Origin of the sequence: Methylobacterium litchii (genome assembly GCF_038442315.1) — a bacterium.
Lineage (GTDB): Bacteria > Pseudomonadota > Alphaproteobacteria > Rhizobiales > Beijerinckiaceae > Methylobacterium > Methylobacterium litchii.
Genome location: NZ_JBBXMY010000011.1, coordinates 112,123 through 194,296 on the forward strand (window position 1 = coordinate 112,123; position 82,174 = coordinate 194,296).

An 82,174-nucleotide genomic window follows, 5' to 3' on the forward strand; every position below is an offset into this window, starting at 1 on the left:
GCCGGTTTCGGATGGTAGATCAGTTCGGCCACGAAGCCGGAGCCAGCCGCGAACAGCATGGCGCCGAGCACGGCACCGGCGATCTTGTTCACCTCGAACGAGTTCATGGGCCTCTCTACGTCCCCGGGGCCGCGCCTGCGCGGGCACACCCGGCCACACCGCCGCACTCTGGAAGGCTTCGAGGCTGCCTTAGCCGCTTCGCCCCGACCTTGACAATGCCGCCAAGGGATAACGCAGGGTCGCGGGGGTGGCGCGCATGCAGAATTTCGCCGGTATTGTCACCGCCTTGCATCGGCCGGCCCCCAGGGACGACAACCGCCACCCGGCCTGATACAGACCCGACCGTTCCACGGACCCGCGAAGCCATGTCCGATCCCCTCGTTCTCATCCCGGCGCGACTCGCCGCCACTCGCCTGCCGAACAAGCCGCTGGCCGACATCGCGGGCGAGCCGATGATCCTCCATGTCTGGCGCCGTGCGGTGGAGGCCGGGATCGGCCCCGTCGTGGTGGCGACGGACACGCCGGAGATCGTGCAGGTGGTCGAGGCGGCGGGCGGCCTCGCGGTGCTGACGCGACCCGACCACCCGTCCGGCTCCGACCGCCTCGCCGAGGCACTGGAGAGCATCGACCCGGAGGGCCGGCACGACGTGGTCGTCAACGTCCAGGGCGACCTGCCGACCATCGACCCGGCGATCATCGGCGCGTCGATCGTGCCCTTGTCCGACCGGACTGTGGACATCGTTACCCTCTGCGCGGCGATCACCGACCCGGAGGAGGCCGACAACCCCAACGTGGTGAAGCTCGTCGGCCACGAGGTGGCCCCGCGCCGCCTGCGCGCCCTGTACTTCACCCGCGCCCGCGCGCCCTACGGCCCCGGCCCGCTTTGGCACCATATCGGCCTCTACGCCTACCGCCGGAAGGCGCTGACCCGCTTCGTCGCCCTGCCGCCGGGCGAATTGGAGACCCGCGAGAAGCTGGAGCAGCTTCGTGCCCTGGAAGCCGGGATGCGCATCGACGCGGTGGTCGTGGACGACCTGCCGCTCGGCGTCGACACCCCCGCCGACCTTGAGAAGGCGCGGGCGCTGATGCAGCGCCGCCGCCTCAACTGAACCTGCACGAGACGATGTCTGAGCGTACCATTTCCTACCAGGGCGAGCCCGGGGCCAACTCGCACATCATCTGCTCCCAGGCCTATCCGGACTGGACTCCGCTGCCCTGCCCGACCTTCGAGGACGCCTTCGCGGCGGTGACGGAGGGGCGGGCGCAGCGGGCGATGATCCCCATCGAGAACTCGCTGGCCGGCCGGGTGGCGGACATCCACCACCTGATCCCGACCTCGCCGCTGCACATCGTGGCGGAGCACTTCCTGCCGATCCACTTCCAGCTGATGGTCCTGCCGGGCACGCCCGTGGAGGCGCTGAAGAGCGTGCACAGCCACGTCCATGCGCTGGGCCAATGCCGGCGGATCATCCGCCGCCTCGGCTTGCGCTCCGTGGTGAGCGGCGACACGGCGGGCGCCGCCCGCGAGATCGCGGAAGCCGGTGATCCAAGCCGGGCGGCTTTGGCTCCCGCCATGGCGGCCGAGGTCTACGGCCTCGACATCCTGATGCGGGATGTGGAGGACGCGGCCCACAACACCACGCGCTTCGTGGTGTTCTCGCCGGAGCCCGAGCCGGCCACGGGCGAGGGCGCCTTCGTGACGAGCTTCGTCTTCCGGGTGCGCAACATCCCGGCGGCGCTCTACAAGGTGCTCGGCGGCTTCGCCACGAACGGCGTGAACATGACGAAGCTCGAAAGCTACATGATCGAGGGCGAGTTCACCGCCACGCAATTCTACGCCGAGGTCGACGGCCACCCCGACGAGCCGGGCCTGCGCCGGGCGCTGGACGAACTCGGCTACTTCTCGCGGGAATTGCGGATCGTCGGGACGTATCCGGCCCACCCGTTCCGCGAGATGGCACGCCCGGCGGCGGAATAGCCGGCGGGGCTACTCCCGCCGGATTACCCGGTCCACGACCACGTCCGACCAGAAACCCGGCCGGAAGTCGCGCTTCAGCGCCTCCGGGTCGTAGACGGTCTCGACCCAGGTGAGGAAGTCGAGGCCCTGCGGCTCGCCCTCGGTGAGGTAGCGGGCGAAGAAGGCGTCGAGGATGCCGGTCTTGGCGAAGCGGAAATGGCCGTAGCGGGCCGAGAGCTGGCGCGCGGCCTCGGCTACCGGGCGCCCCTCGTGCAGAATCAGGTAGAGCGCCGCCGCGAGCCCCGCCCGGTCGGCGCCCGACTTGCAGTGCATCACCGCCGGGTACTCGATCCCCGCGAAGAGGCGTTGCGCCGCCAGGATCGTCTCCCGGTCCGGGGCCTCGCGGGAGCGCAGCACGAACTCCACCAGCGTCAGGCCGTGGCGCTCGCAGGCCTCGCGCTGCAGCGGCCACGAGCCGTGCTCGCGCCCGCCGCGCAGGGAGATCACCGTCCGCACGCCCTCCGCGCGGAAGCGGGCGAGCTGGTGCGGGCCCGGCTGGGCCGAGCGCCAGACCTGCCCCCGGCCGACCCGGTGGCGGTTGAGATAGGCGAGGCGGAACACGCCGTGGTCCACGAGCAGCATGTTCGCCCAGGCCATGAGCCGGCTGCCCGGGCCGCCGATCGGACGCTCGAAGCGGGCGATGCGGGCCATGCGGCGGGCGTAGCGCGTCTCGGGCTTGAGAAAACGTTTGAGCACGATGGGTCCGGAAGGCGAAAGCCGCCTGTACCAGCCGGCCGGGGGAGGGGCAATCGGTGCGCAAAACGGCGCCGATCTTGCCTTCACTCCGCCTGGATCGGCATCGAACCTGCGACGGGTCCGGAGGTTGTTAGCCGAGAACGGACGGGAGGCCGAGCCGATGAGCACGCGCACCACGAGCATCCGCCGGGCCAGGGAGGCCGATATCGGCGGCGTGTCGACGGTGTTCGATGCGGCGTGGCGCGAGGCCTATCGCGGGATCATCCCCGGCATCGCCCTGGAGAAGATGATCGCGGCGCGGGGGCGGCCATGGTGGCGGTCGGCCCTTGGCCGGGGGCGGCCCATCGCGCTGGTCGAGACCGGCGACAGGATCGTGGGCTATGCCGCTTACGGGCGGGCTCGCAGCCGGGCGCTGGGCACCGACGGCGAGGTGGATGAACTCTATCTCCTGCCCGAATACCAGGGAATCGGCCTCGGACGGCGGCTCTTCCGCGCGATCCGCAACGACCTCGCCGATCACGGGCTCGGCCGGCTCGGCGTCTGGACGCTCGAGGACAATATTCGCGCGGGCGCCTTCTACGAAAGTATGGGTGGGCAGCGCGGGCCGCTCGTGCCGGATCGCGTCGCAGGCATCACGCTGCCCAAGGTCGGCTACATCTTCAGCTAAACGAACGGTTTTCCCGCTTCGTGGCGCCTCGGCGATTTGCACCGGCCGCGCGCGTGTCTATGAGACCCCCAGCGCGGCCATGTCCGCCTCAGGGAGCGACCCCCCATGAATATCGACGCGATCTCGATCGGCAAGAATCCGCCGCATGACGTCAACGTCATCATCGAGGTGCCGCTCGGCGGAGAGCCGATCAAGTACGAGATGGACAAGGAATCCGGCGCGCTGGTCGTGGACCGGTTCCTCTACACCCCGATGTTCTACCCCGGGAACTACGGCTTCATCCCGCACACCCTCTCCGGCGACGGCGACCCGTGCGACGTGCTGATCGCCAACACTCGCGCCATCATCCCCGGCGCGATCATGAGCGCCCGCCCCGTGGGCGTGATGGTGATGCAGGACGAGGGCGGCGAGGACGAGAAGATCATCGCCGTGCCCTCGCGCCACCTGACCAAGCGCTACGACCGGGTCGAGAACTACACCGACCTGCCGGAGATCACGATCCACCAGATCCAGCACTTCTTCGAGCACTACAAGGATCTTGAGCCCGGCAAGTGGGTGAAGTTCGTCCGCTGGGGCGACAAGGAGGAGGCGCACCGCCTCATCGCCGAGGGTCTGGAGCGGGCGAAGTCCAAGGCCTGAGCCTCGTCCTCACCGCATCAGGCGCGGCACGCTCTCGCGTTGCTGCGCCGCCTCGCGGATGAAGAAGCCCTTCAGCCCCGGCAGCTTGTCGACGAGGCCGAGGCCGAGGTCGCGGGCGAGCCGGAGCGGCAGGGCGTCGTTGGAGAACAGGCGGTTCAGCCCGTCCGTGGCCGCCGCCATCGCCAATGAATCGAAGCGGCGGGCGCGCTCGTAGCCCCGCAGCACGTCCGGGCTGCCCGGATCGAGCCCAAGGCGCATCGCGTCGCCGATGCTCTCCGCGAGGGCGGCGGCGTCGGCGAGGCCGAGGTTGAGCCCCTGTCCGGCGATGGGGTGGATGACGTGGGCCGCGTCGCCGAGCAGCGCCAGCCGTTCCGCCTGGAACGCCCGCGCGAGGCCGACGGACAGCGGATAGCTGTGCGGCCCCTGTTCCAGGGCGATCTCCCCCAGGTCGAGGGTGAAGCGGCGGGCGATCTCCCCGAGCACCTCGTCCGGCGCGCCGGAGAGGAGCGCGGGCGCATCCTCCGCGCGCTCCGTCCAGACGATCGACGACTGGTGGCCGAGTGCCCCACCGTCGCGCAGCGGCAGGATCGCGAAGGGGCCGGAGGGCAGGAAATGCTCGAAGGCCCGGCCCTCGTGCGGGCGCGCATGGGCGATGGTCGCGACGATGCCCACCTGCGGATAGGACCAGCCGACCCAGCCGATCCGGGCGGCCTCGCGCAGGCGCGAGCGGGCGCCGTCCGCGGCGACGAGGAGGTCGGCTTCGACGGTTTCGCCCGTGGAGAGGTCGGCGCGCATCCGGCCACTCGCGCAGGCGGCGCGCGTCACCGCCGCCTCCGCGATCACGACGCCCTCGCGCAGGCAGGCCTCGCGGAGGGCCGCGCCGAGGGGTTCGGCCTCGACCATGTGGGCGAAGGGCTCGCCGTCCTCGCGGGGGGCGTCTCCGAAGCTCAGGAAGACCGGCCGCACCGGGTCGGCGACGCGGCTGTCGCTGATCTCCATGCGGGTGATCGGCTCGGCGGCGTCGGTGATCGCCTCCCAGATGCCGAGCCGGGTCAGCATCCGCCGCCCGCCCGCCGCGACGGCGTAGGCCCGTCCGCGATGGCGCTCCGACGCGGCGCCGCCGGGATCGAGCACACCGACGACCATCGCCGCCCCGTTCTCCCGCTTGAGCGCCAGGGCGAGGGTCAGCCCGGGGAGGCCGCCTCCGGCGATCATCACCGTGCGGCTGCCGGGCCGGGCGCCATCCCGGGCGGAAGCGAGTGCGCTCGCCATCATCGCAAGTCTCCGTTTCCGTGAAGGCGGCGCATGGACCGCGCCTGTGCGTCAGCCTATGTCGCATCCGAAACCGGAACGGAAACCCCGGCCCAGCGGATCCCACCCGAATGTCCGATGCCGACACCGATGCGATGACCGAGGCGGTCGCCGAACTGATCGCCATCCTCGACCTGGAGCGGCTGGAGACCGACCTGTTCCGGGGCCAGAACCCGAAGACCGGCTGGCGGCGGGTGTTCGGCGGGCAGGTGGTGGCCCAGGCCCTCGTCGCGGCGACCCGCACGGTGCCGGCGGACCGGCTGGTCCATTCGCTGCACGCCTATTTTCTGCTGCCGGGCGATCCGAGGATCCCCATCGTCTACGAGGTCGAGCGCCTGCGCGACGGCCAGAGCTTCACCACCCGCCGGGTGAAGGCGATCCAGAACGGCCGGGCGATCTTCGCGACGACGGTCTCGTTCCAGATCGTGGAGGACGGCTTCACCCATCTTCCGACGATGCCCCCCGTGGCGGGGCCGGAGGGCCTGCCCGGCGGGCGGGAGATCGCCGCCGAGGCGGGGCTCGCCCTGCCGGAGGCGATCGCCGCGTATTTCGCCCGGCCCCGGCCCATCGAGCTGCGCCCGGTCGACCTGCGGCGCTATCGCGGCGGCGAGCCGCGCGAGCCGGTCTTCAACGTATGGCTGCGTGCCGCCGCCGCCCTGCCGGACGATCCCGCCCTGCACCGGGCCGTGCTGGCCTATGCCTCCGACATGACGCTGCTCGACGTGTCGCTGATCCCGCACGGGCGCTCGGTGTTCGATCCGCAGGTCCAGGCGGCGAGCCTCGACCACGCCCTGTGGTTCCACGGGCCGGTGAAGGCGGATGGCTGGCTCCTCTACGCGCAGGACAGCCCAGCCGCCGCAGGCGCACGCGGCTTCGCGCGCGGGCAGATCTTCGACCGCGACGGCGTGCTCGTGGCCTCCGTCGCCCAGGAAGGGCTGATCCGCCCACGGCTGGATTAAACTCTCCCCACCGACGTGCAGGGCGCCTTTCGCGTCGCCTCGGCCGTTCCTTGCTCAATCCGCCTTATCGGCGTGCAGTGTTGGGCGGATGCTGCGCATTTGATGGGCAATCGCGCGGCTAATTTGCGGGCAGGCCCCTCCGAACGGCGGGTTCCTACGGCCGAGCTTGGCTGGCACAGTCCTTGAATGGTGTCGTACAACCGCAGGCCATCCTGGCCATGTGGACCACCCGGACCGGGGTGCCGCGCCGGTCCGGCAGCGGCAACGGATCCCAAGACGCATCAAGGGGGTGCCACCCATGAAGATCGTGATGGCCATCATCAAGCCGTTCAAGCTGGAGGAGGTGCGCGACGCCCTCACCGGCATCGGCGTGCACGGCCTGACGGTGACCGAAGTGAAGGGTTACGGCCGTCAGAAGGGCCATACCGAGATCTATCGCGGCGCCGAATACGCCGTGAGCTTCCTGCCGAAGCTCAAGATCGAGGTGGCGGTCGCCAGTGACCTGACCTCCAGCGTCGTCGATGCCATCGCGGGTGCCGCCCGCACCGGCCAGATCGGCGACGGCAAGATCTTCGTGATGCCGCTTGAAAAGGCGGTGCGCATCCGGACCGGCGAGACCGACGCCGACGCCCTCTGAGCGAAGGGGCTGCGCCGGCCCGCCGGCAGCGCCCATTCGACCCCCATCCCCTTTCCGATCTTCCACACCGCGACCGCGACCGGGAGCCTCGTGCCCATGAAACTCCGTACTGCCCTCACGCTCGGCTTGGGAGGGGCGGCGCTCGCCTTTCTTTTGGTCGAGCCTTCGCTCGCGCAGACGCCGACCCCTGAGGCCGCGTCTCCGCCCCCGTCGCCGATCCCGAACAAGGGCGACACCGCCTGGATGCTGATCTCGGCGGCCCTCGTGCTCATGATGAGCGTGCCCGGCCTCGCCCTGTTCTACGGCGGCCTCGTCCGCACCAAGAACATGCTCTCGGTCCTCACGCAGGTCTTCGCCATCGTGGCGATCGCCGGCCTGCTCTGGGTGTTCTACGGCTACAGCCTCGCCTTCACCAACGGCGGCGGCATCAACGACTTCGTCGGCGGCTTCTCGAAGGTGTTCCTGAAGGGCGTCGATGCCAACTCGACGGTGGCGACCTTCTCCAACGGCGTCGTGATCCCCGAATACGTCTACATCTGCTTCCAGATGACGTTCGCGATGATCACGCCCGCCCTGATCGTCGGCTCCTTCGCCGAGCGCATGAAGTTCTCAGCGCTGGTGGTCTTCATGATCCTCTGGGTCACGCTGATCTACTTCCCGATGGCCCACATGGTTTGGTACTGGGGCGGGCCGGATGCGGTCGGCAATGCCGCCAAGGCGCTCGCCGCCGCGACGGACGACGCCTCCAAGGCCAGCGCCCAGGCGGCCCTCGACGCCGTCAACAAGGATGCGGGCTTCCTCTTCCAGAAGGGCGCCCTCGACTTCGCCGGCGGCACCGTGGTGCACATCAACGCGGGCATCGCGGGCTTCGTGGGCTGCCTGATGCTCGGCAAGCGCATCGGCTATGGCCGTGACCTGCTGGCCCCGCACTCGCTGACCATGACCATGATCGGCGCCTCGCTCCTGTGGGTCGGCTGGTTCGGCTTCAACGCCGGCTCCAACCTCGAGTCCAACGGCACCGCCGCGCTCGCCATGCTCAACACCTTCGTCGCGACCTGCGGCGCGGCGGTGGCGTGGCTGTTCGCCGAGTGGGCGCTCAAGGGCAAGCCGTCGCTGCTCGGCATGGTCTCGGGTGCCATCGCCGGCCTCGTGGCCGTCACCCCGGCCTCCGGTTTCGCCGGCCCGATGGGCTCGATCGTGCTCGGCCTCGTCGCCGGCGTGGTCTGCTTCATCATGTGCTCGACCGTGAAGAACGCGCTCGGCTACGACGACTCCCTGGACGTCTTCGGCGTCCACTGCGTCGGCGGTATCCTCGGCGCCCTGGCGACCGGCATCCTGGTCGATCCGAACCTCGGCGGCGTCGGCATCCCCGACTACACGTCGAAGCCCGGTGAGCTGGCGGTCGGCGCCTACGACATGATGAGCCAAGTCATCGTGCAGGCCGAAGCCGTGGGTCTGACCCTCCTGTGGTCGGGTATCGGCTCGGCGATCCTCTACAAGCTCGTCGACCTGACGATCGGCCTGCGCGTCACGCAGGAAGAGGAGCGCGAGGGCCTCGACATCGCCGATCACGGCGAGCGCGCCTACAACTACTGAGCCATAGGCTCTGACGAGAAAGGCCCCGGCTCGCGAGAGCCGGGGCCTTTTCGTTTTTTCAACGCTGGGACCTTCTAGAACCGCAGGGCCCGCACCCGCTTCACCTGCGGGATGTCGGCGATTTGCGTCAGCACGTCCTCCGTCACCGGCCCGTCCACGGCGACGAAGGCGATGGCGTCGCCGCCCTCGCGCTCGCGGCCGAGGTTGAAGGTCGCGACGTTCATGCCGGCCTCCCCGAGGAGGCTGCCGAAGCGCCCGATGAAGCCCGGCTTGTCGTCGTTGCGCACGAACAGCATGTGCGGCGCGAAGCCCGCATCCATGGCGATGCCGCGAATCTCGATCACCCGCGGCTTGCCGTCTTGGAAGACCGTGCCCGCCGCGTCGCGGGGCATGTCCTGCGCCTCGACGGTGATCCGCACCACCGATTCGAAGGTGCTGTGGGCGCCGCCCCGGCGGACCTCGTCCACCACGATCCCGTGCTCGTGCGCCAGGGCGGGGGCCGAGATCATGTTCACGTCGGAGCGGAAGGCGCGGAGCACCCCCGTCACCGCCGCCGCCGTGAGCGCGCGGGTGTTCATCTCCGCGACCGCGCCCTCGTAGATGACGCGGATGCCGGTGACGGGCGCTTCCGTGAGCTGTCCAAGGAACGAGCCGAGCTTTTCGGCCAGTTCCACGAAGGGCCGCAGGCGCGGCGCCTCGTCGGCGGTGATGGCGGGAAAGTTCACCGCGTTGGCGATGGCCCCGTCGGTGAGATAGGCCGAGATCTGCTCCGCCACCTGCAACGCTACGTTCTCCTGCGCCTCCGCCGTCGAGGCGCCGAGATGCGGTGTGCAGATCACGTTCGGATGCCCGAAGAGCGGATTCTCCCTCGCCGGCTCGACGGCGAACACATCGAGCGCCGCCCCCGCCACATGGCCGGAATCCAGGGCCGCGCGCAGGGCCTCCTCGTCCAGCAGGCCGCCACGGGCGCAGTTGACGATGCGCACGCCGGGCTTCGTCCGCGCCAGAGCCTCGGCCGAGAGGATGTTGCGCGTCTTCTCGGTGAGGGGAACGTGCAGGGTGATGACGTCGGTGCGGGCGAGGAGATCGTCGAGTTCGACCTTCTCGACCCCGAGCGCCACCGCCCGTTCCGCCGAGAGGAACGGATCGTAGGCGATCACCTTCATTCTCAGGCCGATGCCGCGCTCCGCGACGATGGCGCCGATGTTGCCGCAGCCGACCACGCCCAGCGTCTTGGCGGTCAGTTCGATGCCGAGGAAGCGGTTCTTCTCCCACTTCCCGGCCTGTGTGGAGGCATCGGCCTGCGGGATCTGGCGGGCCAGCGCGAACATCATCGCGATGGCGTGCTCGGCGGTGGTGATCGCGTTGCCGTGGGGCGTGTTCATCACGATCACGCCCTTGGCCGTCGCGGCGGCGACGTCGACGTTGTCGACACCGATGCCGGCCCGGCCGATCACCTTCAGCCGGGTCGCGGCCTCCAGCACCTTGGGCGTCACCTTGGTGGTCGAGCGGATGGCGAGACCGTCATAGGCGCCGATCTCGCGGATCAGCGCATCGCGGTCCTTGCCGAGGTCGGGACGGAAATCGACGGCGATGCCGCGATCCCGGAAGATGCGGATCGCCGCCTCGGAGAGGGCATCGGAGACGAGGACACGCTTCGGTTGTGAAATCTGTGCGGGCATGAGGGGGCCTCCGGCGCCGCAGAGCGGCGTCAGGCGAGAGGGCACCGTCCCTCCCCGTCGCCGGGGAGGGATGCACGAAGCGGGGGGAGGCGTGGTGCCTCAGGCAGCCTGGGTGAGGGCCGCCTTCTCCTGCGCGAAGGCCCAATCGAGCCACGGGAGCAGCGCCTCGACATCGGCGGTCTCCACGGTGGCGCCGCACCAGATCCGGAGACCGGCGGGGGCATCGCGATAGGCCGCGATGTCCAGGGCGACGCCCTCCTTCTCCAGCCGCGCGGCGATGCCCTTGGCCAGCGCGGCCACGGCCTCGTCGCCCTTGGCCAGCACGTCCGGGTCGGCGATCACGAGGCACACGCCCGTGTTGGAGCGCGTCGCCGGATCGACGGCGAGCGGCGCCACCCAGGGGGTGCGGTCGACCCAGGCATAGATCGCCGCCGCGTTGGCGTCGGCCCGGGCGTGGAGCGCCGGCAGGCCACCGATCCGCTGCGCCCAGTTCAGCGTATCGAGGTAATCCTCGACCGCGAGCATGGAGGGGGTGTTGATCGTGTCGCCCTTGAAGATGCCTTCGATGAGCTTGCCGCCCTTGGTGAGGCGGAACACCTTCGGCAGCGGCCAGGACGGCGTGTAACTCTCCAGCCGCGCCACGGCGCGGGGCGAGAGGATCAGCATCCCGTGCGCGGCCTCGCCGCCCATCACCTTCTGCCAGGAGAAGGTGACGACATCGAGCTTGTCCCACGGCAGGTCCTGCGCGAAGGCGGCCGAGGTGGCGTCGCAGATCGTCAGCCCCTCGCGGTCGGCGGCGATCCACGCGCCGTCCGGCACCTTCACCCCGGCGGCGGTGCCGTTCCAGGTGAAGACGACGTCATGGGTCTTCGTGTCGATGGAGGCGAGGTCCGGCAGCACGCCGTAGGGCGTCTGGTGGATCACCGGCTCGATCTTGAGCTGCTTGAGCGCGTCGGTGACCCACTCCTTGCCGAAGGCCTCCCAGGCGGCGACCGTCACCGGGCGGCAGCCGAGCAAGGTCCACATCGCCATCTCGACGGCGCCGGTATCGGAGGCCGGGACGATGCCGATCCGGTAATCGGCCGGCACTTGCAGGATCTCGCGGGTCAGGTCGATCGCCTGCCCGAGCTTGGTCTTGCCGAGGGGGGAGCGGTGCGAGCGGCCGAGGGCGGCGTCGGCGAGGGCTTGCGGGGTCCAGCCGGGGCGCTTGGCGCAGGGACCGGACGAGAAGTGGTTCACGCGCGGGCGCGTGGTGGGTCGAGCACTCATGATGATCCATCCTTGCAGATGGGCGCTCCTCGTTGGGGAGGAGTGTCCCGCCGACGCGGATGCGCCCAAACTTGGCCGGTTGCAAGCCCGATCCGCGCCGGGACGATCACGGTCCGGGGCGCGGAACGAGCGATTAAGATCGGCCGATTAGCCTGGACGGCGTACCGCGTTGTGTTCCGGGTGCGCCGATGTCCTATGAAGATGCCGCGATCGTCGCGGCCTTTACGGTTCTGTTCGCCGTCGTGATTGCCATGCTGCCGCGCAGCCGGAAGGGCGACCTGATGGAGCGCCCGCAGGTGCAGGTGCTCGAATTCGATCCCCTCCTCGTCGAGGCGGACGGGCCGGTCCTCGACCTCAAGCCCGCCTGAGGGCGTTCAGGGCCTCTTTCCCGCCAGCAGGTCGGGCCGCCGCTCGGCGGTGATTCGCTCGGCCTCCGCCCGCCGCCATTTGGCGATGGCGCCGTGGTTGCCGCCGTTCAGGATGTCCGGGATGGCGCGGCCCTCCCATTCCCGCGGGCGGGTGTAATGCGGGTATTCGAGGAGCCCGCCCTCGAAGCTTTCCTCCACGCCCGACTCCACCTTGCCCATGACGCCGGGCAGCAGGCGCACGCAGGCATCAAGCAGGGTGATCGCCCCGATCTCGCCGCCCGAGAGCACGTAATCGCCGATCGACACCTCTTCGAGGTCGCGTCCCGCGATCACCCGCTCGTCCACCCCTTCGAACCGGCCGCAGACCACCACCACACCCGGCCCCGCCGCGAGTTCGCGCACCCGCTCCTGCCGCAACGGGCGACCCCGGGGGGACATGAGGAGGCGCGGTCTCGGATCCTCCTGCGGCGCGGCGGCATCGATGGCGGCGGCGAGCACGTCGCAGCGCAGGACCATGCCCGCCCCGCCGCCGGAGGGCGTGTCGTCCACGTTCCGGTGTCGGCCGAGCCCGTGCTCGCGGATGTTGCGCGCCTCCAGGCTCCACTCGCCCCGCGCGAGCGCATCACCGGAGAGCGACACGCCGAGGGGGCCGGGGAACATCTCCGGGTAGAGGGTGAGGATCGTGGCCCGCCAGGGCATGTCCGCGCGCGTCATGGCGCTCCATCGCGCGTCCGGTGCGGCACGGTCAACGCGGCCGGCACCGGCTGGGGTCCTCGGCGGTTGTCCAACATGCTGCGCCTCTCGCTCCTTCTCTCCCTCGCCCTCACCGTGCCGGCCTGGGCCGCTCAACCGCTGGCGCCTCCGGGGGCCCCGGCCGGAGCCTTTCCGAAGCCGGACCGCCCCGTCGCGGAGATCGTCGCACCGCAATGGACGGCCGAGGCCCAGCGCGACAAGACGGGCGAGTTCGAGCAGGTCGCCAAGGCCATGCGGATCGCCCCCGGCGAGACGGTGGCCGATATCGGGGCGGGCAGCGGCTACTACGTCGTGCGGCTGAGCCCGCGCGTCGGGCCTTCGGGCAAGGTCCTCGCGGAGGACGTGACGCCGTCCTACCTCGCCAGCCTGGAGCGGCGGGTGAAGGGGCTCGGCAACGTGACGGTCGTGCAGGGCGAGCCGCACGACCCGCGTCTTCCCCCGGCCTCCGTCGACGCGGTGGTGCTGGTCCACATGTACCACGAGATCACGCAGCCCTTCGGCCTGCTCTACAATCTCGCCCCCGCCATGCGTCCGGGCGGTCGTGTCGGCATCCTCGATGCGGACGACATCCCCTCCCGCCACGGCACGCCGCCCGCCCTCCTGCGCTGCGAGTTGGCGGCGGTGGGCTACCGCGAGACCGGCTTCCACCCGATGCCGGATGGTACCTATCTCGCGGTGTTCGAGGCCCCCGCGCCGGAGGCGAGGCCGAAGCCGGAGACGATTCGTCCATGTCGGGACGGGGCGACGGCGCGATAAGCGCGGCCGTACGAATCAACGCACCGTTGCTTGAGCACTGCTACGCTGGAGGTGATAACGGCTACGCTTGAGGCGCCTCTCCGATCCGAAGGCCCCCGCTACGGGGCTTGCGGCGGAGCTGATCGGCCGTCGCCCCCGCATGGGTGAGGAGATCGATCGGAGAGGAGGTGATTCGTGTGCTCGGGATACCGATCCTCACCGTCACCGTGAGTAAAAATGCCAGCGCGTGGTCTGTGACCATCACGCTGGCATTCAAGCTCATATAGCAGCAGAGCAAAGGAGCCGAGGCGAGGTAGCGCTTTCCCCGGCTCCACCCTGAGGATAAATCCCCAGGCCCTGAATTTCAATCGCCCCGTTCGAGCGGTTCAGCCCGGATCGTCGGCAGGTTTCGGTCCCGGCGCCTCGAAGAAATCCTCGGGCAGCGCAACGGTGATCCGCTTCGCCGGCATGTCGAGATCGGGCACGAACGCCTTGGTGAAGGGCAGGAGTGCCGTCGCCCCGCCTGCGGCCGGGCGCAGTTCCAGGAGATCGCCGCCGCCGTAATTCGGCACCGCGACCACCGTCGCGACGACGGTCCCCGTGGCATCGATGGCGCTGGCGCCGATCAGGTCGGTGGTGAACACCTCGTCGTTGTCATCCGGCGTGCCGAGGCGGGCGCGGGGGACGTAGATCGCGAGGCGGTTCAGGGCCTCGGCGGCGGTACGGCCGGAGACGCCCTGGACGCGGGCGATCAGCATGTCGGCCGATGCGCCGGGGGCGGGGCGGACCTCGGCGAGGGCCAGCGCCCGCCCGTCGGCGGTCGTGAGCGGGCCGTAGCCGGCGATGTCGAGCGGCGCGGCCGTGTACGACTTCAGCCGCACCTCGCCGTTGAGGCCGTGCGCCCGCCCGAACTCGCCCATCAGGACGAGATCCGGATCGACGGCGGCCGGCGGCGGCTTCGGGGCGGGGGGCTTGGCCGAGGTCGCGACCTCCGGCGCGAGGGCCGGAGGTCGGGCGCGGCGAGCGCCGTCGCGGGAATGGGGACCAGCGGGGCGGCGCGTCACCAGCGCGTGCCTTACGCGGCGGCGTCTTCGGCGGGGGCGGCGGCCTTCTCGGCGCGCTTGGCGGCCCGCTCCTTGGACTTCTCGCCCGGCTCGGCCTTCTGCGGGTTGTTGCGGGCCGGACGCTTGGCGAGGCCGGCGGCATCGAGGAAGCGCAGGACGCGATCGGTCGGCTGCGCGCCCTTGGCGAGCCAGCTCTGGATCTTCTCGTTGTCGAGCACGATGCGGGCCGGATCGTCCTTGGCCTTCATCGGGTCGTAGGCGCCGACCTTATCGATGAAGCGGCCATCGCGCGGCGAGCGGGCGTCGGCGACGACGATGCGGTAGTAGGGGCGCTTCTTGGCGCCGCCGCGGGTGAGACGGATCTTGAGCGACATGGTGTGTTCCTAGTTCTGGTTGTCGACCGTGGCGCCGTGCTCGGCCGCGATCGTCTGGTGGTGCCGGATGACTTCCTTGACGACGAACGCCAGAAATTTCTCGGCGAAATCGGGGTCGAGCTTGGCGTCGACCGCGAGTGTGCGGAGCCGGGCGACCTGACGGGCCTCCCGGTCCGGATCGGAAGGGGGAATCCCCTTGCGGGCCTTCAGCTCGCCGACCCGCTGGGTGCAGCGGAAGCGCTCGGCGAGCAGATGGATCAGGGCGGCATCGAAATTGTCGATGCTGTCGCGCAGGCGCGCGAGCTCGGGATCGACGCCTTGAGCGGAAAGGATCGTCATTTCTTCTTCCCGAACGGCAGGCCGCCGAGGCCGGGGAGCTTCGGCCCCCCGAGGCCCGGCAGGCCCGGCAACTTCGGCATTCCACCGCCACCCCCGAGGCCCGGCGGCATGGGTGGCAGCTTGCCCCCGAACTGCTTCTCCAGGGCGGCGATCTGCTCCGGCGTCGGCTCGGGCATCCCCGGCGGGAGGCCGGGCATGCCCCCCGGCATCCCGCCGCCACCGCCGCCGAGCCCGAACATGGAGCCCAGCGCCTGGCCGATGCCGCGTTTGCCCGAACCCATCGCCTTCATCATGTCGGCCATGGTCCGGTGCATCTTCAGGAGCTTGTTGATCTCCGAGACGTCGACACCCGAGCCCGCCGCGATGCGCTTCTTGCGGCTGTTCTTCAGGATATCGGGGTTCTTGCGCTCCTGCGGGGTCATCGAGGAGATGATCGCCCGCTGACGCTTGAACATCTTCTCGTCGAGATTGGCGCCCTCGACCTGCTTCTTGATCTGCCCCATGCCGGGCAGCATCCCCATCAGCCCGCCGATGCCGCCCATGCGCTCCATCTGCGCGAGCTGCATGGACAGGTCCTCAAGGTCGAACTTGCCCTTGCGCATCTTCTCCGCGGTGCGGAGCGCCTGCTCGTGGTCGATGGTCTCGGCGGCCTTCTCGACCAGCGAGACGATGTCGCCCATGCCGAGAATGCGGTTGGCCACCCGCGCCGGGTGGAATTCCTCCAGCGCATCGACCTTCTCGCCCGTGCCGACGAGCTTGATCGGCTTGCCGGTGACGGCACGCATCGAGAGCGCCGCGCCACCGCGCGAATCGCCGTCCATCCGGGTCAGCACGATACCGGTGACGCCGAGCCGCTCGTCGAAGGCGCGGGCGGTGTTCACCGCGTCCTGGCCGGTCAAGGCGTCGGCGACGAGGAGCACCTCGTGCGGGTTCGTGGCCGCCTTCACCTCGGCGGCCTCGACCATCAGCGCCTCATCGACCGTTGTGCGGCCGGCGGTGTCGAGCATCACCACGTCGAAGCCGCCCAGACGAGCGGCCTCCATCGCCCGGCGGGCGATCTGTACCGCCGACTGGCCGGCGACGATGGGCAGGCTGTCGACGCCGACCTGCTTGGCCAGCACCGCCAACTGCTCCATGGCGGCCGGGCGGCGCGTGTCGAGGGAGGCGAGCAGCACCTTCCGGCGCTCGCGCTCGCTGAGGCGGCGGGCGATCTTGGCGGTGGTGGTGGTCTTGCCCGAGCCCTGGAGGCCGACCATCAGGATCGGCACCGGGGCGGGGGCGTTCAGGCTGATCACCTCGGCATCGGTGCCGAGCATGGCGATCAGCTCGTCGTTGACGAGCTTGACCACCATCTGGCCCGGCGTGACCGACTTCAGCACCGTGGCGCCGACGGCCTTGTCGCGGACCCGGTCGGTGAAGCCGCGCACCACTTCCAGGGCGACATCGGCCTCCAGCAGGGCCCGGCGCACCTCGCGCATGGCGGCGGTGACATCGGCCTCGGTCAGCGCGCCCCGGCGGGTGAGGCCGGAGAGGATGCCGGAAAGGCGGTCGGAAAGTCCCTCGAACATGCCCGGCCCGTTACTGCTCGAGCCCGGCGCGCGAGACCCGGCGGGCCTGCAGCGACGCCTCGAAGCTCTGGATCGCGCGGGCGAACTTGTCCCGGCACTCGGGGTTGCAGAAGCCCACGACGGCGCCGTTGTAGAGCGTCAGCGAGTCGGCCGAAATCGGCTCGCCCGACCACGGGCAGGCGTCGTTCACCGCGTCCTCGATCTTCAGCACGTGTCTCTCGGCCACCATGCGGTGCAAGCCTCCGCCACCCGGCCCGCCTTCGGGAGTTCGCCCAACGCCCATCGCGCCCGAGGGCGCGGACGCGCTGTCGGGCGTTGACCTCCGGCCTCGCGGGCCGGTCGGCGGGTCGTGACGCGATCATCTCAGGATCGGGAGCGCGGGGCGTAGCGACCGGACGGGGAAAAGTCAATTTTTCCCTCACCCTCGCTCTCTCGCACAGCAGTGCAGGGCGGCATGGGCCCTGCGTCCCTTTACCACCCGTTAAGCATGTTCGGCTTGGGTGAAGGGGAATGATTCCCAGGACGCATGACGATGTCTGAACCCGCCCGCGCGTTTCCGGCCTACCAGGACGACAACCAGGCGGCTCCGACTCCGCTGCGGGATTGGCTCAGCGCCCTGCAGCGCTACGAGACCGACGCGAACGGCCCGCTCCAGGCCCCAGCCGCCGACAACAGCCCCGGCGGGCCGCGCCTCACCCCGCCCAAGGCCCCCGAGCAGGCCGAGGATGCCGACATCTCCGAACTGATGGCGGAGAACCTGATGCTGAAGGCGAAGCTGCAGGTCGAGCACGACCGGCAGGACGCCCTCCAGAGCGCTCTCGCCGCGCAAATCCGCGAGCTGCGCGAGCATATCGCGCAGGAGATGACCTCGCTGGAGGAGTTGCGGGCCGAGCAGGAGGCCGTCCAGGCCGAGCACGCTGCCTTCCGCGCAGAGCGGGACGCCCTGACGGCCGAGCGGGATGGCTTTCGCGAGGACCGGGACCTGTGGCGGGCGCGGGCCGAGGCCCTGGCCAAGCCGCTGTTCCAGTCGGTCAAGGCCTGACGCGAAGGCCTGAAACGGCGAAGGGCCACCCCGTTTCCAGGATGGCCCTTCCATTGCCGAACCGACAGTCCGGCGGAACTGGTCCGAATTCGAGACTCAGACGCGCTTAGTGCGACGCGCCGGAGGCGAAGGTCCAGGTCCGGGAAGCCGAGACGGTCGGCTGATGACAATGAGACACTGGATCACCTCCTTTCGTTAGTTGCGGGTAGGAGGAAGTTAGGCGGCCAAAGCCGGCTTGTGAAGGGTGGGAGGCTGCGTCGCTTAGCCCTCGCTTTCGCCGGGGGTGCGGAAGGGAGTAAGACGGCCCGGAGGCCGCAAGACCTTCCGATCCCTTCACCGCGATCCCGCCCGTGAACGTCCAGGTTCCTCCACCCCGCGCCGCCGACGAGGCCGCCCTCGATCCGGATGCGATGCGCCAACCGCTGCCGAGCGCGTGGTACTGCGTCGGCCGGGCCGACAGCGTCGGGGGCGGGCGTGTGCGCGCCGTCGCCCTGAACGGCGAGCAGATGGTGGTCGGGCGCGACAAGGATGGGGCACTCTTCGCCCTGCGGGACCGCTGCCCGCACCGGGGCATGGCCCTCTCCAAGGGCCCCTTCGACGGGCAGACCCTGATGTGCCCGTTCCACGGCTGGCGCTTCGGCACGGATGGCGGCTGCCGCGACGTGCCGACCCTGTCCGAGCACGACGCCGCCGACTTCTCTCGCATCCGGGTGCAGCCCTTCCCGATCCGCGAGAGCGCGGGCTTCCTCTGGGTGAACCCGCATCTCGGCCCGGCCCTCGGCGAGCCGCCCGAGCTGCCCTCCCTCGATTTCGAGCCGGCCGGCAGCCTCGTGGTGGAGTTGGAGGTCGAGGCCTCCTTCGACCTCACGGTGCTCAGCCTCGTCGATCCAGGCCATGTCGCCTTCGTCCACGACACGTGGTGGTTCCGCCCCTCGAAGCAGCTGCGCGAGAAGGTGAAGATCTTCGAGCCGGTGATGCACGGCTTCACCATGGCGAGCCACGCCACCACCACGAGTTCGCCGGTCTACAAGCTACTCGGCGGCGTGCCGGACGTGGAGATCGAGTTCCGTCTGCCGGGCGTGCGGCTGGAGCGGATCCGCGCGGGCACGCGCCGGGTGGCGAACTACACCTACGCCACGCCGCTCTCGCCCCACCGGACCATGCTGACCAACGCGCTCTATTGGAGCATGCCGGCGCTCAACCTGCTGAAGCCCGTCGCCCGGCCGCTGATGCGCCAGTTCCTCGGGCAGGATCAACGGGTGCTGCAGGATGCGCAGAAGGGGCTCGACCGCAAGCCGACCATGGTCCTGTTCGGCCAAGGCGATTTGCCCTCGCAATGGTATTTCCGGCTGAAGCGGGAGGCGCTGGAAGCGGGCCTCGCCGGGCGTCCCTTCGTCAATCCGCTGGAGCGGCGGGAACTGCGCTGGCGCTCATGAGCCGCAGGATTCCGCGCGCGGAAAGCTCCTGTTAACCATGATTTACGTAGTCTCGCGCCCGGTTCGTTGCCCCGAGACACGTTGCCCAATGCCCCGCTATTACATCGATCTGCACGACGGCATTCAGCCCATCAAGGACGAGGTCGGCTTCGACCTGCCCGACCTGCCGGCGGCCCGGGCCAAGGTGGTCCGCATCATGTCGGCCATCGCCCGCGACATGCTCCCCGACGTAGAGCGCCAGGATTACGTGGCGGGCGTCCGCGATGCCGTGGGCAAGGTGGTCTACCGGGTGCGCCTTTCCCTGGCCACGGAGATCATCGAGGGCTGATCCGCTATCGCGTCGCGCTTGACCGGCGCGGCGCGGCGGCCATCTCCTGAAGCATGAAACGGCGCAGCCTGCTGACGGTCGCGAGCGCGGCCACGGTCATGACCCTCGGCGGCGTCGGCTATGCCGCCCACCGCCGCAACGCGAACCCCTATTATTCCGGGCCGGTCTCGGACCATTTCGACGGGAAGCGCTTCTTCCTGCCGGGGGTCGACACCGACCGCGGCTTGAAGGACGTCGCCCGCTGGCAGGCCCAGCGCCGCCGCACGCCCTGGCCGAAGAGCGTCCCGAGCCCGTTCCCGGCCGACCGGCCGCCGGAGCGGGTGGCGGGCCTGCGCGTCGTGCTCATCGGCCACGCGAGCTACCTCGTGCAGGTCGCCGGCCGCAACATCCTGATCGATCCGGTCTTCGCCAAGCGGGCGAGCCCCGTGCGCTTCGCCGGGCCCAAGCGGGTGAACCCGCCGGGCATCGCCCTGGCCGACCTGCCGCCCATCGATGCGGTGCTCATCACCCACAACCACTACGACCATCTCGACGGGCCGAACCTTGCGCGGATCTGGCAGGCGCATCAGCCGCTCATGGTGGCGCCCCTCGGCAACGACGCGATCCTGCGCGGCTACGACGACACGATGCATGTCGAGACCCGCGACTGGGGCGAGTCGGTCGATCTCGGCGACGGGCTGTCCGTCCACCTGACGCCCGCCAACCACTGGTCGGCGCGGGGGATCAACGACCGCCGCATGGCCCTGTGGTGCGCCTTCGCGATCCTGTCGCCGCAGGGCTTCCACTATCATGTCGGCGATACCGGCCTCGGCGACGGGTCGATCTTCCAGGCGGTGCGCACGCGTTTCGGGTCGCCGCGCCTCGCCACCCTGCCCATCGGCGCCTACGAGCCGCGTTGGTTCATGGGGCCGCAGCATGTCGATCCCGCCGAGGCGGTGGAGATCGCCCGCATCCTCGGCGCGGAGCAGGCGCTCGGGCACCATTGGGGCACGTTCCAACTGACCGACGAGGGCGTCGAGCGCCCGGCGGAAGACCTCGCCGCCGCCCTCGCCACGGCCGGCATGGCGCCGGAAACTTTCCTCGCCCTGCGGCCCGGCCAGGTCTGGCAGGGCTGAACCGTCCGGCCAAGCATACGGCACGATGTATGCAAGATACCGGATGCGGCGACGCCAGCCGCGTCCGAGCCGGGAAACTGATGACCTTCGTCGTGCCGACACGCCGCTCCCTCATGGCCGGAGGGGCAGCGCTCGCCGCCCTCAGCACCGCCGGCCGCGCACAGGCCGCGAGCGAACCGGGGACCCTGACCTACGGCATCTCGATGACCGACCTGCCGCTGACCACCGGCCAGCCGGACAGGGGCGCGGGCGGCTACCAGTTCACCGGCCTCACCCTCTACGATCCGCTGGTCGCCTGGGAACTCGACGTGGCAGACCGGCCCGGCAAGATGGTGCCGGGGCTCGCCACCTCCTGGGAGAGCGATCCCGCCGACCGGAAGAACTGGATCTTCCGCCTGCGCGACGGGGTGACGTTCCACGACGGCTCGGCCTTCGACGCCGACGCGGTGATCTGGAACTTCGACAAGGTGCTGAACAAGGAGGCACCGCATTTCGACCAGCGTCAGGCCGCGCAGGTCCGCCCGCGCCTGCCGGGCGTCGCGTCCTACAAGAAGCTCGACCCGATGACGGTGCAGGTGACGACAAAGGCCGTCGACAGCCTGTTCCCCTACCAGATGCTGTGGTTCCTGATCTCCTCGCCCGCGCAATACGAGAAGGTCGGGCGGGACTGGGCGAAGTTCGCCTTCGCGCCCTCGGGCACCGGGCCGTTCAAGCTGGTGAAGCTCCTGCCGCGCGTCAGCCTGGAGATGGTGCCCAACGCCGCCTACTGGAATCCGAAGCGGATCTCGAAGCTGTCGAAGCTCACGCTCACCTGCGTGCCCGAGGATCTCGCGCGGGTGAACGCCCTGCTCTCGGGCAATGTCGATCTTATCGAATCCCCCGCGCCCGATGCCGTGCCGCGCCTCAAGGGTGCGGGCATGCGCATCGTCGGCAACGACACGCCCCATGTCTGGAACTACCACCTCTCCATGCTCGAGGGCTCGCCCTGGCGCGACCTGCGCCTGCGCAAGGCGGCCAACCTCGCCATCGACCGGGACGGCGTGGTGCAGCTGATGGGCGGGCTCGCCACCCCGGCGGTCGGGCAGGTGCAGAAGTCGAGCCCGTGGTTCGGCAAGCCGGATTTCGCGATCAAGACCGATGTCGATCAGGCCCGCAAGCTCGTGGAGGAGGCGGGCTATTCGGTGAAGAACCCCCTCAAGACGACGATCCTCATCCCGAGCGGCGGCACCGGGCAGATGCTGTCCCTGCCGATCAACGAGTACGTCCAGCAGAGCTGGGCGGAAGTCGGCATCCAGGCCGAGTTCAAGGTGGTGGAGCTGGAGGTCGCCTACACCGCGTGGCGGCAGGGCGCGGCGGATCCGAGCCTGAAGAGCGTCTCGGCGGAAAACATCGCCTACGTCACGTCGGACCCATTCTACGCGATCCTGCGCTTCTACGATTCGAAGCAGATCTCACCCAACGGCGTGAATTGGAGCCATTACCGCAACCCGGAGGTCGATGGCCTCTGCGATAAGGTGAAGGCCAGCCTCGACCCGGCCGAGCAGGACAAACTCCTCGCCCGCATCCACGAAATCGTGGTGAACGACGCGGTGCAGGTTTGGGTGGTGCACGACACCAATGCGCATGCGTTGTCGAACCGCGTGAAGCAGTATGTCCAGGCCCAGCACTGGTTCCAGGATCTGACCACGCTTGCCTGAAGACAATCGAACTTCGGAACCTCCTTCGCGAACTCGTGTTGAGTCGCGATACGCGAAGGAGGAACTTATGAAGACACTGCTAGCCGGTGCGATCGTCGTAGCCTCGATCGCCAGCACTGCTCCGGCCGTGGCCCAGCGGATCGATATCGGGCCGGGCGGCCCAAGCATCGACCTGCGGTCTCGTGGCCAGCGCGAGCGGGATTTCCAGCGCGAGGAATATCGCCGGGACCGCGAGGCCGAGCGCCGCGCCTATTACCGCGAGGAGCGCTATCGGGACGACCGCCGCGATGACCGGCGCGTCTATCGTCGCGGCTACGAATACTGATCCAGCCGCCAGGACTTGAAGGGGCCGGTACTCGCCGGCCCCTTTCACGTTTTTGTAGTGTTACCGCAACCGACGGCCACTTTTCGCACTTGCGTTAGGTTGGTCCGCGCACTAGGACACTCACGCATCGATTTCGGGAGAAAGTGGCAATGACCCTTCGCAACATCAGTGGTTTCGCGGCCGTGGCTCTTCTGGCTGCTGGTTTTGCAGCGCCGTCCGCCATGGCGAAGCCGATGGGCGGCGCCGGCGCCGTCAAGATGATCGACACCGACAACGACGGCACCGTCGACATGAAGGAAGTCGAGGCTGTCGCCTCCGCCACGTTCGACCGCCTCGAGAAGGATTCCGACGGCACCCTCGACGCCAAGGAGCTGAAGGGCCGCCTGAGCAAGGCCGGTGTGAAGACCGCCGATCCGGATTCCGACGGTACCCTCGACAAGAAGGAATACCTCGCGGCCGTCGGTGAGCGCTTCAAGATGGCCGACCCGGACGGTGACGGCACCCTCGACGCCAAGGAGCTGAACTCCAAGGCCGGCAAGGCGCTCCTCGCCCTCATCAAGTAAGCGGCATCCCCGCTGCACGGACGAACCCCCGGTGAGAGCCGGGGGTTTTTTGTTGGCGTGGGACCGCCCCTACCGTCCCCACAGCCCCACGCGCTCGGCCCGGGCCTGATCCTCCGCGTCGAGAAGGTCGGGCGGGGCATCCTCGCGGGCGCGGGCACCGCCCGCCGCCACGATGAGCCCGGCGAGGTCGGCCCCTTCGAGGGTGCAGCGGACGCCCTCCGCGCCGCCGCCCGCGCAGACCACCTCGCGACGCCGCAGGTAGGCGGCCAGTTGCCGGGCGAGATGCCCGCCCTGGCCCTCGACGCCGAGGAGTCGGACGGCGCGCCCCCGGAACGAGAGGGTGGCGGTGTCGATCACGCTCGGCACGCCCCGGACCTCGTCCGACGTGTCGGAGGGCGGCGGGGCCACCTGCGTCGCGGGCACGGCCTCGGCCCGCGCGGCGGAGACGGGCGCCCGCGCCTTGCCCTTGGCGATGAGCGCCGAGGCCCGCTGGACGAAATCGTGGAAGATCCCCGCCGGCATCTCACCGCCGAACATCCTGTTCATGGGGCTGTCGTCGTCGTTGCCGACCCAGACGCCGACCACGAGGTCCGGCGTCATGCCGACGAACCACGCATCGCGAAAATCCTGGCTGGTGCCGGTCTTGCCGCCGATGATCTGGCCCGGCACCCGGGCCGCCCGGCCGGTGCCCGATTCCACCACCGCCTGGAGGGAATCGAGCATCATCGTGCGCGGCTCGACGGGCAGGCTCGCCGTGTCGGTGGGGTCGGCGCGGACGTAGACCGGCTTCGGATCGCCGCCCCGGATCGCGTTGATCGCGTAGGTGTCCAGAGGCGTGCGCCCGGCAAGGACCGAACCGAAGGCGCGGGTCATCTCCAGGAGGCTCACCGCGCCGGAGCCGAGGACGAGGCTCGGCACGGCCGGGAGGTCGGATTGGATGCCGAGCCGCTTCGCCGTGGCGATGATCGCCGGGATGCCGACCTCCTGGCCGAGCTGGGCGGCCACGGTGTTGATCGACAGGGCGAAGGCGGTGCGCAGGGGCACCGGCCCCCGGTACTTGTTGTCGTCGTTCTCCGGCTCCCAATCGCCGATGCGGACGGGGCGGTCGACCACCACCGAATCGGGCGTGAAACCCTTCTCGTAGGCCGTGAGGTAGGTGAGCATCTTGAACAGCGAGCCGGGCTGGCGCTTCGCCTGCACCGCGCGGTTGAACTGGCTGTCCTCGTAATCGCGCCCGCCGACCAGGGCGAGGATCGCGCCCTCCTTCGACAGCACCACCATCGCCGCCTGCCCGACCTTGCGGCGGGCGCCGTCCTTGTCGAGGCGCTTGGCCACCGCCGCCTCGGCGAGGCTCTGGAGATCGAGGTTCAGGGTGGAGCGGACGGTGATGTCGCCGTCGGTGCCCGCCAGACGCTTCAGATCCGGGGCGATCATGTCGAGGAAGTAGTTCGAGCCGGGCGGCGCCTCGGGCGGGGTCTTCAGCGTAACGCTCTGGCGGCGGGCGGCGTCCGCCTCCTTCGCGGTGATGGCCCCGGTCTCGACCATGGCCTGGAGCACCACGTCGGCGCGCTCCTTGGCGCCGCCGAGGTTGCGCGTCGGGGCGAGTTGCGACGGCGCGCGGACGAGGCCCGCGAGCATCGCCGCCTCGGGCAGGGTCAGGGCCTTGGCCGGCTTACCGAAATAGCGCCGTGCGGCGGCATCGGCACCATAGGCGCCCGCGCCGAAATAGGCGGCATCGAGATAGCCGAGCAGGATCTCGTCCTTGCTCATGGTCGCCTCGGCGCGCAGCGCCAGCAGCGCCTCCTGCGTCTTGCGCCAGAGCGACTTCTCCTGATTCAGGGTGATGAGGCGGACATATTGCTGCGTGATGGTCGAGCCGCCCTCGCGCACGCCCCCGCCGCGCAGGTTGCGCCACGCGGCGCGGGCGAGGCCGCGCAGGTCGATCCCCCAATGCTGGTAGAAGCGCCGGTCCTCGATGGCGACGATCGCCTGGGCGAGGTGCGGCGGCAGGTCGGCCTGGGTCAGCCTCTGGCCCCGGAAGCTGCCGCGGGTGGCGAAGACCTTGCCGTTGTCGGCCTCCACCGTGACGGCGCGCTGGGCCGGCGCCGCCGCGCCGCTGCCGAGGGGCGGCAGGCTCACGAGCGCGGCGAGGACGTAGAGGCCGAGCGCCATTGCCGGCAGCAGGATGACGGCCGCGGCGATCGCCAGGGCCGGCCGGCCGGACGACACGGCGCGCAGGCTGCGAAGCCAGCTCGGCGTCGCCGGCCGCGGCTCGGGCGCGGGCCGCGCCTCCCGGCGGCGGCGACGAGCCTCGACGGCGCCCTGCAGGCCGGAGCGGGCCGCCCGGTAGGCGCCACCCCCGGCCCGTCCGGCGAAGACACCGAGGCTGCGCCCGAGGGCGGCGGCCGCGCCGAGCACCTCGCGCCCGGCGGCGCGGGTGTCGGGCGATTGGCCCCCGGGGGGCGATGGGTCCGGGCGAGGGCCGTCGTTCACGGCCTGCGCGGGAGCACGGTCGCGGAGGCGTGGCGGCTGCGCAGGCTGACGCCGAGGATCACCAGCATCACGCCGAAGGCGATGGCATAGGCGCCGAGCCACCATGTCAGCACCAGGGCCGACATGCCGGGCTCGATCACCAGGGCGAGGCCGAACAGCACGGAGACGATCCCGCCGAGCAGGAGCCACCACCGCCCGTAATGCAGGTGCAGCCGGAAGGCGGCGGCGATCATCAGGGCGCCGGTCACGAAGGCCCAGGCGGCGAGCAGCAGCACGAAGGCCCACACCGCCGCCGCCGGCACGAGGAAGGCGGCCACGCCGACGACGATGTCCACGACGCCTTCGAGCAGCAGGAAGCCCCAGCGCTCGTGCTTCTGCGCGGCGCGGATCGCCCCGACGATGGTGAAGATGCCGTCCACCAGCATGTAGGCGGCAAAGAACAGGACCAGCGAGAGCACGAAGGCGGCCGGCGCCGCGAAGGCGATGGCGCCGAACAGGATGCTGACCACCCCGCGCAGGGCGACGAGCCACCAGTTGCGGGCGAGCGCGGTGCTCATGGCGTCGAGGCGGGCGGCCCCGACGAGGGGAACGCCCGTGGGCGTGGTGGACCGGGGATCGAGAGAGGGACCGCCTGTCATGGCCTGGCGTGCTCCGGCGAGGGGGCTGCGGCGTCGCGAGCAAGCTCCACCGTTCGCCCCCCAAACGCGGTGCGTGCCGGGGCGTTCCTGCGCCGGCGTTGCGCCGACCGCTTACTCCGCGTCGGGCGGCAGGGCTTCGGTCACTTCGATGCGGCGCGGCGCGGAGGGTTCGGTCTCCGGCTGGGCCCCGGTATCGGCGGCGGCGGCCACCGCCGTCACGCCCCTGTAGCGGGCGAGGCGGGCATCGATCATGTCCTCGATGCGGCTCTGGAACTCGGCGATGGTCAGGTGGCGGCGCTTGCCGCCCTCCGTCTGGGTGAACAGGCTGCGGTTCGCCTTCGCCGCCGAGCGGAACGCCTTGGCGGCGGTCTCGTCGGGCTTCTCGCTCGACAGGGACACGAACCTGCCCGCGCTCGCCGTGCCGAGGAAATGGGCGAGGTACATCTCGGTGGTCGAGAGCGGACGGCCGACGCGGGCCTCGATCCGGTCGCGGTCGCGCTTGATCAGCTCGGCGGCCATCAGGGCGGCGACGCGGGGGTCGTTGCGCAGGGAGAGGACGTGATCCTTCATGCTCCCAGCGACGGTGATGGCCGGGCCGCTGCCCTTCACCGAGGCTGCTTCTTCGGTGAGGCCGTGGCGGGCCCCGAAGTCGCGGATCAGTTCGAGCCAGGTCGCCTTCACGAATTGGAACAGGCCCTGCGCGGAGGATGTCGCCGCCTTCGCGTCGGTGTCGAAGCTGGATTCCTTGTCGGCGAGCGCCATCATGTAGACGGGATCGACGCCGGCCTCCTCGGAGGCCTTCACGATGGTGTCGACCACCTTCAGGGGGACGCTGCGCTGGCCGAAGCGCACGGCGTCTTCGCCGTCTTCCTGCGTCACGCGCGGCAGGGTGGCGAGGTTGTCGGCGATGAGGTCCGTGGTCGGCGGGTCCTGCTCCGGCAAGGGCAGGCCGTTCCAGGCGGAGCGAGCCTCGGTCGGCGGGGCGGCAATGAGGGCGGTCTCGGTCTTAGGGCTGGACTCGATCCGGTCATGGGCCTGGGCGGCCGGGACGAAGAAGGCCGGCGCGATGGCCGCCTGCGGAAGGCCGAAACCGGCCAGCAGGCCGAGCGCGAGGGCGCAGGTCGCACGGGAGCGGCTCTGCCGCCGGGTGCGCGTGGTCGTCGCGAGCATGAGTCCGCCCACGTCGTCGGCGCAACGCGCCGGCTCCGGGAAAACCCCCATCCTTAGGTCCTCTTGTTCTGTGCATTCCCCCGAAGGCCCCGGCTCTGGCGGCCGGGTGGCGTCGGGCGGCCGGCTCTATCGACGCCGGCCGTGACCAGAATGGGACGACCAGATGATTGGACCGTGGCAGGCCCCCGGCGGCGTTAACCCTTGCGAAGCGGCCCGCAGGGCGGGAATCGGAGCGGCGCAGGCATGTGACAGTTGCAAGATGTCGCAGCCGGTCTTGGAACGAAGCACGCAGGGACCAGTTGGGTAGGGCCCGCAACCCGGGCGCCGGAGGTTCGACCTTCCATCCCGGACGCGTCATGCGTCCTCACAAGGACACCAGTTTCCCATGAGCATGCAGCCCGGTCGCCGCGTCGGCGTCGCCATCGTTGGCATGGGGGGCGCCGTCGCCACCACCGCCATCGCCGGCATCGAGATGATCAAGTCCGGTTCGAACCGGCTCGATGGTCTGCCGCTCGCGGGCGTTCCGGTCGCCGGGATGGCCGATTACAAGGACCTCGTCTTCGGCGGCTGGGACCTGAACAGCGACGACCTCGCCTCCGCCGCCGCCGGTCACGGCGTGCTGTCGCGGGAGGACATCGAGAACGGCGCCCAGGTGCTCAAGGGCATCGTGCCGTGGCCGGCGGTCGGCAGCGCGAAGTTCTGCAAGAACATCGACGGGCAGAACCGCATCGTCGCCAAGGACCACCGCGAGGCGGTCTCGGTGATCGCCAACGACCTGAACCGCTTCAAGAAAGAGAGCAATCTCGATGAGGTCGTGGTGGTGAACCTCGCCTCCACCGAGCGCTGGCCCGACCTCTCCGACCCGACGCTGAACTCCACCGCCGCCTTCGAGAAGGGGCTGGATTCGAGCGACGAGGCGATCTCGCCCGCGATGCTCTACGCCTACGCGGCGATCAAGAGCGGCATCCCCTACGCCAACTTCACCCCGTCGGTCGCCGCCGACGTGCCGGCGCTTCTCGAACTCGCCAAGGACCTCAACGTCCCGGTGGCGGGCAAGGACGGCAAGACCGGCCAGACCATGATGAAGACGGTGCTCGCCCCCGCCTTCAAGGCCCGCGCCCTCCACGTCGATGGCTGGTTCTCCACCAACATCCTCGGCAACCGCGACGGCCTCGCCCTCAACGACCCGAACTCGCTGCAGTCGAAGCTCAACACCAAGGGCACGGTGCTCGATTCGATCCTCGGCTACCCGGTCGAGGACCACCTCGTGCACATCCACTATTACCGCCCGCGCGGTGACGACAAGGAAGCCTGGGATAACATCGACATCACCGGCTTCATGGGCCAGCGGATGCAGGTGAAGGTGAACTTCCTCTGCAAGGACTCGATCCTGGCCGCCCCGCTCGTGATCGAGATCGCCCGCGTCCTCGACCTCGCCAAGAAGCGCGGCGACGGCGGCGTGCAGGAGCAGCTTTCGACCTTCTTCAAGGCACCGATGGTCAAGAACGGCCACGGGCCGGAGCACGCCTTCGGCAAGCAGGAGAAGATGCTCCTCGACTGGCTCGGCGCACACTGATGCCAAGCGAGACAGCGGCGGGCGCCAGCGCACCCGCCGAGTTGCGTGAGCTGTTCGTCGAGCTCAACGACCTCAAGCGCGTCCGGTCCGCCGGGCGCCAGGGCACCATCGCCGAGCGCCTGTTCGCGCAGGGCTGGTCGATGCTGACGGGCGGCGCCAGCGCGGAGGATGTCGCCCTCGACATCACCGCGACGGCGCTCGCCGCCACCCGCCTCACCGACCTCGACGCCGCCTTCCTCACCGCCGCCGGCCTTTCAGAGGCCGAGGCGGCGACGGTGCTGCGCGCGGGGTTCGACGAGGTGACGGGCGCCCTCGATCCCGCCCTCCGCGACCGGCTGCGGGCTCGGCTCACCCCCGGCGAGGAGCCCGAGGCCGGCTTTGTGCCGAGCTTCGTCGGGGCGCTCGCCGCCCAGCCCCGGGCGGGCGTCACCTGCCCCGGCAAGCCGCGCATCCTGCTGGAGCCGCCGGAGAACCACGCCGAGCATTGCCTGATGGTGGCGGTGTACGGCGTGTGTCTCGCGCCGTTCTACCGGGCGGACCCGACGACGGTGTTCCTCGCGGCGATGGCGCATCACTTCCACAACGCGGCGATGCCGGATGCCGGCTTCACCGGCGAGATGTTGCTCGGCGACCACCTCCTACCGATCATGGCGGTTTCGACCGGTTGGGCGCTCGGCGAACTCGACGAGGCGAGGGACCTCCGCACAGAGGTCGAGCGCGCCCGCGCGGTCCTGCCCGACGATTCCACCGCCGAGGGCCGCGCCTTCCACGCGGCCGATTGCATCGACCGGGTGCTGCAGATCGCCCAGCACCTGCGGGCGGCCTCCCTCACCATGGGGACGGTGCTGGACGAGATGGAACTGGTCCATGCCGGGCCGGTGAAGGGTTTCCATGACAGGGTCCTGCGCGACATGCGGATCCCTTGAGCCGACGGCTTGATCGACGGGCGCCCGCGCCCATCTGCCGATCCTGTCCGTGAGCGCCATGATACCCTTTCCCCTCGTCTCGCCCTCGACCGGCCACGCCCTCAAGCCCGACGCCCCGCATGCCCTGCGAGACGTCGAGACCGGGGAGCGTTGGCCGGTCATCGACGGCATCCCCTACCTGCGCGTCGGCCGCGAAGCGCTGGTCGAGCGGGTGCTCGCTCATCTCGACGGGGGCGAGCCGGACGAGGCCCTGTGCGCGATCCTCGCCGACCAGGACGATTGGTGGAACGGGCCGCCCGCCGACTCGGCCGACCTGATCACCCTCATTCGCGAGCGCCGCACCGCCACCCTGCGGGACGCCGTGCGCCTCCTCGGCTGGGGCCGCGTGGGCGACTACTTCCTGCATCGCTGGAGCGACCCGACCTATCTCGCCGGCCTCGCCATGCTGGAGGCGCACTGGAACGATCCCGTCTGCGTCTTCGAATTCGCCTGCGGCATCGGCCATTACCTGCGCGAACTGGCGCGGCGCGGCTGCAAGGTCTCCGGGGCCGACGTGGTCTTCGCCAAGCTCTGGGTCGCCCGGCACTGGGTGGTCGGCGAGAAGGCGCAGCTCGTCTGCTTCGATGCGAACTCGCCGCATTGGCCGGTTCCCGGCGCGCCGGTCGATCTCGTCGTCTGCAACGACGCCTTCTACTTCCTCGACGACAAACCGCGCGTCCTCGACCACCTGCGCCAGATGGCGGGCGACGAGGGCTGGCTCGCCCTCAGCCACATCCACAACCGCGACTGCCCCGGCTTCTCCGCCGGCAAGGCGGTGAGCGTCGAGGACATCGGCGACCTCTTCCCCGACGCCCTCGTCTACGACGACGACGAACTGACCCGCTCCCTCGCCGAGGCCCGCGCGCCGATCCCGCACGAGGCCGGCGACCTGCGCGGCTGCGAGGCGTTCTCCGTCGTGGCCGGGCCGGGGATGCGCCCGGCTCCGCGCTCCGTCGTGGACGGGCTGACCCTGCCGAAGGCCGGCACCCCGCTGGCGCTGAACCCCCTCTACGGACCGGACGGCAACGACTTCGCCATCCATTTCCCGTCCGAGCGGTATGCGGCCGAGTACGGCCCGCGCGTGACATACCCGATGCGCTCGCCGGGGCCGGAGCGCCTGACCTATGGCGGGGGCATCGACGCCCCCGAGACCAAGCGCGTCCGCGTCCGCGAGTTCGTCGATCTGCCGGAGCGGTGGTGATGGCACCGGTCGGCTGGGGCATCGTCGGATACGGCTGGGTCGCCCGCGATTACATGGCGCCGGGCATCCGCGAGGCGGGGCACCGGCTGGTGGCCGTCTGCGACCCGAACCCCGCCTGCCGCGAGGCCGCCGCCGCCGAGGGCGCTCGGACCCACGCGGACCTCGCCGCCTTCCTCGCCGACCCGGAGGTGGAGGCGGTCTACATCGCCACGCCGAACCACCTCCACCGGGAGGCGGTGGAAGCCCTGGCGCGGGCCGGCAAGGCGGTGCTCTGCGAGAAGCCGATGGCGGCCTCGCTCGCCGATGCGGAGGCCATGGCCCGCGCCGTCGAATCCGAAAAAATCTTCTACGGCACGGCCTTCGATCAGCGCCACCATCCGGCCCACCGGGCGATCCGTGAGCGCATCGCCTCGGGGGTGCTGGGCACCGTCACGACGGTGCGGATCGTCTATGCCTGTTGGCTCGGGCGGGACTGGTCGACGGCGGGGCAGCCGAACTGGCGGATCGATTCCGTCCAGGCCGGCGGCGGCGCCCTCATCGACCTCGCCCCCCACGGGATCGACCTGATCGACTTTCTGCTGGGCGAGCCGCTGGCCGACATCACGGCCCTGACGCAGAGCAAGGTCCAGGATTACGCCGTCGATGACGGCGCCCTGCTGATCGGGCGCACCGAAGCGGGGACGCTGGCGAGCCTGCACGTTGCCTACAATTGCCCCGATGCGCTGCCCCGGCGCCGGCTCGAGATCGTCGGCACGAAGGGGTTGCTGGTCGCCGAGAACACGATGGGCCAGACGCCCGGCGGCAGCCTCGTTTTCCACGACGGCGCCACGGGCCGCACCACGCCGGTCGCCTTCGACGGCGACGCCTCGCCCTTCACCGAGCAGGTCCGCGCGTTCGGCGCGGCGCTCCGCAACCCGCCGGAGCGCGCCGCCTACAGCGCCGCCCGCGACCTGCACACGATGCGCCTCGTGGCGCGGGCCTATGGCAATTCATGACGTCACCGCGAGCGATGCGATGACGACAAAGAAGAAAACGGACTGATCACGTGAGCGAGACCCAGGACGAACGCGCCCGCCACGCCAAGCTGAAGGCGCCGCGCTCCTATCCATTCGGCGGTGCCCGCCCCATCGAGGGCCTGCCCGAGCGCCTGCCCGATCCCGTGCGCGCCTATCTCGACATCCTGCCCGAGGGGAAGATCGTCGGCTTCCCCCTGGCGCCCCTCGACCGCACGGGCGTGCCGGTCTGGTTCGTGGCCCTGTTCCTCGACGATCCGTTCTTCGTCGGCGCGATGCCGTCCGGCATCGGCTACGGCGCCACCGACGATGAGGCGCTGATCGGCGCCGTCGCCGAGATCGCCGAGAACCTGATGCCCTCGCTGGCGGTGCTGCCCCGTGCCAAGGAACGGGCGAGCTACGACGACCTCGTGCGGGTCTATGGCGCGAACTCGGTGGCCGATCCGCTGACCCTGTGCCTCCCCGCCGGCTTCCCCGTGGGGCGCGGCAGCGTGCTCGAATGGACGCCGACCGTGCGCCACGCCACGGGCGAGATCGTGCTGATGCCCCTCGACATCGCCGCGACCGACTATTTCGAACTGTCCGAGGGCTACCAGCCCTTCACCAACCTCATCACCAACGGCCTCGGCGCCGGGCCGGATGTGCCCTTCGCGCTGGGCCACGGCGTGCTCGAACTCCTTCAGCGCGACGGCAACGGCCTGCTGTTCCGCGCCCTCGACCAGGGGGTGATGCTCGACCTCGATGGGATCGGCCCCGAGAACGCCGCGATGCTCGCCCGGCTGAAGGACCTCGGCATCCGGGCGCTCCCGAAATTCGCCACCGACCAGTTCGGCCTGACGAACCTCTACGTCGTCGGCTACGACGAGGACGCTGACCGGGCGCCTGCGCCCATCGCCCTCTCGGCCTGCGGCGAGGCCTGCGATCCCGACCGCGACCGCGCCCTGCGCAAGGCGCTGCTGGAATTCCAGGCGGCGCGGGTGCGCAAGACCTTCGGCCACGGCCCGCTGGACCTCGCCTCCACCGTCACCCCGCCGGGCTACGTCGATGCCTTCATTCAGAAGGCGCTCCCCAGCCTCGACCTCGAAGAGGGACGGGCGCTGCAAGCCATGCTCGAATGGATCGAGATGCCGAAGGCCGATTTGCGGGCGGTGCTCTCCGAGACGGTCTATTCCGAACGCGCCACCAAGCGCTTCTCGGACTTGCCCTCGACGCCGGCCGAGGATGGACATGCCCGAGGCAAGATCGCCTGCGACCGGCTGCTCGAAGCGGGCTTCGACGTCCTCTACGTCGATTGCTCGCCCCATGGCGGCGGCGTTGGGGTGGTGAAGGCCATCGTGCCGGGCCTCGAAGTCGAGACCATGAGCTACTACCGCATCGGCGAGCGCAACACGCGCAAGCTCATCGAGCGCGACCACCCGCTGATCAAGTTCGGGCAGGAGAGCGAGACCCTGCGCCCCGTCCGCCTGACGCCGGAGGCCCTGGAGCGGTTCGGCGGCCAGCCCCTGTTCGACGTGGCGCTGGCTGAGCGCATCGTCGGGCGCCACTATCCCCTGTACCGCGAACCGGAATCGCACCATGCGCCGTTCCGGTTGCAGCAACGGAAGGGGAGGGCGGCATGACGCTTCGCTTCGCCTACAACACCAACGGTGCCGCCAACCACCGGCTGGACGAGGCCCTGCACCTCATCAAGGCCGCCGGCTACGACGGCGTGGCCCTGACGCTCGACATCCACCATCTCGACCCCTTCGCCGAGAATTGGTCGGCGGAAGCGGGCCGGATCGCGAGCCTGATGGAAAGGCTCGAACTCGCCTGCGTGATCGAGACCGGCGCCCGCTTCCTCCTCGACCCCACCGCCAAGCACGAGCCGACCCTCGTCACCGCCGATGCGGCGGGCCGGGCGCGGCGGGTCGGCTTCCTGAAGCGGGCCTGCGAGATCGGCGCGATGCTCTCGGCCGAGGCGGTTTCGTTCTGGGCCGGCGTGCCCAAGCCCGGCGTCGACCGCGAGGAGGCGAAGGGCTGGCTGCGGGACGGGCTCGCGGAGGTCGCCGCCTTCGCGAACGAGGCGGGCGTGGTGCCCTGCCTCGAACCCGAGCCCGGCATGCTGATCGAGACGCTGGACGACTACGCCGCCCTCGCCATTCCGGGGCTGAAGCTCGCCCTCGACACCGGTCATTGCCTCGTCACCGGCGAGCGCGAGCCGGCGGCGGCGGTGCGGGAATTCGCCGACCGGATCGGCACGGTCGCCATCGAGGACATGAAGCGCGGCAGCCATATCCACCTGCCCTTCGGTGAGGGGGACATGGACGTGCCGGGCGTCCTCGAAGCCCTGGAGGAAGTCGGCTACGGCAAGCTGATCTGCGTCGAGCTCTCCCGCGAGAGCCACCGCGCCGACGTGATGATCCCGCAAGCCCTCGACTTCCTGCGCACCTGCCGCCGGCCGGGTCCGGTCGTCGCCGCAGGGCAGGAGACGCGGCGGCAGTTTTGAGCACGACCCGATGAGAATCCTCTTCCTCAGCCGCCGCTACTTCCCGGCCATCTCCGGGATGAGCGTCTACGCCCAGAACCTGCTGCGCGAACTCGTCGCCGCCGGGCACGACGTCACCATGGTCTCGCAGTACCGGGGCGACGCCTTCGGCACCCGCGTCTATGGCGGCGGCCCGCCCCCGTCCGTGCCGGGGGTGAAGGTGATCGGCCTGGAGCAGGTCGGCGAGCAGACCAGCGGCGATTTCGAGCGCGACATCGCCACGATGATCGAGACCATCTGCGCCGAGCACGCGAAGCGGCCCTTCGACGTGCTCCACGCCCAATACGGCTACCCGACCGGCTACGCCGTGCTGCTGGCTTCGAAGCGGCTCGGGGTGCCGAACGTCGTCTCGATCCAGGGTGGCGACGGCCATTGGGTCGGCTCGTGCTGCGAGACGCACCGCCTCGGCATGCGCGCCGTCCTCGACCACGCCAACGCCCTGCTGATCGGCGGCACCTCCTTCGTGAAGGAGGTCTGCGACCGGCTGGGTTCGGACCCCGCCCGCTTCACCATCGTGCCGGGGGCGGTGGACACCGCCCGGTTCGCGCAAGGAACGGCGGACGGACTGCCGGAGGCGCATTCCGGCCCGGTGAGGATGCTCTACCATGGCCGCGTCGACCGCCGGAAAGGCGTGCTCGACTTCATCGAAGCCCTGACGCTCCTACGCGAACAGGGCACGCCCTTCACCGCGACGATCTCCGGCATCGGCCCCGATGTCGATCCGGCCAAGGCGCTGGCCGAGGAACGCGGCTTCGGGCCGGAGGCGATCCGCTTCACCGGCTATGCCGAGTACGACACCGTGCCCGCCCTCTACCGCGAGGCCGATGTCTTTGCCTCGCCGACCTATGCGGAGGGGTTTTCCAACACGATCCTCGAAGCCATGGCGGCGGGGCTTGCCGTGGTGTCCTGCCACGCGGTCGGCGTGTCGGATTGCCTGCGGGACGGGGAGAACGGCCTCCTCACCGATCCCGGCGACATCCCGGCGCTCGCCGCCTCGCTGACGCGGATCGTGACGGACGCGAAACTTCGCCACCGCATCGCCGCCGCCGGGCTGGAGGAGTGCCGCCGGGTCTATTCCTGGCGGGCGGTGGGGGCGCAGATCATGGGCCTCTACGCGGATGTGCTGCGCGAGCACCCCTCGCAGGACGTGCCCGACGACCTGCCCTTCGACCCGTCCTGCCGCTTCCGCGCCGAACCGCACCTGCTCTGACCGATGCCGACCGCGCTGGCACTCTCGCCCCATCTCGACGACGCCGTCTTTTCGGCGGGCGGGTTGCTGACCACCCTCGCCGCCGGGGGCTGGCGGGTGGTGATGGCGACGATCTTCACGCAGAGCGTGCCCGCGCCGCAGGGCTTCGCCCTGGCCTGCCAACTCGACAAGGGCTTGGCCCCCGACATCGACTACATGGCTCTGCGCCGGGCCGAGGACGACGCGGCGGCGGAGGCCCTGGGCCTCGCGGCGCCCCGCCACCTGCCGTTCCGCGAGGCGCCGCACCGGGGCTACGCCTGCGCGCCCGAACTCTTCGCCGACGTGCGGGCGGACGACGCGATCGACCGGGACATCGCCCCGGCGCTGGCCGACCTCATCGCCGCCGAGTCGCCCGACCTCCTCCTCGCGCCGCAGGCGGTGGGCGGGCATGTCGATCATGTCCAGTTGGTGCGCGCCCTGCGGAGCCTCGCCCCCGCCGCGCCGATCCTGTGGTGGCGCGATTTCCCCTACACGGTGCGCGAGGCGACCCCGAAGGAACCCCTGGCGCCGCTCTTCGCGGATCTGCCGGCGCGGGCCTTTGCGTTCGAAACGGAGGCGCAGGCAAGGAAGCTCGCCTCGTGTGCCGCCTATGCCAGCCAGATCGGCTTCCAGTTCGGCGGGCGGGACGGCTTGGCCGAACGCCTAGCGCGGGAAGCAGGCACCGAGCGCTACCGCCTCACGGGGACGCTGCCTCAGCCCTTCCCCCTCGCCGATGCGGCCTGAGCTCGAGGCCCCCAAGAGCCTCGCCGACCCGGCCGCCCTCGCCACAAGGCGCGAGATGGCATTCCTGCCCCATGTCGCCCCGATCCGGGCACTCGCCCGCCGGATCGCCGCCGAGCGCGGCGCGCCGGTCCCCGATCCCGACCCCATGGACGGGGGCGTGAACGCGCGGCTCTTGCTGCTTCTCGAAACGCCCGGCCCGATGGTGCTGCGCGCCGGCTTCGTCACCCGCGACAGCGCGAACGGCACGGCCGCCAACCTGTTCCGCTTCCTGCGCGAGGCGAACCTCCCCCGCGCCGACACGCTGATCTGGAACGCCGTCCCCTGGGTGATCCACGCGCCGGGCGCCCTCAACCGCGCCCCGCGCCGGAGCGAGGCGCGGGAGGCCGAGCGCTACCTCGCCCCGCTCCTCGATCTGCTGCCGCGCCTCGCCGTGGTCATCCTCGCCGGGCGCGTCGCGGGCCAGTGCGCCCCGGCGCTGGCGGACTTACGGCCGGGGCTGCCCGTCATCACCATCCCGCACCCGAGCCCGACCTATGTCTGCACCTCGCCCGAGGTGCCGGCTCGAATCCGGCGGGGCCTCGCGGAGGCGGCGGTTATGCTGCGGAGGGAGATCAGGCGCTCGCCGGCTTGACGCTCAGTCGCAATCCGAGCGCTTTCAGGACGCCGATCAGCGTATCGAGCTGGGGATTGCCCTTCTCGGACAGGGCTCGATACAGGCTTTCCCGCGAGCGACCCGTTTCCTGGGCGATCTGCGCCATGCCGCGCGCCCGCGCGACGTCGCCGATGGCGGCCGCGACGAGGCCCGGATCTCCGTCTTCGAGCACGGCTTCGATATAGGCGGCGATGGCGGCTTCGTCCTGAAGGTGTTCCGCCACGTCCCAGACAGTGGTGTCGAGTGCCATCGTCAGACCTCCCCGGCCATGCTTATCGCCCGCTCGATGTCGTGAGTTTGCGTCCGCTTGTCTCCACCGCAAAGCAGGATCACCAGTTCCTCGCCGCGCTGCGTGTAATAAACGCGATATCCCGGGCCGTAGTCGATCTTTAGTTCGGCGACGCCACCCTGCAGAACGCGGTGCTGGCCGGGATTGCCCAGGGAGAGCCGCCGGATCCGCGCGTTGATGCGCGCCTTGCCCTGGACATCGCGCAGGTCCGCCAGCCAAGCGGAGAACACGCGTGTCTGCCGGATCGTCGTCGTCATGCCGCGATGTAGCTTTTGAGCTACAAGCTCGCAAGGGGGCGCGCCGTGCTGATCCCGCCATCACCTCTTGTTTCTGCGGATTGCATACGGCCTCGCTGGCCATCACCGCCGGTTCGGCTTACATGGCGGGCGACGGGCCGCGGTCCGGGATGATCCGGCATGGGGCTTCGAACCCGTCCGGCCCGCGCGCGAGGGGACGGACGCCGATCGGCATGAATTTTCAGGGGCAACATCGGGATGATGTCGCCTCGGCCGAACCGGTCGAGGACGCCAAGCGCGGCGACGCGGGCAAGATGAGCTTCAGCCGCAACCGCTTCGCATGGATCGGCACCGCCGCCAGCATCGTCCTGGTGGCCGTCTCCCTCGGCGTGCTGTGGAAGCTCGTGCAGAGCGTGTCCTGGGCGGAGGTGACCGACGCCCTGCACAATGCGTCCGCGCGGCAACTCGGCCTCGCCTTCCTGTTCGTCGGCATCAGCTACATCTTCCTCACCGGCTACGATGCCTTGGCGTTGCGGCAATTGCGGATCAAGGTGCCCTACCGCATCACCGCGCTCGCCTCGTTCACGAGCTATGCGGTAAGCTTCACCCTCGGCTTCCCCCTGCTGACGGCGGGGACGATCCGCTACTGGATCTATGCCCGCCAGGGGCTTTCCGCCTCGAAGATCGCCGCGCTCACGGTGATCGCCGGCTTCACCTTCTGGCTCGGCATGGGCGTGGTGCTGGGCCTGTCCCTCATCATCGAGGCGGGGCAGCTCGCCGGGCTCGCCTTCACCTCCATCCGGCTGAACCAGGGCGTCGGCTTCGCGGCGCTGCTCGCCGTGCTCGGCTACCTCGCCTGGGTCTCGGCGAAGCGCCGCAGCGTCACGGTCAAGCAGTGGCGGCTCGAACTGCCCGGCGCCTCCGTCTCCATCGGCCAGATGATCGTCGGCATCGGCGATGTCTGCGCGGCGGCGGCGGTGCTCTATGTGCTCCTGCCGCAGCAGACGGGCATCGCCTTCACCACCTTCCTCGCCATCTACGTGCTGGCCGCGATGCTCGGCATCGCCTCCAACGCGCCGGGCGGGATCGGTGTGTTCGAGGCGACCATCCTCCTCGCCCTGTCGAGCCTGCCGCGCAATGAGGTGCTGACCTCGCTGCTGCTGTTCCGGGGCTGCTACTACGTCGTGCCCTTCGTGGTCGCCCTGGCGATGCTCGGCCTGTACGAGATCGTGAAGCGCGCGGGCGGCGCCCGCGACCGGGAGGAGCGCTCGCCCGTCCCGCCCGAGGGCACCGCCGGCCCCTCCGGCAAGCCCTGGCCGGATCAGCGCGAAGGCTGACCGGGAGACCGACCCGTGATCGACGATCCCCGGAGGCCGGCGGCCTGGAGCGGCGCGACGATCGCGGGCGGATCGATCCTCCTGCTCCTCGCCTGGGAGCGGAACCTCGGCATCGTCACGGTGCTCGGCACCCTCGCCGCCATCCTCCTCGGCGGGTTGATCGCGGGCCGGCGGCGGGCGCAGCCCCCGACCCGGCCCGTCGCGGGCACCCCGCGCCACGCGGTGGCCGAGGCGCTGCTCGCCCACATCCCCGACCCGGTGATCCTCGTGGACCGGCGCACCCGCGTGCTGGAGGCCAACCCCGCCGCGCGGGCGATGCTGCCGGCCCTGCACCTGTCGCACCCGCTCGCCTTCGCCCTCCGCAACCCCGAGATCACCGACGCGGTCGAAGCGGTGCTGAGCGGCGGCCCGCCGCAGCGCGTGACCTACCGGACCCGCGTGCCCCTGGAGCAGACCTTCGAGATCCAGATCGGCGCCCTGCAGATGCCGGATGGCTCCGGCCCCGGCGCGATGCTGTTTCTGCGCGACCTCACCTCGGCCCACCGCCTCGAATCGATGCGGGTGGATTTCGTGGCCAACGCCAGCCACGAATTGCGCACGCCCCTCTCCTCACTGCTCGGCTTCATCGAGACCCTGCAGGGCCCCGCCCGCGAGGACGTGGCGGCGCGGGAGCGCTTCCTGGAGATCATGCGCGTCCAGGCGCAGCGGATGCGGCGGCTGATCGACGACCTGCTGTCGCTCTCGCGGATCGAATTGCGCGAACACGTCGCCCCGACCGGCACGGTCGATCTCGGGGGCCTCGCCCGTCAGATGGTCGATGCACAGGCGCCGCTCGCCGCCGCGCGTGGGGCCAGCGTCACGCTCACGGACGGGGACGGCCCCTACCCAGTGCAGGGCGATGCCGACGAACTCACCCGCGTCATTGAGAACCTCATCGAGAACGCCGGGAAATATGGCGGCGGCGCCATCGTGGTCGGCCTCGCGCACGAACAGAACCCCCGGCACGGGCCGCGCATCGTGCTCACCGTCTCCGACGACGGCCCCGGCATCCCCCCTGAGCACATCCCCCGGCTGACCGAGCGGTTCTACCGGGTGGATGTCGCGTCGAGCCGGGCGCGCGGCGGCACGGGCCTCGGCCTCGCCATCGTGAAGCACACCCTGCGGCGCCACCGGGGGCGGCTGAGCATCGAGAGTGAGATCGGGAAGGGGACTGTCGCCCGCGTGAGCCTGCCCGAGTACCGGCCGGGCGCGGATCAGCCCTGATACGGCCCGATCCCGAGCCCGTCCTCGACGCGGCTGATCCAGGCGCGGATGCGGGGGAAGGGGGCGAGATCGAACCCGCCCTCATGCGCCATGCGCGTGTAGGCGACGACGGCCACGTCCGCGAGGCTCAGCGCCTCGCCCGCGAGATACGGCCCGCCGCCGAGGCTCGTCTCGATCAGGCGCAGGGCATCCTCGCCCCGCTCCTTCAGCTTCGGATCGAGCTCCGCCGGGTCGCGGTGCAGGTAATGGAGCTGGTAGCGCCGCACGGCGATGTACGGCTCGTGGCTGTACTGCTCCCAGAACATCCATTGCAGCATCCGCGCCCGCGCGAGCGCCGCCTGCGGGATCAGGGCCGAGCCCTCCGCGAGATAGGCGATGATCGCGTTGGATTCGGAGAGCACCTCGCCGCCCGGCAGCACCACGAAGGGCACCCGCCCGGCCGGGTTGAGGGCGAGCATGGCGGGGGTGCGCGTGCCGCCGGCCGGCACGTCCACCTCCTCCCAGGTGAAGGGGTGGCCGAGATGGGCCGCGACCCATTTCACCTTCAGGCAGTTCCCAGAGCCCGCATTCCCGTAGATCGTCAGCGGCTGCATCGCGGGTCCCTCGCGCCGAATCGGCCGGCTTCAGTTCGGGAGTTCGACGGGTTGCGGTCAAGCCGGCACAAGACCACCCCTTGACCTTCCCACGATGGGAAGGTCCATCTGAGGGGGCATGGATACCGTCTCTTCCTCCTCCGTGCCCGGACAGACCCGCCTGGACCTGCCCGTCGAGGGCATGTCCTGCGCCGGCTGCGTCTCGCGGGTCGAGCGCGTGCTGGCCGGGCTTCCCGGCGCCAGCGACGTCTCGGTGAACCTCGCCACCAAGCGGGCGAGCCTCGCGCTGTCCGGCGGGCATGCCCCCGCCGAGGTCGCCGTCGCCCTTCAGAAGGCGGGCTACCCCGTGGCCGTCGCCGAGACCATGCTGCCGATCGAGGGGATGCATTGCGCCTCCTGCGTCGGCAAGGTCGAGCGGGCGCTTGCCGCCGTGCCCGGCGTCACCGGGGCGAGCGTCAACCTCGCCACCGGGCAGGCGCTGGTGCGGCACGGGGAGGGCGTCGTCGCCCCCGCCGACCTCGCGGCGACGGTGAAGGCGGCGGGCTACACGGCCCTGCTGCCGGACGAGGCCGCCAAGGTCGATCAGGCCGAGCGGCGCGAGGCCGAGGCGCGGGCGCTGCGGCGGGATACCATCGTCGCCGCCCTGCTTGCGGCGCCCATCGTCGTCCTCGACATGGGCGGCCACGTCGTCGGCCACGGGATGCCGGCCTTGCCCCTGCTCCAGGCCCTGCTGGCGACCCTCGTCCTGGCTTGGCCGGGGCGGCGCTTCCTCACCACCGGCATTCCCGGCCTCCTGCGCGGCCACCCTGACATGAACGCCCTCGTCGCCCTCGGGGCGGGGGCGGCCTACCTGTACTCCCTCATCTCGGCGCTCGCCCCCCAGGCGATGCCGGAGGGGGCGGCGCATCTCTATTTCGAGGCGAGCGCCGTCATCGTCACCCTGATCCTGCTGGGGCGGACTCTCGAAGCCCGGGCGCGCGGACGCACCGGGCAGGCCATCGCCCGGCTGATGGACCTCTCGCCCAAGACGGCGCGGGTGATCCGCGACGGTGGCGAGCGTGAGGTTCCCCTCACGTCCCTGAAGGTCGGAGACGTGGTGCGGGTGCGCCCCGGCGAGCGCATCGCCGCAGACGGCACGGTGGTGGCGGGCGAGAGTCGCGTCGATGAGAGCATGGTGACGGGCGAGCCCGCCCCCGTCCGCAAGGCGCCGGGGGCCGAGGTCGTGGGCGGCACGCTCAACGGCGGCGGCAGCCTCGACCTGCGCGTCGGTGCGGTGGGCGCCGCGACCGTGCTCGCGCAGATCGCCGCCATGGTCGAGCGGGCGCAGGGCGGCAAGCTGCCGATCCAGGCCCTGGTCGACCGCGTGACCGGCCGGTTCGTGCCGGCGGTGATCGGCCTCGCGATCCTCACCTTCCTCGCCTGGATGCTCTTCGCGCCGGCGCCCGCGCTGGGTCCGGCCCTCGTCCATGCGGTGGCGGTGCTGATCATCGCCTGCCCCTGCGCCATGGGGCTCGCGACCCCCACCGCGATCATGGTCGGCACCGGCCGGGCGGCGGAACGCGGCGTGCTGTTCCGCGACGGCGCTGCCCTGCAGGCGCTGGTGGGGGTGAAGGTCGTCGCCCTCGACAAGACCGGCACCCTCACCGAAGGGCGCCCGACGCTCGCTGCGTGCGAGACGGTCCCCGGCCTCGCCCCGGACGAGGTCCTGCGCCTCGCGGCCGGGCTCGAAGGCCGCTCCGAACACCCCCTCGCCGGGGCGATCATCGCGGCGGCGCGGGGACGCGGGCTCGACCTGCCGGAGGCGGAGGGCTTCGAGGCCGTCGAGGGGTTCGGCGTCGCCGGCCGGGTGGAGGGCCGCGCGGTGGCCGTCGGCGCCCCACGCTATCTCGATCGCCTCGGCGTCGCCCGCGATGCCGGCCTGATGGCGCGGGCTGGGGAGTGGGCTGCTTCCGGCATGAGCCCGGTCCACCTCGTCCTCGACGGGCGGCACGCGGCGATCCTCGCCGTCACCGATCCGGTGAAGGACGGTGCGAAGGAGATGGTCGCAGCCCTGCGCGGGCGCGGCATCATCGTGGCGATGGTGACGGGCGACGATCCCGGCGCGGCCGCCGGGGTCGCCCAGCGCCTCGGCATCGACGAGGTGGCGGCGGGCGTGCTGCCCGGCGGCAAGGCCGAGGCGGTGCGCCGCTTCCGGCAGGCGCATGGGCCGGTCGCCTTCGTGGGCGACGGGGTGAACGACGCTCCAGCGCTCGCGGAGGCGGATGTCGGCCTTGCCATCGGCACGGGCACGGACATCGCGGTCGAGAGTGCCGACGTGGTGCTGATGTCCGGCGCGCCGGAGGCTCTGGGTGCCGCCTTCGACCTGTCGCGGGCGGTGATGGCCAACATCCGGCAGAACCTGTTCTGGGCCTTCGCCTACAACACGGCGCTGATCCCCCTCGCGGCGGGGCTGCTGGTGCCGCTGGGCGGGCCGTCCCTCTCGCCGATCCTGGCGGCGGGGGCGATGGCCCTGTCGAGCCTGTTCGTCCTCTGCAACGCCCTGCGGTTGCGCCGCGCCGCGCCGAGGCCGGCATGAGCGAGGACACCGTCACCGTGGGCGAGGCGGCCCGGCTCACCGGCGTCTCGGCCAAGATGATCCGCTGGTACGAGGCACGGGGCCTGCTGCCGCCGGCCGCGCGCACGGCGGCCGGCTACCGCCATTACGGCGAGGCCGAGATCCGCACCCTGCACTTCGTGCGCCGCGCCCGCGATCTCGGCTTCGACGTGGAGGCCATCGCAGAACTGCTGGCTCTGTGGAGCGACCGCGAGCGCCCGAGCGCGGCGGTGAAGGCCATCGCGCAGACGCGGATCGCGGAGCTGCGCCGCCGGATCGCCGCCCTGGAGGGGATGGCGCGCAGCCTGGAACGGCTCTCGGCCGATTGCTGCGGCGACGAGCGGCCGGATTGCCCGATCCTCGACGACTTGGCTGCCGGCACGCCTCCGCCTGCGCGGGGGACGAAGCCCGTGCGGCGGCCGCTCGCGGGTTGACGCCGCATCTGGCCTCCGGCTTGCTCGGGCTTCACGGACGACCCTTCAACCCCTCCAGGCCGGCATGCCCGTCCCCGCACCGATCCAAGCCCTGTCCGCCCCGATGACGGCGTGGCGGCGCACGCTGCACGCCCATCCCGAACTGCTCTACGACGTGGAGCGCACGGCAGAGTTCGTCGCGGCGCGCCTGCGCGAGTTCGGCTGCGACGAGGTCGCCACGGGCATCGGCCGCACCGGGGTGGTGGGGGTGGTGCGGGGACGGGGCCGCGGCTCGAACCGCGCCATCGGCCTGCGCGCCGACATGGACGCCTTGCCGATCCAGGAAGTGCGCGATCTGCCCTACCGCTCAACCGTGCCGGGCAAGATGCACGCCTGCGGCCATGACGGGCACATGGCGATGCTGCTCGGGGCCGCGCATTACCTCGCTGCCACGCGCGCGTTCGACGGCAGCGCCGTGCTGATCTTCCAGCCCGCCGAGGAGGGCGGGGGCGGCGGCGAGGCGATGGTCGAGGACGGGTTGATGGAGCGGTTCGGCATCGAATCGGTCTACGGGATGCACAACATCCCCGGCATGGCCGTCGGCACCTTCGCCGTGCGGCCTGGCCCGATCATGGCCTCCACCGACCGGTTCATCATCACCATCGAGGGGCGTGGCGGCCACGCCGCCCTGCCGCACAACGCCATCGACAGCGTGCTGGTGGCGAGCCACGTCATCATCGCCCTGCAGACGATCGTCTCGCGCAACCTCGACCCGCTGCAATCGGCGGTGGTCTCGGTCTGCGCGCTGGATGCCGGCGAGGCGTTCAACGTCTTGCCGCAGAGCGTGACCATGCGCGGCACGATGCGCACCCTCTCGCAGGCGGTTCGTACTTCGGTGAAGGCCCGGCTGGAGACGCTGGTGCGCGACATCGCGGCGGGCTTCGGCGCGACGGGCCGGGTGGAATACGGGGCGAGCTATCCGGTCACCGAGAACCACCCCGCTGAGACCGATTTCATGGCCGGCGTCGCGGAAGCGCTGGTCGGGCCGGAGCGGGTCGACCGCGCGGTGGCGCCGATGATGACGGCTGAGGATTTCTCCTACATGCTCGGCCGCCGGCCCGGCGCCTACATGTTCATCGGCAACGGCGACAGCGCCTCGCTGCACCACCCCCTCTACGACTTCAACGACGAAGCCGCCCCCTACGGCGCCGCCCTCTGGGCACGGCTGATCGAGACCGGGTTGCCTTTGGGAAGTTAGTTGGCAACGGCCTTGGGCGGTCGCCCACCCTTGCGGCCGTTCTCCCGCACAGGCGCAGCCTTCACGCCAGAGCGGGGGCGGCCTCCTGCGGTCCCGCGTTGTGCCGCCATCCAGCCTTCCGATCCCAGGGTGCCTTGAAGGACGGCGGGCACGTAGAGGTCGGCATCGAGTGTGGGCCAGTGCAGACCGAGACCGGATGGGCTGATCTCGATGACAGCGAGGTCGCCGGGTCCTGCCTCCGCCAGCCCCTCGGCAAGGCGTGGCGGGAAGGCGACCTGAACGCCCGTGCTCAGTTCGATGACGATGCGGTCGGCCTCCCTGTCGTAGCGCGCCGACAGGGCGAAGCCGTTCCGCCGCAGGGTGGCCATCCGCTCCTCGGCCTGTCTGACATCCTGCTCAGTGACGGCCATGAATGGCACTCCATTCCGCGCATAAGATTGCGAGCACCCCAGCCACCTCGTCAATGATCTGACCGAGATCACGCCGATTGAAGCCGAAACTTTCACGCAGGCTCGGCGGTCCATTGGGGCAGTGCAGGATGAAGACGGCTTCACCCTCCGAACCCTTCACGTGGACATGGGCGGGGCGGTGGTCGTTCGGATAGATGACCACGCGCAACCCATCGAATCGATAGACGACCGGCATGCCCGATCGCTATCAAACTGCGCTCGTCTGGGAAATTATACCCGGGACCTGCCCCCAGGTTTAGCGTTCCTCACCCCCCATAAAGCCCCTTCAACAGCGCGTAGGCCAGCCGCGCGGTCTGCACCTCGCCGCCTTCGGGGCGGGCGGGCTTCGAGGAGGGGTTCCAGCCGTAGAGGTCGAAATGGCCGTGGCGCTTCGTCTTGGGGGCGAAGCGGCGCAGGAACAGGGCCGCCGTGATCGCCCCGGCGAAGGGGCCGTTCGACACGTTGTTCAGGTCGGCGATCTTCGAATCGAGCATCGACGCGTAGGGCTGATGCAGGGGCATCCGCCAGATCGGGTCGATCGCCCGCGCGCCGGCCTGCGCCACCTCCTGCGCCAGGGCCTCGTCCTCGGTGAAGAACGCCGGCAGGTCGGGGCCGAGGGCGACGCGGGCCGCGCCGGTCAGGGTCGAGAAGTCGAGGATCAGGTCGGGCGCCTCCGCATCCGCCAGCGCCAGGGCGTCGGCGAGGATCAGGCGGCCCTCGGCGTCGGTGTTGCCGATCTCCACCGTGAGGCCGGCGCGGCTGCGCAGCACGTCGCCGGGGCGGAAAGCGTTGCCCGCCACAGCATTCTCCACCGCCGGGATCAGGACGCGCAGGCGCAGGTTCAGCCCCGCGCCCATCACCATGTCGGCCGTCGCCAGGGCGACGGCGGAGCCGCCCATGTCCTTCTTCATCAGGAGCATGGCCGCGGAGGGCTTGATGTCGAGCCCGCCCGTGTCGAAGGCCACGCCCTTGCCCACCAGCGTCACGCGCGGCGCATCCTCAGGCCCCCAAGTCAGGTCGATGAGGCGGGGAGGGCGCGTCGCCGCCTCGCCCACGGCCTGGATCAGGGGGAATTCGCGCGCCAGCTCGTCGCCCTGCACCACGCGGATCGCCGCGCCGTGGCGCTCCGCGAGGGCACGGGCGGCGGTCTCGATCTCGGCCGGGCCGAGGTCGTTGGCCGGCGTGTTCACGAGGTCGCGGCCCAGGGCCACCGCTCTGGCGATGCGCGTCACCTCCGCCCCGTCGATGCCCTCTGGCGTCACGAGGCAGGCCTTCGCGCCGTCACCCTTGCGGTACCGGTCGAAGCGGTAGCTGCCGAGAAGCCACGCCAGGGTCGCGGTGGTGGGGTCCGGCGCGCCGTCGAGGTGATAGGCGCCCACCGGGAGCATCGTGGGCAGGCGCCCGGCGATCAGCGGGTCGGCGCCCGGTGCGTCCGGGTCGCCGAGGCCGAACAGCACCCGCGACAGGCTTCCATCCGCCGCCGGCAGGTAGGCGAGGCTGCCGGCCTTGGCGCTGAAGCCCGTCGCCCAGGCGAAGGCCCGTTCGGTCGCGGTCAGGTCGTCCTCCCAGCCGCTGGCGCGCAGGCAGGTCACGCCGATGGCGGGCGTGTCGGCCGGCAGAAGCTCGGCGATGGAGCTGGTCTGCGCCGCTGCGGAATGACTCATGGACCCTCGCACGCTGTGTCGGGTGGGCGCCCGCCGCGCCCTTAACCCCGGATTAGGCTTAACGGTCTATCACCGCCACGACGGGACGGAGAAGCGCGGTCCGCTCGATCCGGGCCGCCGTCGTCCGAGTGCGTGCGGAGCGTAAGATGATCTCGGCCTCGAATGCCCGTCGCGGGTTCGCCGTCCTCGCTGTCGCCCTCGCGCTCGGCGCCTGCAACACCGAAGGCCCCGAGACCACGGGCTCCCTGGGCGCCGTCAGCCCCACCGCCGCAGCCGCCGCCTCGGCCCGCCGCGACCTCGACGGTCTCGCGGAGGCCTACAAGGCCAATCCGGGCGATGCCCGCACCGCCTTCCGCTACGCCCGCGCCCTGCGGGCCACTGACCAGATCACCCAGGCGAGCGCCGTCCTGCAGCAGGCTGCCCTGCGCAACCCGAAGGATACGGTGATCCTCGGCGCCTACGGCAAGTCGCTGGTGGAGGCCGGGCGCTACCGCGAGGCGCTGGACGTCCTGTCCAACGCCCACACCCCGGCCAATCCCGATTGGCGGATCCTCTCGGCCGAAGGCTCGGCCTCGGCGCAGATGGGCGATCAGGCCCGCGCGCAGGGCTTCTACGAGGCCGCGCTGAAGATCCGCCCGAACGAGCCCTCGCTCCTGTCGAATCTCGGCCTGTCCTATGCGCTGTCGCGCGATCTCGACAAGGCCGAGGAGACGATGCGGCTGGCCGTCTCCCTGCCCGGCGCCGACGCGAAGATGCGGGCGAACCTTGCCCTCGTGCTCGGCTTGAAGGGGCGCTACGCGGAGGCCGAGACGGTGCTTCGTCAGGACATGGGCCCCGAGGAAGCCGCCGCCAACGTCGCGGCCCTTCGCCGCCTCGCCGCCTCGCCGAACAAGTTCAAGGAAGGCTTGGCGAAGGCGCAGCGGGGCTGAAGTCCCGCCACGCACGACACCCTCCCGCTGGTGTCATCATGCCCCTGTAGCGGGCACATTCGAAACGTTCTATACGGGCCACGGCTGCGCCGCGCGGCATTCAGGGCGTCCAAATCGCCCCCCGCGCACCGTTCGATCCGGGCACTCCCGGGGCGGCGCGCGCCCGTCGGGCGCTTCACAGGCCGAACACCGTCGTGGCGCGGGTTATGCCTGCGCGTGTTCGATCAATTCGCAGCGAGGATACGACCAGCCGTGGCATCTCTCGACAGCTTCAAGGCCCGCCAGACGCTGAGCGCCGGGGGCAAGACCTACACCTATTACTCGATCCCCGAAGCCGAGAAGAACGGCCTCGCCTCCGCCACCGCGTTGCCCTTCTCCATGAAGGTGATCCTGGAGAACCTCCTGCGGTTCGAGGACGACCGCTCGGTCAAGAAGGCCGACGTGGCCGCCGCCGTGGGCTGGCTGGAGCAGAAGGGCAAGGCCGAGGTCGAGATCGCCTTCCGTCCGAGCCGCGTGCTGATGCAGGACTTCACCGGCGTGCCGGCGGTGGTCGATCTCGCCGCGATGCGCGATGCGATGGTGGCGCTCGGCGGCGACCCGCAGAAGATCAACCCGCTCGTGCCCGTCGACCTCGTGATCGACCACTCGGTCATCGTCGATGAGTTCGGCACGCCGAAGGCGCTCGGCGAGAACGTCACCCTCGAATACGCCCGCAACGGCGAGCGCTACACCTTCCTGAAGTGGGGCCAGTCGGCCTTCGACAACTTCTCCGTCGTGCCCCCGGGCACCGGCATCTGCCACCAGGTGAACCTCGAATACCTGTCGCAGACCGTCTGGACGAAGACGGAAGGCGGCGAGGAGATCGCCTACCCGGATTCCCTCGTCGGCACCGATTCGCACACCACGATGGTGAATGGCCTCGCCGTGCTCGGCTGGGGCGTGGGCGGCATCGAGGCCGAGGCGGCCATGCTGGGCCAGCCGCTCTCCATGCTGATCCCTGAGGTCGTCGGCTTCAAGCTGTCGGGCAAGCTGCCCGAGGGCACCACCGCCACCGACCTCGTGCTCACCGTCACGCAGATGCTGCGCAAGAAGGGCGTGGTCGGCAAGTTCGTGGAGTTCTACGGCCCCGGCCTCGACGACATGGCGGTCGCCGACCGGGCGACCATCTCCAACATGGCCCCGGAATACGGCGCCACCTGCGGCTTCTTCCCGATCGACCAGAAGACCATCGACTTCCTGAAGGTCACTGGCCGGGCCGACGACCGGATCGCCCTCGTGGAAGCCTACGCCAAGGCGCAGGGCATGTGGCGCGACGCCCAGACCCCGGACCCGGTCTTCACCGACACCCTCGAACTCGACATGGGCACGGTGCAGCCCTCGCTCGCCGGCCCGAAGCGCCCGCAGGACCGGGTGCTGCTCTCCGATGCCAAGACCGGCTTCGCCGGCTCGATGCAGAGCGAGTTCAAGAAGGGCGGCGACATCTCCGGCCGCTTCCCGGTCGAGGGCACCAACTTCGACCTCGGCCACGGTGACGTGGTGATCGCGGCGATCACCTCTTGCACCAACACCTCGAACCCGAGCGTGATGATCGGTGCCGGCCTGCTCGCCCGCAACGCGGTCGCCAAGGGCCTGCGCTCCAAGCCGTGGGTGAAGACCTCGCTGGCGCCCGGCTCGCAGGTCGTGGCCGAGTACCTCGAGAAGGCGGGCCTTCAGGACAGCCTGGACGCGCTCGGCTTCAACCTCGTCGGCTTCGGCTGCACCACCTGCATCGGCAATTCCGGCCCGCTGCCGGCGGCCGTCTCGAAGGCGATCAACGACAACGACGTCGTGGCCGCCGCGGTGCTCTCGGGCAACCGCAACTTCGAGGGCCGGGTGAACCCCGACGTGCGGGCGAACTACCTCGCCTCGCCGCCGCTGGTCGTCGCCTACGCGCTCGCCGGCTCGATGCAGATCGACCTGACCACGGAGCCGCTGGGCACGGGGTCGGACGGCCAGCCGGTCTACCTCAAGGACATCTGGCCCTCGGCCGCCGAGATCCAGAGCTTCATCGAGAAGACCATCTCGTCCGCGCTGTTCAAGAGCCGCTACGCCGACGTGTTCGGCGGTGACGACAACTGGAAGGGCGTCGAGGTGACGGAGGCCGAGACCTTCGCCTGGAACGGCGGCTCGACCTACGTGCAGAACCCGCCCTACTTCGTCGGCATGCAGAAGACCCCGGCGCCGGTCACGGACATCGAGGGCGCGCGCATCCTCGGCCTGTTCCTCGACTCGATCACGACGGACCACATCTCGCCCGCCGGCAACATCCGCGCGGCCTCGCCGGCCGGTGAATACCTGCAATCGCATCAGGTGCGCGTGCAGGACTTCAACCAGTACGGCACGCGGCGCGGCAACCACGAGGTGATGATGCGGGGCACCTTCGCCAACATCCGCATCAAGAACCAGATGGTCCGCGATCCGTCGGGCAACGTGGTCGAGGGCGGCTACACCCTCTACCAGCCCACCGGCGAGAAGATGTTCATCTACGACGCGGCGCAGAAGTACGCCGCCGAGGGCACGCCGCTGGTCGTCTTCGCCGGCAAGGAATACGGCACCGGTTCCTCGCGCGATTGGGCGGCCAAGGGCACCAAGCTGCTCGGCATCCGCGCCGTGATCGCCGAGAGCTTCGAGCGCATCCACCGCTCGAACCTCGTCGGGATGGGCGTCGTCCCCCTGGTCTTCCAGGGCGACACCAGCTGGGATTCGCTCGGCCTCAAGGGCGACGAGACCGTCACCATCAAGGGCCTGTCGGGCGAGTTGAAGCCGCGCCAGACCCTGACCGCCGAGATCAAGTCCTCGGACGGTTCGGTGAAGCAGGTCCCGCTGACCTGCCGCATCGATACGCTCGACGAACTCGAATACTTCCGCAACGGCGGCATCCTGCCTTACGTGCTGCGCTCGCTCGCGGCGTAAGGCACGATCCGATGTGACGAAGGGGGCGGTGCCGCTGGCGCCGCCCCTTTTTCGTGCCGTGACGGTGCGGGCAGATCAATCGCGCGCAAGCTTGTCGCCGTTCGGACGCGCCCCATGTTCTGGTCCCGCAGCCAGGACATGATTCATGACGTCATTCGCGAGGACAACGCTTGCCGGTATCGCCGTCGCCGGGTTCTTTGGTCTGACGGCCATCGCCCAGGCCGCCCCGCCCGAGCGGTTGCGGGGCACGATCGAGTCGGTCGAGCCGAACGCCCTCACCCTGACGACCCGCGACGGCAAGACCGAGCGCGTGGCGCTGGCGGACGACGCCAAGGTGTCGTGGGTGATCCCGGCGAGCCTGGACCAGATCAAGGAAGGCACCTTCATCGGCACCGCCACCAAGGGCGAGAACCCGATGACCGCCCTCGAAGTGGTGCTGTTCCCCGAGGCCATGCGTGGCACCGGCGAGGGGCAATACCCCTGGGACGAGATCGCCGACACCACGGCCGCCGGCGGTTCCAAGGTGAAGAGCGCCATGACCAACGGCACCGTGAAGGCCGAGACCACGGGGAGCGCCGCTCACCCGAAGGTCAAGAGCGCCATGACCAACGGCACGGTGAAGGCCGAAGCCGGCAAGGACGGCACCAAGACGCTCACCGTCAATTACGGCGGCCAGTCGAGCACGATCCTCGTGCCCCCGTCCGCACCGGTCGTAACCTTCGAGCCCACCGGGCGAAACGCCCTCAGCAAGGGCGCGAAGGTGTTCGTGGTCGCCACGCGCACCGACGGCAATCTCACCGCCACCCGCGTCGCAGTCGGCAAGGACGGCCTGACCCCGCCGATGTGACCCGTTCGGTCCCCCGAACCCCCGATCCCTTTCACCGGAGACCATCACCCATGACACTCGTTTCCCTTCGCCTCGCCGCCGCCGGCCTCGTCACCCTGGCCGGCATCACCGGCGCTTCGGCCCTCGAGCGTGTGCGCGGCACCATCGACAAGGCCGATGCCAGCTCGGTCACGCTCAAGACCGAATCCGGCGGCACCGAGACCATCGCGCTGACCGGCGCCAAGGTCGTGTCCGTGGTTCCGTCGAGCCTCGACCAGATCAAGGAAGGCACCTTCATCGGCACCGCCACGAAGGGCGAGAACCCGATGACCGCCCTCGAAGTGGTGCTGTTCCCCGAGTCGATGCGCGGCACGGCCGAGGGCCATTACGGCTGGGACGCGATCACCGACCACACCGCCACGGGCGGCGCCAAGGTGAAGAGCGCGATGACCAACGGCACCGTGAAGGCCGAGACCTCCGGCGGCCCGAAGGTGAAGAGCGCGATGACCAACGGCACCGTGAAGGCGGACAAGCCGGCGGCCGGCGGTGAGCGGACGCTCACGGTCACCTACGACAAGGACGGCTCGAAGCAGATCGTCGTCCCGTCCTCGGCCCCGATCGTGGCCTTCGAGCCGGCGGACAACAGCGTCCTCAAGCCGGGTGCGAAGGTGTTCGCGGTGGTCGACAAGGATGGCGGCAAGGCCAACGGCAAGCTCGTGGCGGTCGGCAAGGACGGCCTGACCCCGCCCATGTAATCCGGCTATTCACCCTCTCCCCGCGCGCGGGGAGAGGGCCTTTTGACAACTACTTCAGCGCGACCGTGTAATCGCCTTCGGTCTTGGCGCGGATGTCCTCCTCGCTGACGCCATCGGCGAGTTCGATCAGGGTCATGCCGCCATCGCCCTTCTTGTCGATGGTGAAGACGCCGAGGTCGGTGATCACCAGATCGACCACATGCGTGCCGGTGAGCGGCAGGTCGCATTCCTTCAGGAGCTTCGCGCTCTCGGTGCCGTCCTTGTTCTTGGCGACGTGCTCCATCACCACCACGACCCGCTTGACGCCGGCCACGAGGTCCATGGCGCCGCCCATGCCCTTCACCATCTTGCCGGGGATCATCCAGTTGGCGAGGTCGCCGTTCTGGGCCACCTGCATGGCGCCGAGGATGGACAGGTTGATGTGCCCGCCCCGGATCATCCCGAAGGAATCCGAGGACGAGAAGTAGCTCGTCGTCGGCAGGGCGGTGATCGTCTGCTTGCCGGCGTTGATGAGGTCCGGGTCCTCCTCACCCTCGTAGGGGAAGGGGCCCATGCCGAGCATCCCGTTCTCGGATTGCAACTGCACCGACATGCCCTCGGGGATGTAGTTCGACACCAGCGTCGGGATGCCGATGCCGAGATTCACGTAGAAGCCGTCTTCCAGCTCCTTGGCGGCGCGCGCCGCCATCTGCTCGCGGGTCCAGGCCATGGTGGTCTCCTCTCCCTCGATCAGTGCGTGCCGCCGCCGGCCGCGGCGGCCGGGGTCGCGTCGTTGCGCTTGCGGGTGGTGCGCTGCTCGATGCGCTTCTCGCCGGTGTTCACGGCGATGATCCGCTTCACGAAGATGCCGGGCGTGTGGATCGTGTCCGGGTCGATTTCGCCCGGCTGCACGAGGTTTTCGACCTGCGCGATGGTGACCTTGGCAGCGGTCGCCATCATCGGGTTGAAGTTGCGCGCGGTCATCCGGTAGCGGAGGTTGCCTTCGGTGTCGCCGGTATGGGCGTGGACCAGGGCGATGTCGGCGAACAGGCCGCGCTCCATCACGTAATCCTCGCCGTCGAACTGGCGGGTCTCCTTGCCCTCGGCGACCTTGGTGCCGAAGCCGGTCTTGGTGAAGAAGGCCGGGATGCCGGCGCCGCCCGCGCGGATGCGTTCGGCCAGCGTGCCCTGCGGGTTGAACTCGATTTCGAGTTCGCCGCCGAGATACTGGCGGGCGAATTCCTTGTTCTCGCCCACGTAGGACGAGATCATCTTCGCGACCTGACGGGTCTCCAGCAGCTTGCCGAGGCCGACGCCGTCGATGCCCGCATTGTTGGAGACGATGGTGAGGCCCTTCACGCCGGACGCCTGGACGGCGTCGATCAACTCGTCGGGGATGCCGCACAGGCCGAAGCCGCCGCACATGATCATCATGTCGTCGCGCAGGAGACCGGCGAGCGCCTCCGTCGGACCCTTAAAGACCTTCCGCATCGAACCGTCCTTCCTCCCGTCGGCTTCGGCCGAGCCGGTAAGCATGATCCGGGCCTGCTCTTCCCCATTCCGGGCCCCGGGTCCAGTGCCCGGAGCGGCAGCGCGGCCGATCCGTTACGCACGGGAATCACAGGTTCCTCCGGGGAGGGAGGGGCGCGGGCAGACAAAAGCGTCGGAAACCGTTAAGGGCTTGGACACTCGACGAGCCCTGCCGGGCCGCGCCGGCTCTCTCGCCGCGTCGCGGCGCGGCCTCTCCGGAGCCCGATGTCGCGCCGCCCGACCATCCTTCTCGCCATCGGCGCCCTCGCGGTCGCCGGGCTCGGCCTGCGTGATTGGCCGATGCGGACGGACCGGGCGGTCGCCTTCGCGGACCGGCCGCTCGCGGCCTACGGCCTGACCCTGACGGCCTCCGGCCCCGCCTCCTTCCGGCTGCTGCCGTTCCCCTCCGTGTCGCTCGGGGAGGTGCGCATCGCGGATGCGAGCGGGCCGATTCTGATCGACAACGCCCACCTCACCGCCGACATCGACCCGGTCGGCCTCGCCACCGGCCGCTCGCCCATCGGCGGCCTGCGCTTCGAGGGCGGGCGGCTCTCCGCCGAGCGGACCGCCTGGGCGAGCCCGCTCACGCGCATCCGCGAAGGTGTCGGCATCGGACAGCGCCCGCCCCGCGTCACCGTCTCCGGGGCCGATGTCGGCGCGGGCGACGAGGTGCGCGGCCTCGAACTCGACATCGCATGGCCGTTCTGGAGCGGCTCCGTCGCGGCTACGGCCCGCCTGACATGGCGCGGCGTGCCGGCCCGGCTGTCGCTGTCGCGCCTGCGCCCGTCCGATCTGATCGACGGCCATGGCAGCCCGTTCGTCGCCGAGGCGACGTGGCCGGGCGGGGGGCTCAGCCTCGACGGCACGGCGCTCCTGCCCGCCGAGGCGGCGGGCTCGCCGTCCCTCTCCGGCCGCGCCCGGTTCGAGACGACCTCCCTGCCCGAGACGCTGGCCTGGCTCGGCTGGGACGCGCCGCTCGCCCCGCTCACCAGCGCCTTCAGTCTGGAAGGGGCGTTCGAGGCGCAGGGCCGGGTGGTGTCCTGGCCGATTCTGCGGATCGGGACCGGCAGCACGGCGATGGAGGGGGCGGGCGCCTTCTCCCTCGGCAGCGGAGACGCGCCGCGCCTCTCGGTCCAGGCGACGCTCGCCGCCGACAGGCTCGACCTCGCGCCGCTGGCCGGCGCCCTGGTGAAGCTGTTCGCGGATGGCCGCGCCCCCGTGGCCCTCGCCCCCCTCAGCCGGGGCGACCTCGACCTGCGCATGTCGGCCTCCGAGGGGCAGGTCGGCCCCCTCGTCCTGGGGGACCTCGCCGCCAGCGTCCTCGTCCGCGACGCGGCCGTGGAGGTCGCGGTCAACCGCGCCCGGCTGAAGGACGGGGTCCTGAAGGGCCGGCTCACCCTCGCCCGGGGCGCCGATCCGGCCGAGACCGAGATGAAGGCCCAGGGCGGGCTCGATCAGGTCGATCTCGGCGGGCTGATGAGCGACCTCGGCGGCAGCCGCTGGGTGACGGGGCCGCTCCAGGGGCAGTTCACGCTGGAGAGCCACGGCAAGGACGTGGCGTCCCTCGTCGCCGGGATCGGCGGCAAGGCGAGCGTCTCCATCGAGGGCGGCGCGCTGTCCGGGCTCGACCTCTCGGATGTCATCCACCGCAACGGCGGCCTCGCGCCGGGGGCGCTCGCCCGGCGGAACGGGCGCACCGGCTTCGACAAGGCCATGATCGCCATGCGCTTCGCGGACGGGATCGGCGAGATCACGGAAGCGGATCTGCGCGGCGCGGGCGTCGCCGCGACCCTGCGGGGACAGCTTTCGCTGCCGGGCCAGCGCCTCGACATGATGGCGCTGCTGGCCCCGCGCCCGTCGCTCGACGGCGCCCGCACGGTGCGCATCGCCATCGCCGGCCCGTGGGACGCGCTGACCACGGAGGCGCAGCGCGGCGATGCGGAGGACCCGGCGGGGCAGACCTCCACCTTCGCGCGGATGCGGGGCATCCTGCAGGTGCCGGCGGCCTTGGGGCTGCCGGTCGATATCCGCGCCTACGCGCCTTAGCCGTCTGGCAGACGGGGCCGCCGCCGGGTAAGGGAGAGCCATGCGCCGCCTGCTCGTCGAGGACCCCGTTACCCGTGCCGGCCCCCTGGCCCGGCACCTCGCGGTCTTCTCGCTCCTCGCGACGGGAATCGCGCTTCTCGTCGTGCGCGATCCGCGCGCCGACGTGTCCGCCGCCCTCGTCGCCCTGGCGGCGGGGCTGTCCGTGGCGGTCCTTGCGATCCTGGCTGCGGCCTTCGCCTTCGTCCGCGTCTGGCGGGAGGGCGCGCGGGGGCTCGGCGCGGCCCTGGGCGGGCTGTTCCTCGCCCTGCTCGTGCTGGCCTACCCGGCCTATGCGGGCCTGCGCGGGGCGCGGCTGCCCGCCCTGTCCGACATCTCCACCGACCCGGATTCGCCGCCGGCCTTCTCGCGCTCCCGCGTCGCCTTCGCCGCGCGGGACGGGCGCATCCCGCCCGAGCCGCCGCGTGCCGCGCGGGAGATCCAGCGCAAGGCCTATCCGCAGATCGCGCCGCTCACCCTCGACATCGACGCCGACCAAGCGTTCGAACTCGCCCGGCAGGCGGCTCTGAAGCGGAAGTGGCAGATCGTGGAGGCGATCCGCCCCGGCGGACGGATGGGGCAGGGGCGCATCGACGCCATCGCCCGCGGGCTCGTGCTCAACCTGCCCGACGACGTGACCGTGCGGGTGCGCCCCCGCGCCGACGGGGCGCGGATCGACGTGCGCTCGGCCTCCCGGCTCGGAAGCCGCGACTTCGGCGGCAATGCCGACCGCATCCGCGCCTATCTCGACGACGTGTCCAACCTCGCGCTCGCCACGAAATAGCGGCTGTGCAGGAGGGGCGGGCCCTTGCAGTCCACGAGCCTGCGTGACACCAGATCCTCCAAATGGGCGAAGACCGAGAGCGCCGCCGCCCCGCGCAGGCGCGGATCGAGCCCCTGGTAGACCGCCGCCACGATGGCGGCGACGTGCTCGTCCCCGGCCGCGAGGCGGGCGCGGATGCCGGCCTCACGCTGGCGGCGATGCCCGGCGAGGCCGCGCACGAAGCGGGCGGGCTCGCGCACCGGCCCGCCATGGCCGGGCCAGTAGACGGCCTCGCCGCGTCCGCGCAGCTTGTCGAGGGACTCCATGTAGGCGCGCATCTGGCCGTCTGGCGGCGCGACCACGGTGGTGGACCACGCCATGACGTGATCGCCCGAGAACAGCGCATCCGCCTCCGGGAAGGCGAAGGCGAGGTGGTTCATCGTGTGGCCGGGAGTCTCGATCGCCGTCAGCGTCCAGCCCGGCCCGGTGACGGACTCACCCTCGCGCAGTTCCCGGTCGGGGCGGTGTTCGCGGTCGGCGCTGGCGTCGAGGGCCGGGATCTCGCCCTCGCCCAGGGGCCGCGCCGCGCGGTGCGGGCCGCAGCCCAGGATCGGCGCCCCCGTCGCGGCCTTGAGCCGCCGCGCGCCGGGTGAATGATCCTTGTGCGTATGCGTGACGAGGATCGCCTCGACGGTCTCGCCCGACAGGTCGGCCAGCAGCCCGTCGAGATGGGCGGCCTCGTCGGGGCCGGGGTCGATCACCGCCACCCGGCCGTGTCCGACGACGTAGGTGCAGGTGCCCGTGGCCGTGAACGGCCCGCGATTGCCCGCGACCCGCCGCCGGATCAGCGGCGCGACCGCATCGAGGCGGCCCGGCTCCGGCATGGCCGGATTCAGGGCGGGGGTGGTGTCGTCGCTCTCTGCCATGGCCCGCATCTAGCGCATTTCGCGTGGAGGCGGGACCGGCCTATCAGCGGCGGTAGGGCGAGGGCGTGACGACCCGGAGCGCCGGGGCTGCGGGCAGGGCGATGTCCCCCGCGCCGGCCACCTGCACGATGGGCGTGCGCTCGGCGGCGCGGAGTTGCTGGCGGAAGCTGCGGGCGGCGGCCTCGCGGCGGATCGTGCCGACCCGTGCCTCGATGGCCCGCATCTCGCCCCGGCCGATGGCGGCCCGGCGGTAGTCGCGCAGATCGACCCGGCCGGCGCGGACGCGGGTGACGACCTGCGCGCTCGTGCCCGTGGCGACGATGTCGCCGGGGCGCAGGGTCGTGTCGGCTTCGAGGGCGGCGTGGACCGCCTTGCCGAGGGGCTGGCACGAGCAATCCGTCACCCGCCGCTGGCGGTAGACGTTGGCAAGCGCCGAGGCGCGGTAGGGCATCCCGTTCGGGCCGACGGCGTGCTCCAACTCCGCATCGCCGGCGGCGAGGGTGAAGACCTCCGTCGCCGCGTTTGGGCAGGCGGCGGCGCAGGCGCTCCGGTGCAGGGGCAGGTCGGCCCTGTCGTGCAGGGCGCCCAGGGGGAACAGGTAGCCGTCGCAGCGGCGCACGCAGACCGTGGTGTCGCCGCTCCGGCCGGGCGACAGGGCCGCGACCTCGGTCCGCTTCACGGCGCGGCGGCGCTCTGCGGTCGCGTAGCGGAAGGATTCCGGGCGGGGCGTGTGCACGACGCGCCTCGGGATGCGGTCGAGCCTGGGGCGGGGCAGGGCGTTGTAGCGGGTCGGCTGGGGCGGAGGGCGCAGTTCGGCCTGTCGCGAGGCGCCGCCCCCGAACAGCATCTCGAAGAAGCCTGCGATCCCGTCCCGCTCCGAGGCCTGGACGAGGGTGCTACCCACGGAGACAGAGCCGAGGCCGAGGATCAGCCCGGCCAGGGCCGTGCCGAGCATCCGGCGACGGCTCCCGCCCGACGCGATGCCGGCGGCGAGCGCCGCGACGAGGCGACGTCCCCCCAAAAGCTGCAACACGTTCATCCCCCGGAGCGCACGCGATCCCGCGACACGCGACTTAGGCGCGCAGGGCGCGGCCGGGCAACACCGGTAAACAACGGATGAAGAGCATTCCTCGCGGGATGTCCCAAAATCCGACGCTCGTACGCAGGGCGATGACTGATTTCGGTGGCGAGAAATTCGCGAAGACAGTCTTCGTGTCGCGAGGTCGGGGCTCAGTTACGGACCCGACGCCGGTCGCGCACGCGGACAGGAATCGGCTGGAGCACGGGCGGCGGCCCGAGGCCACGCACGATGCTGTCCACGAGGTCGGCCATCGCCTTGCCGAGCCCGGACAGACGGGTCTTCACCGCGCCCAATCCAGAGGCCCGTGCCTTGCGTGCAGTCGTGAACCCGAAATCCGGCATCGCTCACCTCGCGAAGGCGCCCCTGACCCTCTCACGAACGCCGTCCGGTGCCGACTGTTCCTCAGCGGGTTATGCACGAAACGTTGCGACACAATGGCTCCGAGAACGGGAACCGTAGCTGAAACTTGGCGTTTTGAAGGCGATGACAGCACGGACGTTCGGACGTGCCGCAGCTTTAGAAGGATCTTCGAGATGCTTGGTTGGGCCGTCACTTTCCTCGTTGTCGCCCTCGTGGCCGCTCTGCTCGGGTTCGGCGGTATTGCCGGCACCGCGATGGAAGCTGCGAAGCTGGTGTTCTTCGTCGCGATCGTTCTCTTCGCGATCTCGGCCGTCGTCGGCCTGATGCGCGGCCGTTCGCCGACACTGTAACGACGGGTCGCCACGGCGATCATACGGAAAGGGCCGCTCCATCGGAGCGGCCCATTTCGTTTTGGGACGGACAAACGACAATAAAGATCAGCCCGGTTCGCGGTCGTTGGCATCGAGGCGGGCGATCAGGTCGGCGAACCGATCCGGTACGGGCTGGCTCGCCACGGAATCGTACATCGAGCGCAACTGGAGCGCGATGCGGTCGCGGATCTGCGGCGAGAGCGTCGCCGCCCTGCGTGATTCCCGCTCGCCGCCCTGGTCCTGGGGGTCGTCATTCTCCGGTCTCTCGGTCAACATGTCACCTTCAACCGTCTCGCCATTGGCCCGGGCAACGGACATCCCGCTTCGGAGATCCTCTCCCGATCTCTCCACCGTCATCCAAGCGCCCCTTGTTGCATGCTCTCACAAGGCCACATTGTGCTGCGGCTCGAGTTGCGTCATGGCTTCGGCGGCAACGTCCGCTCCGCAGTTCGGTTCCGCTTTGTGCGGAACGGAGCCGCGGTCGCCGCGTTGGGCGGGAGGCCAAGGATCCAAATAGCCACGGTCCGGGCACCTTTCCGACCCAGTGCGGTGGGACGGGGGCTGCGATCAAAGGCGAGGCACAGGTAGAACGAATGTCGACATCGCAACTCGTGGTGCAGCATCTGCCGTACCTGCGCCGCTACGCGCGTGCGCTGACAGGCAGCCAAGTGGCGGGTGATGCCTATGTGGCGGCGACCCTGGAGACCTTGGTCAACGAGCCGGATACGCTCGGGCGCAGCACCAACATCAAGGCGGACCTGTTCCGCGTCTTCACCCGGATCTGGAACTCGCTCTCGGTGAACGGCCGCAGCGAGCAGGTGCAGCACGATCTCCCGGCGGAAGTCCGCCTCGGCCAGATCACGCCGCTCCCCCGGCAGGCCTTCCTGCTCTCGTGCCTCGAAGGCTTCTCGGAAGAGGACGCTGCGACGATCCTGGGCGTGGACGTCGCCGAGGTCCGCGACCTGGTGGACGAGGCCGGGCGCGAACTCGCCGCCGACATGGCGACCGGCATCCTCATCATTGAGGACGAGCCGCTCATCGCGATGGATCTCGAGGCGCTGGTCGAGGGCCTGGGTCATAACGTGATCGGCGTCGCCCGCACCCGCACCGAGGCGGTGAAGATCGCCAACAGCGAGAACCGTCCGGGCCTCATCCTGGCGGACATTCAGCTGGCGGACGGCTCGTCGGGCCTCGACGCGGTGAACGACTTGCTGAAGACCTTCGAGGTGCCGGTGATCTTCATCACCGCCTATCCCGAGCGGTTCCTCACCGGGGAGCGTCCCGAGCCGGCCTTCCTCATCGCCAAGCCGTTCCAGCCGGCCAACGTGTCGGCGGTGATCAGCCAGGCGCTGTTCTTCCAGCAGACCGCCCGGCGCCGCGAGGCCAAGTCGGCCTGAACCACCCGAACCTCAACCGTTCGGCAAGAGCCCCGGTCCCGGCCGGGGCTTTTTCGTGTCCGGACATAAAGAAACGGGCCGGAGCACGCTCCAGCCCGTCAAAGAGGTTCCGGCCGATGCACAAGGGGAATGCGGGGAGGACCAAGTGGCCGGGTGAGGACAAAACGGCGCCACGGCACCCCGGTTCCGCGCTTTTTAATTCGCGACGTGTTTTTTGCGTCACACGGCGGGGCTGTGGATACCGGGGGTGCGGCTCCGCACGCCGTCCCCGGCGCAGTGCGAATACTGACACGTTAAAGAAGCATGACAGTGGAGGAACCGCATAACGCAGTCGGCGTTATCAGAACATCCTGTCAAGCTCCTCGTGAGGTCACGGTGATGCGGCGGTCTGGTGTCATTCTCGGGATCGGTGCCCCGGCGGCTCTGCTCACCGTGCTCGCGCAGCCGGTCGTCCGCGAGACGGCCGACCGTTTCTCCCCGTCCATGCCGGTGGCAACCCCGGCCTCGCCGATGGTCCTGCCGGGGATGCGTCCCGCCTCCCTCGCCCTGAGCCCCACCCGCGTCGCGGGGATCGACAAGGGCATTCGCGGCCCCGTGGCGAGCGAGATGCAGATCCCCACCGGCCCGATGCCCGCCAAGCCTTTCCGCCGCTTCCAGCGCGAAGGCTGTGAGGCGCCGCTCAGCTCCCTCGTCGGCCCCGAGGCCCGGCGGATGGTGCCCGGCCGGTGCATCTCCTGACGTCATCCTCCTCCGACAAAAAACAGCCCCGCTTCGAGCGGGGCTTTTTTATTGCCTGGACGATGACCGCACATATGAAAACGGCGCCGGTCCAGGGGACGCGGCGCCGTACGCAACTTACGCTTCACACATCACTCGCCGCGACCGGTCCCCGTGGACTGGCCACCCTTGCGGCCGGCGGTCGAGGCCAGCTCGCGGTCCTGCGAGAACGAGCGCTTCTCGGCCGGCACGGAGCGGCCGCCCTTGCTCGCGATTTCGCGCTGACGCTCGATATCCATGGAGGCAAAGCCTCGCTTCGAGGTCGAGTTTCCGGATGCCATCAGTTCCTCCTCAGGCTTCACTGCACTCGGCAACAACCTTCAGCAATAACCAAGGTTCCTGCTAGGCCTGCGAGCTAGGCCGGAAACCGCACCTGAGCTTGGCAGCAACCGCCGCGCTCGCGAAAACGTTGGCGACTACATCGCGGCCCACGTGCATTGGCCGTTTTGTTGCAGCGCAGGATTTCAGCGGATGACCAATCGCAACATGGTGAACGCGGGTGCCAAGTCGGTCGCCCCGAACGAGGCGCCCCTCCCGGCCATGCCGGCGCCCGAGGATGCGGCCCGTCCGACCACCCACGAGGATCCGATCGACTCACCCCAGCCGAACGCCAGCGCCAAGCGCGACGCGCCCGACGGCCAGAAGCAGGGTCTCGTCACCAAGCGCTGAGGGGGATCAGGCGGCTTCCTGCCGCCGGCGAACGCGGATGAGCACGAGGATCAGGCCGGCGATGGCCAGGATCGTCGCCACCCCGGCCACCGTCAGGATGCGCGCGATCAGCGGCGTATAGACGCCCTTCGCCGCGTCGTAGCCATAGCAGAGCAGGGCGAGGCGGTCGGAAAGGGTGCCGACCTGTCCCTCGCCCGCTTCGGTGAGGGCGAGGCGCAGATCCTTCCCGTCGAGGGCGAGGGGCGAGAGGACGCGGGCGAGACGCCCGTCCCCCGTCAGGAGCAGCGCGGCGGCGGGATGCGCGAAGCTGTCGCTGGCCTCGTCGTAGGCGTAGCGGTAGCCGAGGTCTCCGGTGAGCCGGGTGATGCCGGCCGCATCCGCGACGAGGGTCACGGGCTGCCCCGGCCGGTCGCCCCAAATCGCGGCGATCCTCTCCCTTGCCGTGGCCGCGTCGTCCTTCGGGTCGATGCCCACAAGAACGAGGCGCCTGTCCTTCGGATCGAGGCCGGTCTTGGCGAGGGCGTCCCCCGACAGGCCGATCATCGGATCGCAGACATTGCCGCAGGTGTAGTCCACCGGCAGGAGCAAGGCCGGGCGACCGCCGAGCACGGCGCCGAGCCGCGTCGTCTCACCGGTCAAAACGTCGGTCACGGGGAGGTCGAGAGGCGCTCGCGCGCCGGGCGCGGGGGCCAGCGCCACCCGGTCGAGCTCGGCGCGGGCGAGGCGCGCCTCGGCGAACCCGCCGGGGGCCATGGCGAACAGGGCTGCCAGAGCCAGCAAACGCACGGGACTGGACAAAGACCGGACAAGCCGCATGGATGAACGGGCCGGGCGAGGAGACGTCGTCCGATCGTCTTCCCGGTCGCGGAGCATCGCATGACCCTCGACACCGAGGTAACGTCCCTCCGCCAAGTCCCGCTGTTCCGGGAGGTGGAGCCGGCGCGTCTCAAGCTCCTCGCCTTCACCAGCGAGCGGGTGCATTTCGAGCCCAGCCAGCGCTTCTTCGCGCGGGGCGACGTGTCGGACGCCGCCTACGTCATCCTGGAGGGCAGCGCGGAGGTCAGCATCGACGGCCCGGCGGGGCCGGTACGCCTCGCGCTGCTGGGTGCCGACGCGCTGGTCGGCGAAATGGGCATCCTGGCGGACCAGCCACGCTCCGCGACGATCACGGCCGAGACCGCCGTCACGGCCCTGCGCATCGACCGGGGGGTGTTCCTCGAATTGCTGGCCCAGTTCCCCCAAATCAGCATCGCGCTGATGCGCGTCCTGGCGACACGCCTCGAACAGACGAACCAAGCGCTCGCGGAAAGCCGGGGCTGATCCGTCCGCCCCGCGCCTCATGATGTCGGATAGGTGATGAATTCGAGGAGCGATCCGTCGGGATCGCGGAAATAGACGCTCTGCCCGGCCCCCGCTGCGCCGTGGCGCTCCACGGGGCCGAGTTCCACCGGCACGCCCGCCGCCTCGAGATGGGCCATGGCTTCCTCGATGCTCCCGGACCAGCGGAAGCACAGGTCGCTGTTGCCGGGCAGGACCGGCTGCGCCGCCACCGGCTCCGGCGTCACCCCCGGCCCGTGGCAATTCAGCTGCACGCCGCCGAACCGGTAGGCGAAGCCGGGGCCCCGCGCGATCACCTCGGCGCCGACCACGTCCCGGTAGAAGGCGTTCGAGCGCTCCCAATCGCTCACATGGATGACGCAATGGTCGAGATGGATCGCCGGACGGAGATCCACGACCGGGGCCTCGACGGTCTCGCTCGGTTGCGTCTGCGTCTCGGGCATGGGGGGCTCCTACCGGCCCGGATGATCTAGGGCGCCGGATGCGGCGCAAAAGCTACATCGGCGCGGACGTGATCGGGCTAGGCAGACAAATCACGATTGCAAAGGCACCTCATGGCCGCGCCACGCCCGAACAACCGCCACCGCATCAGGACGGTTTGTCTCGCGTTGACGGCCGTCCTGTCGCTCGGCGCCTGCCAGACCCGCCAGTCGCAACTGGCCCAGGACGACGAATCGGCGTGGTACATCGGTGCGAAGGCCGACAAGCCGTTCGACATTCCCCTGGTCGACACCGGTCGCCTCGATCCGAAGTACCGGCGCCAGACCATCGCCTATACCGGCCTGGAGGCCCCCGGCACGATCGTCGTGGACATCGACCAGCGGCAGCTCTTCCTCGTGCAGGAGGGCGGCACGGCGCTCCGCTACGGCGTCGGCGTGGGCAAGGCGGGCTTCTCGTGGAAGGGTGAGGCGCGGGTCGGCCGCAAGGGCGTCTGGCCGGATTGGAGCCCGACCCCGACCATGGTCTCCCTGCATCCCGACCTGCCGCGCACCCGCAAGGGCGGGGTCGACAACCCCCTCGGGGCGCGGGCGCTGTATCTCTACCAGGGCAACCGCGACATCCTGTTCCGCATCCACGGCACCAACGAGCCATGGAGCATCGGAGAGCAGATGTCCTCCGGCTGCGTGCGCATGCTCAACGAGGATGTGGCCGACCTGTATGAGCACGTGCCTGTCGGCGCCCGCGTGATCGTCAAGCGCGGCGGTCGTCCGCGCGCCTGACCGCGTCAGCTCGACGGCGTGGCGTCGGCCGCCTTTCGGACGGGGCCGCGCACCGCATCGGCCTGCGAGCCGTCGCTGCCCAGCACCGTCGCCGCCGTCAGACCCCCGCGCCGCCCATCGTCCGCGTTCGGCGGGCCGATGACATGCGCGGCGGCGACCATGAGGGCGAGCGCCGCGGCAAAACCGTAAGCGAGGGTGCTGAAGGTGCGCATGTGACGTCAACCGGGAGGCCCCGCGCCCGTTCCACGGCTCGGGCAAGCTTGGCCGTCTTAAGTCAACGTTTTACCAAATCCGCCACAAACCTCCGGCAGGGATCGTCGCCTCGCGTGACATCCTGACAGGACATTGTGGATCTGGACCCTCTGATGCGGAGATTCGTTCTCGCTCTCGCCCTCCTCGGCTGCACCCCCTGCCTCGCCGAGCCCCTGACCGGCCCCGCCACCGTGGTGGACGGCGATACGCTCGATCTGCACGGCACCCGCGTCCATCTCTACGGCATCGACGCCCCCGAGGCGGGGCAAGTCTGCGAGAATGCCGCTGGCCGCTCCTACCCCTGCGGGCACGAGGCCACACGGCTCCTGCGCAAGCGCATCGGGGAGGGGCCCGTCACCTGCGAGCCGCACAAGCCCGATGCCAAGGGTCGCCTCACGGCGACCTGCAAGGCCGGCGGTGACGACCTCTCGGCCTGGCTCGTGAGCCAGGGCTACGCGCTGGCGAGCCGCGCGGTCACTCCCGCCTATGTCCGGTACGAGGCCCATGCCTGGGCGACCCGGAAGGGGATCTGGGCCGGCACCTTCGAGCCTCCGGCCGATTGGCGCCACGACCACCGCCGCCGGGAAGCCACCGCCGATCCCGCGATGCGCTGAAGGTCCTACGGGAGCCAGCCCAAGACCACGGCGAGGCCGAGGAGGACGACGCCGGCGCCCATGAGGAGGAGCGCCGCCCGCCGCGCCTCGTCCGACCGCCGGGGGGCGCGCTCGTTCACCGGAGCAGTCCGGCCAGCATCGCGGTGAGTCCGAAGCAGAACGAGACGAGAGCGGCCGCGAGCAGGGCCCGGTCGATCATCCTGTTGCGGGTGCTGTCGAAATCGTCCTGAAGCATGGCCCGACCCTCCCGATCCGCGACAGTGGCGGGGGCATGTTTCCGGCCTATGTCGCCGCTGCGCTCACAGCGGCAGCGGCGGCGGAAGCGCCGCCCGAATGCGGCTCACGAAGGTCTGCACGGAGCGCGGCAGGCGCCGCCCGCGCATCGACTGGATCTGGATCCGCCGCGACAGGGGCATGTGCGAGCGAATCGGCAGGCTGACGATCTCGTTCAGCCGCAGGGGCGTCTGCACCGGCAGGGCGGACATCAGCGCGAGTCCCCGCGAGCGGCGCACGAAGGGCAGCAGCGCCGAGAGCACGTTCGCCGTCAGCACCGGCTCCACCACGATCCCCTCCGCTTGGCAGGCGGCGTCGAAGACGAGGCGCACGGTGGTGTCGCGCGTCGGCAGGGCGAGGGGATAGTTTGGCATGTCCGAAAGCGCGAGTTCCGGCGCCCCCGCGAGGGGATGGTCCGGGGCGGCCAGCGCGATCATCTCCACCGTGCCGTCATAGAGCACGTCCACCCCCTCGGCCGGGGACATCGCGAAGGTGATGGCGATGTCCGAATCACCCTGCGCCACGAGTTGCGTCGCCTGGGCCGGGGGCAGCATCGACACCTCGAAGCGGATGCCGGGATAATCCGCGTGGAACTCGGCGATGACGGTGGGGATGATGTCGAGGGCGAAGCCCTCCGAACATGAGACCCGGATCCGCCCCCGGGCGAGCCCTTCGATCTCGCGGATCTCCATCACGACCTGATCGGCCCGCACCAGCACTTGGTGAGCGTGGCGGGCCAGCAATTCCCCCGCCGGGCTGAGCGCCATGCCGCGCGGCAGCCGCTCGAACAGCACACAGTCGAGTTCCGCTTCGAGGTTGGCGATCTGGCGGCTGATCGCGGAGGCCGCGACGTTCAGTTGCGACGACGCGGCGGTGATGGAACCGGTGCGCGCGACCGTCAGGAAGTAGCGCAGGCTCGTGGTCTGCATCCGGCCTCCCTTGCCGATTCGGCATGGCATCCATCGCCAAATTCTACTTGTTGCGATGGTTCCTGCACAACATGCTGGCAAGGTGAAAAAACGGGCATGGGCAGACAGCCCATCCGAGTTGTGGAGCAGAACGGAATGCCGCCACGCACTCTCGCCGCCGCTTTGCTTACCAGCTTGCTCGCCGGTCCCGCGCTCGCAGGAAAAGCGAACGACACGTTAGTCTACGCGTCCGACTCAGAGCCCGAGAACGTCAGCCCTTACCATAACAGCGCACGGGAAGGTGTCATCCTCGCCCGCAACTGTTGGGATACGCTGGTCTACCGCAACACCAAGACCGGCGCCTACGAGCCGATGCTGGCGACCAGTTGGAAATGGGTCGACGATACGACCCTCGACTTGGTCATCCGCGAAGGCGTTACCTTCCACAACGGCGATGCCCTTGGCCCGGAAGACGTCGCCTTCACCTTCAACTACGTCCTGACCCCCGAGGCGCGCACCGTGACGCGCCAGAACGTCGACTGGATGAAGTCGACCGAGGTCACCGGCCCGCATTCGGTGCGGATTCACTTGAAACAGCCGTTCCCGGCGGCGCTGGAATACCTCGCCGGCCCGACGCCGATCTTCCCGGCGGCCTATTTCAAGAAGGTCGGGCTCGACGGTTTCGCCAAGGCCCCGGTCGGCAGCGGCCCCTACAAGATCGTGTCCGTGGACAGCGGTCGCGGCGTGAAGATGGAGCGCTTCGCGCAATACTGGGCCGGCAGCCCTCTCGGGACGCCGAAGATCAGCAAGCTGGAATTCCGGGTCATCCCCGACGGCGAGAGCCGGGTGGCCGAGTTGATGACCGGCGGCGTCGATTGGATCTGGCGGGTGCCGAGCGATCAGGCCGACCAGCTTCGGGCCGCGCCCAACATCACCATCCTCAACTCCGAGACGATGCGGGTCGGCTTCCTCCAGTTCGACACCCTCGGCCGGGCGAAGGAGAACTCCCCCCTCAAGGATGTCCGCGTCCGGCAGGCGATCTCCTACGCCATCGACCGGAAGGCGATGGTCGACAACCTCGTCCGCGGCTCGTCGCGGGTGATGAACGCTCTTTGCTTCATCGATCAGTTCGGCTGCGTCGATCAGGGCGTGATGCGCTATCCCTACGACCCGGCGAAGGCTAAGGCCCTGCTGAAGGAAGCCGGCTACCCGAACGGGTTCGAGATCGATCTCGGCGCCTACCGGGAGCGGGACTACGCCGAGGCGGTGATCGGCTATCTCGGCGCGGTCGGCATCAAGGCGCGGCTCAACTACCTGCGCTACGCGGCTTTCCGCGACACCCTGCGCTCCGGCAAGGTCTCCATCGGCTACCAGACCTGGGGCTCGTTCTCGGTGAACGACGTCTCGGCCTTCGCTGGCGTCTATTTCCGGGGCGGCGAGGAGGATCTGACCAAGGATCCCGTCGTGATCGCCGACCTTCAGGCCGGCGACAGCTCGACCGATCCGGAGAAGCGCAAGGAGGCCTACGCCAAGGCCCTCGGCCGGATCGCTTCGCAGGCCTACGCCCTGCCGATGTTCTCCTACTCTACCAACTACGCCTTCACCTCGGACCTGACCTTCACCGCCCAGCCCGACGAGGTGCCGCGCTTCTACGCGGCGTCGTGGAAGTAGCGGGGCGACCGCCATGCTCGCCTTTACGATCCGGCGCATCCTCGTCGCCTTCGCCGTCGCCTTCACCGTCGCGGTGGCGAGCTTCCTGCTCCTGCATCTCTCGGGCGACCTCGCCACCTCCATCGCCGGCCCCGACGCCTCGGGGCCGCAGATCGAGCAGATCCGCCGGGATTACGGCCTCGACCAGCCGCTGCTGACGCAGTTCCTGGCCTGGGGCTGGAAGGCCCTGCACCTCGATTTCGGCAACTCGTTCTACTTCCGCGAACGGGTGATCGACCTGCTCGCCGCGCGGCTGCCCATCACGCTCTATCTCGGCGTCATCGCGCTGGCCGTGGCGCTGCTGGTGGCGATTCCCCTTGGCGTGCTGGCGGCGGTTCGGCGCGACACCTGGATCGACCGGCTCGCCCTCTCTGTCTCGGTGCTGGGGCAGGCGATGCCGAGCTTCTGGTTCGGACTGACGCTGATCCTCGTCTTCGCCGTGAACCTGCGCTGGCTGCCGGTCTCGGGCAACGCGACCTGGAAGCACTTCGTGCTGCCGGCGGTGGCGCTCGGCTATTACGCGATGCCGGCGGTGATGCGGCTCACCCGCAACGGCATGCTGGAAGTCCTGTCCTCGGACTTCGTCCGCACCGCCCGCGCCAAGGGGCTTCCCCCGCGCAAGATCCTCATCCGGCACGCCCTGCGCAACGCGGTGATCCCGGTGATCGCCCTGGCGGCGGTGCAGTTCGGCTTCATGCTCGGCGGCTCCATCGTGATCGAGGCGGTGTTCTCCCTCCAGGGCCTCGGGCAGCTGGCCTGGGAATCCATCGCCCGCAACGACTTCCCCGTGGTCCAGGCCATCGTGCTGGTGCTGGCGATGATCTACATCGCCCTGACGCTGGCGGCCGACCTGCTGAACGCCTTCCTCGATCCGAGGCTTCGCCAGTGATGACCCTGCCCACCGACCGGGCGGCCCTCGCCGCCACCCTCCCGCCGGACACGGACAGCCCCGCCGCCGCCGTGATCCCCACCGCCGCGCGCTCCCCCGGCGCCATCGTCCTCGGCCGCTTCATGCGCCACGGCGGATGCCTGATCGGCGGCGGGCTCCTCGGGCTCATCGTGCTCGCAGCGCTGGCCGCGCCCCTCGTCGCCCCGCACGACCCCTACGCGCAGGACGTGTCCCGCCGCCTGATCCCGCCGATCTGGCAGGCCAAGGGCACGTGGGACCATATCCTCGGCACGGACAAGCTCGGGCGCGACTATCTCAGCCGCCTGCTCTACGGCGCCCAGATCTCCCTGCTCATCGGCGTGTCGGCGGCGCTGATCTCGGGGGCGATCGGCACCTTCCTCGGGGTCTGCGCCGGCTATTTCGGCGGCCGGGTCGATGCGGCGGTGAGCTACATCGTGACCACCCGCCTCGCCCTGCCGGTGGTGCTGGTGGCTCTGGCCATGGCTTCCCTGGTCGGCGGCTCGCTGAAGGTGGTGGTGCTGGTGCTGGGCTTCCTGCTCTGGGACCGGTTCGCCGTCGTCGCCCGCGCGGCGACGCAGCAGATCCGCAACCAGGATTTCATCAGCGCCGCCCGCGCCTCGGGCCTCACGAACGTGCGGATCGTCCTTCAGGAGATCCTGCCGAACATCGCCAACGCGCTCATCGTGGTGGCGACCCTGGAGATGGCCCACGCCATCCTCCTCGAAGCCGCCCTGTCCTTCCTCGGCCTCGGCGTGCAGCCGCCCTTGCCCTCGTGGGGTCTGATGATCGCGGAGGGCAAGCAGTACATGTTCTTCCAGCCCTGGGTGATCACCATCCCCGGTGTGGCCCTGCTGGTGCTCGTGCTCGCCATCAACCTGCTGGGCGACGGGCTGCGCGACGTCACCGCCCCCGAAGGCCGCAACTGACGGGTCCCTTCCCCCGACATTCCCACCCGAGAACACCGATGACGCGCGACGACGCCATTGCCCGAGCCACGGCCCATTTCGATGCGGGCGGCTTCCTCGCCCTCCTGCGCGAGGCGGTGTCCATCCCGACCGAGAGCCAGCGCCCGGACCATGCCGGCCAGCTCGATGCCTACCTCAAGGACTTCATCGCCCCGCTGATCGCGAAGCTGGGCTTCCGGGACACGTCGATCCTGCCTAACCCGAACGGCGCGAACGGGCCGTTCCTGATCGCCAGCCGCCACGAGGGCGACGACCTGCCGACCGTCCTCATCTACGGCCACGGCGACACGGTGCGCAGCTACCCCGAGCAATGGCGCGACGGGCTCGACCCCTGGCAAGTGACCGTCGAGGGCGACCGCTGGTACGGACGCGGCACGGCCGACAACAAGGGCCAGCACATCCTGAACCTCGTCGCCCTCGGGCAGGTGATGGAGGCGCGCGGCGGTCGGCTCGGCTTCAACACGAAGCTCATCATCGAGATGGGCGAGGAACTGGGCTCGCCGGGCCTTCGCCCGTTCTGCCGGGAGCAGGCACAGGCGCTGAAGGCCGACGTGCTGATCGCCTCGGACGGGCCGCGCCTCAACGCCGAGCGGCCGACGCTCTTCCTCGGCTCGCGCGGCGCCTACAATTTCGAACTGTCGGTGAACCTGCGCGAGGGCGGCCACCATTCGGGCAACTGGGGCGGGCTGCTGCGCAACCCCGGCACGGTGCTCGCCAGCGCCATCGCCTCCATGGTCGATGCGCGCGGCACGATCCTCGTGGAGGGCCTGCGCCCGCCGCCGATCCCGGAGGGCGTGCGCGCGGCGCTCGCCGACATCCGCGTCGGCGAGGATCCGAACGCGCCGAAGATCGACGAGGATTGGGGCGAGCCGGGCCTCAGCCCCGCCGAGCGGGTGTTCGGCTGGAACGCCCTCGAAGTCCTGGCCTTCCGCACGGGCGATCCCGACGGGCCGGTCAACGCCGTGCCGCCCCACGCCATGGCGGTGATGCAGCTGCGCTTCGTCGTCGGCACCGAGTGGAAGACGCTGATCGAGACCGTCCGCGCCCATCTCGACGCGAACGGCTTCCCGATGGTCGGTGTGCGCCCCGCCCGCGCGGCGGAGGTGTTCCAGGCGACGCGCCTTCCGGTGGAGGACCCCTGGGTCGGCTGGGCGCTCGGCTCCATCGAGGCCACCACCAGGAAGAATCCGGCGCTGCTGCCGAACCTCGGCGGCTCACTGCCGAACGACGCCTTCTCCGAAATCCTTGGCCTGCCCACCCTGTGGGTGCCCCATTCCTACCCCGCCTGCCAGCAGCACGCCCCGGACGAGCACCTGCTCGGCTCGGAATCGCGCGAGGCCATGGCCATCATGGCGGGCTTGTTCTGGGATCTTGGCGAGGATGGCCCCGCCATCCTGCGCCGCCGCGCCGGAGGAGCCTGAGCCATGTCCGAGCCCGCCAGCCCGGTCGTCCGCATCCGCGATCTCACCATCGCCCTGCCGAAGGGCGCCGACCGCCCACACGCGGTCGAGGGGCTGAACCTCGATCTGGAGGCGGGCAAGATCCTCTGCGTCGTGGGGGAATCGGGCTCGGGCAAGTCGATGAGCGCCTACGCGCTCACCGGCCTCCTGCCCCGGTCGCTCAAGCCCACCTCCGGGACCATCGCCTTCGAGGGGCGCGACCTCCTCGGCCTCGGCGAGGCGGACTGGCGCGACCTGCGCGGGCGCCGGGTGGCGATGATCTTCCAGGAGCCGATGACGGCACTGAACCCGGTGATGCGCATCGGCGACCAGATCGCCGAGATGTACGAGGCGCACAACCTGTTCACCCGGGCGGAGCGCCGGGAGAAGGTGGTGGCGCTCGCCACCGAGGTCGGCCTGCCGAACCCGGCCGAGATCGTCCGCGCCTATCCGCACCAGCTCTCCGGCGGCCAGCGCCAGCGGGCGATGATCGCCATGGCGCTCGCCCTCGAACCCTCGGTGCTGGTGGCGGACGAGCCGACCACCGCCCTCGACGTGACCACGCAGGCGCAGATCCTGAAGCTGATCCGCGAATTGCAGCGGCGGCGCGGGATGAGCGTGATGTTCATCACCCACGATTTCGGTGTGGTGGCCGACATCGCCGATCAGGTCGCCGTGCTCCAGCGGGGCAAGCTGGTCGAGTTCGGCCCGGCGGCCGAGGTGCTGCACAACCCGCAGGCGCCCTACACGAAGAAACTCCTGGCGGCGGTGCCGACCCTCAACCCGCCGAAGCGCGAGCCCCTCGACGGGGCGCCCGTCGCCCTCTCGGTCAGCGGGCTGAAGAAGACCTACTTCACCAAGGCCGGCTGGTTCGGGCCGCCCCGCGTGGTGAACGCGGCCAACGCGGTCACCTTCGACGTTCGGCGCGGGGAGACCCTGGGCCTCGTCGGCGAGTCGGGCTCCGGCAAGTCCACCACCGCGCGGCTCGCCATCCGCCTGATCGAACCGGATGGCGGCACGATCCGCGTCGGCGACCTCGATTATTCGGCCCTGAAGCCCGCGCAGCTGCGCGAGGAGCGCCGCCGGATCCAGATGATCTTTCAGGATCCCTTCGCCTCCCTCAACCCGCGCCGCACGGTCGGGCAGATCATCACCGCTGGGCCCATCGCCCACGGCGTGTCGCGCAAGCAGGCGCGGGCCAAGGCCGAGGAACTCCTCGCCCTCGTCGGCCTCGATCCCAAGGCCTACGACCGCTACCCGAACGCCTTCTCCGGCGGCCAGCGCCAGCGCGTCGGCATCGCCCGGGCGCTGGCCATGGAGCCCGATGTGCTCGTGGCCGACGAGGCGGTCTCGGCTTTGGACGTCTCGGTCCAGGCGCAGGTTCTCGATTTGCTGGAGGACCTGAAGAAGCGTCTCTCGCTCGCGATGCTGTTCATCACCCACGATCTGCGGGTGGCGGCCACGATCTGCGACCGGATCGCGGTGATGCATCGCGGGCAGGTGGTAGAGATGCGGCCCACCGCCGAACTCTTCGCCGCACCCGCGCACGAGTACACCCGCAATTTGTTGGCGGCGGTACCGGGGGCGCAGGCGGCGGAATAGCCTCCGTTACGGCTCGGAAACCTTTCCAAGCGAAGAGAGAGCGGCGGGCTGGTGTACCGGCCCGCCCAGTCGCGTTCCAGACTCAAGACCGTGCCGTCGCTCCAAGGCCCGCCACGGTTCGGGCTCTGGAAGCGGCCCGGTTGTCCTGGCAGTATGGGCACGCGACGCTTTCGGAGGACGGAGTGGTTCGCAGCCCATGACGCAGGACAGCCCCCGGCATCCTGACGACGGCGAGCCGGGACCGGTCCGGGATGAGGCGGCGCGGGTCGAGGCCCTGGCCGCCCTCGGGATCCTCGGCACCGCGCCGGAACCGCATTTCGAGGCGGTCTGCCGGGTGGCGAAGCGCGTCTTCGGCGTCGCCGGGGCCTTCGTCGCGCTGATGGGCGAAGAGCAGGTCTGGCTGAAGACCCCCTGTGAGCTGATCCCCACCACGGCCCCGAGGCGCCAGACCTTCTGCCATGTCACGGTCGAGCGCGGTGTGCCCATCGTGGCCCACGACACCTGGGAGCACCCCGATTTCCGCGACCTCGCGGGGGTGAAGGGCGAGCGCGGCATCCGCTTCTACGCCGGCATCCCCCTCTGCCTGGAGCCGGGGCTGCCGCTCGGCACCTTCTGTCTCGTGGACACCGCCCCGCGCGCGTTCACGGCGGACGAGGAGGCGACCCTGACCGACCTCGCCGAGGCGGTGATCGCGCATCTCCGGCTCGCCTTGTCCGACGCCGAGCGCCAGAAGGCCGCCGCGACGGTCGAGGCGCGGGAGGCCGTCATCTTCAAGCAGAACGGCGAGATCGAACTGCGCGCCCGTGCGCAGGAGAGCGCCGACGCCCAGCTGATGATGGCCGAATGGCTCGCCTCCATCGGCACCTGGGAAGTCACCCTCGCGGACGGGCGGGTGACGTGGTCCCCCGGCCTCTACCGGATCGCCGGCCTCGACCCGGGCCAGCCGCCGCCCATGATGCGGCAACTCGCCGATTTCTATCACCCCGATGACCGGGCGCGCGTCCAGGCGGCGGTGGCGGAGGCCATCGCGGCGGGGGGCTCCTTCGCCTACGAGGCGCGGATCCTGCGCCCCGACGCCACGATCCGCGACGTGGTGGTGCGCGGCGTCGCCCAGGCCGACGCAGGCGGCGCGGTGACGAGCCTCGTCGGCGTGCTCATCGACGTCACGGAAATGCGCCAGGTTCAGGACGCCGTGCGCCGCAGCGACGTGCGCTACCGGGGCCTCGCCGAGAGCCTGCCGCTCCTTGTCTGGACCATGCGGGTCAGCGACGGCGAGGCGACCTATCTCAACGCGCAGTTCCGCGCCTATTACGGCCCCATCGGCGCGGGCCGGGCCGAACGCCTCGCCCGCAACCACCCCGACGATGTCGCCGCCATGGAGACGGCGTGGAATCGGGCGCTGGACAGCGGCGTCGGCTATTCCGGCCAGTGGCGGATTCGCCGCCACGACGGCGTGTACCGCTGGCACCAGATCTCGATCTCGCCGATCCTGCTCGGCGCCAAGGGCGACATCCTCGAATGGCTGGGCACGGCCCTCGACGTCGATGACATCGTCACCGCCCGTATCGCCGTGGAGGATGCGCGCCAGCTCCTCGGCCTCGCCTTGGAGGCGGCGGGCGCGGGCACCTGGGACTGGGACATGCAGTCCGGCGTGGTCTCCCTGGCGCCGGAAAGCGCGCGGATGCATGGGCTTGATTGCCCGAACGGCGAGCCGCGCCTGTTGAGCGCCGCCGCATGGACCGGCCTCCTCAACCCGGACGACGCGGCCGATGCCTGGAACGAGGTCCGGCGGGCCATCGATTCCCGCAGCACCTACGCGGCGCAGTTCCGGGTGGGGGATCGCTGGATCTACGGGCGCGGGCGCACGGTGTTCGGCTCCGACGAGCGGCCGATGCGCATGGTTGGGCTGCACCTCGACATCACCGATTCCAAGGCGACCGAGGCGGCGCTCCGGGCGGCGACCCACGATGCCGAGGTCGCCCGCGCCGAGGCCGAGCGGGCGAGCGCGGCCAAGAGCAACTTCCTCGCGGCCATGAGCCACGAGATCCGCACGCCGCTCAACAGCATCATCGGCTATGCCGACCTGCTGCTCGAAGGCGACACGATCCACGGCGAGGACCGGCGCCGCCTCGCCCTCATCCAGAATTCGGGCGCGGCGCTGCTGACCGTCGTCAACGACGTCCTCGACTTCTCGAAGGTCAATGCCGGCGAACTGACCCTCGAATCCCTGTCCTTCCCCCTCGTCTCGATCATCGAGGCGGCGATCTCCATTGTGCGCGGGGCGGCGCTCAAGAGCGGCCTGACGATCGCGGTCGAACTCGCTCCTGCTTTGCCGCGCTTCGTGGTCGGCGATTCGAGCCGGCTGCAGCAGGTGCTGCTGAACCTCCTGAACAACGCGGTGAAGTTCACCCCCGAGGGCTCCGTCACCCTGAGCGTCTATCGCCAGGGCGAGGCCCTGCGCTTCGCCGTCACCGACACGGGCATCGGCATCGCGCCGGAGGACCAGTCCCGCTTGTTCCGCCGCTTCAGCCAGGTCGATGGCTCGATCAGCCGCCGCTTCGGCGGCACGGGGCTCGGCCTCGCCATCTCGCACCAGCTCGTGGAGTTGATGGGCGGACGGATGGGCGTCGAGAGCCGCGAGGGCGAGGGCTCGACCTTCTGGTTCACCCTGGTCCTGCCGCGCGGGGACGAGCCGGTCCACGGCCCCGCCCCGACGCAACGACTGCCTGCCACGTCAACCGAGGCGAGGCGCCATCTGCGGCTGCTCCTGGCCGAGGATGTCGCGATCAACCGCGAACTCGCCTGCGCGGTGCTGGAAGCCCAGGGCTACGAGGTCGCGGTGGCGGTCGATGGGGCCGAGGCGGTGGCGGCCGTCGAAGCGGCCTTCGCGGGCGGGCGCGGCTTCGACCTCGTGCTGATGGATGTGCAGATGCCCGGCGTCGATGGGCTCGCCGCCACGCGCCGCATCCGCAGCCTCGCGGCGCCCGCCTGCGACGTGCCCATCGTGGCGATGACGGCCAACGTCCTGCCCGAGCAGGTCGAGGAACTGCTCAAGGCCGGCATGGACGACCATGTCGGCAAGCCGTTCAAGCGCCAGGACCTCTGCGCCATCATCGAGCGCTGGACGATGCCGGACGCGCGCAAGCGCCTCGCCAAGCCGGAGCCCGACCTGCCCCGTCTCGATCCGCAGACGCTGGACGCGGACGTGCTCGACGCCATGCGCCTGCGCTTCGGGCCTGAGCGCGTCGACGGCCTTCTCGACATGCTGGCGGGGGAATTGTCGCAGCGCTTCCGCGTGCCGGCGAACGACCGGCAGGAGATCGCCCACGACGCCCATGCGATGGTCTCGGCGGCGGGGATGCTGGGTTTCGCCGGCCTCTCGGACCTGTGCCGCGAATTGGAGGCCGCCGCCCATGCGGGCAGCGACCTGTCTCAATTGATCCGGCGGCTGGAGGTGCAGCGGGCCAAGACGCTGCGGGTCATCCGCACCCTGCGCGTCGCCTGAGGGTCAGGCGGCGGGCGTCTCGTCTTCGTCCTCAAGGGGATCGGCGGTCCAGGCCGTGGCGAAGGCCGCGAGCTGGCGCGAATCGGCCAGGGCCGCGACGCTCAGGCTGCGGGGGGCCGGCGCGGCCCCCGGATAGGGGCTGAGCAGCACGTCCACCTGCACGAGGCGGCCGCCCGGCGCGTTCGCATCGATCCAGGCTTGCGCCTCCGGGGTGAGGCGGTCGGGCGCGGCGAGCGCCCGCGCGTCGCCGCGCAGGACGAGCACATAGGGGCCGAGCGACGGATCGGCCTTCTTGACCGCTTCGATGACGTCGATCACGCGAAGTCGTTGAGTTGCACCTGGGCCTGGGCCTCGGTGAAGTTCGGAATGTCGGCGAAGATCTCGGCGCCGTGCGCCTCGGCGGCCTTGGCGAAGGCGTCCGCCGATTCGAACGTCAGCAGCGCCATTACCTGGAACGGGGCCGGGCCGCCATCGGGCGTGCCCTTGCCCGTCACCACCGTGGCCTCGTGCAGACCGAGGCTCGACCAGCGCTCGCGCACCAGCGGCATGTGGGTGTTCAGGTAATAGCCCATGTCGAACTTCGGTCCGGCCGGGTACATCACGCTCACGAGGATCACGGCGTTCTCCCTTGTGGTCTGCCTAGTGCAGCTTCACGCGCGAGACCGTGCGCCGGGTCAGGGCGCGGGCCATCGCGTCGATCGTCGTCTTCACGCTGCCGTGCAGGGCGCGCTCGTGCATCTTGTAGAGCGAGCGGTACATCATCCGGGCGAACAGGCCGACGATCAGCATGTTCCGGCCCCGGATGAAGCCCATCAGGCTCCCGACCGTCGAGTAATGGCCGAGGGAGACCAGCGAACCGAAATCCCGGTACTTGAACGCGGTCAGCGGCTTGCCGGCGATCCTGGCCTCGATCTGCCCGATCAGGTGCGTCGCCTGCTGGTGCGCCGCCTGGGCGCGGGGCGGGATCGGCCGGTCGGAGCCCGCCTCAACGAGGTAGGCGCAATCGCCCATCGCGAAGATGTCCGGGTCGCGGGTGGTCTGGAGGGTCGGCGTGACGACCAACTGGTTGGTGCGGGTGGTCTCCAGCCCGCCGATCCCCTGGAGGAAGGGCGGAGCCTTCACGCCTGCCGCCCAGACGACGAGTTCCGATGGCAGGAAGGTGCCGTCCGCCAGCGCGACGCCATCGGCGCGAACCTCGGTCACGCGCGCCTTGAGGCGCACGTCGACGCCGATCTTGCGTAGCATCTGCATCACCTCGGCCGAGAGCCGTTCCGGCACGGCCGGGAGCACCCGGTCGGCGGCCTCCACGAGGGTGATGCGGATGTCCTTGTCGGGATCGATCTTGTCGAGGCCCGTGGCCACCACGTCGCGCAGGGTGCGGTGCAGCTCGGCCGCGAGTTCGGTCCCCGTCGCGCCCGCGCCGATCACCGTCACGTGCAACTGGCCGGGGCGCACCGGCCCGTCCTGGGTGTGGGCCCGCAGGCTGGCATTCACGAGGCGCTGATGGAAGCGCACCGCCTGGTCCTGCGTGTCGAGGGCGATGGCGTGCTCGGCCACGCCGGGGGTGCCGAAATCGTTGGTGGTCGAGCCCACCGCGATCACCAGCGTGTCGTAGCCGACGGTGCGCTCGGGCGTGACCTGCCGTCCCTCGGCGTCGAAGCTCGGAGCCAGGGTGATCTGCCGCGCAGCCCGGTCGAGGCCGATCATCTGGCCGATCCGGTAGCGGAAATGATGCTGGTGCGCGTGGTGGAGGTAATCCACCGCGTGATGGCCGACATCGAGGCTGCCGGCGGCGACCTCGTGCAGCAGCGGCTTCCAGATATGGGTACGCGCCCGGTCGACCAGAGAGATCTCGGCCTTCCGCCGCTTCCCGAGCCGGTCTCCGAGCTTGGTCACCAGTTGCAGGCCGGCGGCGCCGCCGCCCACCACGACGACTCGATGAGGAGTTGTCTCGCTTCCCGCTGGGACCATGGATGCCTCAAGACTCTCGGCGCTCTGATCTTCGCGCCGATGAAGAAACTGCATAGACCGACGCGTCAGTGCTTTGCCAGTTAATCCCGCGCGACGTCTTTCATGAAGTCGCCGCGCCGTGGTGTCGCGTCAGCCCTGCGGCGCGCCCGGCTGGCGCAGGGGATGGGATTCGGCGAAGGCCGGCAGGGCGAGGCAGGTCTCGGCGATCCGCTTCACCGTGGGGTAGGGCGCCGTATCGACCCCGAAGATGCCCGTGCCGACCCACAGGCTCACGAGGCAGAGGTCGGCGTGGCTCACCGCGTCGCCCTGGCAGAAGCGCCCGGTGCCCGGCTCCGAGGTCAGGCGCGTCTCCAGCGTCTTCAGCCCGGTCTCGAAGGTGTGGCGCACGAAGGTCATCATGCGCTCCTTCGGCAGTCCGTATTCCTCCATGAGGAAATTCCGCACGCGCGGCACGTAGAGCGGGTGGGTGTCGCAGGCGACGAGTTGCGCCAGGGAGCGGGCCCGCGCCCGTTCGCGGGGATCGGCCGGCAGCAGGCGCTCGCCGCCCTTCGCCTCTTCGAGATAGTCGAGGATCGCCAGGGATTGCGTGAGGGGAGGGCCCTCGCCGTCGAACAGGGCCGGCACGGCGCCCTGCGGGTTGATGGCGCGGAACTCCGGCTTGTGCTGATCGCCGGCATCGAGGTCGATGAACGTCTCCTCGTAGGCCAGCCCCTTGAGCTTCAGGGCGATTCGCACCCGGAAAGCGGCGGCGGACCGCCAGTTGCCGTACATGTGCATTGAAGCCGCTCCACCGGGTCGGGACCAAAAAAAGGGCGGGCGCCGCGATCGGCACCCGCCCCTTGTTTCGCGCGGGGAAGTCTCCCCGTCAAAGGTCCTAGAAGCCGCCGAACTTATAGTTGAAGCCGGCGCGGACGATGTTGCCCTCGGTCTTGAAGCGCGAGAGGTACGACGGGGCGCCGGTGGCGACTGCGTTCACCACGACGTTCTGGCTGCCCAGGTCGTAGTGGATGTACTCGGCCTTGATGGTGATGGCGTCGTATTTGATGCCGAGGTAGCGACCGATGGCGAAGGTGTTCAGGAAGCTGTCGGTCGGCAGGGCGAACTCGATGCCGCCGCCGTAGGCGTAGCCGGTCTTGAAGTCGTCGTAGCGGCCCGCGAACTGCAGGGCGCCGCCGGGGGTGTAGAAGTTCACGTCGTGGAAGACGTTGCCGTAGGCGAGACCGCCGGTGCCGTACACGAGGACGCGGTCGAAGGCGTAGCCGACGCGGCCGGTGAGGGTGCCGAGCCAGTCGAGGCTCTGACGGTACTGGCTCGGGTTCGGCAGGACGCCGCCGGCGAGCGGGGCGCCGAGGATGAAGCGGTTCTTGGTGATGTCCGTCCAGTCGATGCTGTTCGCGATACCGACGACGATGCCCGCGCCCGGCGTGAACTGGTAGTTGTAGCCAGCGGTGCCGCCGATGTTGGCGATGCCGTCCTGCGAGGTGGTGACGGAGGCCGGGCGGCGGCCGGCGGCGACGTTGTCGGCCGTGACGGCGTTCAGGCCGCTGGTGTTGATGCGCTGGTTGTCGGTGAAGGTGTAGGCCGACTCGAGACCGGCGTAGAAGCCCGTCCAGGTGAAGACCGGAACCGGCGTGAAGACCGGCGGCGGGGCGGCGCGGCGCGGCAGGTCGGCGGCCGAGGCGGCGGTCGCCAGCAGGGCCGTCGCGGCGGTGGACAGGAGGACTTTCTTCATCATGGTGGCGAGACCCGGTGTTTGTCTAATTCGTGTCTGTGGCCAAGTTAATCGCGCACCCCCGCGGCGCCTATGCCCTTAAAGACACAGTAGTCGGTCAAAGCGGGGCCGTGGCGGGGGAGGGGTTCGGGAGCCGAATCCGCCTTGACAGCCCCCCGGGGATTCGGCGTGGCCCTTGATCCCGGCTTGCCGACCCTCTAAGCGGTCGGCGCTTTTCGCCCCCGTGAAGCGTCGGGGCGGCCGAGCTGGAACCGGGGCGCCCGCGTTGCCCCCTCCGCAGGAACGGGAATCATGGGCAAGGAAAAGTTCTCTCGTACGAAGCCCCACTGCAACATCGGCACGATCGGGCACGTGGACCACGGTAAGACGTCGCTGACGGCGGCGATCACGAAGGTTCTGGCGGAGTCCGGCGGCGCGACGTTCACGGCCTATGACCAGATCGACAAGGCCCCCGAGGAGAAGGCGCGCGGGATCACGATCTCGACCGCGCACGTCGAGTACGAGACCACGAACCGCCACTACGCGCACGTCGACTGCCCCGGCCACGCCGACTACGTGAAGAACATGATCACGGGCGCGGCGCAGATGGACGGCGCGATCCTGGTGGTGTCGGCGGCCGACGGCCCGATGCCGCAGACCCGCGAGCACATCCTGCTCGCCCGTCAGGTCGGCGTGCCGGCGCTGGTGGTGTTCCTGAACAAGGTCGACCTCGTGGACGACGAGGAGCTCCTGGAGCTCGTCGAGATGGAGGTGCGCGAGCTTCTGTCGAAGTACGACTTCCCCGGCGACGACATCCCGATCACCAAGGGCTCGGCCAAGGTGGCGCTGGACAACGGCGACAAGGCGATCGGCCACGACG

General features: G+C 70.2%; 86 protein-coding genes (1 of these 86 cut by a window edge). 50 read left to right on the forward strand and 36 right to left on the reverse strand.

The features are described 5' to 3' along the window. Positions 1 to 107 carry the beginning of a c-type cytochrome gene (locus AAHF99_RS19165; RefSeq protein ID WP_342166075.1) on the reverse strand. It extends 868 nt beyond the left edge of the window, so 107 of the gene's 975 nt are visible here — the first part of the coding sequence; its start codon is at positions 105 to 107; its stop codon lies off the left edge, out of view. A 258-nt stretch (positions 108 to 365) separates the two neighbouring features. Between AAHF99_RS19165 and AAHF99_RS19170 the strand changes: the two genes are divergently transcribed. Continuing rightward, entirely contained in the window at positions 366 to 1,109 is a 744-nt protein-coding gene (locus tag AAHF99_RS19170) for a 3-deoxy-manno-octulosonate cytidylyltransferase (RefSeq protein WP_342166076.1), read from the forward strand. A gap of 14 nt (positions 1,110 to 1,123) precedes the next feature. Next, the gene (locus tag AAHF99_RS19175; RefSeq protein WP_342166077.1) at positions 1,124 to 1,978 is read left to right on the forward strand and encodes a prephenate dehydratase; all 855 of its coding nucleotides are present in this window, start codon (positions 1,124 to 1,126) and stop codon (positions 1,976 to 1,978) included. Positions 1,979 to 1,987: 9 nt separating this feature from the next. On the opposite strand, the gene AAHF99_RS19180 is transcribed toward AAHF99_RS19175, so the two are convergent. After that, positions 1,988 to 2,713 carry a tyrosine-protein phosphatase gene (locus AAHF99_RS19180; RefSeq protein WP_342166078.1) on the reverse strand — a complete coding sequence of 242 codons (726 nt, stop codon included), beginning with the start codon at positions 2,711 to 2,713 and terminating at the stop codon, positions 1,988 to 1,990. 160 nt (positions 2,714 to 2,873) lie between these two features. Here AAHF99_RS19180 and AAHF99_RS19185 point away from each other — a divergent pair, with 160 nt between their 5' ends. Continuing rightward, the gene (locus AAHF99_RS19185; RefSeq protein WP_342166079.1) at positions 2,874 to 3,380 is read left to right on the forward strand and encodes a GNAT family N-acetyltransferase; all 507 of its coding nucleotides are present in this window, start codon (positions 2,874 to 2,876) and stop codon (positions 3,378 to 3,380) included. A 105-nt stretch (positions 3,381 to 3,485) separates the two neighbouring features. After that, on the forward strand, positions 3,486 to 4,019 hold the full coding sequence (gene ppa, locus AAHF99_RS19190) for an inorganic diphosphatase (RefSeq protein ID WP_243953707.1): 534 nt from the start codon (positions 3,486 to 3,488) through the stop codon (positions 4,017 to 4,019). 9 nt (positions 4,020 to 4,028) lie between these two features. Here the strand turns inward: ppa and AAHF99_RS19195 are convergent, their stop codons facing one another. Beyond that, positions 4,029 to 5,291, reverse strand: a complete 1,263-nt coding sequence (locus AAHF99_RS19195) for an FAD-dependent monooxygenase (protein WP_342166150.1) — start codon at positions 5,289 to 5,291, stop codon at positions 4,029 to 4,031. A 110-nt stretch (positions 5,292 to 5,401) separates the two neighbouring features. Between AAHF99_RS19195 and tesB the strand changes: the two genes are divergently transcribed. The 3 genes from tesB to AAHF99_RS19210 all read left to right on the forward strand — a co-directional run bounded on the left by tesB (position 5,402) and on the right by AAHF99_RS19210 (position 8,522). Then, on the forward strand, positions 5,402 to 6,289 hold the full coding sequence (tesB, locus tag AAHF99_RS19200; RefSeq protein WP_342166080.1) for an acyl-CoA thioesterase II: 888 nt from the start codon (positions 5,402 to 5,404) through the stop codon (positions 6,287 to 6,289). A gap of 298 nt (positions 6,290 to 6,587) precedes the next feature. Further along, entirely contained in the window at positions 6,588 to 6,926 is a 339-nt protein-coding gene (locus AAHF99_RS19205; RefSeq protein WP_238248428.1) for a P-II family nitrogen regulator, read from the forward strand. A gap of 96 nt (positions 6,927 to 7,022) precedes the next feature. Continuing rightward, complete coding sequence (locus AAHF99_RS19210; RefSeq protein ID WP_342166081.1) at positions 7,023 to 8,522, forward strand: ammonium transporter; 1,500 nt, start codon at positions 7,023 to 7,025, stop codon at positions 8,520 to 8,522. 74 nt (positions 8,523 to 8,596) lie between these two features. Here AAHF99_RS19210 and serA read toward each other — a convergent pair whose 3' ends face one another. Both serA and AAHF99_RS19220 read right to left on the reverse strand, forming a co-directional pair. Then, positions 8,597 to 10,204 (reverse strand): phosphoglycerate dehydrogenase, encoded by a 1,608-nt coding sequence (gene serA, locus AAHF99_RS19215; RefSeq protein ID WP_342166082.1) that lies wholly within the window; start codon positions 10,202 to 10,204, stop codon positions 8,597 to 8,599. A gap of 99 nt (positions 10,205 to 10,303) precedes the next feature. Beyond that, the gene (locus tag AAHF99_RS19220) at positions 10,304 to 11,473 is read right to left on the reverse strand and encodes a phosphoserine transaminase (RefSeq protein ID WP_342166083.1); all 1,170 of its coding nucleotides are present in this window, start codon (positions 11,471 to 11,473) and stop codon (positions 10,304 to 10,306) included. A gap of 188 nt (positions 11,474 to 11,661) precedes the next feature. Between AAHF99_RS19220 and AAHF99_RS19225 the strand changes: the two genes are divergently transcribed. Beyond that, positions 11,662 to 11,841: a hypothetical protein gene (locus tag AAHF99_RS19225; RefSeq protein ID WP_243953712.1), complete on the forward strand. Its 180-nt coding sequence runs from the start codon at positions 11,662 to 11,664 to the stop codon at positions 11,839 to 11,841. 6 nt (positions 11,842 to 11,847) lie between these two features. Here the strand turns inward: AAHF99_RS19225 and trmD are convergent, their stop codons facing one another. Next, positions 11,848 to 12,555 carry a tRNA (guanosine(37)-N1)-methyltransferase TrmD gene (gene trmD / locus AAHF99_RS19230; RefSeq protein ID WP_342166084.1) on the reverse strand — a complete coding sequence of 236 codons (708 nt, stop codon included), beginning with the start codon at positions 12,553 to 12,555 and terminating at the stop codon, positions 11,848 to 11,850. A gap of 75 nt (positions 12,556 to 12,630) precedes the next feature. Here trmD and AAHF99_RS19235 point away from each other — a divergent pair, with 75 nt between their 5' ends. After that, the gene (locus AAHF99_RS19235) at positions 12,631 to 13,350 is read left to right on the forward strand and encodes a class I SAM-dependent methyltransferase (protein WP_342166085.1); all 720 of its coding nucleotides are present in this window, start codon (positions 12,631 to 12,633) and stop codon (positions 13,348 to 13,350) included. A gap of 365 nt (positions 13,351 to 13,715) precedes the next feature. On the opposite strand, the gene rimM is transcribed toward AAHF99_RS19235, so the two are convergent. The 5 genes from rimM to AAHF99_RS19260 are packed head-to-tail and all read right to left on the reverse strand — an operon-like array spanning position 13,716 to position 16,903. Continuing rightward, positions 13,716 to 14,393 (reverse strand): ribosome maturation factor RimM, encoded by a 678-nt coding sequence (gene rimM, locus AAHF99_RS19240; RefSeq protein WP_342166086.1) that lies wholly within the window; start codon positions 14,391 to 14,393, stop codon positions 13,716 to 13,718. 11 nt (positions 14,394 to 14,404) lie between these two features. After that, a complete protein-coding gene (rpsP, locus tag AAHF99_RS19245; RefSeq protein WP_243930607.1) occupies positions 14,405 to 14,767 on the reverse strand; it encodes a 30S ribosomal protein S16 in 363 nt (120 codons plus the stop codon). A 9-nt stretch (positions 14,768 to 14,776) separates the two neighbouring features. Beyond that, positions 14,777 to 15,106, reverse strand: a complete 330-nt coding sequence (locus AAHF99_RS19250; RefSeq protein ID WP_342166087.1) for a chorismate mutase — start codon at positions 15,104 to 15,106, stop codon at positions 14,777 to 14,779. Next, positions 15,103 to 16,674, reverse strand: a complete 1,572-nt coding sequence (gene ffh, locus AAHF99_RS19255) for a signal recognition particle protein (RefSeq protein WP_342166088.1) — start codon at positions 16,672 to 16,674, stop codon at positions 15,103 to 15,105. The genes AAHF99_RS19250 and ffh overlap by 4 nt, the downstream gene beginning before the upstream one ends. 10 nt (positions 16,675 to 16,684) lie before the next feature. Beyond that, a complete protein-coding gene (locus AAHF99_RS19260; RefSeq protein WP_342166089.1) occupies positions 16,685 to 16,903 on the reverse strand; it encodes a glutathione S-transferase in 219 nt (72 codons plus the stop codon). A gap of 303 nt (positions 16,904 to 17,206) precedes the next feature. Here AAHF99_RS19260 and AAHF99_RS19265 point away from each other — a divergent pair, with 303 nt between their 5' ends. The 7 genes from AAHF99_RS19265 (at position 17,207) to AAHF99_RS19295 (ending at position 23,180) form a co-directional block, all read left to right on the forward strand. Next, the gene (locus AAHF99_RS19265) at positions 17,207 to 17,716 is read left to right on the forward strand and encodes an ATPase (RefSeq protein WP_342166090.1); all 510 of its coding nucleotides are present in this window, start codon (positions 17,207 to 17,209) and stop codon (positions 17,714 to 17,716) included. A 410-nt stretch (positions 17,717 to 18,126) separates the two neighbouring features. Beyond that, on the forward strand, positions 18,127 to 19,152 hold the full coding sequence (locus AAHF99_RS19270; protein WP_342166151.1) for an aromatic ring-hydroxylating dioxygenase subunit alpha: 1,026 nt from the start codon (positions 18,127 to 18,129) through the stop codon (positions 19,150 to 19,152). Between the two features lie 88 nt (positions 19,153 to 19,240). Next, positions 19,241 to 19,480 carry a DUF6894 family protein gene (locus AAHF99_RS19275; protein WP_243953720.1) on the forward strand — a complete coding sequence of 80 codons (240 nt, stop codon included), beginning with the start codon at positions 19,241 to 19,243 and terminating at the stop codon, positions 19,478 to 19,480. Positions 19,481 to 19,533: 53 nt separating this feature from the next. Further along, the gene (locus tag AAHF99_RS19280; protein WP_342166091.1) at positions 19,534 to 20,595 is read left to right on the forward strand and encodes an MBL fold metallo-hydrolase; all 1,062 of its coding nucleotides are present in this window, start codon (positions 19,534 to 19,536) and stop codon (positions 20,593 to 20,595) included. An 80-nt stretch (positions 20,596 to 20,675) separates the two neighbouring features. Then, a complete protein-coding gene (locus AAHF99_RS19285; protein WP_342166092.1) occupies positions 20,676 to 22,292 on the forward strand; it encodes an ABC transporter substrate-binding protein in 1,617 nt (538 codons plus the stop codon). 67 nt (positions 22,293 to 22,359) lie between these two features. Beyond that, positions 22,360 to 22,617, forward strand: coding sequence for a hypothetical protein (locus AAHF99_RS19290; protein ID WP_243953723.1), 258 nt, complete (start codon positions 22,360 to 22,362; stop codon positions 22,615 to 22,617). 149 nt (positions 22,618 to 22,766) lie between these two features. Further along, complete coding sequence (locus AAHF99_RS19295; RefSeq protein WP_243930616.1) at positions 22,767 to 23,180, forward strand: penta-EF hand family protein; 414 nt, start codon at positions 22,767 to 22,769, stop codon at positions 23,178 to 23,180. 69 nt (positions 23,181 to 23,249) lie between these two features. Here AAHF99_RS19295 and AAHF99_RS19300 read toward each other — a convergent pair whose 3' ends face one another. From AAHF99_RS19300 to AAHF99_RS19310, 3 genes are all read right to left on the reverse strand, one after another. After that, the gene (locus tag AAHF99_RS19300; RefSeq protein ID WP_342166093.1) at positions 23,250 to 25,673 is read right to left on the reverse strand and encodes a PBP1A family penicillin-binding protein; all 2,424 of its coding nucleotides are present in this window, start codon (positions 25,671 to 25,673) and stop codon (positions 23,250 to 23,252) included. After that, a complete protein-coding gene (locus AAHF99_RS19305) occupies positions 25,670 to 26,311 on the reverse strand; it encodes an HdeD family acid-resistance protein (RefSeq protein ID WP_342166094.1) in 642 nt (213 codons plus the stop codon). The genes AAHF99_RS19300 and AAHF99_RS19305 overlap by 4 nt, the downstream gene beginning before the upstream one ends. A gap of 111 nt (positions 26,312 to 26,422) precedes the next feature. Then, positions 26,423 to 27,532 (reverse strand): transglycosylase SLT domain-containing protein, encoded by a 1,110-nt coding sequence (locus AAHF99_RS19310; protein ID WP_342166095.1) that lies wholly within the window; start codon positions 27,530 to 27,532, stop codon positions 26,423 to 26,425. Between the two features lie 334 nt (positions 27,533 to 27,866). On the opposite strand from AAHF99_RS19310, the gene AAHF99_RS19315 reads away from it, so the two are divergent. Genes AAHF99_RS19315 through AAHF99_RS19355 form a run of 9 tightly spaced genes read left to right on the forward strand, consistent with a single transcriptional unit; the run spans position 27,867 to position 37,363 of the window. Continuing rightward, positions 27,867 to 29,057, forward strand: a complete 1,191-nt coding sequence (locus tag AAHF99_RS19315; RefSeq protein ID WP_243953727.1) for an inositol-3-phosphate synthase — start codon at positions 27,867 to 27,869, stop codon at positions 29,055 to 29,057. Next, positions 29,057 to 29,983, forward strand: a complete 927-nt coding sequence (locus tag AAHF99_RS19320) for a hypothetical protein (protein WP_342166096.1) — start codon at positions 29,057 to 29,059, stop codon at positions 29,981 to 29,983. The genes AAHF99_RS19315 and AAHF99_RS19320 overlap by 1 nt, the downstream gene beginning before the upstream one ends. 58 nt (positions 29,984 to 30,041) lie before the next feature. After that, positions 30,042 to 31,223 (forward strand): class I SAM-dependent methyltransferase, encoded by a 1,182-nt coding sequence (locus AAHF99_RS19325; protein WP_342166097.1) that lies wholly within the window; start codon positions 30,042 to 30,044, stop codon positions 31,221 to 31,223. Continuing rightward, the gene (locus AAHF99_RS19330) at positions 31,223 to 32,218 is read left to right on the forward strand and encodes a Gfo/Idh/MocA family protein (protein WP_342166098.1); all 996 of its coding nucleotides are present in this window, start codon (positions 31,223 to 31,225) and stop codon (positions 32,216 to 32,218) included. Before AAHF99_RS19325 ends, AAHF99_RS19330 begins: the two co-directional genes overlap by 1 nt. 50 nt (positions 32,219 to 32,268) lie before the next feature. Then, positions 32,269 to 33,855: a YcaO-like family protein gene (locus AAHF99_RS19335; protein WP_342166099.1), complete on the forward strand. Its 1,587-nt coding sequence runs from the start codon at positions 32,269 to 32,271 to the stop codon at positions 33,853 to 33,855. Then, positions 33,852 to 34,721 (forward strand): sugar phosphate isomerase/epimerase family protein, encoded by an 870-nt coding sequence (locus AAHF99_RS19340; RefSeq protein ID WP_342166100.1) that lies wholly within the window; start codon positions 33,852 to 33,854, stop codon positions 34,719 to 34,721. The genes AAHF99_RS19335 and AAHF99_RS19340 overlap by 4 nt, the downstream gene beginning before the upstream one ends. Positions 34,722 to 34,731: 10 nt before the next feature. Next, positions 34,732 to 35,970, forward strand: coding sequence for a glycosyltransferase family 4 protein (locus tag AAHF99_RS19345; protein WP_342166101.1), 1,239 nt, complete (start codon positions 34,732 to 34,734; stop codon positions 35,968 to 35,970). Positions 35,971 to 35,973: 3 nt separating this feature from the next. Continuing rightward, the gene (locus tag AAHF99_RS19350) at positions 35,974 to 36,732 is read left to right on the forward strand and encodes a PIG-L deacetylase family protein (protein WP_342166102.1); all 759 of its coding nucleotides are present in this window, start codon (positions 35,974 to 35,976) and stop codon (positions 36,730 to 36,732) included. Further along, entirely contained in the window at positions 36,722 to 37,363 is a 642-nt protein-coding gene (locus AAHF99_RS19355) for a uracil-DNA glycosylase (RefSeq protein ID WP_342166103.1), read from the forward strand. Before AAHF99_RS19350 ends, AAHF99_RS19355 begins: the two co-directional genes overlap by 11 nt. Here the strand turns inward: AAHF99_RS19355 and AAHF99_RS19360 are convergent. Both AAHF99_RS19360 and AAHF99_RS19365 read right to left on the reverse strand, forming a co-directional pair. Next, entirely contained in the window at positions 37,344 to 37,634 is a 291-nt protein-coding gene (locus AAHF99_RS19360) for an addiction module antidote protein (RefSeq protein ID WP_243953735.1), read from the reverse strand. The genes AAHF99_RS19355 and AAHF99_RS19360 overlap by 20 nt on opposite strands. Before the next feature lie 2 nt (positions 37,635 to 37,636). Then, complete coding sequence (locus tag AAHF99_RS19365; RefSeq protein WP_342166104.1) at positions 37,637 to 37,930, reverse strand: type II toxin-antitoxin system RelE/ParE family toxin; 294 nt, start codon at positions 37,928 to 37,930, stop codon at positions 37,637 to 37,639. Between the two features lie 212 nt (positions 37,931 to 38,142). On the opposite strand from AAHF99_RS19365, the gene AAHF99_RS19370 reads away from it, so the two are divergent. Then, positions 38,143 to 39,246 carry a lysylphosphatidylglycerol synthase domain-containing protein gene (locus AAHF99_RS19370; RefSeq protein WP_342166105.1) on the forward strand — a complete coding sequence of 368 codons (1,104 nt, stop codon included), beginning with the start codon at positions 38,143 to 38,145 and terminating at the stop codon, positions 39,244 to 39,246. 15 nt (positions 39,247 to 39,261) lie between these two features. Then, positions 39,262 to 40,509 carry an ATP-binding protein gene (locus AAHF99_RS19375; protein ID WP_342166106.1) on the forward strand — a complete coding sequence of 416 codons (1,248 nt, stop codon included), beginning with the start codon at positions 39,262 to 39,264 and terminating at the stop codon, positions 40,507 to 40,509. On the opposite strand, the gene AAHF99_RS19380 is transcribed toward AAHF99_RS19375, so the two are convergent. Continuing rightward, positions 40,500 to 41,102 carry a glutathione S-transferase family protein gene (locus tag AAHF99_RS19380; protein WP_342166107.1) on the reverse strand — a complete coding sequence of 201 codons (603 nt, stop codon included), beginning with the start codon at positions 41,100 to 41,102 and terminating at the stop codon, positions 40,500 to 40,502. The two genes, AAHF99_RS19375 and AAHF99_RS19380, sit on opposite strands and share 10 nt — an antisense overlap. A gap of 118 nt (positions 41,103 to 41,220) precedes the next feature. Here AAHF99_RS19380 and AAHF99_RS19385 point away from each other — a divergent pair, with 118 nt between their 5' ends. The 3 genes from AAHF99_RS19385 (at position 41,221) to AAHF99_RS19395 (ending at position 45,366) form a co-directional block, all read left to right on the forward strand. Beyond that, complete coding sequence (locus AAHF99_RS19385) at positions 41,221 to 43,677, forward strand: heavy metal translocating P-type ATPase (protein ID WP_342166108.1); 2,457 nt, start codon at positions 41,221 to 41,223, stop codon at positions 43,675 to 43,677. Continuing rightward, positions 43,674 to 44,129 carry a Cu(I)-responsive transcriptional regulator gene (gene cueR, locus AAHF99_RS19390; protein WP_342166109.1) on the forward strand — a complete coding sequence of 152 codons (456 nt, stop codon included), beginning with the start codon at positions 43,674 to 43,676 and terminating at the stop codon, positions 44,127 to 44,129. The genes AAHF99_RS19385 and cueR overlap by 4 nt, the downstream gene beginning before the upstream one ends. Before the next feature lie 64 nt (positions 44,130 to 44,193). Next, positions 44,194 to 45,366 (forward strand): M20 aminoacylase family protein, encoded by a 1,173-nt coding sequence (locus AAHF99_RS19395; RefSeq protein WP_342166110.1) that lies wholly within the window; start codon positions 44,194 to 44,196, stop codon positions 45,364 to 45,366. On the opposite strand, the gene AAHF99_RS19400 is transcribed toward AAHF99_RS19395, so the two are convergent. The 3 genes from AAHF99_RS19400 to AAHF99_RS19410 form a co-directional block, all read right to left on the reverse strand. Then, positions 45,363 to 45,776, reverse strand: coding sequence for a DUF2442 domain-containing protein (locus tag AAHF99_RS19400; RefSeq protein ID WP_342166111.1), 414 nt, complete (start codon positions 45,774 to 45,776; stop codon positions 45,363 to 45,365). The genes AAHF99_RS19395 and AAHF99_RS19400 overlap by 4 nt on opposite strands. Beyond that, a complete protein-coding gene (locus tag AAHF99_RS19405; RefSeq protein ID WP_342166112.1) occupies positions 45,763 to 46,011 on the reverse strand; it encodes a DUF4160 domain-containing protein in 249 nt (82 codons plus the stop codon). Before AAHF99_RS19405 ends, AAHF99_RS19400 begins: the two co-directional genes overlap by 14 nt. A 70-nt stretch (positions 46,012 to 46,081) precedes the next feature. Continuing rightward, a complete protein-coding gene (locus AAHF99_RS19410; protein ID WP_342166113.1) occupies positions 46,082 to 47,479 on the reverse strand; it encodes a leucyl aminopeptidase family protein in 1,398 nt (465 codons plus the stop codon). 146 nt (positions 47,480 to 47,625) lie between these two features. Here AAHF99_RS19410 and AAHF99_RS19415 point away from each other — a divergent pair, with 146 nt between their 5' ends. From AAHF99_RS19415 to AAHF99_RS19430, 4 genes are all read left to right on the forward strand, one after another. Then, positions 47,626 to 48,408 carry a tetratricopeptide repeat protein gene (locus AAHF99_RS19415; protein WP_342166114.1) on the forward strand — a complete coding sequence of 261 codons (783 nt, stop codon included), beginning with the start codon at positions 47,626 to 47,628 and terminating at the stop codon, positions 48,406 to 48,408. Positions 48,409 to 48,660: 252 nt separating this feature from the next. Further along, on the forward strand, positions 48,661 to 51,360 hold the full coding sequence (acnA, locus tag AAHF99_RS19420) for an aconitate hydratase AcnA (RefSeq protein WP_342166115.1): 2,700 nt from the start codon (positions 48,661 to 48,663) through the stop codon (positions 51,358 to 51,360). 145 nt (positions 51,361 to 51,505) lie between these two features. Continuing rightward, entirely contained in the window at positions 51,506 to 52,207 is a 702-nt protein-coding gene (locus AAHF99_RS19425) for a metal ABC transporter permease (RefSeq protein WP_342166116.1), read from the forward strand. 50 nt (positions 52,208 to 52,257) lie between these two features. Beyond that, positions 52,258 to 52,941: a metal ABC transporter permease gene (locus AAHF99_RS19430; protein ID WP_342166117.1), complete on the forward strand. Its 684-nt coding sequence runs from the start codon at positions 52,258 to 52,260 to the stop codon at positions 52,939 to 52,941. Between the two features lie 49 nt (positions 52,942 to 52,990). Here the strand turns inward: AAHF99_RS19430 and AAHF99_RS19435 are convergent, their stop codons facing one another. Continuing rightward, entirely contained in the window at positions 52,991 to 53,650 is a 660-nt protein-coding gene (locus tag AAHF99_RS19435; RefSeq protein WP_243953750.1) for a 3-oxoacid CoA-transferase subunit B, read from the reverse strand. Positions 53,651 to 53,670: 20 nt separating this feature from the next. Then, the gene (locus tag AAHF99_RS19440) at positions 53,671 to 54,411 is read right to left on the reverse strand and encodes a CoA transferase subunit A (protein WP_243953751.1); all 741 of its coding nucleotides are present in this window, start codon (positions 54,409 to 54,411) and stop codon (positions 53,671 to 53,673) included. A gap of 264 nt (positions 54,412 to 54,675) precedes the next feature. On the opposite strand from AAHF99_RS19440, the gene AAHF99_RS19445 reads away from it, so the two are divergent. Both AAHF99_RS19445 and AAHF99_RS19450 read left to right on the forward strand, forming a co-directional pair. Further along, positions 54,676 to 56,496: an AsmA family protein gene (locus AAHF99_RS19445; protein WP_342166118.1), complete on the forward strand. Its 1,821-nt coding sequence runs from the start codon at positions 54,676 to 54,678 to the stop codon at positions 56,494 to 56,496. 40 nt (positions 56,497 to 56,536) lie between these two features. Continuing rightward, positions 56,537 to 57,316 carry a DUF1499 domain-containing protein gene (locus AAHF99_RS19450; RefSeq protein WP_342166119.1) on the forward strand — a complete coding sequence of 260 codons (780 nt, stop codon included), beginning with the start codon at positions 56,537 to 56,539 and terminating at the stop codon, positions 57,314 to 57,316. Here AAHF99_RS19450 and AAHF99_RS19455 read toward each other — a convergent pair. The 3 genes from AAHF99_RS19455 to AAHF99_RS19465 form a co-directional block, all read right to left on the reverse strand. Beyond that, positions 57,274 to 58,221, reverse strand: coding sequence for an MBL fold metallo-hydrolase (locus tag AAHF99_RS19455; RefSeq protein ID WP_342166120.1), 948 nt, complete (start codon positions 58,219 to 58,221; stop codon positions 57,274 to 57,276). The genes AAHF99_RS19450 and AAHF99_RS19455 overlap by 43 nt on opposite strands. A gap of 43 nt (positions 58,222 to 58,264) precedes the next feature. Beyond that, on the reverse strand, positions 58,265 to 59,251 hold the full coding sequence (locus tag AAHF99_RS19460; protein ID WP_342166121.1) for a DUF2865 domain-containing protein: 987 nt from the start codon (positions 59,249 to 59,251) through the stop codon (positions 58,265 to 58,267). Between the two features lie 200 nt (positions 59,252 to 59,451). Next, the gene (locus tag AAHF99_RS19465) at positions 59,452 to 59,586 is read right to left on the reverse strand and encodes a hypothetical protein (protein WP_342166122.1); all 135 of its coding nucleotides are present in this window, start codon (positions 59,584 to 59,586) and stop codon (positions 59,452 to 59,454) included. 249 nt (positions 59,587 to 59,835) lie between these two features. Between AAHF99_RS19465 and AAHF99_RS19470 the strand changes: the two genes are divergently transcribed. Further along, positions 59,836 to 60,012, forward strand: coding sequence for a DUF1328 domain-containing protein (locus AAHF99_RS19470; protein ID WP_007568853.1), 177 nt, complete (start codon positions 59,836 to 59,838; stop codon positions 60,010 to 60,012). 87 nt (positions 60,013 to 60,099) lie between these two features. On the opposite strand, the gene AAHF99_RS19475 is transcribed toward AAHF99_RS19470, so the two are convergent. Further along, positions 60,100 to 60,309 (reverse strand): NepR family anti-sigma factor, encoded by a 210-nt coding sequence (locus tag AAHF99_RS19475; RefSeq protein ID WP_342166123.1) that lies wholly within the window; start codon positions 60,307 to 60,309, stop codon positions 60,100 to 60,102. A gap of 317 nt (positions 60,310 to 60,626) precedes the next feature. On the opposite strand from AAHF99_RS19475, the gene AAHF99_RS19480 reads away from it, so the two are divergent. Next, positions 60,627 to 61,430, forward strand: coding sequence for a response regulator (locus AAHF99_RS19480; RefSeq protein ID WP_243953757.1), 804 nt, complete (start codon positions 60,627 to 60,629; stop codon positions 61,428 to 61,430). A gap of 378 nt (positions 61,431 to 61,808) precedes the next feature. After that, positions 61,809 to 62,168, forward strand: a complete 360-nt coding sequence (locus AAHF99_RS19485) for a hypothetical protein (RefSeq protein WP_342166124.1) — start codon at positions 61,809 to 61,811, stop codon at positions 62,166 to 62,168. A gap of 131 nt (positions 62,169 to 62,299) precedes the next feature. Here AAHF99_RS19485 and AAHF99_RS19490 read toward each other — a convergent pair whose 3' ends face one another. Beyond that, a complete protein-coding gene (locus AAHF99_RS19490; protein ID WP_243953759.1) occupies positions 62,300 to 62,488 on the reverse strand; it encodes a con-10 family general stress protein in 189 nt (62 codons plus the stop codon). 190 nt (positions 62,489 to 62,678) lie between these two features. Between AAHF99_RS19490 and AAHF99_RS19495 the strand changes: the two genes are divergently transcribed. Continuing rightward, positions 62,679 to 62,876, forward strand: a complete 198-nt coding sequence (locus tag AAHF99_RS19495; protein ID WP_342166125.1) for a hypothetical protein — start codon at positions 62,679 to 62,681, stop codon at positions 62,874 to 62,876. Between the two features lie 6 nt (positions 62,877 to 62,882). On the opposite strand, the gene AAHF99_RS19500 is transcribed toward AAHF99_RS19495, so the two are convergent. Continuing rightward, positions 62,883 to 63,662 (reverse strand): thioredoxin domain-containing protein, encoded by a 780-nt coding sequence (locus AAHF99_RS19500; RefSeq protein ID WP_342166126.1) that lies wholly within the window; start codon positions 63,660 to 63,662, stop codon positions 62,883 to 62,885. A gap of 90 nt (positions 63,663 to 63,752) precedes the next feature. Between AAHF99_RS19500 and AAHF99_RS19505 the strand changes: the two genes are divergently transcribed. Further along, positions 63,753 to 64,196, forward strand: coding sequence for a cyclic nucleotide-binding domain-containing protein (locus tag AAHF99_RS19505; RefSeq protein WP_342166127.1), 444 nt, complete (start codon positions 63,753 to 63,755; stop codon positions 64,194 to 64,196). A 17-nt stretch (positions 64,197 to 64,213) separates the two neighbouring features. On the opposite strand, the gene AAHF99_RS19510 is transcribed toward AAHF99_RS19505, so the two are convergent. Then, positions 64,214 to 64,657 (reverse strand): VOC family protein, encoded by a 444-nt coding sequence (locus tag AAHF99_RS19510; RefSeq protein ID WP_342166128.1) that lies wholly within the window; start codon positions 64,655 to 64,657, stop codon positions 64,214 to 64,216. Positions 64,658 to 64,768: 111 nt separating this feature from the next. Here AAHF99_RS19510 and AAHF99_RS19515 point away from each other — a divergent pair, with 111 nt between their 5' ends. Then, positions 64,769 to 65,434, forward strand: a complete 666-nt coding sequence (locus tag AAHF99_RS19515) for a L,D-transpeptidase (protein WP_342166129.1) — start codon at positions 64,769 to 64,771, stop codon at positions 65,432 to 65,434. 5 nt (positions 65,435 to 65,439) lie between these two features. Here AAHF99_RS19515 and AAHF99_RS19520 read toward each other — a convergent pair whose 3' ends face one another. Then, positions 65,440 to 65,646, reverse strand: a complete 207-nt coding sequence (locus tag AAHF99_RS19520; protein WP_342166130.1) for a hypothetical protein — start codon at positions 65,644 to 65,646, stop codon at positions 65,440 to 65,442. Between the two features lie 153 nt (positions 65,647 to 65,799). Here AAHF99_RS19520 and AAHF99_RS19525 point away from each other — a divergent pair, with 153 nt between their 5' ends. After that, complete coding sequence (locus AAHF99_RS19525; protein WP_243953766.1) at positions 65,800 to 66,300, forward strand: thermonuclease family protein; 501 nt, start codon at positions 65,800 to 65,802, stop codon at positions 66,298 to 66,300. Positions 66,301 to 66,599: 299 nt separating this feature from the next. Here AAHF99_RS19525 and AAHF99_RS19530 read toward each other — a convergent pair whose 3' ends face one another. Next, complete coding sequence (locus AAHF99_RS19530) at positions 66,600 to 67,502, reverse strand: LysR family transcriptional regulator (protein ID WP_342166131.1); 903 nt, start codon at positions 67,500 to 67,502, stop codon at positions 66,600 to 66,602. Between the two features lie 135 nt (positions 67,503 to 67,637). On the opposite strand from AAHF99_RS19530, the gene AAHF99_RS19535 reads away from it, so the two are divergent. From AAHF99_RS19535 to AAHF99_RS19560, 6 genes are all read left to right on the forward strand, one after another. Then, a complete protein-coding gene (locus AAHF99_RS19535; protein ID WP_342166132.1) occupies positions 67,638 to 69,152 on the forward strand; it encodes an ABC transporter substrate-binding protein in 1,515 nt (504 codons plus the stop codon). A gap of 13 nt (positions 69,153 to 69,165) precedes the next feature. Then, the gene (locus tag AAHF99_RS19540) at positions 69,166 to 70,080 is read left to right on the forward strand and encodes an ABC transporter permease (RefSeq protein WP_342166133.1); all 915 of its coding nucleotides are present in this window, start codon (positions 69,166 to 69,168) and stop codon (positions 70,078 to 70,080) included. Beyond that, positions 70,080 to 71,027 (forward strand): ABC transporter permease, encoded by a 948-nt coding sequence (locus AAHF99_RS19545; RefSeq protein WP_342166134.1) that lies wholly within the window; start codon positions 70,080 to 70,082, stop codon positions 71,025 to 71,027. Before AAHF99_RS19540 ends, AAHF99_RS19545 begins: the two co-directional genes overlap by 1 nt. A 38-nt stretch (positions 71,028 to 71,065) precedes the next feature. Next, positions 71,066 to 72,487, forward strand: a complete 1,422-nt coding sequence (locus AAHF99_RS19550) for a M20 family metallopeptidase (RefSeq protein ID WP_342166135.1) — start codon at positions 71,066 to 71,068, stop codon at positions 72,485 to 72,487. 3 nt (positions 72,488 to 72,490) lie between these two features. Then, positions 72,491 to 74,107 (forward strand): ABC transporter ATP-binding protein, encoded by a 1,617-nt coding sequence (locus AAHF99_RS19555; protein ID WP_342166136.1) that lies wholly within the window; start codon positions 72,491 to 72,493, stop codon positions 74,105 to 74,107. 196 nt (positions 74,108 to 74,303) lie between these two features. Then, the gene (locus tag AAHF99_RS19560; protein ID WP_342166137.1) at positions 74,304 to 77,612 is read left to right on the forward strand and encodes a PAS domain-containing protein; all 3,309 of its coding nucleotides are present in this window, start codon (positions 74,304 to 74,306) and stop codon (positions 77,610 to 77,612) included. Positions 77,613 to 77,615: 3 nt separating this feature from the next. On the opposite strand, the gene AAHF99_RS19565 is transcribed toward AAHF99_RS19560, so the two are convergent. From AAHF99_RS19565 to AAHF99_RS19585, 5 genes are all read right to left on the reverse strand, one after another. Further along, complete coding sequence (locus AAHF99_RS19565) at positions 77,616 to 77,930, reverse strand: hypothetical protein (RefSeq protein WP_342166138.1); 315 nt, start codon at positions 77,928 to 77,930, stop codon at positions 77,616 to 77,618. Continuing rightward, on the reverse strand, positions 77,927 to 78,229 hold the full coding sequence (locus AAHF99_RS19570; RefSeq protein WP_342166139.1) for an EthD family reductase: 303 nt from the start codon (positions 78,227 to 78,229) through the stop codon (positions 77,927 to 77,929). Before AAHF99_RS19570 ends, AAHF99_RS19565 begins: the two co-directional genes overlap by 4 nt. Positions 78,230 to 78,251: 22 nt before the next feature. Continuing rightward, positions 78,252 to 79,583, reverse strand: a complete 1,332-nt coding sequence (locus AAHF99_RS19575) for an NAD(P)/FAD-dependent oxidoreductase (protein WP_342166140.1) — start codon at positions 79,581 to 79,583, stop codon at positions 78,252 to 78,254. A 129-nt stretch (positions 79,584 to 79,712) separates the two neighbouring features. Then, positions 79,713 to 80,360: a maleylacetoacetate isomerase gene (maiA, locus tag AAHF99_RS19580; RefSeq protein WP_342166141.1), complete on the reverse strand. Its 648-nt coding sequence runs from the start codon at positions 80,358 to 80,360 to the stop codon at positions 79,713 to 79,715. 97 nt (positions 80,361 to 80,457) lie between these two features. Next, positions 80,458 to 81,318, reverse strand: a complete 861-nt coding sequence (locus tag AAHF99_RS19585; protein WP_342166142.1) for an outer membrane protein — start codon at positions 81,316 to 81,318, stop codon at positions 80,458 to 80,460. Between the two features lie 288 nt (positions 81,319 to 81,606). Here AAHF99_RS19585 and AAHF99_RS19590 point away from each other — a divergent pair. After that, the coding region (locus tag AAHF99_RS19590) for a GTP-binding protein (RefSeq protein ID WP_342166143.1) at positions 81,607 to 82,174 on the forward strand (568 nt) is incomplete at its 3' end.

Excerpts from the sequence above, each read along its gene's own strand:
- AAHF99_RS19430 (WP_342166117.1), top strand. The coding sequence starts at position 52,258 with ATGACACTCGTTTCCCTTCGCCTCGCCGCCGCCGGCCTCGTCACCCTG.
- AAHF99_RS19225 (WP_243953712.1), top strand. The coding sequence starts at position 11,662 with ATGTCCTATGAAGATGCCGCGATCGTCGCGGCCTTTACGGTTCTGTTC.
- AAHF99_RS19205 (WP_238248428.1), top strand. The coding sequence starts at position 6,588 with ATGAAGATCGTGATGGCCATCATCAAGCCGTTCAAGCTGGAGGAGGTG.
- AAHF99_RS19295 (WP_243930616.1), top strand. The coding sequence starts at position 22,767 with ATGACCCTTCGCAACATCAGTGGTTTCGCGGCCGTGGCTCTTCTGGCT.
- AAHF99_RS19210 (WP_342166081.1), top strand. The coding sequence starts at position 7,023 with ATGAAACTCCGTACTGCCCTCACGCTCGGCTTGGGAGGGGCGGCGCTC.
- AAHF99_RS19235 (WP_342166085.1), top strand. The coding sequence starts at position 12,631 with ATGCTGCGCCTCTCGCTCCTTCTCTCCCTCGCCCTCACCGTGCCGGCC.
- AAHF99_RS19355 (WP_342166103.1), top strand. The coding sequence starts at position 36,722 with ATGCGGCCTGAGCTCGAGGCCCCCAAGAGCCTCGCCGACCCGGCCGCC.
- AAHF99_RS19530 (WP_342166131.1), bottom strand. The coding sequence starts at position 67,502 with ATGCAGACCACGAGCCTGCGCTACTTCCTGACGGTCGCGCGCACCGGT.
- AAHF99_RS19325 (WP_342166097.1), top strand. The coding sequence starts at position 30,042 with ATGATACCCTTTCCCCTCGTCTCGCCCTCGACCGGCCACGCCCTCAAG.
- AAHF99_RS19560 (WP_342166137.1), top strand. The coding sequence starts at position 74,304 with ATGACGCAGGACAGCCCCCGGCATCCTGACGACGGCGAGCCGGGACCG.
- trmD (WP_342166084.1), bottom strand. The coding sequence starts at position 12,555 with ATGACGCGCGCGGACATGCCCTGGCGGGCCACGATCCTCACCCTCTAC.
- AAHF99_RS19385 (WP_342166108.1), top strand. The coding sequence starts at position 41,221 with ATGGATACCGTCTCTTCCTCCTCCGTGCCCGGACAGACCCGCCTGGAC.
- AAHF99_RS19485 (WP_342166124.1), top strand. The coding sequence starts at position 61,809 with ATGCGGCGGTCTGGTGTCATTCTCGGGATCGGTGCCCCGGCGGCTCTG.
- AAHF99_RS19310 (WP_342166095.1), bottom strand. The coding sequence starts at position 27,532 with ATGGGGGTTTTCCCGGAGCCGGCGCGTTGCGCCGACGACGTGGGCGGA.
- maiA (WP_342166141.1), bottom strand. The coding sequence starts at position 80,360 with ATGCACATGTACGGCAACTGGCGGTCCGCCGCCGCTTTCCGGGTGCGA.
- AAHF99_RS19415 (WP_342166114.1), top strand. The coding sequence starts at position 47,626 with ATGATCTCGGCCTCGAATGCCCGTCGCGGGTTCGCCGTCCTCGCTGTC.
- AAHF99_RS19510 (WP_342166128.1), bottom strand. The coding sequence starts at position 64,657 with ATGCCCGAGACGCAGACGCAACCGAGCGAGACCGTCGAGGCCCCGGTC.
- AAHF99_RS19275 (WP_243953720.1), top strand. The coding sequence starts at position 19,241 with ATGCCCCGCTATTACATCGATCTGCACGACGGCATTCAGCCCATCAAG.
- AAHF99_RS19370 (WP_342166105.1), top strand. The coding sequence starts at position 38,143 with ATGAATTTTCAGGGGCAACATCGGGATGATGTCGCCTCGGCCGAACCG.
- AAHF99_RS19340 (WP_342166100.1), top strand. The coding sequence starts at position 33,852 with ATGACGCTTCGCTTCGCCTACAACACCAACGGTGCCGCCAACCACCGG.
- AAHF99_RS19490 (WP_243953759.1), bottom strand. The coding sequence starts at position 62,488 with ATGGCATCCGGAAACTCGACCTCGAAGCGAGGCTTTGCCTCCATGGAT.
- AAHF99_RS19535 (WP_342166132.1), top strand. The coding sequence starts at position 67,638 with ATGCCGCCACGCACTCTCGCCGCCGCTTTGCTTACCAGCTTGCTCGCC.
- AAHF99_RS19285 (WP_342166092.1), top strand. The coding sequence starts at position 20,676 with ATGACCTTCGTCGTGCCGACACGCCGCTCCCTCATGGCCGGAGGGGCA.
- AAHF99_RS19475 (WP_342166123.1), bottom strand. The coding sequence starts at position 60,309 with ATGTTGACCGAGAGACCGGAGAATGACGACCCCCAGGACCAGGGCGGC.
- AAHF99_RS19175 (WP_342166077.1), top strand. The coding sequence starts at position 1,124 with ATGTCTGAGCGTACCATTTCCTACCAGGGCGAGCCCGGGGCCAACTCG.
- AAHF99_RS19405 (WP_342166112.1), bottom strand. The coding sequence starts at position 46,011 with ATGCCGGTCGTCTATCGATTCGATGGGTTGCGCGTGGTCATCTATCCG.
- cueR (WP_342166109.1), top strand. The coding sequence starts at position 43,674 with ATGAGCGAGGACACCGTCACCGTGGGCGAGGCGGCCCGGCTCACCGGC.
- AAHF99_RS19270 (WP_342166151.1), top strand. The coding sequence starts at position 18,127 with ATGCGCCAACCGCTGCCGAGCGCGTGGTACTGCGTCGGCCGGGCCGAC.
- tesB (WP_342166080.1), top strand. The coding sequence starts at position 5,402 with ATGTCCGATGCCGACACCGATGCGATGACCGAGGCGGTCGCCGAACTG.
- AAHF99_RS19170 (WP_342166076.1), top strand. The coding sequence starts at position 366 with ATGTCCGATCCCCTCGTTCTCATCCCGGCGCGACTCGCCGCCACTCGC.
- AAHF99_RS19280 (WP_342166091.1), top strand. The coding sequence starts at position 19,534 with ATGAAACGGCGCAGCCTGCTGACGGTCGCGAGCGCGGCCACGGTCATG.
- AAHF99_RS19455 (WP_342166120.1), bottom strand. The coding sequence starts at position 58,221 with ATGGCAGAGAGCGACGACACCACCCCCGCCCTGAATCCGGCCATGCCG.
- AAHF99_RS19365 (WP_342166104.1), bottom strand. The coding sequence starts at position 37,930 with ATGACGACGACGATCCGGCAGACACGCGTGTTCTCCGCTTGGCTGGCG.
- AAHF99_RS19425 (WP_342166116.1), top strand. The coding sequence starts at position 51,506 with ATGACGTCATTCGCGAGGACAACGCTTGCCGGTATCGCCGTCGCCGGG.
- AAHF99_RS19320 (WP_342166096.1), top strand. The coding sequence starts at position 29,057 with ATGCCAAGCGAGACAGCGGCGGGCGCCAGCGCACCCGCCGAGTTGCGT.
- AAHF99_RS19195 (WP_342166150.1), bottom strand. The coding sequence starts at position 5,291 with ATGGCGAGCGCACTCGCTTCCGCCCGGGATGGCGCCCGGCCCGGCAGC.
- AAHF99_RS19410 (WP_342166113.1), bottom strand. The coding sequence starts at position 47,479 with ATGAGTCATTCCGCAGCGGCGCAGACCAGCTCCATCGCCGAGCTTCTG.
- AAHF99_RS19550 (WP_342166135.1), top strand. The coding sequence starts at position 71,066 with ATGACGCGCGACGACGCCATTGCCCGAGCCACGGCCCATTTCGATGCG.
- AAHF99_RS19360 (WP_243953735.1), bottom strand. The coding sequence starts at position 37,634 with ATGGCACTCGACACCACTGTCTGGGACGTGGCGGAACACCTTCAGGAC.
- AAHF99_RS19515 (WP_342166129.1), top strand. The coding sequence starts at position 64,769 with ATGGCCGCGCCACGCCCGAACAACCGCCACCGCATCAGGACGGTTTGT.
- AAHF99_RS19555 (WP_342166136.1), top strand. The coding sequence starts at position 72,491 with ATGTCCGAGCCCGCCAGCCCGGTCGTCCGCATCCGCGATCTCACCATC.
- AAHF99_RS19495 (WP_342166125.1), top strand. The coding sequence starts at position 62,679 with ATGACCAATCGCAACATGGTGAACGCGGGTGCCAAGTCGGTCGCCCCG.
- rpsP (WP_243930607.1), bottom strand. The coding sequence starts at position 14,767 with ATGTCGCTCAAGATCCGTCTCACCCGCGGCGGCGCCAAGAAGCGCCCC.
- AAHF99_RS19525 (WP_243953766.1), top strand. The coding sequence starts at position 65,800 with ATGCGGAGATTCGTTCTCGCTCTCGCCCTCCTCGGCTGCACCCCCTGC.
- AAHF99_RS19520 (WP_342166130.1), bottom strand. The coding sequence starts at position 65,646 with ATGCGCACCTTCAGCACCCTCGCTTACGGTTTTGCCGCGGCGCTCGCC.
- AAHF99_RS19400 (WP_342166111.1), bottom strand. The coding sequence starts at position 45,776 with ATGGCCGTCACTGAGCAGGATGTCAGACAGGCCGAGGAGCGGATGGCC.
- AAHF99_RS19185 (WP_342166079.1), top strand. The coding sequence starts at position 2,874 with ATGAGCACGCGCACCACGAGCATCCGCCGGGCCAGGGAGGCCGATATC.
- AAHF99_RS19450 (WP_342166119.1), top strand. The coding sequence starts at position 56,537 with ATGCGCCGCCTGCTCGTCGAGGACCCCGTTACCCGTGCCGGCCCCCTG.
- AAHF99_RS19265 (WP_342166090.1), top strand. The coding sequence starts at position 17,207 with ATGTCTGAACCCGCCCGCGCGTTTCCGGCCTACCAGGACGACAACCAG.
- serA (WP_342166082.1), bottom strand. The coding sequence starts at position 10,204 with ATGCCCGCACAGATTTCACAACCGAAGCGTGTCCTCGTCTCCGATGCC.
- ffh (WP_342166088.1), bottom strand. The coding sequence starts at position 16,674 with ATGTTCGAGGGACTTTCCGACCGCCTTTCCGGCATCCTCTCCGGCCTC.
- AAHF99_RS19545 (WP_342166134.1), top strand. The coding sequence starts at position 70,080 with ATGACCCTGCCCACCGACCGGGCGGCCCTCGCCGCCACCCTCCCGCCG.
- AAHF99_RS19470 (WP_007568853.1), top strand. The coding sequence starts at position 59,836 with ATGCTTGGTTGGGCCGTCACTTTCCTCGTTGTCGCCCTCGTGGCCGCT.
- AAHF99_RS19220 (WP_342166083.1), bottom strand. The coding sequence starts at position 11,473 with ATGAGTGCTCGACCCACCACGCGCCCGCGCGTGAACCACTTCTCGTCC.
- AAHF99_RS19575 (WP_342166140.1), bottom strand. The coding sequence starts at position 79,583 with ATGGTCCCAGCGGGAAGCGAGACAACTCCTCATCGAGTCGTCGTGGTG.
- AAHF99_RS19345 (WP_342166101.1), top strand. The coding sequence starts at position 34,732 with ATGAGAATCCTCTTCCTCAGCCGCCGCTACTTCCCGGCCATCTCCGGG.
- AAHF99_RS19435 (WP_243953750.1), bottom strand. The coding sequence starts at position 53,650 with ATGGCCTGGACCCGCGAGCAGATGGCGGCGCGCGCCGCCAAGGAGCTG.
- AAHF99_RS19585 (WP_342166142.1), bottom strand. The coding sequence starts at position 81,318 with ATGATGAAGAAAGTCCTCCTGTCCACCGCCGCGACGGCCCTGCTGGCG.
- AAHF99_RS19380 (WP_342166107.1), bottom strand. The coding sequence starts at position 41,102 with ATGCAGCCGCTGACGATCTACGGGAATGCGGGCTCTGGGAACTGCCTG.
- AAHF99_RS19440 (WP_243953751.1), bottom strand. The coding sequence starts at position 54,411 with ATGCGGAAGGTCTTTAAGGGTCCGACGGAGGCGCTCGCCGGTCTCCTG.
- AAHF99_RS19480 (WP_243953757.1), top strand. The coding sequence starts at position 60,627 with ATGTCGACATCGCAACTCGTGGTGCAGCATCTGCCGTACCTGCGCCGC.
- AAHF99_RS19445 (WP_342166118.1), top strand. The coding sequence starts at position 54,676 with ATGTCGCGCCGCCCGACCATCCTTCTCGCCATCGGCGCCCTCGCGGTC.
- AAHF99_RS19395 (WP_342166110.1), top strand. The coding sequence starts at position 44,194 with ATGCCCGTCCCCGCACCGATCCAAGCCCTGTCCGCCCCGATGACGGCG.
- AAHF99_RS19315 (WP_243953727.1), top strand. The coding sequence starts at position 27,867 with ATGAGCATGCAGCCCGGTCGCCGCGTCGGCGTCGCCATCGTTGGCATG.
- AAHF99_RS19505 (WP_342166127.1), top strand. The coding sequence starts at position 63,753 with ATGACCCTCGACACCGAGGTAACGTCCCTCCGCCAAGTCCCGCTGTTC.
- AAHF99_RS19260 (WP_342166089.1), bottom strand. The coding sequence starts at position 16,903 with ATGGTGGCCGAGAGACACGTGCTGAAGATCGAGGACGCGGTGAACGAC.
- AAHF99_RS19330 (WP_342166098.1), top strand. The coding sequence starts at position 31,223 with ATGGCACCGGTCGGCTGGGGCATCGTCGGATACGGCTGGGTCGCCCGC.
- AAHF99_RS19350 (WP_342166102.1), top strand. The coding sequence starts at position 35,974 with ATGCCGACCGCGCTGGCACTCTCGCCCCATCTCGACGACGCCGTCTTT.
- ppa (WP_243953707.1), top strand. The coding sequence starts at position 3,486 with ATGAATATCGACGCGATCTCGATCGGCAAGAATCCGCCGCATGACGTC.
- AAHF99_RS19290 (WP_243953723.1), top strand. The coding sequence starts at position 22,360 with ATGAAGACACTGCTAGCCGGTGCGATCGTCGTAGCCTCGATCGCCAGC.
- AAHF99_RS19305 (WP_342166094.1), bottom strand. The coding sequence starts at position 26,311 with ATGACAGGCGGTCCCTCTCTCGATCCCCGGTCCACCACGCCCACGGGC.
- AAHF99_RS19250 (WP_342166087.1), bottom strand. The coding sequence starts at position 15,106 with ATGACGATCCTTTCCGCTCAAGGCGTCGATCCCGAGCTCGCGCGCCTG.
- AAHF99_RS19540 (WP_342166133.1), top strand. The coding sequence starts at position 69,166 with ATGCTCGCCTTTACGATCCGGCGCATCCTCGTCGCCTTCGCCGTCGCC.